At 55.7% G+C, this 115,343-nt stretch carries 110 protein-coding genes and 1 pseudogene (2 of these 111 cut by a window edge); 69 read left to right on the forward strand and 42 right to left on the reverse strand.

The window, feature by feature from the left end:
- The 4 genes in view from motA to cheW are tightly spaced (at most 19 nt apart) and all read left to right on the forward strand, a layout consistent with a single transcriptional unit that may run on beyond the window.
- On the forward strand, positions 1-561 hold the 3' portion of the coding sequence (gene motA, locus ACOTZF_RS12870) for a flagellar motor stator protein MotA (RefSeq protein WP_008500417.1). Its footprint begins 327 nt before the window's first position; only the last 561 of its 888 coding nucleotides appear in the window; its start codon lies off the left edge, out of view; its stop codon occupies positions 559-561.
- The gene (gene motB / locus ACOTZF_RS12875) at positions 558-1,487 is read left to right on the forward strand and encodes a flagellar motor protein MotB (RefSeq protein WP_013096052.1); all 930 of its coding nucleotides are present in this window, start codon (positions 558-560) and stop codon (positions 1,485-1,487) included. The genes motA and motB overlap by 4 nt, the downstream gene beginning before the upstream one ends.
- A gap of 4 nt (positions 1,488-1,491) precedes the next feature.
- A complete protein-coding gene (cheA, locus tag ACOTZF_RS12880) occupies positions 1,492-3,528 on the forward strand; it encodes a chemotaxis protein CheA (protein WP_129252418.1) in 2,037 nt (678 codons plus the stop codon).
- A 19-nt stretch (positions 3,529-3,547) separates the two neighbouring features.
- On the forward strand, positions 3,548-4,051 hold the full coding sequence (gene cheW / locus ACOTZF_RS12885; RefSeq protein WP_013096054.1) for a chemotaxis protein CheW: 504 nt from the start codon (positions 3,548-3,550) through the stop codon (positions 4,049-4,051).
- Positions 4,052-4,155: 104 nt separating this feature from the next.
- On the opposite strand, the gene ACOTZF_RS12890 is transcribed toward cheW, so the two are convergent.
- Positions 4,156-5,415 (reverse strand): dicarboxylate/amino acid:cation symporter, encoded by a 1,260-nt coding sequence (locus ACOTZF_RS12890; RefSeq protein ID WP_023620134.1) that lies wholly within the window; start codon positions 5,413-5,415, stop codon positions 4,156-4,158.
- Between the two features lie 428 nt (positions 5,416-5,843).
- Here ACOTZF_RS12890 and ACOTZF_RS12895 point away from each other — a divergent pair, with 428 nt between their 5' ends.
- From ACOTZF_RS12895 to ACOTZF_RS12970, 16 genes are all read left to right on the forward strand, one after another.
- Positions 5,844-6,416, forward strand: a complete 573-nt coding sequence (locus ACOTZF_RS12895) for a spore coat protein U domain-containing protein (RefSeq protein ID WP_013096056.1) — start codon at positions 5,844-5,846, stop codon at positions 6,414-6,416.
- A 12-nt stretch (positions 6,417-6,428) separates the two neighbouring features.
- A complete protein-coding gene (locus tag ACOTZF_RS12900; protein ID WP_028027938.1) occupies positions 6,429-6,977 on the forward strand; it encodes a Csu type fimbrial protein in 549 nt (182 codons plus the stop codon).
- Between the two features lie 16 nt (positions 6,978-6,993).
- Positions 6,994-7,755 (forward strand): fimbrial biogenesis chaperone, encoded by a 762-nt coding sequence (locus ACOTZF_RS12905; RefSeq protein ID WP_038419938.1) that lies wholly within the window; start codon positions 6,994-6,996, stop codon positions 7,753-7,755.
- Complete coding sequence (locus ACOTZF_RS12910) at positions 7,731-10,115, forward strand: fimbria/pilus outer membrane usher protein (RefSeq protein WP_129317749.1); 2,385 nt, start codon at positions 7,731-7,733, stop codon at positions 10,113-10,115. Before ACOTZF_RS12905 ends, ACOTZF_RS12910 begins: the two co-directional genes overlap by 25 nt.
- Positions 10,112-11,074, forward strand: coding sequence for a Csu type fimbrial protein (locus tag ACOTZF_RS12915; RefSeq protein ID WP_129252425.1), 963 nt, complete (start codon positions 10,112-10,114; stop codon positions 11,072-11,074). Before ACOTZF_RS12910 ends, ACOTZF_RS12915 begins: the two co-directional genes overlap by 4 nt.
- An 85-nt stretch (positions 11,075-11,159) precedes the next feature.
- Positions 11,160-12,827: a methyl-accepting chemotaxis protein II gene (gene tar / locus ACOTZF_RS12920; RefSeq protein WP_013096061.1), complete on the forward strand. Its 1,668-nt coding sequence runs from the start codon at positions 11,160-11,162 to the stop codon at positions 12,825-12,827.
- 44 nt (positions 12,828-12,871) lie between these two features.
- Positions 12,872-14,473 carry a methyl-accepting chemotaxis protein IV gene (gene tap, locus ACOTZF_RS12925; protein ID WP_129317750.1) on the forward strand — a complete coding sequence of 534 codons (1,602 nt, stop codon included), beginning with the start codon at positions 12,872-12,874 and terminating at the stop codon, positions 14,471-14,473.
- Between the two features lie 19 nt (positions 14,474-14,492).
- Positions 14,493-15,359: a protein-glutamate O-methyltransferase CheR gene (cheR, locus tag ACOTZF_RS12930; RefSeq protein WP_008500429.1), complete on the forward strand. Its 867-nt coding sequence runs from the start codon at positions 14,493-14,495 to the stop codon at positions 15,357-15,359.
- Positions 15,356-16,405 (forward strand): protein-glutamate methylesterase/protein-glutamine glutaminase, encoded by a 1,050-nt coding sequence (locus ACOTZF_RS12935; protein ID WP_003859716.1) that lies wholly within the window; start codon positions 15,356-15,358, stop codon positions 16,403-16,405. Before cheR ends, ACOTZF_RS12935 begins: the two co-directional genes overlap by 4 nt.
- Before the next feature lie 17 nt (positions 16,406-16,422).
- Positions 16,423-16,812 (forward strand): chemotaxis response regulator CheY, encoded by a 390-nt coding sequence (gene cheY / locus ACOTZF_RS12940; RefSeq protein WP_008500431.1) that lies wholly within the window; start codon positions 16,423-16,425, stop codon positions 16,810-16,812.
- Between the two features lie 10 nt (positions 16,813-16,822).
- The gene (cheZ, locus tag ACOTZF_RS12945) at positions 16,823-17,467 is read left to right on the forward strand and encodes a protein phosphatase CheZ (RefSeq protein ID WP_013096065.1); all 645 of its coding nucleotides are present in this window, start codon (positions 16,823-16,825) and stop codon (positions 17,465-17,467) included.
- A gap of 145 nt (positions 17,468-17,612) precedes the next feature.
- Complete coding sequence (gene flhB, locus ACOTZF_RS12950; RefSeq protein WP_013096066.1) at positions 17,613-18,761, forward strand: flagellar biosynthesis protein FlhB; 1,149 nt, start codon at positions 17,613-17,615, stop codon at positions 18,759-18,761.
- Complete coding sequence (gene flhA, locus ACOTZF_RS12955; protein ID WP_020687642.1) at positions 18,754-20,832, forward strand: flagellar biosynthesis protein FlhA; 2,079 nt, start codon at positions 18,754-18,756, stop codon at positions 20,830-20,832. Before flhB ends, flhA begins: the two co-directional genes overlap by 8 nt.
- On the forward strand, positions 20,832-21,224 hold the full coding sequence (gene flhE, locus ACOTZF_RS12960; protein WP_095439697.1) for a flagellar protein FlhE: 393 nt from the start codon (positions 20,832-20,834) through the stop codon (positions 21,222-21,224). The genes flhA and flhE overlap by 1 nt, the downstream gene beginning before the upstream one ends.
- 260 nt (positions 21,225-21,484) lie before the next feature.
- Positions 21,485-23,068 carry an MFS transporter gene (locus ACOTZF_RS12965; protein ID WP_129252427.1) on the forward strand — a complete coding sequence of 528 codons (1,584 nt, stop codon included), beginning with the start codon at positions 21,485-21,487 and terminating at the stop codon, positions 23,066-23,068.
- 4 nt (positions 23,069-23,072) lie between these two features.
- Positions 23,073-24,212, forward strand: coding sequence for a glycoside hydrolase family 88/105 protein (locus ACOTZF_RS12970; protein WP_129252508.1), 1,140 nt, complete (start codon positions 23,073-23,075; stop codon positions 24,210-24,212).
- A gap of 39 nt (positions 24,213-24,251) precedes the next feature.
- Here the strand turns inward: ACOTZF_RS12970 and argS are convergent, their stop codons facing one another.
- A complete protein-coding gene (gene argS, locus ACOTZF_RS12975) occupies positions 24,252-25,985 on the reverse strand; it encodes an arginine--tRNA ligase (protein WP_013096072.1) in 1,734 nt (577 codons plus the stop codon).
- 238 nt (positions 25,986-26,223) lie between these two features.
- On the opposite strand from argS, the gene ACOTZF_RS12980 reads away from it, so the two are divergent.
- Positions 26,224-26,784: a VOC family protein gene (locus ACOTZF_RS12980; protein WP_013096073.1), complete on the forward strand. Its 561-nt coding sequence runs from the start codon at positions 26,224-26,226 to the stop codon at positions 26,782-26,784.
- Positions 26,785-26,862: 78 nt separating this feature from the next.
- A complete protein-coding gene (gene cutC / locus ACOTZF_RS12985; protein WP_129252510.1) occupies positions 26,863-27,606 on the forward strand; it encodes a copper homeostasis protein CutC in 744 nt (247 codons plus the stop codon).
- Between the two features lie 262 nt (positions 27,607-27,868).
- On the opposite strand, the gene cmoB is transcribed toward cutC, so the two are convergent.
- From cmoB to ACOTZF_RS13010, 5 genes are read right to left on the reverse strand one after another with little or no spacing between them, the layout of a single operon-like run.
- Positions 27,869-28,840 (reverse strand): tRNA 5-methoxyuridine(34)/uridine 5-oxyacetic acid(34) synthase CmoB, encoded by a 972-nt coding sequence (gene cmoB / locus ACOTZF_RS12990; protein WP_013096075.1) that lies wholly within the window; start codon positions 28,838-28,840, stop codon positions 27,869-27,871.
- On the reverse strand, positions 28,837-29,580 hold the full coding sequence (gene cmoA / locus ACOTZF_RS12995) for a carboxy-S-adenosyl-L-methionine synthase CmoA (RefSeq protein ID WP_013096076.1): 744 nt from the start codon (positions 29,578-29,580) through the stop codon (positions 28,837-28,839). Before cmoA ends, cmoB begins: the two co-directional genes overlap by 4 nt.
- A gap of 40 nt (positions 29,581-29,620) precedes the next feature.
- Positions 29,621-30,016, reverse strand: a complete 396-nt coding sequence (locus ACOTZF_RS13000) for an MAPEG family protein (protein ID WP_013096077.1) — start codon at positions 30,014-30,016, stop codon at positions 29,621-29,623.
- A 50-nt stretch (positions 30,017-30,066) separates the two neighbouring features.
- Positions 30,067-30,885: a DUF72 domain-containing protein gene (locus ACOTZF_RS13005; RefSeq protein ID WP_421636100.1), complete on the reverse strand. Its 819-nt coding sequence runs from the start codon at positions 30,883-30,885 to the stop codon at positions 30,067-30,069.
- Positions 30,882-31,448 (reverse strand): hydrolase, encoded by a 567-nt coding sequence (locus tag ACOTZF_RS13010; protein WP_013096079.1) that lies wholly within the window; start codon positions 31,446-31,448, stop codon positions 30,882-30,884. Before ACOTZF_RS13010 ends, ACOTZF_RS13005 begins: the two co-directional genes overlap by 4 nt.
- Positions 31,449-31,712: 264 nt before the next feature.
- Here ACOTZF_RS13010 and aspS point away from each other — a divergent pair, with 264 nt between their 5' ends.
- From aspS to ruvB, 6 genes are all read left to right on the forward strand, one after another.
- On the forward strand, positions 31,713-33,485 hold the full coding sequence (gene aspS, locus ACOTZF_RS13015; RefSeq protein WP_013096080.1) for an aspartate--tRNA ligase: 1,773 nt from the start codon (positions 31,713-31,715) through the stop codon (positions 33,483-33,485).
- Position 33,486: 1 nt separating this feature from the next.
- Positions 33,487-33,930, forward strand: coding sequence for a dihydroneopterin triphosphate diphosphatase (nudB, locus tag ACOTZF_RS13020; RefSeq protein ID WP_023620451.1), 444 nt, complete (start codon positions 33,487-33,489; stop codon positions 33,928-33,930).
- Positions 33,931-33,957: 27 nt separating this feature from the next.
- A complete protein-coding gene (locus tag ACOTZF_RS13025; protein ID WP_013096082.1) occupies positions 33,958-34,698 on the forward strand; it encodes a YebC/PmpR family DNA-binding transcriptional regulator in 741 nt (246 codons plus the stop codon).
- A gap of 34 nt (positions 34,699-34,732) precedes the next feature.
- Positions 34,733-35,254 (forward strand): crossover junction endodeoxyribonuclease RuvC, encoded by a 522-nt coding sequence (ruvC, locus tag ACOTZF_RS13030; protein WP_013096083.1) that lies wholly within the window; start codon positions 34,733-34,735, stop codon positions 35,252-35,254.
- 81 nt (positions 35,255-35,335) lie between these two features.
- A complete protein-coding gene (gene ruvA / locus ACOTZF_RS13035; RefSeq protein ID WP_013096085.1) occupies positions 35,336-35,950 on the forward strand; it encodes a Holliday junction branch migration protein RuvA in 615 nt (204 codons plus the stop codon).
- A gap of 8 nt (positions 35,951-35,958) precedes the next feature.
- Positions 35,959-36,969, forward strand: coding sequence for a Holliday junction branch migration DNA helicase RuvB (gene ruvB / locus ACOTZF_RS13040; RefSeq protein ID WP_013096086.1), 1,011 nt, complete (start codon positions 35,959-35,961; stop codon positions 36,967-36,969).
- A gap of 59 nt (positions 36,970-37,028) precedes the next feature.
- On the opposite strand, the gene znuB is transcribed toward ruvB, so the two are convergent.
- Together znuB and znuC are read right to left on the reverse strand one after the other, a co-directional pair.
- Positions 37,029-37,814, reverse strand: a complete 786-nt coding sequence (gene znuB, locus ACOTZF_RS13045) for a zinc ABC transporter permease subunit ZnuB (protein WP_013096087.1) — start codon at positions 37,812-37,814, stop codon at positions 37,029-37,031.
- Positions 37,811-38,566 carry a zinc ABC transporter ATP-binding protein ZnuC gene (gene znuC, locus ACOTZF_RS13050; protein WP_014832401.1) on the reverse strand — a complete coding sequence of 252 codons (756 nt, stop codon included), beginning with the start codon at positions 38,564-38,566 and terminating at the stop codon, positions 37,811-37,813. Before znuC ends, znuB begins: the two co-directional genes overlap by 4 nt.
- A gap of 77 nt (positions 38,567-38,643) precedes the next feature.
- Here znuC and znuA point away from each other — a divergent pair, with 77 nt between their 5' ends.
- The 3 genes from znuA (at position 38,644) to lpxM (ending at position 42,011) form a co-directional block, all read left to right on the forward strand.
- Positions 38,644-39,588, forward strand: coding sequence for a zinc ABC transporter substrate-binding protein ZnuA (gene znuA / locus ACOTZF_RS13055; RefSeq protein WP_013096089.1), 945 nt, complete (start codon positions 38,644-38,646; stop codon positions 39,586-39,588).
- Between the two features lie 15 nt (positions 39,589-39,603).
- Positions 39,604-40,923 carry a murein DD-endopeptidase MepM gene (gene mepM, locus ACOTZF_RS13060; protein WP_013096090.1) on the forward strand — a complete coding sequence of 440 codons (1,320 nt, stop codon included), beginning with the start codon at positions 39,604-39,606 and terminating at the stop codon, positions 40,921-40,923.
- A 116-nt stretch (positions 40,924-41,039) separates the two neighbouring features.
- Complete coding sequence (lpxM, locus tag ACOTZF_RS13065; RefSeq protein ID WP_040019981.1) at positions 41,040-42,011, forward strand: lauroyl-Kdo(2)-lipid IV(A) myristoyltransferase; 972 nt, start codon at positions 41,040-41,042, stop codon at positions 42,009-42,011.
- 51 nt (positions 42,012-42,062) lie between these two features.
- Here lpxM and pyk read toward each other — a convergent pair whose 3' ends face one another.
- A complete protein-coding gene (gene pyk / locus ACOTZF_RS13070; protein WP_013096092.1) occupies positions 42,063-43,505 on the reverse strand; it encodes a pyruvate kinase in 1,443 nt (480 codons plus the stop codon).
- A 140-nt stretch (positions 43,506-43,645) separates the two neighbouring features.
- On the reverse strand, positions 43,646-44,515 hold the full coding sequence (locus ACOTZF_RS13075) for a MurR/RpiR family transcriptional regulator (RefSeq protein ID WP_029882312.1): 870 nt from the start codon (positions 44,513-44,515) through the stop codon (positions 43,646-43,648).
- Positions 44,516-44,871: 356 nt separating this feature from the next.
- Between ACOTZF_RS13075 and zwf the strand changes: the two genes are divergently transcribed.
- From zwf to kdgA, 3 genes are all read left to right on the forward strand, one after another.
- Positions 44,872-46,347 (forward strand): glucose-6-phosphate dehydrogenase, encoded by a 1,476-nt coding sequence (gene zwf / locus ACOTZF_RS13080; RefSeq protein WP_014832396.1) that lies wholly within the window; start codon positions 44,872-44,874, stop codon positions 46,345-46,347.
- 234 nt (positions 46,348-46,581) lie between these two features.
- Entirely contained in the window at positions 46,582-48,393 is a 1,812-nt protein-coding gene (gene edd / locus ACOTZF_RS13085; protein ID WP_029882311.1) for a phosphogluconate dehydratase, read from the forward strand.
- Between the two features lie 39 nt (positions 48,394-48,432).
- Positions 48,433-49,074 (forward strand): bifunctional 4-hydroxy-2-oxoglutarate aldolase/2-dehydro-3-deoxy-phosphogluconate aldolase, encoded by a 642-nt coding sequence (gene kdgA / locus ACOTZF_RS13090; protein ID WP_029882310.1) that lies wholly within the window; start codon positions 48,433-48,435, stop codon positions 49,072-49,074.
- 42 nt (positions 49,075-49,116) lie between these two features.
- On the opposite strand, the gene purT is transcribed toward kdgA, so the two are convergent.
- Positions 49,117-50,295 (reverse strand): formate-dependent phosphoribosylglycinamide formyltransferase, encoded by a 1,179-nt coding sequence (gene purT, locus ACOTZF_RS13095; protein WP_129252434.1) that lies wholly within the window; start codon positions 50,293-50,295, stop codon positions 49,117-49,119.
- Between the two features lie 170 nt (positions 50,296-50,465).
- Between purT and ACOTZF_RS13100 the strand changes: the two genes are divergently transcribed.
- Together ACOTZF_RS13100 and ptrB are read left to right on the forward strand one after the other, a co-directional pair.
- Entirely contained in the window at positions 50,466-51,113 is a 648-nt protein-coding gene (locus ACOTZF_RS13100) for a tellurite resistance TerB family protein (RefSeq protein ID WP_020690815.1), read from the forward strand.
- Positions 51,114-51,198: 85 nt separating this feature from the next.
- Positions 51,199-53,259, forward strand: coding sequence for an oligopeptidase B (ptrB, locus tag ACOTZF_RS13105; RefSeq protein WP_020690816.1), 2,061 nt, complete (start codon positions 51,199-51,201; stop codon positions 53,257-53,259).
- On the opposite strand, the gene exoX is transcribed toward ptrB, so the two are convergent.
- The 3 genes from exoX to ACOTZF_RS13120 all read right to left on the reverse strand — a co-directional run bounded on the left by exoX (position 53,256) and on the right by ACOTZF_RS13120 (position 54,932).
- Complete coding sequence (exoX, locus tag ACOTZF_RS13110) at positions 53,256-53,918, reverse strand: exodeoxyribonuclease X (protein WP_020690817.1); 663 nt, start codon at positions 53,916-53,918, stop codon at positions 53,256-53,258. The genes ptrB and exoX overlap by 4 nt on opposite strands.
- Before the next feature lie 23 nt (positions 53,919-53,941).
- Positions 53,942-54,592 (reverse strand): carbon-nitrogen hydrolase family protein, encoded by a 651-nt coding sequence (locus ACOTZF_RS13115; RefSeq protein ID WP_129252436.1) that lies wholly within the window; start codon positions 54,590-54,592, stop codon positions 53,942-53,944.
- Positions 54,593-54,701: 109 nt separating this feature from the next.
- On the reverse strand, positions 54,702-54,932 hold the full coding sequence (locus tag ACOTZF_RS13120; protein WP_013096102.1) for a DNA polymerase III subunit theta: 231 nt from the start codon (positions 54,930-54,932) through the stop codon (positions 54,702-54,704).
- Positions 54,933-55,069: 137 nt separating this feature from the next.
- On the opposite strand from ACOTZF_RS13120, the gene yobA reads away from it, so the two are divergent.
- From yobA to ACOTZF_RS13135, 3 genes are read left to right on the forward strand one after another with little or no spacing between them, the layout of a single operon-like run.
- Positions 55,070-55,441 (forward strand): CopC domain-containing protein YobA, encoded by a 372-nt coding sequence (yobA, locus tag ACOTZF_RS13125; RefSeq protein ID WP_020690820.1) that lies wholly within the window; start codon positions 55,070-55,072, stop codon positions 55,439-55,441.
- A gap of 1 nt (position 55,442) precedes the next feature.
- Positions 55,443-56,312, forward strand: coding sequence for a copper homeostasis membrane protein CopD (copD, locus tag ACOTZF_RS13130; protein WP_038984481.1), 870 nt, complete (start codon positions 55,443-55,445; stop codon positions 56,310-56,312).
- Positions 56,313-56,328: 16 nt separating this feature from the next.
- The gene (locus ACOTZF_RS13135) at positions 56,329-56,667 is read left to right on the forward strand and encodes a YebY family protein (RefSeq protein WP_013096105.1); all 339 of its coding nucleotides are present in this window, start codon (positions 56,329-56,331) and stop codon (positions 56,665-56,667) included.
- Between the two features lie 406 nt (positions 56,668-57,073).
- Here the strand turns inward: ACOTZF_RS13135 and ACOTZF_RS13140 are convergent, their stop codons facing one another.
- Positions 57,074-58,015, reverse strand: a complete 942-nt coding sequence (locus ACOTZF_RS13140) for a VirK/YbjX family protein (protein WP_020690823.1) — start codon at positions 58,013-58,015, stop codon at positions 57,074-57,076.
- 166 nt (positions 58,016-58,181) lie between these two features.
- Here ACOTZF_RS13140 and pphA point away from each other — a divergent pair, with 166 nt between their 5' ends.
- On the forward strand, positions 58,182-58,826 hold the full coding sequence (gene pphA, locus ACOTZF_RS13145; RefSeq protein WP_129317582.1) for a protein-serine/threonine phosphatase: 645 nt from the start codon (positions 58,182-58,184) through the stop codon (positions 58,824-58,826).
- 33 nt (positions 58,827-58,859) lie between these two features.
- Here the strand turns inward: pphA and ACOTZF_RS13150 are convergent, their stop codons facing one another.
- From ACOTZF_RS13150 to yebS, 4 genes are all read right to left on the reverse strand, one after another.
- On the reverse strand, positions 58,860-59,099 hold the full coding sequence (locus ACOTZF_RS13150; protein ID WP_013096113.1) for a YebV family protein: 240 nt from the start codon (positions 59,097-59,099) through the stop codon (positions 58,860-58,862).
- 105 nt (positions 59,100-59,204) lie between these two features.
- A complete protein-coding gene (gene rsmF, locus ACOTZF_RS13155; protein ID WP_129252440.1) occupies positions 59,205-60,647 on the reverse strand; it encodes a 16S rRNA (cytosine(1407)-C(5))-methyltransferase RsmF in 1,443 nt (480 codons plus the stop codon).
- A gap of 76 nt (positions 60,648-60,723) precedes the next feature.
- Positions 60,724-63,357 carry a PqiB family protein gene (locus ACOTZF_RS13160; protein ID WP_062934754.1) on the reverse strand — a complete coding sequence of 878 codons (2,634 nt, stop codon included), beginning with the start codon at positions 63,355-63,357 and terminating at the stop codon, positions 60,724-60,726.
- Positions 63,326-64,609, reverse strand: coding sequence for a membrane integrity lipid transport subunit YebS (yebS, locus tag ACOTZF_RS13165; protein ID WP_058678594.1), 1,284 nt, complete (start codon positions 64,607-64,609; stop codon positions 63,326-63,328). Before yebS ends, ACOTZF_RS13160 begins: the two co-directional genes overlap by 32 nt.
- A gap of 132 nt (positions 64,610-64,741) precedes the next feature.
- Here yebS and ACOTZF_RS13170 point away from each other — a divergent pair, with 132 nt between their 5' ends.
- The 4 genes from ACOTZF_RS13170 to htpX all read left to right on the forward strand — a co-directional run bounded on the left by ACOTZF_RS13170 (position 64,742) and on the right by htpX (position 69,164).
- Positions 64,742-65,239, forward strand: coding sequence for a GAF domain-containing protein (locus ACOTZF_RS13170; RefSeq protein WP_013096117.1), 498 nt, complete (start codon positions 64,742-64,744; stop codon positions 65,237-65,239).
- A 96-nt stretch (positions 65,240-65,335) separates the two neighbouring features.
- The gene (proQ, locus tag ACOTZF_RS13175; protein ID WP_020690828.1) at positions 65,336-66,022 is read left to right on the forward strand and encodes an RNA chaperone ProQ; all 687 of its coding nucleotides are present in this window, start codon (positions 65,336-65,338) and stop codon (positions 66,020-66,022) included.
- A gap of 19 nt (positions 66,023-66,041) precedes the next feature.
- Entirely contained in the window at positions 66,042-68,090 is a 2,049-nt protein-coding gene (gene prc, locus ACOTZF_RS13180; protein ID WP_013096119.1) for a carboxy terminal-processing peptidase, read from the forward strand.
- A 192-nt stretch (positions 68,091-68,282) separates the two neighbouring features.
- Positions 68,283-69,164 carry a protease HtpX gene (gene htpX, locus ACOTZF_RS13185; protein WP_013096120.1) on the forward strand — a complete coding sequence of 294 codons (882 nt, stop codon included), beginning with the start codon at positions 68,283-68,285 and terminating at the stop codon, positions 69,162-69,164.
- A 49-nt stretch (positions 69,165-69,213) separates the two neighbouring features.
- On the opposite strand, the gene ACOTZF_RS13190 is transcribed toward htpX, so the two are convergent.
- The gene (locus ACOTZF_RS13190; protein ID WP_129317583.1) at positions 69,214-70,587 is read right to left on the reverse strand and encodes an MFS transporter; all 1,374 of its coding nucleotides are present in this window, start codon (positions 70,585-70,587) and stop codon (positions 69,214-69,216) included.
- 178 nt (positions 70,588-70,765) lie between these two features.
- Between ACOTZF_RS13190 and kdgR the strand changes: the two genes are divergently transcribed.
- Positions 70,766-71,557, forward strand: a complete 792-nt coding sequence (kdgR, locus tag ACOTZF_RS13195; protein ID WP_013096122.1) for a DNA-binding transcriptional regulator KdgR — start codon at positions 70,766-70,768, stop codon at positions 71,555-71,557.
- A 66-nt stretch (positions 71,558-71,623) separates the two neighbouring features.
- Here kdgR and ACOTZF_RS13200 read toward each other — a convergent pair whose 3' ends face one another.
- Positions 71,624-71,863, reverse strand: coding sequence for a YobH family protein (locus tag ACOTZF_RS13200; protein WP_013096123.1), 240 nt, complete (start codon positions 71,861-71,863; stop codon positions 71,624-71,626).
- 159 nt (positions 71,864-72,022) lie between these two features.
- Here ACOTZF_RS13200 and mgrB point away from each other — a divergent pair, with 159 nt between their 5' ends.
- From mgrB to rlmA, 7 genes and pseudogenes are all read left to right on the forward strand, one after another.
- A complete protein-coding gene (gene mgrB, locus ACOTZF_RS13205) occupies positions 72,023-72,166 on the forward strand; it encodes a PhoP/PhoQ regulator MgrB (RefSeq protein ID WP_013096124.1) in 144 nt (47 codons plus the stop codon).
- Positions 72,167-72,240: 74 nt separating this feature from the next.
- On the forward strand, positions 72,241-72,531 hold the full coding sequence (locus tag ACOTZF_RS13210; RefSeq protein WP_023620462.1) for a YebO family protein: 291 nt from the start codon (positions 72,241-72,243) through the stop codon (positions 72,529-72,531).
- A gap of 23 nt (positions 72,532-72,554) precedes the next feature.
- Positions 72,555-73,544 carry an MBL fold metallo-hydrolase gene (locus ACOTZF_RS13215; RefSeq protein WP_129317584.1) on the forward strand — a complete coding sequence of 330 codons (990 nt, stop codon included), beginning with the start codon at positions 72,555-72,557 and terminating at the stop codon, positions 73,542-73,544.
- A 525-nt stretch (positions 73,545-74,069) separates the two neighbouring features.
- Positions 74,070-74,214, forward strand: a pseudogene (locus ACOTZF_RS13220) (DUF2627 domain-containing protein).
- Between the two features lie 12 nt (positions 74,215-74,226).
- Positions 74,227-74,436, forward strand: a complete 210-nt coding sequence (cspE, locus tag ACOTZF_RS13225; RefSeq protein WP_001062678.1) for a transcription antiterminator/RNA stability regulator CspE — start codon at positions 74,227-74,229, stop codon at positions 74,434-74,436.
- Between the two features lie 230 nt (positions 74,437-74,666).
- Entirely contained in the window at positions 74,667-76,364 is a 1,698-nt protein-coding gene (gene ftsI, locus ACOTZF_RS13230; RefSeq protein WP_129317585.1) for a peptidoglycan glycosyltransferase FtsI, read from the forward strand.
- A 67-nt stretch (positions 76,365-76,431) separates the two neighbouring features.
- Entirely contained in the window at positions 76,432-77,247 is an 816-nt protein-coding gene (gene rlmA / locus ACOTZF_RS13235) for a 23S rRNA (guanine(745)-N(1))-methyltransferase (RefSeq protein WP_129252445.1), read from the forward strand.
- Here the strand turns inward: rlmA and mntP are convergent.
- The 5 genes from mntP to manX all read right to left on the reverse strand — a co-directional run bounded on the left by mntP (position 77,244) and on the right by manX (position 81,397).
- Positions 77,244-77,810: a manganese efflux pump MntP gene (gene mntP, locus ACOTZF_RS13240; protein ID WP_129252447.1), complete on the reverse strand. Its 567-nt coding sequence runs from the start codon at positions 77,808-77,810 to the stop codon at positions 77,244-77,246. The two genes, rlmA and mntP, sit on opposite strands and share 4 nt — an antisense overlap.
- Positions 77,811-78,206: 396 nt before the next feature.
- Positions 78,207-78,665, reverse strand: a complete 459-nt coding sequence (locus tag ACOTZF_RS13245) for a DUF986 family protein (protein ID WP_013096131.1) — start codon at positions 78,663-78,665, stop codon at positions 78,207-78,209.
- Positions 78,666-78,719: 54 nt separating this feature from the next.
- Positions 78,720-79,571 carry a PTS mannose transporter subunit IID gene (locus ACOTZF_RS13250; RefSeq protein WP_006175979.1) on the reverse strand — a complete coding sequence of 284 codons (852 nt, stop codon included), beginning with the start codon at positions 79,569-79,571 and terminating at the stop codon, positions 78,720-78,722.
- A 12-nt stretch (positions 79,572-79,583) separates the two neighbouring features.
- Positions 79,584-80,384, reverse strand: a complete 801-nt coding sequence (gene manY / locus ACOTZF_RS13255) for a PTS mannose transporter subunit IIC (protein ID WP_003859914.1) — start codon at positions 80,382-80,384, stop codon at positions 79,584-79,586.
- 47 nt (positions 80,385-80,431) lie between these two features.
- Positions 80,432-81,397: a PTS mannose transporter subunit IIAB gene (gene manX, locus ACOTZF_RS13260; RefSeq protein WP_038419895.1), complete on the reverse strand. Its 966-nt coding sequence runs from the start codon at positions 81,395-81,397 to the stop codon at positions 80,432-80,434.
- A 315-nt stretch (positions 81,398-81,712) separates the two neighbouring features.
- Here manX and ACOTZF_RS13265 point away from each other — a divergent pair, with 315 nt between their 5' ends.
- Positions 81,713-81,871 (forward strand): protein YoaL, encoded by a 159-nt coding sequence (locus tag ACOTZF_RS13265; protein WP_371412169.1) that lies wholly within the window; start codon positions 81,713-81,715, stop codon positions 81,869-81,871.
- The gene (yoaE, locus tag ACOTZF_RS13270; protein WP_013096133.1) at positions 81,859-83,418 is read left to right on the forward strand and encodes a CNNM family cation transport protein YoaE; all 1,560 of its coding nucleotides are present in this window, start codon (positions 81,859-81,861) and stop codon (positions 83,416-83,418) included. Before ACOTZF_RS13265 ends, yoaE begins: the two co-directional genes overlap by 13 nt.
- A 6-nt stretch (positions 83,419-83,424) precedes the next feature.
- Here the strand turns inward: yoaE and ACOTZF_RS13275 are convergent, their stop codons facing one another.
- The 4 genes from ACOTZF_RS13275 to pabB form a co-directional block, all read right to left on the reverse strand.
- Complete coding sequence (locus tag ACOTZF_RS13275) at positions 83,425-85,023, reverse strand: EAL domain-containing protein (protein ID WP_062728719.1); 1,599 nt, start codon at positions 85,021-85,023, stop codon at positions 83,425-83,427.
- Between the two features lie 130 nt (positions 85,024-85,153).
- Entirely contained in the window at positions 85,154-86,518 is a 1,365-nt protein-coding gene (gene sdaA, locus ACOTZF_RS13280) for an L-serine ammonia-lyase (protein ID WP_038419892.1), read from the reverse strand.
- 184 nt (positions 86,519-86,702) lie between these two features.
- Positions 86,703-87,281, reverse strand: a complete 579-nt coding sequence (locus tag ACOTZF_RS13285) for a CoA pyrophosphatase (protein ID WP_013096136.1) — start codon at positions 87,279-87,281, stop codon at positions 86,703-86,705.
- A gap of 3 nt (positions 87,282-87,284) precedes the next feature.
- Entirely contained in the window at positions 87,285-88,613 is a 1,329-nt protein-coding gene (pabB, locus tag ACOTZF_RS13290) for an aminodeoxychorismate synthase component 1 (RefSeq protein ID WP_047023049.1), read from the reverse strand.
- Positions 88,614-88,674: 61 nt separating this feature from the next.
- On the opposite strand from pabB, the gene ACOTZF_RS13295 reads away from it, so the two are divergent.
- Positions 88,675-88,857, forward strand: coding sequence for a YoaH family protein (locus ACOTZF_RS13295; protein WP_008500497.1), 183 nt, complete (start codon positions 88,675-88,677; stop codon positions 88,855-88,857).
- 5 nt (positions 88,858-88,862) lie between these two features.
- Here ACOTZF_RS13295 and ACOTZF_RS13300 read toward each other — a convergent pair whose 3' ends face one another.
- A complete protein-coding gene (locus tag ACOTZF_RS13300; protein ID WP_013096138.1) occupies positions 88,863-89,207 on the reverse strand; it encodes a RidA family protein in 345 nt (114 codons plus the stop codon).
- A gap of 132 nt (positions 89,208-89,339) precedes the next feature.
- On the opposite strand from ACOTZF_RS13300, the gene ACOTZF_RS13305 reads away from it, so the two are divergent.
- The 5 genes from ACOTZF_RS13305 (at position 89,340) to rnd (ending at position 95,719) form a co-directional block, all read left to right on the forward strand.
- Positions 89,340-91,250, forward strand: a complete 1,911-nt coding sequence (locus ACOTZF_RS13305; protein ID WP_013096139.1) for an ATP-dependent DNA helicase — start codon at positions 89,340-89,342, stop codon at positions 91,248-91,250.
- Between the two features lie 66 nt (positions 91,251-91,316).
- Complete coding sequence (gene tsaB / locus ACOTZF_RS13310; protein ID WP_013096140.1) at positions 91,317-92,012, forward strand: tRNA (adenosine(37)-N6)-threonylcarbamoyltransferase complex dimerization subunit type 1 TsaB; 696 nt, start codon at positions 91,317-91,319, stop codon at positions 92,010-92,012.
- 37 nt (positions 92,013-92,049) lie between these two features.
- On the forward strand, positions 92,050-92,631 hold the full coding sequence (locus ACOTZF_RS13315; RefSeq protein WP_013096141.1) for a Slp family lipoprotein: 582 nt from the start codon (positions 92,050-92,052) through the stop codon (positions 92,629-92,631).
- A 203-nt stretch (positions 92,632-92,834) separates the two neighbouring features.
- Positions 92,835-94,520: a long-chain-fatty-acid--CoA ligase FadD gene (gene fadD / locus ACOTZF_RS13320; RefSeq protein ID WP_072193822.1), complete on the forward strand. Its 1,686-nt coding sequence runs from the start codon at positions 92,835-92,837 to the stop codon at positions 94,518-94,520.
- A gap of 71 nt (positions 94,521-94,591) precedes the next feature.
- Positions 94,592-95,719 (forward strand): ribonuclease D, encoded by a 1,128-nt coding sequence (gene rnd, locus ACOTZF_RS13325; RefSeq protein ID WP_029882295.1) that lies wholly within the window; start codon positions 94,592-94,594, stop codon positions 95,717-95,719.
- A 73-nt stretch (positions 95,720-95,792) separates the two neighbouring features.
- Here rnd and minE read toward each other — a convergent pair whose 3' ends face one another.
- The 3 genes from minE to minC are packed head-to-tail and all read right to left on the reverse strand — an operon-like array spanning position 95,793 to position 97,609.
- Positions 95,793-96,062: a cell division topological specificity factor MinE gene (gene minE / locus ACOTZF_RS13330; protein ID WP_008500504.1), complete on the reverse strand. Its 270-nt coding sequence runs from the start codon at positions 96,060-96,062 to the stop codon at positions 95,793-95,795.
- 3 nt (positions 96,063-96,065) lie between these two features.
- On the reverse strand, positions 96,066-96,878 hold the full coding sequence (minD, locus tag ACOTZF_RS13335) for a septum site-determining protein MinD (protein ID WP_013096144.1): 813 nt from the start codon (positions 96,876-96,878) through the stop codon (positions 96,066-96,068).
- 23 nt (positions 96,879-96,901) lie between these two features.
- Entirely contained in the window at positions 96,902-97,609 is a 708-nt protein-coding gene (minC, locus tag ACOTZF_RS13340; protein ID WP_129252455.1) for a septum site-determining protein MinC, read from the reverse strand.
- 123 nt (positions 97,610-97,732) lie between these two features.
- On the opposite strand from minC, the gene ACOTZF_RS13345 reads away from it, so the two are divergent.
- The 3 genes from ACOTZF_RS13345 to ACOTZF_RS13355 all read left to right on the forward strand — a co-directional run bounded on the left by ACOTZF_RS13345 (position 97,733) and on the right by ACOTZF_RS13355 (position 99,248).
- The gene (locus tag ACOTZF_RS13345; RefSeq protein ID WP_013096146.1) at positions 97,733-98,008 is read left to right on the forward strand and encodes a YcgL domain-containing protein; all 276 of its coding nucleotides are present in this window, start codon (positions 97,733-97,735) and stop codon (positions 98,006-98,008) included.
- A gap of 47 nt (positions 98,009-98,055) precedes the next feature.
- Positions 98,056-98,715: a fumarylacetoacetate hydrolase family protein gene (locus ACOTZF_RS13350; RefSeq protein ID WP_029882294.1), complete on the forward strand. Its 660-nt coding sequence runs from the start codon at positions 98,056-98,058 to the stop codon at positions 98,713-98,715.
- A gap of 92 nt (positions 98,716-98,807) precedes the next feature.
- A complete protein-coding gene (locus tag ACOTZF_RS13355) occupies positions 98,808-99,248 on the forward strand; it encodes a YcgN family cysteine cluster protein (protein WP_014832353.1) in 441 nt (146 codons plus the stop codon).
- Positions 99,249-99,369: 121 nt separating this feature from the next.
- On the opposite strand, the gene dsbB is transcribed toward ACOTZF_RS13355, so the two are convergent.
- Both dsbB and nhaB read right to left on the reverse strand, forming a co-directional pair.
- Entirely contained in the window at positions 99,370-99,900 is a 531-nt protein-coding gene (gene dsbB / locus ACOTZF_RS13360; RefSeq protein ID WP_028028084.1) for a disulfide bond formation protein DsbB, read from the reverse strand.
- Positions 99,901-99,946: 46 nt separating this feature from the next.
- Positions 99,947-101,485 (reverse strand): Na(+)/H(+) antiporter NhaB, encoded by a 1,539-nt coding sequence (gene nhaB / locus ACOTZF_RS13365; RefSeq protein ID WP_129252457.1) that lies wholly within the window; start codon positions 101,483-101,485, stop codon positions 99,947-99,949.
- 201 nt (positions 101,486-101,686) lie between these two features.
- Between nhaB and fadR the strand changes: the two genes are divergently transcribed.
- Positions 101,687-102,406 carry a fatty acid metabolism transcriptional regulator FadR gene (gene fadR / locus ACOTZF_RS13370; protein WP_013096152.1) on the forward strand — a complete coding sequence of 240 codons (720 nt, stop codon included), beginning with the start codon at positions 101,687-101,689 and terminating at the stop codon, positions 102,404-102,406.
- An 81-nt stretch (positions 102,407-102,487) separates the two neighbouring features.
- On the opposite strand, the gene ACOTZF_RS13375 is transcribed toward fadR, so the two are convergent.
- Positions 102,488-104,020, reverse strand: coding sequence for a SpoVR family protein (locus ACOTZF_RS13375; RefSeq protein WP_013096153.1), 1,533 nt, complete (start codon positions 104,018-104,020; stop codon positions 102,488-102,490).
- A 320-nt stretch (positions 104,021-104,340) separates the two neighbouring features.
- Between ACOTZF_RS13375 and ACOTZF_RS13380 the strand changes: the two genes are divergently transcribed.
- Both ACOTZF_RS13380 and dadX read left to right on the forward strand, forming a co-directional pair.
- Positions 104,341-105,639: a D-amino acid dehydrogenase gene (locus ACOTZF_RS13380; RefSeq protein ID WP_014832348.1), complete on the forward strand. Its 1,299-nt coding sequence runs from the start codon at positions 104,341-104,343 to the stop codon at positions 105,637-105,639.
- A gap of 9 nt (positions 105,640-105,648) precedes the next feature.
- Positions 105,649-106,719: a catabolic alanine racemase DadX gene (gene dadX / locus ACOTZF_RS13385; protein ID WP_013096156.1), complete on the forward strand. Its 1,071-nt coding sequence runs from the start codon at positions 105,649-105,651 to the stop codon at positions 106,717-106,719.
- Positions 106,720-106,766: 47 nt separating this feature from the next.
- Here the strand turns inward: dadX and ACOTZF_RS13390 are convergent, their stop codons facing one another.
- Both ACOTZF_RS13390 and ldcA read right to left on the reverse strand, forming a co-directional pair.
- Positions 106,767-108,500, reverse strand: a complete 1,734-nt coding sequence (locus tag ACOTZF_RS13390; RefSeq protein ID WP_013096157.1) for a potassium/proton antiporter — start codon at positions 108,498-108,500, stop codon at positions 106,767-106,769.
- Between the two features lie 97 nt (positions 108,501-108,597).
- On the reverse strand, positions 108,598-109,512 hold the full coding sequence (ldcA, locus tag ACOTZF_RS13395; protein WP_020690850.1) for a muramoyltetrapeptide carboxypeptidase: 915 nt from the start codon (positions 109,510-109,512) through the stop codon (positions 108,598-108,600).
- Positions 109,513-109,608: 96 nt separating this feature from the next.
- On the opposite strand from ldcA, the gene emtA reads away from it, so the two are divergent.
- A complete protein-coding gene (emtA, locus tag ACOTZF_RS13400; RefSeq protein WP_023621731.1) occupies positions 109,609-110,220 on the forward strand; it encodes a membrane-bound lytic murein transglycosylase EmtA in 612 nt (203 codons plus the stop codon).
- 38 nt (positions 110,221-110,258) lie between these two features.
- Here emtA and ycgR read toward each other — a convergent pair whose 3' ends face one another.
- A complete protein-coding gene (gene ycgR, locus ACOTZF_RS13405; RefSeq protein WP_129318054.1) occupies positions 110,259-110,990 on the reverse strand; it encodes a flagellar brake protein YcgR in 732 nt (243 codons plus the stop codon).
- Positions 110,991-111,196: 206 nt separating this feature from the next.
- Here ycgR and ACOTZF_RS13410 point away from each other — a divergent pair, with 206 nt between their 5' ends.
- Both ACOTZF_RS13410 and ACOTZF_RS13415 read left to right on the forward strand, forming a co-directional pair.
- Positions 111,197-111,451 carry a GlsB/YeaQ/YmgE family stress response membrane protein gene (locus tag ACOTZF_RS13410; RefSeq protein WP_020690853.1) on the forward strand — a complete coding sequence of 85 codons (255 nt, stop codon included), beginning with the start codon at positions 111,197-111,199 and terminating at the stop codon, positions 111,449-111,451.
- Positions 111,452-111,564: 113 nt separating this feature from the next.
- The gene (locus ACOTZF_RS13415) at positions 111,565-113,667 is read left to right on the forward strand and encodes a TonB-dependent siderophore receptor (RefSeq protein WP_129252464.1); all 2,103 of its coding nucleotides are present in this window, start codon (positions 111,565-111,567) and stop codon (positions 113,665-113,667) included.
- Between the two features lie 67 nt (positions 113,668-113,734).
- Here the strand turns inward: ACOTZF_RS13415 and ACOTZF_RS13420 are convergent, their stop codons facing one another.
- On the reverse strand, positions 113,735-115,343 hold the 3' portion of the coding sequence (locus ACOTZF_RS13420; RefSeq protein ID WP_129318053.1) for an alpha,alpha-trehalase. It continues 77 nt past the right edge of the window; 1,609 of the gene's 1,686 nt are visible here — the last part of the coding sequence; the start codon falls outside the window, past its right edge; its stop codon occupies positions 113,735-113,737.

The following is a 115,343-nucleotide window of genomic DNA, read 5'->3' on the forward strand; positions in this document are numbered from 1 at the left end:
TTTGCCAGCTACCCGCGCATCCTTGCCGATGCCATGATGCTGGATTTCATTGTCGATTACCTGCGCCTGATCATCAGCGGCAATATGAATACCTTCGAAATTGAAGCGCTGATGGACGAAGAGATCGAAACCCACGAGAGCGAATCCGAAGTGCCGGCCAACAGCCTGGCGCTGGTGGGGGACTCATTGCCGGCCTTCGGTATCGTGGCGGCGGTCATGGGGGTTGTTCACGCGCTGGCCTCGGCGGATCGCCCGGCGGCAGAGCTGGGGGCGCTGATTGCCCACGCCATGGTGGGGACCTTCCTCGGTATTTTGCTGGCGTATGGTTTTATCTCTCCACTGGCCAGCGTTCTGCGTCAGAAGAGCGCGGAAACCACCAAAATGATGCAATGCGTGAAGATTACGCTGCTCTCTAACCTCAACGGTTATGCGCCACCGATCGCGGTTGAGTTTGGCCGTAAAACGCTTTACTCCAGCGAGCGTCCGTCGTTTATCGAGCTTGAAGAACACGTGCGTGCGGTGAAAAACCCAAACCAACAGACGACAACTGAGGACGCATGAAAAACCAGTCCCATCCGATCGTCATCGTAAAAAAGCGCAAGCATAAGGGGCATGGGCACGGTGCGCATGGCTCCTGGAAAATTGCCTACGCCGATTTTATGACCGCAATGATGGCCTTCTTTCTGGTGATGTGGTTGATCTCGATCTCCAGCCCGAAAGAGCTGATTCAGATTGCGGAATACTTCCGTACGCCGCTGGCGACTGCGGTCTCCGGTGGGCCGCGTATCTCTAACAGTGACAGCCCGATCCCCGGTGGCGGCGATGATTACACCCAGAAGCAGGGTGAGGTGAAAAAAGAGCCGAACATCGACGAACTGAAGAGAAAGATGGAGCAGGCGCGTCTGAAAAAACTGCGCGGCGATCTCGATCAGCTGATTGAAGCGGACCCGAAACTGCGCGCGCTGCGACCGCATCTGAAGATCGATCTGGTGCAGGAAGGGCTGCGTATCCAGATTATTGATAGCCAGAACCGCCCGATGTTCAAAACCGGTAGCGCCGAGGTTGAACCCTATATGCGCGATATTTTGCGCGCCATTGCCCCGGTGCTGAATGGTATTCCAAACCGCATTAGCCTGTCAGGCCACACGGATGACTTCCCGTACGCCACGGGCGAGAAGGGATACAGCAACTGGGAGCTTTCTGCCGATCGTGCCAACGCCTCGCGTCGCGAGCTGGTGGCGGGTGGGCTTGATGATGGCAAGGTACTGCGCGTGGTCGGCATGGCAGCAACCATGCGTGTCTCCGACCGCGGGCCGGATGACGCCATCAACCGTCGTATCAGTCTTTTAGTGCTGAACCAGCAGGCGGAGCAGGCCATCCTGCATGAAAACGCCGAAAGTCAGAATGAGTCACTGGACGATTTAAAACAGCCTGGGGCCGTTCCTTCGGCTGCCGTTCCAACATCGCCACCAGCCAATCCGAGGTGATAGCGTGAGCATGGATATTAGCGATTTTTACCAGACATTCTTTGATGAAGCCGACGAATTGTTGGCGGATATGGAGCAACATTTGCTGGATTTGGTGCCAGAAGCGCCAGACTCCGAGCAGCTCAATGCCATCTTCCGCGCTGCGCACTCCATTAAAGGCGGAGCCGGAACATTTGGATTTACCATCCTGCAGGAAACCACCCATTTAATGGAAAACCTGCTTGATGAAGCACGACGCGGTGAGATGCAGCTCAATACCGACATTATCAACCTGTTTTTGGAAACCAAAGATATTATGCAGGAACAGCTCGACGCCTATAAAAGTTCGGCAGAGCCTGATGCCGCCAGCTTTGAATACATCTGCAATGCGCTGCGCCAGCTTGCGCTGGAAGCAAAAGGTGAGGTCGCCGCAGCCGTTGTTCCTGCAGCCAAACTGAGCGTTGTTGATGCGCCAGCGGCTGAAGATGCAGCACCTGCCGCCGCTAAAGCGGGGAAACTGCGCGTTGTGCTGTCGCGCCTGAAAGAGAACGAAGTCAACCTGCTGGAAGAGGAGCTGGGTAACCTGGCGACATTAAGCAACGTGGTAAAAGGCAAAGACAGCCTTGCTGCGACGCTCGATGACGGTATCAGCCAGGACGACATCGTGGCAGTGCTGTGTTTTGTTATCGAAGCCGATCAAATCGCCTTTGAAACGGAAGCGGTTGCCGTTGACGCGCCTGCTGCAGTGGGGGAGGTTGCCGCTGTGGCTCAGGCTGCTGCGCCCGCGGTCGCCCCTGCTGCCCCGGCGTTGAAAGCCGTTCCTAAAGAGGCTGCTGCCCCGGGCCGTGGTGAAAAACCGGCGGCGCGCTCCAGCGAATCGACCAGTATTCGCGTTGCCGTAGAGAAGGTTGACCAGCTGATCAACCTGGTCGGCGAGCTGGTGATCACCCAGTCAATGCTGGCCCAGCGTTCTAACGAACTGGACCCGGTCACGCACGGCGATCTGATTACCAGCATGGGGCAGTTACAGCGTAACGCCCGCGATCTGCAGGAATCGGTGATGTCCATCCGTATGATGCCGATGGAATACGTCTTCAGCCGCTTCCCGCGTCTGGTGCGCGACCTGGCCGGTAAACTCAATAAGCAGATTGAACTGACGCTGATGGGCAGCTCCACCGAGCTGGATAAGAGCCTGATTGAACGCATTATCGATCCGTTAACGCACCTGGTGCGTAACAGCCTGGACCACGGTATCGAACTGCCGGAAAACCGTATCGCCGCCGGAAAATCCCCGGTCGGTAACCTGATCCTGTCTGCGGAGCACCAGGGCGGGAACATCTGTATTGAAGTAACCGATGACGGCGCGGGCCTTAACCGCGAGCGTATCCTGGCGAAGGCGATTTCGCAGGGGATGGCGGTCAGCGAAAACATGACCGATGAAGAAGTGGGCATGCTGATCTTCGCCCCGGGTTTCTCAACCGCCGAGCAGGTAACGGATGTCTCCGGACGCGGCGTGGGAATGGACGTGGTGAAGCGTAACATTCAGGAAATGGGCGGCCACGTCGAAATCCAGTCTAAGCAAGGTTCTGGTACCACCATTCGTATTTTACTGCCGCTGACGCTGGCGATCCTCGACGGTATGTCGGTGAAAGTGGCGGACGAAGTCTTCATTCTGCCGCTGAACGCGGTAATGGAATCACTGCAGCCACGTGAAGAAGATCTGCACCCACTGGCAGGTGGCGAGCGTGTGCTCGAAGTGCGCGGGGAATACCTGCCGCTGGTGGAACTGTGGAAAGTCTTCGAAGTCGACGGGGCGAAAACAGAGGCCACGCAGGGTATCGTCGTGATCCTGCAAAGTGCGGGTCGCCGCTACGCGCTGCTGGTTGACCAGTTGATTGGTCAGCACCAGGTGGTGGTGAAGAACCTCGAAAGCAACTACCGCAAAGTGCCGGGTATTTCTGCCGCCACCATTCTGGGTGATGGTAGCGTGGCGCTGATCGTCGACGTGTCGGCGCTTCAGGGATTAAATCGTGAACAACGTGTGGCGTACACAGCCGCCTGATTAAGTAAAGGGTAAGAACATGACCGGTATGAGTAATGTAACGAAACTGGCGGGCGAGCCATCAGGACAGGAGTTCCTGGTATTCACTTTAGGCGATGAGGAGTACGGCATCGATATCCTGAAAGTGCAGGAAATTCGTGGTTACGATCAGGTTACCCGCATCGCGAACACGCCAGCGTTTATTAAAGGCGTCACCAACCTGCGCGGCGTGATTGTGCCTATCGTTGACCTGCGCGTGAAGTTCAGCCAGGGCGATGTGGAGTATAACGATAATACCGTGGTGATTGTCCTCAATCTGGGGCAACGCGTGGTCGGTATCGTGGTGGATGGTGTGTCTGACGTGCTCTCACTGACGTCTGACCAAATCCGTCCGGCGCCGGAGTTTGCGGTCACGCTGTCTACCGAGTACCTGACGGGGCTGGGTGCGCTGGGTGAGCGTATGTTGATTCTGGTGAACATTGAGAAGCTGTTGAACAGCGAAGAGATGGCGTTGCTGGATATCGCGGCGAACCATGTAGCGTAGGTAAATGCAAAACGGCAATCCAGGTTGCCGTTTTTTGTGTTTGCTCCCTCTCCCGGTGGGAGAGGGGTGGGGTGAGGGCATCAGGCCACACCCCTTTTGTACTCTTACACTTCCTGCTCTACCAGCTCCGCTTCAGCTTCCCGCGCCCCTTCATTCTGCGACAGCATCGCGGTTGCAATCCCGTTACCCAGCACGTTAATGGCGGAACGCCCCATATCCAGGAAGTGGTCGATCCCCATCAGCAGCAGAATACCCGCCACCGGAATATTAAAGCTTGGGATGGTCGCCGCCAGTACCACCAGCGAAGAGCGTGGTACCCCCGCAATGCCTTTTGATGCCAGCATCAGCGTCAGCATCAGAACGGTAACCTCAGAGAAACTCAAATGAATATTGTACGCCTGAGCGATAAACATTGAGGCAAAAGAGCAGTAGACCATCGAACCGACCAGGTTAAAGGAATACCCAATTGGCAGGACGAAAGAGGCGATGCTGCGCGAACAGCCAAATCGCTCCAGTTGCTCAAGGGTTTTCGGATACGCTGCCTCGGAGCTGCTGGTGGTAAAGGCGACCAGCACCGGATCTTTCAGCATGCTGAGCAGGCGGAACACCTCTTTTTTCAGCACCATGTAACCCACTGCCAGCAACACCATGCAGGTGAGCAGGATCGCCACATAGTAGCCGCCAATAAAGGAGGCATAGTTCAGCAGAATGCCGAGACCCTGGGTGGCAATCACCGACGAGATCGCGGCGAAAATCGCCAGCGGGGCAACATACATGACGTAGCCCGTGACCTTCAGCATTATATGGGATACCACATCCAGCGCCGCGACCAGCGGGGCGTTGAATTTCTGGCCCAGCGACGCGCCGCCGATGCCAAAGAACATGGAGAACACCACAATTTGCAGAATTTCATTGTTCGCCATCGCCCCGGCAATGCTGGTCGGAATGGTGTGGGAGAGGAACGCTTTCAGGGTCATGCCGCCGACGGCCAGCCCGGTATCCACTGCTTCAGTGGGGATCGTCAGGTTCAGACCGCTGCCTGGATGCTCCAGAGTGACAATAAACAGCCCCACCAGAATAGAAAGCACCGATGAGCTGATAAACCATACCATCGCTTTACCACCTACGCGGCCAATAGTCGAGGTTTCGCCCATTTTCATAATGCCCACCGTCAACGTGCTGAAGACCAACGGTGCAATCACCATTTTGATCAGTCGCAGGAAAATATCGGTGAGAAGCGTAATGTTATCCGACCAGGTTTTGATGGCATCCGCAGATGCGTATTCATGAATGGCCGCCCCTGAAAGAATACCCGCCAGCATGAATATCACGATGAAGAGCGTAAGTTTGTTTGCACTTGCCACGAAAAAGACCCCTATGCGCTGTAGATGTCGCCCGCGCCGATATATATGGATTTTTTATTACTGCGCGGGAAATTATTCGGCACATAAATTGAAGTAAAGCGGGGGGAGATACAACTCCTTTTTAAATTTTATTAATTTTGTTGCTAATGCCGCGACGATATATTGTGATGCTTATCACACTTTAATGGGATATATCCTCAGGCAACAGTCGGTAAATTCCGTTTATAAATCAATAACCCAATGTTTCTAAAATCATTTCTCTGTCAATCGGACAAGGGGGGGACTGACATGGCCGCCAGTGGTCGAAGCGATAACCATAAACTAAATTCTCAATAACCCCCTCGGAGGAACATTAAGCGGGGCTAACATCTTGAACGTTAAAACTAAATTGTTGTACGTGAACGGAGACGTCTTCTGGAGGGTGGTAAATGAAAAGAAAACGCCTTTTGACCTGCGCTGGCATTCTGTTAACCGCGACAACCGCCCATCAGGCGCTGGCGGTCACCAGTAGTGGCACTATCGGCGCGACGCTGACATTGACAAACGGGTGTCTGATTAATGGATCGCCCACCCAAAACGGCATTAACTTCGGGACACTGGATTTCGGGACCCATCCTGCAACCTTTTCCACCCTGACGACGCAGTTGACCGGTGCCAGCGGCGGAAACACCTTCACGATTCAATGTACAACCGCCAGCTACACGGTGGCGATAACCGGGAATACTAACTCCACTGCGCCGGGCACCGTCGTTGGCACGACGGGGACACCCGCCCGCTATCTGATCAACACCACCAACACGGCGCAGGGTGTGGCATACAGCCTGTATAGCGACAGCGGATTTAATAACGTTGTGGCGAATAACGCGGCATTGCCGATCGCGTCCACGGCCGGTGGGGTGGACAGTTACACCCTCTACGGGCGTATTACCGGCGGCGGAAACAGCGTTACGGTGGTACCGGGGACCTACACCGACACCATAAATGTCAGCGTAACCTATTAGCCCACTTAGCCCATGAAGACCGCTTTTTCAGGTCTGCGCCACTGCGCAGAGGGGATCGTGCATCTTTTTTTTACGCTGATCCTCGGGCTGGCGCTGGTGCCGGCCGCTATGGCCGTCACGTCGCAGTCATTTAAGGTCAGCGCGACCATTGTGCCGGGATGCGCGGTGAGCACCGGCAGTGGGGGGCTGTTGGGCACGCTGAACTTCGGTACCCATACCGGCGTGGAGAGTGCTCCGGTGAGCACCAGCTTCGTACCAAACGGGGCACTCTCGATCGCCTGTACGCCAGGCGTGGCGCTGAGTATGAGTATTAACGGCGGGCAGAATTACGCCTCCGTGCGGCGAATGACGCGTAACGGCGGGAACGACGTGGTGGGATACCGGCTTTACAGCAGCAGTTCACTTGCGGCGAACAGCGAAATAGGGGTCAACCAGGCGATTCCGGTGACCTATACCAACAGCAATAACATCGCGCTGCCGCTGTTTGGCGTGGCGCTATTGACCGGGTTCAGCCCGGCAGGAACCTATTCTGATCAACTTACCGTGACCTTGTCATGGTGATAAAGGGAGAGCGTCGATGACGGCATATTTCAGGCGCATATGTCTGGGAAGTTTGCTGGGGGTGATGGCCGTGGCGGCAGGCCAGGTGCAGGCCGCCGCGACCATTCTGTTATGGCCTATCGATCCGTGGCTGGCGGCTGATGCCAAAGCCACGGAACTGTGGATCCAGAATCAAGGAAACAGCCCAACCACCATGCAGGTACGCATTGTGCGCTGGAAGCAGGAGGGCGGGTTCGAACGTTACAGTGCCCAGCAGGATGTGGTGGCCAGCCCGCCAATTGTCACCATCGCAGCGGGCAGCAAGCAGCTTATTCGTCTTATCAAACAGGGGACGGTTCCGGTGGGGGTCGAGCAGGCCTACCGCATTATTGTCGATGAAATTCCTCAGCCGGACAACAAAGCCGAACCGGCTATTGGTCTCAAACTGCAGATGCGTTATTCCATTCCCCTTTTTGTCTATGGGCAGGGGATCCCGACAAGCAAAGAGGGGGCGCACCATGCGTTTGTGGATACGCACAACCTCAGCTGGCGGGTAAAAAATGAGGGCGGACAGCCTCACCTGGAGGTTAACAACCGGGGCGATGTACACGTCAGGCTCAGTCAGGTTTCGCTGGTGCAGGGCGGGCAGAAACGTCCTGTTGCTGAGGGATTGCTGGGCTACGTGCTGGCGGGCAGTACCCGCAGCTGGGCCATCCCGGCCGGAATTCGGCAGCCAGACCAGATGCGCGCGCAGATTAACGCCAGGGATGAACAATGGCAGTCGACGCCCGTCAACTGAAACCGGCGATGATGATCCTGCTTTGCGTCACGACCAGCGCCTGGGCAGAACCCGGCGATGACAGTTTACCGCCGCCTCCCGAGGCCCGGGCGGTGAGCGATGAGGCGGTTTTTCAGCTTGGCCTCATAGTGAACCACTACGATACCGGTCTGGTGGTGCCCGTGACGCAGCGTAAAGGCGCTTACTTTATCTCGAGCGCCGATTTGCTGCGTGCCGGGCTGCCGCCGGAGCATGTGCCGACCGGCGAGGTGGATCTCTCATCGCTTGCTCAGGTTCGCGTGGAGTACGACAGCGCCGGACAGCGTCTGCTGCTCAGCGTGCCCCGCGAATGGGTGGCCTCCCGGGTGACCTCTTTTGGCGGGCAAACCGCGCAAAGCAAACCTCACTTTGGGCGCGGGGCGCTGCTGAATTACGATCTTTATACTAACCACACGGAACACGTGGGTGGCCAGGCTTCTCTGTGGCATGAGTTCCGCTACTTCAATGAACGCGGCTCGCTCTCTTCTACCGGTTATGTGCGGAAAAATTTCGCTGGCGATGACGGCCAGCAGGCCGGATATGTGCGCTATGACACCACCCTGCTGGTCACCAATGAAGAGGACGCCACCACCTGGACAGCCGGGGATGTGATCAGCGATGCCCTGAGCTGGAGCTCCAGCGTGCGTATGGGTGGGATAAGCTACGGGCGTGACTTCTCCCTGCGCCCGGATCTGGTGACCTGGCCGCTGCCGGAATTCTCCGGGGAAGCAGCGGTTCCCACCTCGGTCGATCTCTTTATTAATGGCTATCGGTCTGGTTCTACGCAGCTTCAGCCGGGCCCCTTTACCCTGACGAATCTGCCCTATATTAACGGGGCCGGGGACGCGGTGCTGATCACCACCGATGCGCTGGGACGGCAGGTGAGCACTACGCTGCCGTTCTATGTCACCAGCGAACTGCTTAAACGCGGCTTGAGCGATGGGGCGGTGACGCTGGGAAGCCTGCGGCGCAACTACGGGATCGACAATTTTGATTATGGTCCGGCGGCGGGCAGCGGTTCTTATCGCTACGGGGTAGCGGACTGGCTGACCCTTGAAGCTCACGCGGAAGGGGCGGAGTCGCTGGCGCTGGGCGGGGCCGGGACGGTGGTGAAGCTCGGGCACTTTGGCGTTGTGAATACCGCGTATACCCAAAGCCGGATGCGCGGCGATGAGGGCGGGCAGATCGCCTGGGGCTATCAGTACAGCACCAGCGATTTTAGCCTTGCCACTCAACATACGCGACGCGATCGCGGTTTTGGCAACCTGGCCCTCTATGACCAGCCGACGATCTATGACGAAAACGACCGGCCTGTCGCCAGCTTCAGCCGCAATACCGATCAATATTCCCTGACTTTTAATCTTGGGCAGTACGGCAATATCGGGGCTGCCTGGATCGGTGTGGAGAGTTTTGACAGCCAGAAAACAGAACTGCTAAACCTCTCATGGAGCCGCAACCTGTGGGGCGCGAGCAGTCTTTACCTCGCCGCAAGCCGTGATCAGCAGCGGGGCGACTGGACGGTTGCACTCTCGCTACAGGTCCCGCTTGGGGAACGGGACAGCGCCGCGGTCACCTTCGAAAACACGCCGGAGGCAGGCAACACGCAGCGCATCAACTACAACCACTCCATGCCTTCCGATGGCGGGTTAAGCTGGAACATGGCATGGGCGCATCAGTCGCGGGCGAACAATTATCAGCAGGGAACCTTGGGCTGGCGTAACAATAATATCGAAGTGCAGGGCGGGGCCTACGGTGAAAAGGACATGATGACCTGGTGGAGCGAGGCGCTGGGCTCCATTGTGCTGATGGACGGCGAGCTGTTTGCGGCGAATAAAATCAACGACGCCTTTGTGGTGATCAGCACCGATGGTCAACCGGATGTGCCCGTCAGCTACGAGAATCAGCCGGTCGGCAAAACGAATCGCAACGGCTATCTGCTGGTGAGCGGCGTGTCGGCCTATTACCCGGCCAGTTACCGCATTGACACCCTCAATCTGCCTGCCGATACGCGCCTGAAAGAGACCGAACGCCGGATTGCGATCCGCCGCCACAGTGGTTATCTGGTGGACTTCCCGATGGAGCAGGAGCGGGTGGCAAGCGTCATTCTGCATGATGCCGAGGGACAGGCCATTCCGGTGGGCAGCCAGGTCAGACGTGCCTCACGCAGCAACGCGGTGGTGGGTTATGACGGGATCGCCTGGCTGGAAAATCTTAGCGACGTCAATTCGCTGGAGGTGATCACCCCGACGGGCAAACGGTGCCAGGCGACGCTGACCATTGGCGCGAACCCGGAACACAGGCTGCAAACCTACGGGCCGCTGGTATGTCGGGAGGCACGGTGACGCGTTATCTGCTGGTGATTCTGCTGCTCTTCTCCGGTGCCAGCGGCGCGGCCTGCACCGTCAGTACGGTGAATGCGTCGTTTGGCAGCGTGACCTCGTTCGCGCTGAGCGGAACCGGGGAAGTGGAAACCACCGGCACGCTGGTGGTGGCCTGCGATACGGTCCTCAACCTGCTTACCAACGACTCGGTGGCGCTGACTTACACCTCGGCATCGATATTCGCCAACAGTCGCGCCACCCTGAAGCGCACGGACAATGCGGCTATTACCGATGTCATACCCACGCGCCTGTGCGCTGCCTCCGGCTGTGGCGGTAGCAGCGAAGTGCAGATCGGTAATGCCTATACCTGGAGCGGGAACACGCTGCTCGGGCTGCTGGGGTCGAAGCGCTACAACATTCCGCTCTATTTCCGTACGGTGCCGGGGCAGAACGTCTCGGCCGGGCCGTATCAGGTGCTGCTGACATTCAGCATCAATTACAACGTCTGTGCCGTTGGCGCTGCCGGACTTTGCCTGACGCCGCAAACCGGCACGGCCACCACCACGATCCTTCTCAACATGACCGTCACTAACGACTGCAGCACCATGACCACGCCGGACGTGAATTTCAACAGCGCGCCGCTAGTACAAAGTTTTCCCACCGTCTCGCAGGCCATCGCCGTCACCTGCACCAAAGGCAGTACCTATACCATAGGGATTAACAATGGTGCCAACGCGCTGAACAACGTTCGTCGCATGGTGAGCGGCAGTAACTACATGAGTTACGACATCTATAAAGAAGCCACCACCAACCGCTGGGGCAGCAGCGGCACCGAACGCTGGACCAGTGCGACCTCGTCCCAGGTCAGTACCGACGGATTACTGCGTACCTACAATTACACCGCCAAAGTCCTGACCGGGCAGGTCTCACCCCCCGCCGGAACCTATACCGATACGCTGATTGTTGACGTGGCGTTCTAACCCCCGCGCTTTTCCCTTTCGCAAATGTAAAGTTCCTGTGGCCTGTGCCGATAACACCGTTAATAAATCTATGAGAAGGTGTTGTATGTTGAACCGTATCCGCGTTGTCACAATGCTCATGATGGTGCTGGTCATTTTCGCACTACTTCAGCTTATCTCCGGTGGGCTTTTTTTCTCGTCGTTAAAACAGAATCAGGACAGTTTCGCCGCCTCAAACGATCTGCGCCTGCAGCAGAGTGAACTCACGTCAACGTGGGATTTGATGCTGCAAACGCGTATCAACCTGAGCCGCTCCTCCGCCCGCATGATGATGGATCCCAACAATCAGCAGAGCAGCGCGAAAACCGATCTGCTGAAAAATGCCCGCGCAACCCTTGCGGATGCCGCAAAGCATTACGACGCCTTTAAGAAGATCGCCCCGCAGCCTGCCATGGAGCAGGTGAGCCAGAATATCGATGAAAAATATAACGCCTACTATGCCGGTCTGACGGAGCTTATCCAGTTCCTGGAGAGCGGCAACATGGACGCCTATTTCGCCCAGCCGACACAAGGAATGCAAAACGCGCTCGGCGCGGCGCTGAGTGAATACGCCAAAGCCAGCGCAGATCTCTACCACTCGGCCTTTACGGAAAGCCAGAATGATTACCGCTTTGCCAAATGGCAGATGGCGGTAATGGCGCTGGCGCTGGCCATTGTGCTGATCGCGGTATGGTACGGCATTCGCCATAGCCTGCTGAACCCACTGGGTCGCGTCATTGCCCATATCCGCGAGATTGCCAGCGGCGATTTGACCAAAACGCTGACCGTCTCCGGGCGTAACGAAATCACCGAACTGGCTAACAGCGTAGACCATATGCAGCGTTCGCTTATCGATACCGTTGCCAACGTGCGTAGCGGCACGGATGCCATCTATACCGGCACCAGCGAAATTGCGATGGGCAATAACGATCTCTCTTCCCGTACCGAACAACAGGCCTCCGCGCTGGAAGAGACCGCGGCCAGCATGGAACAGCTCACCGCCACCGTGAAGCAGAACGCGGATAACGCGCGTCAGGCTTCTCAGCTGGCAGAAAGTGCGTCCGAAACGGCGCAGCGTGGCGGTCGGGTGGTGGATGGTGTGGTGAAAACCATGCATGAAATTGCCGACAGCTCGAAGAAAATCGCTGACATCATCAGCGTGATCGACGGCATTGCCTTCCAGACCAATATCCTGGCGCTGAACGCCGCCGTTGAGGCCGCGCGTGCGGGTGAACAGGGGCGCGGGTTTGCGGTGGTGGCCGGTGAAGTGCGTAATCTCGCCAGCCGCAGCGCTAACGCGGCGAAAGAGATTAAAGCCCTGATTGAAGACTCGGTTTCCCGCGTCGATACCGGCTCCGTGCTGGTGGAAAGCGCAGGGGAGACCATGAATGACATCGTGAATGCCGTTACCCGCGTAACGGACATCATGGGTGAAATCGCCTCTGCCTCTGATGAGCAGAGTCGTGGTATCGACCAGGTAGCCCTGGCGGTATCGGAAATGGATCGCGTGACACAGCAAAACGCCGCTCTGGTGCAGGAGTCCGCCGCGGCGGCCGCTGCGCTGGAAGACCAGGCGAGCCGTCTGAAGATGGCCGTCTCGGCGTTTCGTCTCGCTTCACTCGCTGGAAATACGGTCACCCCGCAAGCCACGTATCGTGCGCCAGCCGCTGAGCCGGCGGCCACGCGTACCCGCGCCGCGACGACCGGACATGATGAAAACTGGGAAACATTTTGACTGACATTTAAACCGCGGCTGCTTGCCGCTTGATGGGAGCGTGGATGTTAAATCGTATTCGTATCTCGACCACACTGTTTTTGATTCTGATCCTTTGCGGTGTGTTGCAGGTTGGCAGTAACGGGTTGTCTTTTTGGGCGTTTCGCGATGGCTATCAGAATTTGCAGGAAGTTGAGGCGAGTAATCAGCAGCGCTCCGCACTGGCACAAACGCGTGCCGTGCTGTTGCAGGCAAGCACTGCGCTGAACAAGGCGGGAACCTTAACCGCGCTGAGTTATCCGCCGGATGATATCAAGGCGCTGATGGCGACGGCGCGCAACAGCCTTAAACAGGCCGACGCGCAGTTCAAAACGTTCACCGCGCAGGAGGACGTCAGCGAAAAAGGGAAAGCGCTGAAAGCTGCCATGAAGAAGAACTTTGAGCAGTGGCACAGCGATCTGGATCACCAGGCGACCTGGCTTGAGAACAACCAGCTCTCGGACTTTATGAGCGCGCCGGTGCAGGCCTCACAGGCGGCGTTTGATGACAGCTTTAACGCCTGGCAGCAGGACATTAACCAGTTTGTGCAGCGCGCAGGGGAAAGCAGCCGCATGAGCTACCACATGTCCGGCGTGATTTTTACCGTGGTGGTGATTCTGGCGGCACTGCTGACCGGTGCCGCGCTGCTCTGGTCGCGCAAGATGATTGTTCAGCCGCTGGCGATTATCAGCAGCCACTTCGACAGCATTGCGAAGGGGGATCCGGCGCGTCCGGTGGCGGTGTATGGCAAAAACGAAATTTCGGCGATCTTTGCCAGCCTGAAGGCGATGCAAGGATCGCTACGGGAAACGGTCTCCGATGTGCGCCAGGGCAGCTATGCCATGCACACCGGGATCTCAGAGATTGCGGCTGGCAATAACGATCTCTCTTCCCGTACCGAGCAACAGGCGGCCTCGCTGGCGCAAACGGCGGCCAGCATGGAACAGCTGACTGCGACGGTAAGCCAGAACGCCGACAACGCGCGCCAGGCGTCAGACCTGTCAAAACAGGCGGCGATGACGGCGAAGAAGGGGGGCGACCAGGCGTCTCATGTGGCCAGCACCATGCAGGATATTGCCGCCAGTTCGCAGAAAATTGGCGACATCATCAGCGTGATTGATGGCATTGCGTTCCAGACCAACATTCTGGCGCTGAACGCGGCTGTGGAAGCGGCGCGTGCGGGTGAGCAGGGGCGCGGGTTTGCGGTGGTGGCGGGTGAAGTCCGTAACCTGGCGAGCCGCAGCGCCAACGCGGCAAAAGAGATCAAAGGGCTGATTGAAGAGTCTGTCTCCCGCGTCCAGCAAGGCTCCGCGCTGGTGGATACGGCGGCGAAAACCATGCACGAGATTGTCACCTCCGTTACGCGGGTGAACGACATCATGGGCGAAATTGCCTCGGCGTCTGATGAGCAGCGTCGCGGGATTGAGCAGGTGGCCCAGGCGGTAAGCCAGATGGATCAGGTCACTCAGCAGAATGCCTCGTTAGTGGAGGAAGCGGCAGCGGCAACCGATCAGCTGGCCAGTCAGGCGGATCATCTGACCGGGCTGGTCGCGGTATTTAATGTCAAAGAGCACGTTGAAGCAGTAACAGAAGTCGGGCGGTCGCAGGCCGTGCCAGTTGTATCCTGAATGTAATTAAGAAGGCGCTATGACATCACCAATGCCTCCAGGGCAAACGTCATTATTGTTGCAGATGACACAGCGCCTCGCGCTGTCCGACGCGCATTTTCGTCGGATATGTCAGTTAATTTACCAGCGTGCGGGGATCGTGCTTGCTGACCATAAGCGAGACATGGTCTACAACCGTCTGGTGCGGCGCCTGCGTACGCTGGGGCTGGATGACTTTGGTCGCTACCTGAGCATGCTCGAAGCGAACCAGAACAGCGCCGAGTGGCAGGCTTTTATTAACTCTTTAACCACTAACCTGACGGCCTTTTTCCGCGAAGCTCACCACTTCCCGGTACTGGCAGAGCACGCCCGCCGTCGCACCGGGGAGTATCGCGTCTGGAGTGCGGCGGCCTCGACCGGGGAAGAGCCTTACTCGCTGGCGATCACCCTTGCCGATACCCTGGGAATGGCGCCGGGTCGCTGGAAAGTGTACGCCAGCGATATCGACACCGAAGTGCTGGAGAAGGCGCGTAACGGCGTCTATCGCCAGGATGAGCTGAAAACGTTGTCGCCTCAGCAGCTTCAGCGTTACTTCATGCGCGGTACCGGCCCGCATGAAGGGCTGGTGCGCGTGCGCCAGGAGCTGGCGAACTGCGTGGAGTTTGCACCGGTTAACCTGCTGGATAAGCAGTACAACGTGCCGGGGCCTTTCGACGCCATTTTTTGCCGTAACGTCATGATCTATTTTGATAAAACGACGCAACAGGACATTCTGCGTCGGTTTGTTCCGTTGCTCAAGCCTGACGGTTTACTGTTTGCCGGGCACTCGGAAAACTTCAGCAACCTCGTGCGTGAGTTTAGCCTGCGTGGGCAAACGGTATATGCGCTGAGTAAGGAAAAAGCATGAGTAAAATCAGGGTATTGTCTGTCGATGATTCGGCGCTGATGCGCCAGATCATGACTGAAATTATCAATAGCCACAGCGACATGGAGATGGTCGCTACCGCGCCGGATCCGCTGGTAGCGCGGGATTTAATTAAAAAATATAACCCCGACGTGCTGACGCTGGATGTCGAGATGCCGCGCATGGATGGCATTGATTTTCTGGAAAAGTTGATGCGTCTGCGTCCGATGCCGGTGGTGATGGTCTCATCGCTGACTGGCAAAGGCTCGGAAATTACGCTGCGCGCGCTGGAGCTGGGGGCGGTGGATTTCGTCACCAAACCTCAGCTTGGCATTCGTGAAGGCATGCTGGCCTACAGCGAAATGATCGCCGAGAAGATCCGCACCGCCTCGCGCGCGAAGCTCGCGGCCCATAAGCCAACGGCTGCCCCGGCAACCCTGAAGGCGGGTCCGTTACTCAGCTCGGAAAAACTGCTGGTGATTGGCGCATCAACCGGAGGAACAGAGGCAATTCGCCATGTACTCCAGCCATTGCCGCTTTCCAGTCCGGGTATTCTGATTACTCAACATATGCCGCCAGGCTTTACCCGCTCGTTCGCGGAGCGTCTGAACAAGCTGTGCCAGATCAGCGTGAAAGAGGCGGAAGATGGCGAACGTGTGCTCCCGGGTCATGCTTACATCGCGCCGGGCGATAAGCATATGGAGCTGGCGCGCAGCGGCGCTAACTATCAAATCAAAATTCATGACGGGCCGCCGGTAAACCGGCACCGTCCGTCGGTGGATGTGCTGTTTCATTCGGTGGCGAAACATGCGGGGCGCAACGCCGTTGGGGTGATCCTGACGGGGATGGGCAACGATGGTGCCGCCGGAATGCTTGCAATGCACCAGGCTGGCGCCTGGACGATTGCGCAGAATGAAGCAAGTTGTGTGGTGTTCGGCATGCCGCGCGAGGCCATCAATATGGGTGGCGTGAGCGAAGTGGTCGATCTTAGCCAGGTAAGCCAGCAGATGCTGGCGAAAATCAGTGCCGGACAGGCAATACGTATTTGACTCAGGAGTATTATTTTATGGCGGATAAAGAGCTTAAGTTTTTGGTTGTGGATGACTTTTCCACCATGCGTCGCATTGTGCGCAACCTGCTGAAAGAGTTGGGCTTCAACAACGTTGAAGAAGCAGAAGACGGCGTGGATGCGCTGAACAAACTGCAGGCGGGCGGGTTTGGTTTTGTTATCTCTGACTGGAACATGCCGAATATGGATGGTCTGGAACTGCTGAAAACCATCCGCGCGGATGCAGGCATGGCCTCTATGCCGGTGCTGATGGTGACCGCAGAAGCGAAAAAAGAGAACATCATTGCCGCTGCACAGGCGGGCGCAAGCGGCTATGTGGTGAAGCCATTCACCGCGGCGACCCTGGAAGAGAAGCTCGGTAAGATCTTCGAGAAACTCGGCATGTGAGGTGTTGGTTATGATGCAACCTGCTATGAAACCCGTTGAAGAACATTCGCCCAGCGATATCATTGCCCGCATTGGCAGCCTGACACGCATGCTGCGTGACAGCCTGCGTGAACTGGGGCTGGACCAGGCAATCGCAGAAGCGGCGGAAGCGATTCCTGATGCGCGTGACCGTCTGGACTACGTTGTGCAGATGACCGCGCAAGCGGCTGAACGTGCGCTGAACAGCGTTGAAGCGTCACAACCGCACCAGGATGCGATGGAAAAGGGCGCGAAAGCGCTGACCAAACGCTGGGATGAGTGGTTTGAGAATCCTATCGAGCTGGCGGATGCCCGCGAGCTGGTGACGGATACCCGTCAGTTCCTGGGCGATGTACCGGGCCACACCAGCTTCACCAACGCTCAGTTACTGGACATCATGATGGCGCAGGATTTCCAGGACCTGACCGGTCAGGTGATCAAGCGCATGATGGATGTGATTCAGGAGATTGAACGTCAGCTGCTGATGGTGCTGCTGGAAAACATCCCGGAACCGGCTGCACGTCCGAAACGCGAGAACGAAAGCCTGCTCAATGGCCCACAGCTCGACGCCACCAAAGCGGGCGTTGTGGCAAGCCAGGATCAGGTAGACGACCTGCTGGACAGCCTCGGCTTCTGATACGCCTTTCCGCCTCAGGTGTGCATGCGCCTGAGGCGGTTAACGCAGAATCACCGAAAAGAGCCCGAATAAACGGGCTTTTCCCGCCATTGGATTTCCTCTGCGCTGGCATGATACCCGTGACGTAATGGGCTGAGCATGCACTGTGGCAGAAGAGAACGACGACAAAACAGAAGCCCCCACACCCCACCGACTTGAAAAAGCGCGTGAGGAAGGGCAGATCCCCCGATCCCGAGAGCTGACATCCCTGCTGATCCTTATTGTGGGTGTGTGCATCATCTGGTGGGGTGGGGAGTCGCTCGCCCGAAAACTGGCGGGGATGCTCTCTGCCGGATTACGTTTCGACCACAGTATGGTCAACGACCCAAACCTTATCCTCAGCCAGATTATTCAGCTTATTAAAGGGGCCATGGTCGCACTGCTGCCACTGATTACCGGGGTGGTGCTGGTCGCGCTGATCTCGCCGGTGATGCTTGGCGGTCTGGTCTTTAGCACCAAATCGCTGCAACCAAAATTTTCCAAACTGAACCCGCTGTCCGGCATCGCGAAAATGTTCTCCGCGCAGACCGGGGCAGAACTGCTTAAAGCCATCCTCAAAGCGGCGTTGATGGGCAGTGCCGCGGGGTTTTACCTCTGGCACAACTGGCCGGAAATGATGCGGCTTATCAGCGAGTCGCCTCTGACCGCGATGAGCAATGCGCTGAATCTGGTCGGACTCTGCGCGCTGCTGGTGGTCCTCAGCATTATTCCGATGGTGGGGTTCGACGTCATCTTCCAGCTGTACAGCCATTTCAAAAAACTGCGCATGTCCCGTCAGGATATCCGTGACGAATATAAGCAGATGGAAGGTGACCCGCACGTGAAAGGGCGTATCCGCCAGATGCAGCGCGCCGCCGCCCGTCGACGGATGATGGAAGATGTGCCGAAAGCCGACGTTATTGTCACCAACCCGACCCACTATTCCGTTGCGCTGCAGTACGACGAAAACAAAATGAGCGCGCCGAAAGTGGTGGCGAAGGGGGCGGGCTTAATCGCTCTGCGCATCCGCGAGATTGGCACGGAAAACCGGGTGCCAATACTGGAAGCGCCGCCGCTGGCGCGTGCGTTGTACCGCCACGCGGAAATTGGACAACAGATCCCAGGACAACTCTACGCCGCCGTGGCGGAAGTGCTGGCCTGGGTATGGCAGTTGAAACGCTGGCGTCTGGCTGGCGGTCAACGACCTGTCAAACCTGAGAACCTTCCGGTGCCTGCTGCGCTGGATTTTATGAACGAGAAGGACACTGATGGCTAATCTGGTGGCAATGTTGCGCCTGCCCGGCAACCTGAAATCGACCCAATGGCAAATCCTTGCCGGGCCGATCCTCATCCTGCTAATCCTGTCGATGATGGTATTGCCGCTGCCGGCTTTCATCCTCGACCTGCTTTTCACTTTCAACATTGCGTTGTCCATCATGGTGCTGCTGGTGGCGATGTTCACCCAGCGTACCCTTGAGTTTGCGGCGTTCCCGACCATCCTGCTGTTTACCACCCTGTTACGACTGGCGCTGAACGTTGCCTCCACGCGTATCATCCTGATGGAAGGCCACACCGGCGCGGCAGCGGCGGGCAAAGTGGTTGAGGCCTTTGGCCACTTCCTCGTGGGCGGTAACTTTGCCATCGGCATCGTGGTGTTTGTCATTCTCGTTATCATCAACTTTATGGTTATCACCAAAGGTGCAGGGCGTATTGCGGAAGTGGGTGCGCGCTTTGTGCTGGACGGGATGCCGGGTAAGCAGATGGCGATCGACGCCGACCTTAACGCCGGGCTTATCGCGGAAGATGAAGCGAAAAAACGCCGTGCGGAAGTGACCCAGGAAGCGGACTTCTACGGCTCAATGGACGGTGCGAGTAAGTTTGTGCGCGGTGACGCCATCGCGGGCATTCTCATCATGGTGATTAACGTGGTGGGTGGCCTGCTTGTTGGGGTGCTGCAGCATGGCATGGGCATGGGCCAGGCGGCTGAAAGCTATACGCTGCTGACCATTGGTGACGGTCTGGTTGCGCAGATCCCGGCGCTGGTCATTTCTACCGCCGCGGGCGTTATTGTTACCCGCGTCAGTACCGATCAGGACGTTGGCGAGCAGATGGTTGGCCAGCTGTTCAGCAACCCGCGCGTCATGCTGCTGGCGGCGGCGGTGCTGGGCCTGCTCGGCCTGGTGCCGGGCATGCCGAACCTGGTTTTCCTGCTGTTCACGGCAGCACTGCTGGGCCTTGCCTGGTGGATGCGTGGCCGTGAAATGAAACCCGCGGCAGAACCTGTACCGGTAAAAATGCCGGAGAACACGCAGGCCGTGGAAGCCACCTGGAACGACGTTCAGCTGGAAGATTCGCTGGGGATGGAAGTGGGTTACCGTCTGATCCCGATGGTCGATTTCCAGCAGGATGGCGAACTGCTTGGCCGCATCCGCAGTATCCGGAAAAAATTCGCCCAGGATATGGGCTTCCTGCCGCCGGTTGTGCACATCCGCGACAACATGGATCTTCCGCCTGCCCGCTACCGTATTCTGATGAAAGGGGTTGAGATTGGCAGCGGTGATGCGTATCCAGGCCGCTGGCTGGCGATTAACCCGGGCACTGCCGCCGGTACGCTGCCGGGTGAACAGACCATCGATCCCGCGTTTGGTCTGGCCGCTATCTGGATTGAAAGCGCGCTCAAAGAGCAGGCGCAAATTCAGGGGTATACCGTGGTGGAGGCCAGTACCGTGGTGGCTACCCATCTTAACCACCTGATTGGACAGTTCTCAGCAGAGCTGTTTGGCCGTCAGGAAGCACAGCAGTTACTCGACCGCGTGAGCCAGGAGATGCCGAAGCTGACGGAGGATCTGGTACCGGGCGTGCTGACGTTGACCACCCTGCATAAGGTGCTGCAAAACCTGCTTGATGAAAAAGTGCCGATCCGCGATATGCGCACCATTCTGGAAACCCTCGCCGAGCACGCGCCGCTGCAAAGCGATCCGCATGAGCTGACGGCGGTGGTGCGCGTGGCGCTGGGCCGCGCGATCACCCAGCAGTGGTTCCCGGGCACCGGCGAAGTGCAGGTGATTGGCCTGGATACACCGCTGGAACGTCTGCTGCTGCAGGCCCTGCAGGGCGGTGGCGGGCTGGAGCCGGGTCTGGCGGACCGTCTGCTGGCGCAAACACAGGAGGCGCTGGCGCGTCAGGAGATGCTGGGGGCACCGCCGGTGCTACTGGTAAACCATGCGCTGCGTCCGCTGCTGTCACGCTTCCTGCGCCGTAGCCTGAATCAGCTGGTGGTGCTGTCGAATCTGGAGCTGTCTGATAATCGCCATATTCGTATGACGGCGACGATTGGAGGTAAATAATGCGTAAGTGGTTAGGGCTATTACTCTTCCCGCTGGTGGCGCAGGCCGCGGGCGAAGGGACCTGGCAGGCCAGCAGCATCGGCGTGACCCTCAGCAACCGTGGCGTGGCGATGTCGTCGCGTCCGCTGGCGCCTTCTGAACCGGTGTCCGGTCAGATGAGCCTGGTGGTGTGGAACTACTCGCTGATTGGCCCGACGCCTGCCGGGCTGCAGGTGCGTCTGTGCTCCCAGAGCCGTTGCACGGAAATCGACGGAGAGAGCGGCACTACCCAGGCGTTTAACGGCGTACCTGCGGTAGAACCTTTACGCTTTATCTGGGAAGTGCCGGGCGGCGGGCGGTTGATCCCGGCGCTCAAGGTGCAGAGTAATTCCGTTATCGTTAACTACCGCTAGTTGCCTGCCTCAACGCCCGTTATCAACGTTTATGATAGCGGGCTCGCAAAAATGACCTCACCTTTTGAAGTAATAGAAACGCTGTTTTATAAATCAGTGATGCACGTAATGACACTCTTTGCATTTTTGCCAGCCTTTGCGGTGTGATGGCAGAAACAGAAAGGTTTCCACAGTGCGTTAATTCTACTGTAGCCGTGTAAAAACTCCCGGACGAGGTTTGCTTACAGGGGGTCTCCTAAAACTGATTAGGGTTGACGGCAATGAAAACACGAAAAATTGGACTCGCAAACTATCTTGCATACGGGGCAGGGGATTTCCTCGGCGCGGGAACGACCGCGCTGACGGCGGCCTGGCTTTTGTATTTTTATACGACCTTCTGTGGACTCACACCGATTGAAGCGACCTTTATTTTTGCTGCTGCAAGGGTACTGGACGCGGTGGTCAGCCCGCTGATGGGCTTTTTAACCGATAACTTTGGCACCACCTGGCTGGGAAAACGCTTTGGTCGCCGCAAATTCTTTATTCTGCTCGGCATTCCCTGCGTCTTCAGCTACTCCCTGATGTGGGTTGGGGAGATGAATTTCTGGTACTACCTGCTGACCTATCTGGTCTTCGATATCGTCTACACCATGATTCTGGTGCCGTATGAAACGCTGGTCCCGGAGATGACCGATGACTTTAAACAGAAAACGAAATTCTCCGGTGCGCGTATTTCGATGGCGCAGATGTCCGCTATCCTGGCTTCGTTCCTGCCGGGGATCCTGCTGACCCACTTTGGTAAAGACAACGCGATTTCATTCTTCTACGCAAGCCTGGTCTTCTCCGTGCTGTGCGCGCTGATGCTGACCTTTGTCTGGTTCTTCACCTGGGAGCGCCCGCGCGAGGAGTGGTCCGAAGCGGCCCTGCGCGCGGAAGAAGAGAAGAAAAAACTGACCCTGGGCCAGAGCCTGAATCGCCTGTTTGTGGAGTTAAGCTCGACGCTGCGCATCAAGATTTTCCGGCAGCACCTGGGCATGTACCTTGGCGGCTACATTGCGCAGGACGTCTTCAACGCCGTCTTTACCTATTACGTGGTGTTTGTGCTAATGCAGGAGGCGTCTATGGCGTCGAACCTGCTGGGCACGATGGCCATTTTCCAGTTCCTTGCCGTGATTGGGATGATCCCGCTGTGCATTCGCTTTGGGCCTGCGCCGTCTTACCGCATGGTGGTGGTGCTGTTTGGCCTGGCCTCTCTCTCTTACGCCGTGCTGTATTACGCCGGGCTGAGCGACGTTTACGCTTTGCTGCTGCTTATCTCCGCGGTTGCCGGTCTCGGTCGCGGCGGTATCAACTATGTGCCGTGGAACACCTATACCTACATTGCTGACGTGGACGAGGTGATCACTGGCCAGCGTCGTGAGGGCATCTTCGCTGGCATCATGACGCTGACCCGAAAAGCGTCTCAGGCCGGTGCGGTAATGCTGGTGGGCATCGTGATGCAGATGTCCGGCTTTGTCAGCGGTCAGAAAACCCAGCCTGCTGAAGTCAGCCACACCATACTGCTGATTTTGAGCGTGGGAACCCTTCTGGTGCTGTTCTGCGGTTTCCTGGTCTCCCTGCGCTTCAGGCTCAATCTACAAACCCACAGCACGCTGCGCGAAGAGACCGCGAAAATGCGCGAATCGGGCCGCGCCATGCCTGAAGCGGCCAGCCCGCGCGCCCGCGCCACCGTGGAAATGCTGGCCGGTATGCCGTTCGAATCCTTGTGGGGGAATAACAACATTGGTTATCTCAATCGCAATAAACCAGCGTCCCCTTCGCTGAAGGGACGTGCGGTACTGAATTCGACATACAACAGAGGTTAAGATGATGAAAGTTTGGCCTGTCAAACATAGCCCCTTGCTGCGTCAGCCAGAGCGTTTTATCGCCAGGGACGAGCTGAAATCGCTGATTCAGAAGGTGACGCATAACCTGGTCAATATCCACGACAAAACGGGTGAATTTTTGCTGCGGCTGGACGACGGGCGCGTCATTGATACCAAAGGCTGGGCAGGGTGGGAGTGGACGCACGGCGTCGGGTTGTACGGTATCTGGCAGTACTACTGCCAGACCGGCGACGACGGGATGCGCGACATTATCGACAGCTGGTTTGCGGACCGTTTTGCGGAAGGGGCAACCACCAAAAACGTGAATACCATGTCGCCGTTCCTGACGCTGGCGTACCGCTATGAAGAGACCCGAAATCCGGCCTGGCTGCCGTGGCTGGAGAGCTGGGCGGAGTGGGCGATGCATGAGATGCCGCGTACCGCACACGGCGGCATGCAGCACATTACCCTGGCGGAAGAGAACGCGCAGCAGATGTGGGATGACACGCTGATGATGACGGTCCTGCCGCTGGCCAAAATTGGCAAGCTGCTGAACAAACCGGAATACGTTGAGGAGGCCGTGTACCAGTTCCTGCTGCACGTGCAGAACCTGATGGACCGGGAGACCGGGCTGTGGTTCCACGGCTGGAACTATGACGGAAACCATAACTTTGCCCATGCCCGCTGGGCGCGTGGCAACAGCTGGCTCACCATTGTGATCCCGGACTTCCTCGAACTGGTCGATCTGCCGGAAAACAACGCCGTGCGCCGTTATCTGACGCAGGTGCTCAATGCGCAGATTGCCGCGCTGGCGACATGTCAGGACGACAGTGGCCTGTGGCATACGCTGCTCGACGACCCAGACTCATACCTGGAGGCGTCGGCCACGGCAGGTTTTGCCTACGGTATTCTTAAGGCCGTGCGTAAACGCTATGTGGCGGCGGAATACGCTGATGTCGCGGAGAAAGCCATCAGAGGGATTGTGAAAAACATCTCGCCGGAAGGGGAACTGCTGCAAACGTCGTTCGGAACCGGGATGGGGAGCGATCTGGAGTTTTACCGCCAGATCCCGCTGACGTCGATGCCGTACGGTCAGGCAATGGCAATCCTCTGTTTGACGGAGTATTTGCGGAAGTACTTCTGATCATAAAAAAACCCGGCGATGATAGCCGGGTTTTTTGTATTACATACGTTCTACGGTTTCGATACCCAGGGTATCCAGACCCAGCTTCAGGGTCTTCGCCGTCAGCTGCGCCAGCTTCAGGCGGCTGTTGCGGACCGATTCATTTTCCGCAGACAGAATAGGGCAGTGCTCGTAGAAGCCGGAGAACAGACCGGCCAGATCGTACAGGTAAGCACACATCACATGCGGCGTACCGTCGCGTGCAACCACGGACAGCGTCTCTTCAAACTGCAGCAGACGGGCCGCCAGCTGGGCTTCACGATCTTCGGTAATGGTGACGGTCGCATTCGCCAGCACGCTTTCATCGATATTCGCTTTACGGAACACCGAGAGCACGCGGGTGTAGGCATACTGCATGTACGGCGCGGTGTTACCTTCAAACGCCAGCATGTTGTCCCAGTCGAAGATATAGTCGGTGGTACGGTTCTTGGAGAGATCCGCGTATTTCACCGCACCGATACCCACGGCGTTCGCCAGTTTTTCCAGCTCCTCGGCCGGCATATCCGGGTTCTTCTCTGCCACCAGGCGACGGGCGCGTTCCAGCGCTTCATCCAGCAGGTCGGACAGCTTCACCGTACCGCCCGCACGGGTTTTGAACGGCTTGCCGTCTTTACCCAGCATCATGCCGAACATGTGGTGTTCCAGCGGTACGCAATCGGGAACATAACCGGCTTTACGCACGATAGTCCACGCCTGCATCAGGTGCTGGTGCTGACGGGAGTCGATGTAGTACAGCACGCGGTCAGCATGCAGCGTTTCGTAACGGTACTTCGCACAGGCGATATCGGTGGTGGTGTAGAGGTAGCCGCCATCCTTTTTCTGGATGATCACGCCCATCGGTTCGCCTTCCTTGTTTTTGTACTCATCAAGGAATACGACCGTTGCGCCTTCGCTCTCAACCGCCAGATGTTTGGCCTTCAGGTCAGCCACAATGCCCGGCAGCATTGGGTTATAGAGGCTTTCACCCATCACGTCGTCGCGGGTCAGGGTGACGTTCAGACGGTTATAGGTGAGCTGGTTCTGGGACATGGTGATGTCCACCAGCTTGCGCCACATCTCCAGGAAGTACGGGTCGCCGCCCTGCAGTTTCACCACATAGCTACGCGCGCGCTCGGCGAAGGCTTCATCTTCGTCGTAGTGTTTTTTGGCTTCACGGTAGAACCCTTCCAGGTCCGCCAGCGCCATTTCACCTGCGTTTTCCTGCTGCTGTTTTTCCAGGTAAGCAATCAGCATACCGAACTGGGTACCCCAGTCACCAACGTGGTTCGCGCGGATCACCTTGTGACCGAGGAACTCAAGGGTGCGTACTGCCGCGTCACCGATGATGGTGGAGCGCAGGTGGCCAACGTGCATCTCTTTCGCGACGTTTGGCGCGGAGTAGTCAATCACCACGGTCTGTGGCTCTGGCTGGGCTACGCCCAGACGGTCAGATTTCAGCGCTGCGTCAACGTGGCTTGCCAGGAAGGCCGGCTCAAGGAAAATGTTGATAAAGCCCGGGCCAGCGATTTCGGTTTTGCTGGCAATGCCGGTGAGATCCAGATGAGTCAGCACCTGCTCAGCCAGTTGTCGCGGCGGCATGCCCAGTTTTTTAGCCACTGCCATCACGCCATTAGCCTGATAGTCGCCAAACTGTACTTTCGCTGACTGACGAACCTGCGGTTCGCAATCCGCAGGCGCACCTGCGGCAATCAGTGCCTGACTGACTTTTTCTGAGAGAAGAGCCTGAATATTCACCTGGATACCTTACGTTTTTGATGCGGGCTGACTGCCACCCGCGCCAGTTAAAGAATGAGGGCGGGAGTATACTGCAAATGCCTTCTGGCGTCAGCATTGCGGGGGGCGAAGATTGCGCAGAATCCAGGCTAAGAAAGCATGCATAATCATGCAGTGATAAAAAGCGTCATTCCGCGGTTGGTCAAAAGGGGGCAACAGAGTAAATTAGCGGCTTTGCGACACGATAAGAGACTGACTTATGGCGAACTGGCAATCCATTGACGAACTGCATGATATTTCCGCAGATTTACCGCGCTTCACCCAGGCGTTCACAGAACTTGCCACCCGTCTTGGTCTGGACATCGCACCGCTTGAGGCCGATCACATCTCCTTGCGCTGTCATCAGAACGCCACCGCCGAGCGCTGGCGTCGCGGGTTTGAACAGTGCGGGGAACTGCTCTCTGAGAACATCATCAACGGCCGTCCTATCTGCCTGTTTAAACTGCATGAGCCGGTCTGCGTAGCGCACTGGCAATTTAGCGTTGTTGAACTGCCGTGGCCGGGAGAAAAACGTTACCCGCATGAAGGCTGGGAGCACATCGAAATCGTGCTGCCTGGCGAGCCCGACACGCTGAATGCGCGCGCGCTGGCGCTGCTGTCTGATGAGGGGTTGAGCAAGCCGGGTATCTTTGTGAAAACGAGTTCACCAAAAGGCGAGCGCGAGCGTTTACCGAACCCGACGCTGGCCGTGACTGACGGACAGGTGACGGTGAAGTTCCATCCCTGGACGATAGAACAGATTGTTGCCAGCGAAGAGTAAGCGTTGTGACGACACGCGAAGACCGGCCGGGGGCGGCGTGTCATGATGGTGCATTACGCGGAATTTAAGGAGGAGTGGATGGCGCGGCTGGAGATTTGCTGTTACAGCGTGGAGTGTGCCGTGACGGCGCAACGGCGGGGGGCTGACCGCATTGAACTGTGCGCGGCACCGAAAGAAGGGGGGTTAACGCCCTCGTACGGTGTGTTGAAGTCTGCCCGTCAGGCTGTCACCGTTCCGGTACACCCTATCATTCGTCCTCGGGGCGGTGATTTTTGTTACACGGCAGGCGAGTTCAGTGCCATGCTTGACGATATCGCCCTTGTTCGCGATCTGGGTTTCCCGGGGCTGGTGACGGGGCTGCTCGATGAAGAAGGCAACGTCGATGTACCGCGTATGCGCCAGATAATGGCGGCCGCGAAGGGCATGGCGGTAACATTTCATCGCGCGTTCGATATGTGTAAAAAACCATTGCAAGCCTTTGATACCCTTGCGGAACTTGGCGTGGCGCGTGTGCTGACATCGGGCCAGCAGTCGTCGGCTGAAAAAGGACTGCAATTAATTACGGAACTAAAAGCACATTCCGGTGTTCCAATAATAATGGCGGGTGCGGGAGTCCGTGCCAGCAATCTGGAACTGTTTTTAAACGCCGGGGTGGAAGAGCTTCACAGCTCTGCCGGGAAATGGATACCGTCGCCCATGCGTTATCGCAACACAGGGTTGTCTATGTCGACGGATGCTGAAGCGGATGAGTACTCACGCTACGGTGTAGATGGAGAGTCGGTTGCGGAAATGAAATCGCTGATTGAACGTCATCACGTGTAGCAACGTACCGATTTTTACCGCGCATCATGTCGCCCAATATGATGCTTGCTTGTACCAGGCCCCTGCCAATTACACAGGGGCCTTTTTTTCTCCTTCATATTTCAAGCCGCAGTTGCGTTGGCTGCCTCGCTCCCCCCAGTCACTTACTGATGTAAGCTCCTGGGGATTCGCTGCGTTGCCGCCTTGCTGCAACTTGAAATATTTTGGAGAAAACCTGCGATGACCAGGCCGGGTAAGGCGCAGCCGCCACCCGGCTAAAAGGCTACGGCTTCGTGGCAATCAACACCGCACGCATTGGCGCCGGATAGCCTTCAACGGTTTTGCTGTGGTCGGTTGGGTCAAGGAACTGCTCCAGCGATTCGGTCACCATCCACTCCGTGCGGCGTTGCTCCTCGATGGAGGTCACGCAGACGTCGGCGATGCGCACATCCACAAACCCGCACTTCTCCAGCCAGTTTTTCAGCGCCAGCGCGGAAGGAATGAAGTAGACGTTGCGCATTTGCGCGTAACGATCGCCGGGAACCAGAACGGTATTTTCATCGCCTTCGACCACCAGCGTTTCCAGCACCAGTTCGCCGCCGCTGACCAGCTGATCTTTCAGCTGCCATAAATGCTCCAGCGGGGAACGGCGGTGGTAAAGCACGCCCATGGAGAAGACGGTATCAAACGCTTTCAGCGCGGGCAGTTGCTCAATGCCCAGCGGCAGCAAATGCGCGCGCTGGTCGTTACCCAGCAGCTTACGCACGGCTTCGAACTGGCACAGGAACAGCTGCATCGGGTCGATGCCAACGGCTAAATGCGCGCCCGCGCCAATCATGCGCCACATGTGGTAACCGCTACCGCAGCCGACGTCCAGAATGGTACGCCCGGTCAGGTCGGAGAGGTGCGGAAGCACGCGATCCCATTTCCAGTCGGAGCGCCATTCAGTATTGATATTCACCCCGTAGAGCGAAAACGGTCCTTTGCGCCACGGCATCAGGTTACGCATCAGCGTTTCGATACGATTAATCTGCCCGGCGGGCAGCGGCTCTGCGCTTTCTGCCGTGACGCTGTGCAGCAGATCCAGACGGTGAGGCGTCAGCTCCGGCAGAAACTCCACCGCATTTGACCACTGCTTCAACAGCCCATGCTGCTGATCGCGCTGCCAGGTGGCAATCTGCGCAGGCAGCGTCTCCAGCCAGTGGGAGAGATGGTTTTTTGCAATCAGCTGATAGAAGTTACCGAACTCAATCATGCCGCGTCCTCAGCTTTCAGCGCCACCAGGGAGCCAAAGTTAAAGCACTGGAACCACAGTTCGCTGTGCTCAAAGCCTGCCTGGCGCAGACGCGCTTTATGGGTTTCCACGGAGTCCGTCAGCATCACGTTTTCCAGCATGCTGCGTTTCTGGCTAATTTCCAGCTCGCTGTAGCCGTTTGCACGTTTGAAATCGTGGTGCATGTTGAACAGCAGTTCGCCGACGGTCGCGTCTTCAAAGCTGAATTTCTCAGACAGCACCAGCGCGCCACCGGGGTTAAGGCCCTGATAAATTTTGTCCAGCAGCCGCTGGCGGTCATCGGGCACCAGGAACTGCAGGGTAAAATTCAGCACGACCATCGAGGCGTTGTGGATTTCGATGTCACGAATGTCGCCTTCAACGACCTCGACCGGAGTTGCCGCTTTCCAGGCATCAATATGACGGCGGCAGCGTTCAACCATCGCCGGGGAGTTATCGACGGCAATGATTTTACAGCCTTCGTGATGAACGTTACGACGTACCGACAACGTTGCCGCGCCGAGCGAGCAGCCCAGGTCATACACCTGCGTGCCGGGTTGAACGAAGCGCTCAGCCAGCATGCCGATCATGGAGATAATATTGGAATAACCGGGAACAGAGCGCTGGATCATATCCGGGAAGACTTCGGCTACCCGTTCATCGAAGGTCCAGTCGCCCAGGCTGGCGATAGGCGCGGAAAAAAGCGTGTCGCGATCTGACATAACGTAAAAATCCGGGAAAAATAAAGTGGCGTATTGTGCGCTAACGGAAGGAGAAAACCAACTCCCACGGCATATACCAAAGGTTAGCCAGCACCATCAGCAAAAGCGAACACCATGTCGCGCTCATGCCGGAACGACGCCAGCGGAATAAGCGGTGGTGAAAGCCGTAATAATGCATTAACCGACCCGCAATCAGCAGCAGGCCACAAATGTGTACCATCCAGGTTTCGGCGCCATTCATCTCCATAAACAGCAGCAAAATGAGTGCCACCGGAATGTACTCAACCGCGTTGCCGTGGATACGGATAGCGCTTTGCAGTTCGGAAAACCCCCCGTCGCCGTATGAGACGCGGTACTGCATTCTGAGTCGCACAACATCAAATGAAAATTTAATCAGCAGTAATGCACCTAGCACCGCATACAACGCGCTGACCATACAAACTCCCTGTGTTTTGGCAGATGGCGTCTCTATGATATGGCGTGATCTCAGAAAAGAGAAGATTGTTGTGGGATGGAGGGCGCGCTGCCGAGCGACGGAACCGCGGTTTGCAGGGCCTGCCAGAGCGTATCGACCAGTTCGGGGGCCTGGGCGATATCCGGCGTATGTAAAAAAAGATACGGCGTGGTGGTCTGTTCCCATTTCGCTAACGTGTGCAGCCAGACGGCGAACATCTCCTGATTTTGCTGCATATTGTCGCTGCCGATAAACCGGACCATCGGATTGTGCGCGGTTACGATAGCGTGGACCGGGACTTTGGGCTTCTTGCGCTGGGCATCAATAATGGCTTCGTTATGCGCAATTGCGCTGTGAACAGGACGACTGTCAAGGATGACGCGGTTGACTGAGCGCTCATGCAATCCCCGGTTGAGTGCTTTCTCTACCTCGCCTTTGGCAAAAAATTCAGGATGTCTCACTTCAACGCCGTAGGTAAAGTCCCGGGGCAGGCCATCAAGGAATGGCCAGAGCGCGGGCAGATCGCGCGGACCAAAGGTGGCGGGATGCTGCAGCCAGTACTGGCCGATACGGTTTGCCAGTGGCGACATTCGGCCAAAAAACTCTTCGGTTAAATCACTGCAGTTACGCAGGGCGGCGTTATGGGAGATGGTTGCCGGAAATTTAAAGCAGAAGCGGAAATCATCCGTGGTTTGATCCCGCCAGCGCTCGACAATCTCTGCCCGGGGAAGGGCATACAGCGTGGTGTTGCCCTCCACGCAGTTAAAGTGCCGGGCGTACTCTTCAAGGCTGGTTATGCCAAGGCGCACCCATTTCGGGTGCGACCACTGGGGCAGGCCCACGTACATCATAACGCGCTTAAAATCTCATCCGTGCTGCGCACGCGACCGATGCGCGGGAAAATATGGGTCATGCTGCCCTGGTGTTGTTCCGCAGAAGCCGCGCTACATGCGTCTTCGGCAATCACCAGGTTAAAGCCCAACTCCCAGGCGTTACGGGCGGTGGATTCCACGCCAATGTTGGTGGAGATCCCGCACAGGATAATGGTGTCGATACCGCGGCGGCGCAGCTGTAGCTCCAGGTCGGTGCCATAGAAGGCGCCCCACTGGCGTTTGGTCACTTCGATATCGCTGTCGCGTTTGCCGAGCGAGACCGGATATGTCCACCAGTTGTCCGGCAGGGCGTGCGCGGGCGCCTGGGCGTCAACCGGCTGTTTTAACGCTTCGGCAAAATCGGCCGACCAGCCAACGCGCACCATGACAACCGGTGCGCCGCTGGCGCGGCATTTTTCCGCCAGACGTGCGGCACGGCTGACGACATCATCAGCGGTGTGCGGGCCACCGGCAAAGGGAAGGATCCCTTCCTGTAGATCAATCACCACCAGGGCGGTTTTGCGGGCATCAAGTGTCAGCATGGTAACTCCAGTTAAATGAATCGCTTCCGTTACACCTTACGACGTTATGGCCTGTTATCGGTCGGATAATTTTGTTAATTTTTGTGAGAATGCGCAATAAGAGCGCAGCAAACGTGCGTCTGGCCGTGCTTCGCTCTTATCGTCCGGCGGAATTTCCAGTATAATAGCCGCCTTTTTTCATCCAGTTGTGACATACAGAAAGCTGCGACATAGTAGCCTGCATACCAGGCGACATTTAGCCTGCGGCTAATTAAGGGATATCTCATGCGTACAGAATATTGCGGGCAGCTGCGTCAGTCCCACGTCGGACAGCAGGTGACCCTGTGTGGTTGGGTCAACCGTCGTCGTGATCTTGGTAGCCTTATCTTCATTGATATGCGCGACCGCGAAGGTATCGTTCAGGTGTTCTTCGATCCGGATCGCGCGGACGCGTTGAAGCTGGCTTCTGAGCTGCGTAATGAGTTCTGCATTCAGGTCACCGGCACCGTACGTGCGCGTGACGAGAAAAACGTCAACGCAGATATGGCGACCGGTGCCATTGAAGTGCTGGCCTCCGATCTGACGATCATCAACCGTGCTGAAGCGCTGCCGCTGGACTCCAACCACGTCAACACTGAAGAAGCGCGTCTGAAATACCGCTACCTGGATCTGCGTCGCCCGGAGATGGCACAGCGCCTGAAAACCCGTGCGAAAATTACCAGCCTGGTGCGTCGCTTTATGGATGACCACGGTTTCCTCGATATCGAAACCCCGATGCTGACCAAAGCCACGCCGGAAGGCGCGCGCGATTACCTGGTGCCATCCCGTGTTCATAAAGGCAAATTCTACGCGCTGCCGCAGTCTCCACAGCTGTTTAAACAGCTGCTGATGATGTCCGGCTTCGATCGCTACTATCAGATCGTAAAATGCTTCCGTGACGAAGACCTGCGCGCTGACCGTCAGCCAGAATTTACCCAGATCGATGTGGAAACCTCCTTCATGACCGCTGAGCAGGTGCGTGAAGTGATGGAAGCGCTGGTGCGCAGCCTGTGGAATGACGTGAAGGGCGTGGAGCTGGGCGACTTCCCCATTATGACCTTCGCCGAAGCCGAGCGTCGTTACGGCTCCGACAAACCAGACCTGCGTAACCCTATGGAGCTGGTGGACGTTGCTGACCTGGTGAAATCCGTTGAGTTTGCGGTGTTTGCCGGCCCGGCTAACGATCCGAAAGGTCGCGTAGCAGCCCTGCGTGTACCGGGTGGTGCAGCGCTTAGCCGTAAGCAGATTGACGACTACGGCAACTTCATCAAGATCTACGGCGCGAAAGGTCTGGCCTATATTAAAGTAACCGAGCGTGCGAAAGGTCTGGAAGGTATCACCAGCCCGGTGGCGAAGTTCCTGAACGCGGAGATTGTAGAAGCGATCCTTGAGCGCACCGGCGCACAGGATGGCGACATGATCTTCTTCGGCGCTGACAACAAGAAAATTGTTGCCGATGCAATGGGCGCGCTGCGTCTGAAACTGGGCAAAGATCTGAACCTCACTGACGAGAGCAAATGGGCGCCGTTGTGGGTTATCGACTTCCCGATGTTTGAAGACGACGGTGAAGGCGGCCTGACTGCCATGCACCACCCGTTCACTTCGCCAAAAGACATGACGGCGGCAGAGCTGAAAGCGGCACCGGAAGAGGCGGTCGCGAACGCCTACGATATGGTTATCAACGGCTATGAAGTGGGCGGCGGCTCCGTGCGTATTCACAGCGGTGAGATGCAGCAGACGGTGTTCGGCATTCTGGGCATCAACGAACAGGAACAGCGCGAGAAGTTCGGCTTCCTGCTGGATGCGCTGAAGTACGGTACGCCGCCTCACGCAGGCCTGGCATTCGGTCTCGACCGTCTGACTATGCTGCTGACCGGCACCGACAACATCCGTGACGTTATCGCCTTCCCGAAAACCACCGCAGCGGCGTGTCTGATGACCGAAGCGCCAAGCTTCGCTAACCCGGCCGCGCTGGCTGAGCTGGGTATCGACGTGGTGAAAAAGGAAGAGAAAAACTGATATGGCATATAAGCGTCCCGTTTCTGTCTTAGTTGTAATTTACGCTCAGGACACGAAGCGGGTGCTGATGTTGCAGCGGCGCGATGACCCTGAATTCTGGCAGTCGGTTACCGGCAGTCTGGAAGAGGGCGAAACCGCGCCGCAGGCCGCCGCGCGTGAAGTAAAGGAAGAGGTCACCATTGACGTTGCTTGCGAGCAACTGACCCTGAAGGACTGTCAGCGCACGGTGGAGTTCGAAATTTTTAGCCATTTACGTCATCGCTATGCACCGGGTATCGAGCGCAACACGGAATCGTGGTTCTGTCTCGCGCTCCCTCACGAACGGGAGATCGTGTTCACTGAACATCTGACCTACCGCTGGGTGGATGCGGCGGATGCCGCCGCACTGACCAAATCGTGGAGCAACCGGCAGGCGATTGAAGAATTTGTAATTAACGCAGCCTGAAAAGGCGCGATTTTTGGAGAACTTTTTATGGCAGGTCATAGTAAGTGGGCCAACACCAAACACCGCAAAGCGGCACAGGATGCCAAGCGCGGTAAGATCTTTACCAAAATCATTCGCGAGCTGGTGACAGCAGCGCGTCTGGGCGGCGGCGATCCGGCGTCTAACCCACGTCTGCGTGCGGCAGTAGATAAAGCGCTGTCCAACAACATGACGCGTGACACCCTGAACCGTGCTATCGCTCGTGGCGTGGGCGGTGATGAAGACACGAACATGGAAACCATCATTTATGAAGGTTACGGTCCTGGCGGCACCGCGGTAATGGTTGAATGTCTGTCCGACAACCGTAACCGTACCGTTGCAGAAGTGCGCCATGCGTTCACCAAAACCGGGGGTAACCTGGGGACTGACGGTTCTGTAGCGTACCTGTTCAGCAAAAAAGGCGTCATCTCCTTCGAGAAAGGCGACGAAGATGTCATCATGGAAGCGGCGCTGGAAGCGGGTGCGGAAGACGTAGTCACCTTCGACGATGGCGCTATCGATGTCTACACCGCGTGGGAAGAGATGGGCGCAGTACGTGATGCGCTGGAAGCGGCGGGCCTGAAAGCCGACAACGCTGAAGTCTCCATGATCCCGTCCACCAAAGCGGATATGGATGCTGAAACGGCACCAAAACTGCTGCGTCTGATCGACATGCTTGAAGACTGCGACGACGTGCAGGAAGTGTATCACAACGGTGAGATCTCTGATGAGGTTGCAGCGACTCTCTGATGAGAGCGTTTAAACCGTTTACGGGAGACGCGTGATGTCGATTATCCTTGGGATTGACCCCGGCTCACGCGTCACCGGTTACGGCGTTATCCGTCAGGTTGGACGCCAGTTAACCTACCTTGGCAGTGGCTGTATTCGCACCAAAGTTGAAGATCTGCCGTCGCGACTGAAGCTCATTTATGCAGGCGTGACGGAGATTATCACCCAGTTTCAGCCTGACTATTTCGCCATCGAGCAGGTCTTCATGGCGAAAAACGCCGATTCGGCGTTAAAGCTCGGTCAGGCGCGGGGCGTGGCAATTGTTGCTGCCGTGAACCAGGATCTTCCGGTATTTGAATACGCGGCAAGACAGGTCAAGCAGACGGTGGTGGGGATTGGTAGCGCGGAGAAAAGCCAGGTGCAGCACATGGTGCGTACCCTGTTGAAGCTCCCCGCGAACCCGCAGGCCGATGCCGCCGATGCGCTGGCAATTGCGATCACCCACTGTCATGTCAGCCAGAACGCGATGCAAATGAGCGAGTCGCGGCTCAATCTGGCGCGAGGCAGGTTACGATAATGAGAAATCAGGCTGGATGTTTATCCAGCCTTTTTTTATTATGTCGCAAATCAATAATTTTCCAGAACGCAGGAGCGTCACGTGATAGGCAGACTCAGAGGCATCATCATTGAAAAACAACCCCCGTTAGTGCTGCTGGAAGTGGGCGGCGTGGGCTATGAAGTCCATATGCCAATGACCTGCTTCTACGAGCTGCCGGACGCGGGTAAAGAGGCGATTGTCTTTACCCAGTTTGTGGTGCGTGAAGATGCTCAGCTGCTCTATGGCTTCAACAACAAACAGGAACGCACCCTGTTCCGCGAGCTGATTAAAACCAACGGCGTCGGGCCGAAGCTGGCGCTGGCCATTCTCTCCGGTATGTCCGCCCAACAGTTCGTGAATGCCGTTGAGCGCGAAGATCCTGCCGCGCTGGTTAAGCTCCCGGGCATTGGTAAGAAAACGGCAGAGCGCCTGATTGTTGAGATGAAAGACCGCTTTAAAGGTCTGCATGGCGATCTCTTTACCCCTGCTGCCGATCTGGTGCTGACTTCGCCGGGTGCGCCTGTGTCGGATGATGATGCCGAGCAGGAAGCGGTTGCCGCGCTGGTGGCGCTGGGCTATAAACCTCAGGAGGCCAGCCGAATGGTGAGCAAAATTGCCAAACCGGATGCCAGCAGTGAAACTCTGATTCGTGAAGCGCTGCGCGCTGCATTGTGAGGTAAAGGATGATTGAAGCAGATCGCCTGGTATCGGCAGGCACTATTCAGGCAGACGACGTGGTGGATCGTGCGATCCGTCCGAAGTTGCTTGATGAGTATATTGGCCAGCCGCAGGTGCGTTCCCAGATGGAGATCTTCATCCAGGCGGCAAAGCTGCGCGGCGATGCGCTCGATCACCTGCTGATATTCGGTCCTCCGGGTTTGGGGAAAACCACCCTGGCGAATATCGTTGCTAATGAAATGGGCGTGAACCTGCGTACCACGTCTGGCCCGGTGCTGGAAAAAGCAGGCGATCTGGCGGCGATGCTGACCAATCTTGAACCGCACGACGTGCTGTTTATCGATGAGATCCACCGCCTGTCGCCGGTGGTGGAAGAGGTTCTCTATCCGGCAATGGAAGACTACCAGCTGGATATCATGATCGGCGAAGGCCCAGCCGCGCGTTCGATCAAAATCGATCTGCCGCCGTTTACCCTGATTGGCGCCACCACCCGCGCCGGGTCGTTAACCTCTCCACTGCGCGACCGCTTTGGTATTGTGCAGCGCCTCGAGTTCTATCAGGTCGCCGACCTCCAGCATATCGTGGGCCGCAGTGCCCGCTATATGGGGCTGGATATGAGCGAAGAAGGGGCATTTGAAGTGGCGAAGCGTTCGCGCGGAACACCGCGTATCGCTAACCGCCTGCTGCGCCGCGTCCGTGACTTTGCAGAAGTGAAGCACGATGGGTCTATTTCTGCCGAAATTGCTGCTCAGGCGCTGGATATGCTGAATGTCGATGCTGAGGGTTTTGACTACATGGACCGCAAGCTGCTGCTGGCGGTACTGGACAAATTCTTTGGCGGGCCGGTCGGGCTGGATAACCTGGCGGCGGCAATCGGGGAAGAGCGCGAGACAATTGAAGATGTACTCGAACCGTATCTGATCCAGCAGGGCTTCCTGCAACGTACCCCGCGTGGGCGTATGGCCACGGTGCGGGCGTGGAATCATTTTGGTATCACGCCACCGGCAATGCCGTAATGCTTAATTCCCTCTCCCACCGGGAGAGGGTTAGGATGAGGGCATCAGCGCCCTCGATATCAACTAGCGGTCTTCTTCATCATACTGAAAATAAACAGCACCGCCGCACACAGCACCACTGACGGCCCCGCAGGCGTGTCATAGAACGCCGAGAAGGTTAACCCGCCCGTTACCGCAATCATCCCGATAATCACCGCCACGCCTGCCATCTGCTCCGGCGTACGGGCAAAACGACGCGCGGTGGCCGCAGGAATAATCAGTAGCGACGTAATAATCAGCGCACCGACGAACTTCATCGCCACGCCGATGGTTAACGCTGTCACCAGCATCAGCAGCAGTTTCACCCGCTGCAACTTCACGCCGTCTACAAACGCCAGATCCGGGCTGACGGTCATCGCCAGCAAATTACGCCACTGCCACAGCAGAATACCCAGCACCACCACCACGCCAATGGCAATAGCAATGAGATCTTCAGGCGTCACGGCGAGCAGGTCGCCAAACAGGTAGGCCATCAGGTCAACGCGGATATTGGACATCAGGCTCACTACCACCAGACCCAGCGACAGGGCGCTGTGCGCCATAATGCCGAGCAGGGTATCAATGGCGAGGTGAGGGCGTTTTTCCAGCCAGACCAGACCGGCGGCGAGGAGCAGCGTAACGACAATCACCGCATAGAACGGGTTGACGTCCAGCAGCAAACCAAAAGCCACGCCCAGCAGTGAAGCATGGGCCAGGGTATCGCCGAAATAGGACATTCTGCGCCAGACCACAAACGAGCCAAGCGGACCCGCGGCGCAGGCGAGCATAATCCCAGCCAGCCAGCCGGGCAGTAACAGTTCAATCATGAGTGTCCATTTCCCCGGCGCAGGACAATTCGTCCCTGTAAATCATGGCGGTGGTTATGATGATGGCGATAAATACCCAGTTGTTCAGCCCCGCGAGGGCCAAACATAGAGATAAATTCGGGGTGCATTGACACCACTTCAGGCGTGCCGGAACAGCAGATATGATGGTTCAGACAGAGCACTTCGTCGGTTTTAGCCATCACCAGATGCAGGTCGTGGGAGACCATCAGCACCGCGCAGTTCAGTTCGTGGCGCAGCTGGTCAATTAAATCGTAAAGCGCGACCTGACCATTGACGTCCACACCCTGCGTTGGCTCATCCAGTACCAGCAGCTGGGGGCTGCTGAGCAGCGCCCGGGCAAGTAACACGCGCTGGGTTTCCCCGCCGGACAGTTTTTGCAGTGGCGCGTCCACCAGGTGGCCCGCCTGGACACGTTTCAGCGCCGGAAGAATATCGGCTTTACGCGTACCAGGGCGCAGGCGCAGGAAGCGGCTGACGGTCAGCGGCAGCGTGGCATCAAGATGTAATTTTTGCGGCACGTATCCGATACGCAATTTTTCTTCACGCTTGATGACACCTTCATCAGGGGCTACCAGACCCAGCACCACGCGCACAAGGGTGGATTTACCCGCGCCGTTCGGACCGAGCAGCGTCAGAATTTTACCGGGCTTCAGATCCAGCGAGACATCAGAAAGGACGCGGCGCTGACCGAAAGAGACCGAAACATTTTCAAGAGAAACCAAAGTTGTCATGTCAATTTAAGCTTGCAGAAGTCAACGAATGTTATAATATCACATTCCACGCATTCATTACGATGATTAGTCGCATTATGTTACATAAAAATACGCTTCTTTTCGCAGCATTATCCGCTGCCCTTTGGGGCACAACAGCACAAGATGTTAACGCTGCCGTTGTCGCTTCGCTCAAACCGCTGGGATTCATTGCATCGGCCATTGCAGATGGGGTGACGGAAACCCAGGTTCTGCTGCCCGATGGGGCCTCTGAGCATGATTATTCCCTGCGTCCATCCGATGTAAAACGCTTACAAAACGCGGACTTAGTTGTCTGGATTGGGCCGGAGATGGAAGCCTTCATGCAGAAGTCTGCGAACCAGATCGCGGACACGAAAAAGGTCACCATTGCCGAACTTTCTGGCGTGAAACCGTTGCTCATGAAGGGGAGTGATGACGACGGTGACGAACATGAAGGTCATCATGCTCATGATGAAAAAGGTGACGGGGATCACCATCACGGCGAGTACAATATGCATCTTTGGCTCTCCCCAGAGATAGCGCGGCTTTCGGCGGTTGCAATCCATGACAAATTAGTGGAACTTATGCCGCAAAGTCGAGCCAAACTAGACGCCAACCTGAAAGATTTTGAGGCACAATTAGCCGCAACCGATAAGCAGGTGGGTAATGAGCTGGCACCGCTGAAAGGAAAAGGGTATTTCGTTTTTCATGACGCCTATGGCTATTACGAAAAACACTACGGCCTGACCCCGCGTGGGCATTTTACCGTCAACCCTGAAATTCAGCCTGGTGCGCAGCGTTTACATGAGATCAGAACACAGTTGGTTGAGCAAAAAGCGTCCTGCGTTTTTGCTGAGCCACAGTTCAGGCCAGCGGTCGTAGAAGCCGTGGCCAGGGGAACATCCGTGCGCATGGGAACCCTTGACCCGCTAGGAACGAACATCCAGTTGAGTAAAGCGAGCTATTCGCAGTTCCTCACTCAACTGGCGAACCAGTATGCGAGCTGCCTGAAAGGAGATTAACGAGGAAGTGAATACGTGCAACAGATAGCCCGCTCTGTCGCCCTGGCATTTAACAATCTGCCCCGACCCCATCGCGTTATGCTGGGGTCGCTTACAGTTCTCACCTTAGCGGTCGCCGTCTGGCGGCCCTATGTTTACCACCCGAGTTCTGCCCCTATCATCAAAACCATCGAGCTTGAGAAGAACGAAATCCGTTCTCTGCTGCCGGAGGCCAGTGAGCCTATCGACCAGGCGGCTCAGGAAGATGAAGCCATTCCGCAGGATGAGCTGGACGATAAAACCGAGAATGAAGCCGGGATCCATGAATATGTGGTCTCCACTGGCGATACGCTGAGCAGCGTACTGAACCAGTACGGCATTGACATGGGGAATATCAGCCAGCTGGCTGCCGCAGATAAAGACCTGCGTAACCTGAAAATTGGCCAGCAGCTCTCGTGGACGTTAACGCCAGAGGGCGATCTGCAGCGCCTGACCTGGGAAATGTCCCGTCGCGAAACGCGCACATACGACCGCACTGCAAACGGTTTCAAGATGACCAGCGAGTTGCAGAAGGGCGACTGGGTTAACAGCGTGATGAAAGGGACCGTAGGCGCAAGCTTTGTCTCCAGCGCGCGCGATGCGGGCCTGACCAGCGCTGAAATCAGCTCGGTTATCAAAGCCATGCAGTGGCAGATGGATTTCCGTAAGCTGAAAAAAGGTGATGAGTTCTCCGTACTGATGTCCCGCGAAATGCTGGACGGTAAGCGTGAGCAGAGCCAACTGGTGGGGGTACGTTTGCGCTCTGATGGCAAAGATTACTACGCCATTCGCGCTGAAGACGGCAAATTCTATGACCGCAGCGGTACCGGGCTTGCGAAAGGCTTCCTGCGCTTCCCAACGGCGAAACAGTTCCGCATCTCATCCAACTTCAACCCGCGTCGTCTGAACCCGGTCACCGGGCGCGTGGCGCCGCACCGTGGCGTGGACTTCGCCATGCCACAGGGCACACCGGTGCTGGCGGTGGGAGATGGTGAAGTGGTTGTCGCAAAACGCAGCGGGGCGGCCGGGTACTATGTTGCGGTCCGTCATGGTCGCACTTATACCACCCGTTATATGCACCTGCGTAAGCTGCTGGTGAAACCAGGCCAGAAAGTGAAACGTGGCGACCGTATCGCCCTCTCAGGCAATACCGGACGTTCTACAGGGCCACACCTGCATTATGAAGTGTGGATCAACCAGCAGGCGGTAAACCCGCTGACGGCGAAACTGCCGCGCACCGAAGGGCTGACGGGTAAAGATCGTAAAGATTACCTGGCGCAGGTGAAAGAGGTTGTGCCGCAACTGCGTTTCGACTAAACCCTTCCTTGTCTAAAGCCGGCGTCAGTAAGCGCCGGCTTTTTCTTTTGTGCGTGGGGCGCTGCCTCGCTACACTATCGTCATTATATTTTGCGTCACCAGACCCTGGAACCAGCATGGAAACCAAAAAAAACAATATTGAGTTCATTCCTGAGTTTGAAAAATCCTTTCGCCACCCGCGTAACTGGGGCGCCTGGCTTGGCGTTTACGCGTTTGCTGGCATTGCCATGTTACCTGCCTCTGTGCGCGATCCCGTTCTGGGGAAAATTGGCCGTCTTGCAGGACGAATGGGCAAAAGTGCCCGTCGTCGTGCGCAAATCAATCTCTACTACTGCTTCCCGGAAAAGAGCGATGCCGAGCGCGAAGCGATTATTGATGACATGTATACCACCGCGCCACAGGCCATGGCGATGATGGCAGAGCTGGCGCTAAAAGGGCCAGAAAAGGTCCTTAAGCGTGTTGACTGGAAAGGGCTGGAGATCATTGACGAGATGCGCCGCAACGATGAAAAAGTGATTTTTCTCGTTCCGCACGGCTGGGGAGTGGATATTCCGGCCATGCTGATGGCATCTCAGGGCCAGAAGATGGCGGCCATGTTCCATAACCAGGGTAATAAAGTCTTTGATTTCGTCTGGAACACCGTGCGTCGTCGTTTTGGTGGACGCCTGCACGCCCGTAACGATGGTATTAAGCCGTTTATTCAGTCCGTGCGACAGGGGTACTGGGGTTATTATCTGCCGGATCAGGATCACGGTCCTGAGCACAGCGAGTTTGTCGATTTCTTTGCCACCTATAAGGCGACACTTCCGGCGATTGGCCGTCTGATGAAAGTCTGCCGCGCCCGGGTTATTCCGCTGTTCCCGGTCTACGATGGCAACACGCACCGTCTGAGCATTGAGGTTCGCCCGCCGATGGACGACTTACTAACCGCGGACGATAACACCATCGCGCGTCGCATGAACGAAGAGGTGGAGGTGTTGGTGGGACCGCATCTTGAGCAATACACGTGGATCCTGAAGTTGCTCAAAACGCGTAAGCCTGGCGAGAAAGAGCCGTATCAGCGCAAAGAACTTTACCCAAAGAAATAAAACCCCTCACGCTGACCCTCTCCCCGTGGGGGAGAGGGAAACATCTGTTTATTATTCGACGGTTAATACGCGGGTGGTGTTGGTTGAGCCGATGGTGCTCATGACATCACCCTGGGTCACGATGACAATATCACCGGATACCAGGTAGCCTTTGTCGCGCAGCAGATTAACGGCATCGTGCGCCGCTGCCACACCGTCATTGGTGCTGTCGAAGTAAACCGGGGTTACGCCGCGGTACAGCGCCGTCAGGTTCAGCGTGCGCTCGTGGCGGGACATCGCGAAGATCGGCAGACCGGAGCTGATACGGGACGTCATTAGCGCGGTACGGCCTGATTCGGTCATGGTGATGATCGCCGTGACGCCCTTCAGATGGTTAGCCGCATACATGGCGGACATCGCAATCGCTTCTTCCACGTTGTCGAACTGCACGTCCAGACGGTGTTTAGAGACGTTGATGCTTGGGATCTTCTCCGCGCCCAGACAGACGCGCGCCATCGCGGCAACGGTCTCTGCCGGGTACTGACCGGCTGCGGTTTCAGCGGAGAGCATGACCGCATCGGTACCGTCCAGCACGGCGTTAGCCACGTCCATCACCTCTGCACGGGTCGGCATTGGGTTGGTGATCATGGATTCCATCATCTGGGTTGCGGTGATCACCGCGCGGTTCAGCTGACGCGCGCGACGGATCAGCGCTTTCTGGATGCCGACCAGTTCCGGGTCGCCAATTTCCACACCCAGATCGCCACGGGCAACCATCACCACGTCAGACGCCAGAATCACGTCGTCCATGGCATCCTGATCGCAAACGGCTTCCGCACGTTCAACTTTTGCTACGATTTTCGCGTCGCAGCCGGCATCACGCGCCAGACGACGGGCATAGTTCAGGTCTTCGCCGCAGCGCGGGAAGGAGACAGCCAGATAGTCCACGCCGATCAGCGCCGCGGTAACGATATCCGCTTTGTCTTTATCGGTCAGCGCTTCGGCAGACAGGCCACCGCCGAGCTTGTTAATGCCTTTGTTGTTAGAGAGTGGGCCGCCGACGGTGACTTCGGTGAACACCTTCATCCCCTGAACTTCCAGCACTTTCAGCTGAACACGACCGTCGTCGAGCAGCAGGATATCGCCAGGCACAACGTCAGCCGGCAGACCTTTATAGTCGATACCCACTTTCTCTTTATCGCCTTCACCTTTACCCAGGTTGGCATCAAGCAGGAATTTATCGCCGATATTGAGGAAAACTTTGCCTTCTTTGAAGGTCGAGACACGAATTTTTGGACCCTGAAGGTCACCGAGGATAGCAACATGGCGGCCCAGTTTAGCCGCGATCTCACGCACTTTGTCGGCACGTAATTTATGGTCTTCTGGCGTACCGTGAGAGAAGTTCATACGCACCACGTTGGCACCCGCGGCGATAATCTTTTCGAGGTTATTATCGCGATCGGTGGCCGGGCCTAAGGTGGTGACGATCTTGGTTCTGCGAAGCCTTCTGGACATGTAATACTCCGTTGACTGAAACAACTTTGGTGTTGCGTGAAGATTGAATCGGCCTTCATCTGCTGCAAAGCAACCGCGAGGGGACCGAATGCCGTAAATCGTTACATCGTAATTATTCGTTACGTCTTAGTTATCTACTATCAAGGAACATCGCTCTTTATAAGCAATTCTTTATCAAAACGCGATTCCTTGAGCGCTTCCTTGACACGCTTCAAGTTATCTCTGAATTTAGCGCCGCGGCGTAAGGTAAAACCGGTTGCCAGGACGTCAATCACCGTCAACTGCGCCAGACGGGAGACCATTGGCATATAGATATCCGTATCTTCCGGAACGTCCAGAGTAATGGCGAGCGTGGCTTCTCTTGCCAGCGGCGTGCCTGCCGTCGTGAGGGCGATAACCATGGCATCGTTTTCACGCGCCAGCTGCGCCAGCTCAACCTGACTTTTAGTGCGCCCGGTATGGGAAATCAGGACCACCACGTCATCCTCGCTACAATTCATACAGCTCATGCGTTGCAACACGATGTCATCGGAATAAATGACCGGGACGTTAAAGCGGAAGAATTTATTCATGGCGTCATGCGCCACGGCCGCCGACGAACCGAGTCCGAAGAACGCAATTCGCTTGGCCTGGGTCAGTAAATCGACCGCCCGGTTAACGGAACTCATATCCAGCGACTGACGCACGTGGTCAAGCGTGGCCATGGCCGATTCAAATATTTTCGCCGTGTATGCATCTACGCTGTCGTCTTCATCCACATTGCGATTAACATAGGGCGTACCATTTGCCAGACTTTGTGCCAGATGCAGTTTAAAATCAGGAAAGCCACGCGTTTCCAGGCTCCGGCAGAACCGATTCACCGTCGGCTCGCTGACGCCTGCATCCTGTGCCAGAGCGGCGATGCTTGAATGAATCGCCTGAGCAGGCGAGGCGAGAATAACTTCAGCCACTTTTCGCTCGGATTTGCTAAGGTGTTCCAGTTGAAACTGGATTTTTTCCAGCATGTTCATGTTAACAGGACGCTCATGGGTGTAAACGATTTCATCCATAGATGAAATTGAGATTCGATTTAGCCGATATTACCCTCGTGGCTTCCATAAGGGGTAACAGTCGACAAGATAATGTTGTTGTTTTTTTTCATTACTTGATCGGTGTCGGGTTTTACTGTGACCGTGTTGCGCAAAGAATCGACGCTTGTTGCGTCATCAGGCCAGCGTAATCCTCTTAAGGGTGAAAAATCGCCGTATCGCACGCGACGTTAAGCGCTAATGGTTTCGGGAATGACGTAAAAGCAGTACAGTGCATTGTAATAAAATTACAACGATACCTGGCAGAAGCACCAGGTGATCCAACTGAGGAGAATGACATGGCGGTAACGCAAACAGCCCAGGCATGTGACCTGGTCATTTTCGGCGCGAAAGGCGATCTTGCACGCCGAAAATTGCTGCCTTCCCTGTATCAACTGGAGAAAGCGGGCCAACTTCATCCGGATACCCGTATCCTGGGTGTAGGGCGCGCCGACTGGGACAAGGACGCATACACCAAAGTCGTGCGTGAAGCGCTCGAAACTTTCATGAAAGAGAAAATTGATGAAAGTTTGTGGGATACCCTGAGCGGACGTCTCGATTTCTGCAATCTGGATGTGAACGACGTGAGCGCGTTTACCCGTCTGGGTGAGATGCTGGATCAGAAAAACCGGGTCACCATTAACTATTTCGCCATGCCTCCAAGCACCTTCGGTGCCATCTGTAAAGGTCTGGGCGAAGCGAATCTGAACGCCAAACCTGCGCGTGTGGTAATGGAAAAACCGCTGGGTACCTCACTGTCTACCTCCCGCGAAATCAACGACCAGGTGGGCGAATACTTCGAAGAGTGCCAGGTCTACCGCATCGACCACTATCTGGGCAAAGAGACGGTACTGAACCTGCTGGCGCTGCGTTTTGCCAACTCCCTGTTTGTGAACAACTGGGACAACCGTACCATCGACCACGTGGAAATCACCGTGGCCGAAGAGGTGGGTATCGAAGGCCGCTGGGGTTACTTTGACCAGGCCGGTCAGATGCGTGACATGATCCAGAACCACCTGCTGCAGGTACTCTGCATGATTGCCATGTCTCCGCCATCAGACCTGACCGCTGACAGCATCCGCGACGCGAAGGTGAAAGTGCTGAAGTCACTGCGTCGTATCGACCGTTCTAACGTGCGCGAGAAGACGGTGCGTGGTCAGTACACATCTGGCTTTGCGCAGGGCAAAAAAGTCCCTGGTTATCTGGAAGAAGAGGGCGCGAACAAGTCCAGCAACACCGAGACGTTCGTGGCGATCCGCGTGGATATCGATGACTGGCGTTGGGCGGGTGTGCCGTTCTACCTGCGTACCGGTAAACGTCTGCCAGCCAAATGCTCTGAAGTTGTCGTTTACTTCAAAAACCCTGAGCTGAACCTGTTTAAAGAGTCCTGGCAGGAGCTGCCGCAGAACAAACTGACTATCCGTCTGCAGCCGGATGAAGGTGTGGATATCCAGATCCTGAACAAAGTGCCGGGGCTGGATCACAAACATAACCTGCAGACCACCAAACTGGATCTGAGCTACTCCGAGACCTTCAATCAAACGCACCTGGCGGATGCTTACGAGCGCCTGCTGCTGGAAACCATGCGCGGTATCCAGGCGCTGTTTGTGCGTCGCGACGAAGTGGAAGAGGCGTGGAAATGGGTCGACTCCATCACCGAAGCCTGGGCTGCCGATCAGGATCCGCCAAAACCGTATCAGGCGGGCACCTGGGGACCTGTCGCCTCCGTGGCGATGATCACCCGTGATGGCCGCTCCTGGAATGAGTTTGAGTAAGATAATCCTCTAGCCCGAAGGTGTTATTTTACCGGTAACATGATCTAACACAGCTAGTGGCACAATTTTTATACTTTTAAGCTCCGCGTGGATTCACCCGCGGGGCTTTTTTTATTACACTGCCGGAAGCGATTTTGCCCCTGAGCTCCGGACAGCAAGCGTTTCAGCGTTGTTAACAACTGCCAGCGACTTTGTAAACTCCCGAGCCCGGACAGATAAATTAGAGGAGCTTTTATGAATCCGACATTGTTACGCGTAACACAACGCATTATCGAGCGCTCGAAAGAGACCCGTTCGGCTTACCTCGCCCGCATTGAACAGGCTAAGACCAATACCGTACATCGCTCGCAGCTGGCCTGCGGTAACCTGGCGCACGGTTTCGCCGCCTGTCAGCCTGAAGACAAAGCCTCATTAAAGAGCATGCTGCGTAACAATATCGCCATCATTACCTCCTATAACGACATGCTCTCCGCGCATCAGCCGTACGAAGTGTACCCGGACATCATCCGTAAAGCGCTGCACAGCGTGAATGCGGTGGGCCAGGTGGCGGGGGGCGTGCCGGCCATGTGTGACGGTGTGACCCAGGGGCAGGACGGGATGGAGCTGTCGCTGCTGAGCCGCGAAGTCATTGCCATGTCTGCAGCGGTCGGTCTTTCTCACAATATGTTCGATGGCGCGCTGTACCTCGGCGTGTGCGACAAGATTGTCCCGGGGCTCGCCATGGCGGCGCTGTCGTTTGGTCATCTTCCGGCCATTTTTGTGCCGTCAGGTCCGATGGCCAGCGGTTTGCCAAACAAAGAAAAAGTGCGTATCCGCCAGCTGTATGCCGAAGGTAAAGCAGACCGCCAGGCGCTGCTGGAAGCGGAAGCCGCCTCTTACCATGCGCCGGGTACCTGTACCTTCTACGGTACGGCCAACACCAACCAGATGGTGGTGGAATTTATGGGGATGCAGCTTCCGGGCTCCTCCTTCATTCAACCCGATGCGCCGCTGCGCAAGGCTCTGACCGAAGCCGCCGCCCGTCAGGTGACGCGTCTGACCGGGAACGGCAACGAGTGGATGCCGCTGGGTAAAATGGTCGACGAGAAAGTGATCGTCAACGGCATCGTGGCCCTGCTGGCAACGGGGGGCTCAACCAACCACACCATGCACCTTGTGGCAATGGCACGTGCGGCTGGCATCCTGATCAACTGGGATGATTTCTCCGACATCTCTTCCGTGGTGCCGCTGATGGCGCGCCTGTATCCGAACGGTCCGGCAGACATTAACCACTTCCAGGCCGCCGGTGGCGTACCGGTGTTGATGCGTGAGCTGCTCAAGGGCGGTCTGTTGCACGAAGACGTGAACACGGTGGCGGGCTATGGTCTGCATCGCTATACCCTTGAGCCGTGGCTGAACAACGGTGAGCTGGACTGGCGTGATGGGGCGAGCGCCTCTCTTGATCCGCAGGTCATTGCTACCTTCGAACAGCCGTTCTCACGCCACGGCGGCACGAAAGTGCTGAGCGGCAACCTGGGACGCGCGGTGATGAAAACCTCTGCCGTGCCGGAAGAGAACCAGGTGATTGAAGCCCCGGCAGTGGTCTTTGAGAGCCAGCATGATGTTTTACCTGCCTTTGATGCGGGCCTTCTCGACAAGGATTGCGTGGTGGTGGTGCGTCATCAGGGACCCAAAGCGAACGGGATGCCAGAATTACATAAACTTATGCCACCGCTTGGTGTATTATTGGACCGCCGTTTCAAAATTGCACTGGTCACCGATGGACGCCTCTCGGGTGCCTCAGGTAAAGTGCCTTCAGCCATCCACGTAACGCCTGAAGCGTATGATGGTGGTTTGCTGGCTAAGGTGCGTGACGGCGACATCATCCGCGTCAATGGCCAGACAGGTGAGTTAACCCTGCTGGTGGACGAAGCCGAGCTGGCGGCCCGTCAGCCGCATATTCCAGACCTGAGCGCATCGCGCGTGGGAACCGGACGCGAAATGTTTGGCGCGCTGCGTGAGAAACTCTCCGGGGCGGAGCAGGGCGCAACCTGTATTACGTTTTAAGACGACTTGATTTTATCGATCTGGCGAGAGAAAACTCTGATGAAAAACTGGAAAACAAGTGCAGAAGCAATCCTGACCACTGGCCCCGTTGTGCCGGTTATCGTGGTGAACAAACTGGAGCACGCGGTACCGATGGCGAAAGCGCTGGTTGCGGGTGGCGTTCGCGTTCTGGAAGTGACCCTGCGTACCGCCTGCGCGATGGACGCGATTCGCGCAATCGCTAAAGAAGTGCCGGATGCCATCATTGGTGCGGGTACCGTTACGAACGCAAAACAGCTGGCTGAAGTGACTGAAGCGGGCGCGCAGTTTGCCATCAGCCCGGGTCTGACCGAGCCGCTGTTAAAAGCGGCAACCGAGGGCACCATCCCGCTGATCCCCGGGATCAGCACCGTTTCTGAACTGATGCTGGGCATGGACTACGGTCTGAAAGAGTTCAAATTCTTCCCGGCAGAAGCCAACGGCGGCACCAAAGCGCTGCAGGCGATTGCGGGTCCCTTCTCTCAGGTGCGCTTCTGCCCGACGGGCGGCATCTCTCCGGCCAACTACCGTGATTACCTGGCGCTGAAGAGCGTGCTGTGCATCGGCGGCTCCTGGCTGGTACCGGCGGATGCCCTGGAAGCAGGCGACTGGGATCGCATCACCAGACTGGCTCGCGAAGCGGTTGAAGGCGCGAAGCAGTAAGCACCTCGCATCATGAAAAACGGGCCATCAGGCCCGTTTTTTTTATCCGTTAACGCTAACCGCGGCAGCGGCAGCTTTCGCCCTTGCCACGGCATCATCCACGCTATCGCCGGTGGCTAATGCCACGCCCAGTCGACGCGTACCGTCGATCTCCGGTTTCCCGAACAGGCGAACCTGCAGACCTGCCCCAACCGCGCCTTCAACGTTGTCAAATGTGACGTTCTGGCTGGTCAGTTGCGGGAGGATCACCGCCGAGGCGGCCGGACCATACTGGCGAATACCACCAACCGGCAGGCCGAGGAACGCGCGCACGTGCAGGGCGAACTCGGAGAGATCCTGGGAAATCAGGGTCACCATCCCCGTATCGTGCGGGCGAGGGGACACTTCGCTGAAAATCACCTCATCACCGCAGACAAACAGTTCCACGCCGAACAGGCCGTAACCGCCCAGTGCCAGCACCGTTTTACGGGCGATCTCCTGCGCGCGCGCCAGCGCCAGGGCACTCATCTGCTGCGGCTGCCAGGATTCACGGTAATCGCCATCCTCCTGACGGTGTCCAATCGGATCGCAGAAATGGACGCCATCAACGGCACTGACGGTCAGGAGGGTAATTTCGAAATCGAATTGCACCACGCCTTCAACAATCACGCGACCGGCTCCGGCGCGACCGCCCTGTTGGGCATAATCCCACGCCTTGTCCAGCGTGCTGCTGTCGCGAATAAAGCTCTGCCCTTTACCGGAGGAGCTCATCACCGGCTTGATGATACACGGATAGCCAATCTCCTCAACGGCCTGCAGGAAAGCAGCTTTATCGCCGGCAAAACGATAGCCAGAGGTGGGTAATCCCAGCTCTTCCGCCGCCAGGCGACGAATGCCTTCGCGATTCATTGTCAGCTTCGCGGCCTTTGCACAGGGCACCACGCGCTGGCCTTCCTGTTCAAGGGCAAGCAGCGTATCGGTGGCGATGGCTTCGATCTCCGGTACGACAAAATCCGGTTTTTCACGCGTAATCAGCTCGCGCAGGGCATCGCCATCCAGCATGTTAATCACATAAGAACGGTGGGCAACGTGCATGGCGGGTGCATCGGCGTACCGGTCTACGGCAATGACTTCCACGCCTAAACGCTGACACTCAATGGCGACCTCTTTGCCCAGTTCACCCGATCCCAACAGCATTACACGCGTCGCCGCAGGTCGCAGCGCGGTTCCTAAACGAGTCATAACAATCCCCCTGAAAAAGTTGCGCGCAGTATAAACGAAAACGTTTGCGTGTGTCTTGATCGGGGCCCGTGCGCGGGGAAGAAATTTGCGCTTCTTTAGCCCCGCCAGACATTTCCTGACGCCTGCTCGCTTACGCTGTGGAACATGTACACCGTTAAGTGAGGGAAACCATGTCTGGCTGGTTAAATCAATTGCAATCACTGTTAGGGCAGAAAACATCGCCATCCGGCGAGCAGGGGCTGAGCAAACTGGTCCCCGGGGCGCTCGGCGGGCTGGCAGGCCTGCTGGTGGCGAATAAATCCTCGCGCAAGTTGCTGGCAAAATATGGCACCGGCGCGTTACTGGCCGGTGGCGGAGCCATTGCGGGCACGGTTCTGTGGAACAAATACAAGGACAGAGTGCGAACCGCACATAGCGATGAACCCGATTATGGTCAGCACACGTCACCGTTGGATCTGCGCACTGAACGGCTGATCCTTGCGCTGGTTTTTGCCGCGAAAAGTGACGGGCATATCGACGATAAAGAACGGTCGGCGATTGAGCAGCAGCTGCGGGAGGCCGGTGTGGAAGAGCAGGGCAGAACGCTGGTGGCTCAGGCCATCGAACAGCCGCTGGATCCGCAGCGCCTTGCGCAAAGCGTAAAGAATGAGGAGGAGGCGCTTGAACTCTATTTCTTAAGCTGTGCCGCCATTGATATTGACCACTTTATGGAGCGCAGCTACCTCAATGCCCTCGGCGACGCGTTGAAGATCCCTCAGGACGTGCGCGACGGCATTGAGAAGGATATCAGGGAGCAAAAACAGGCGTTAGCGGGTTAACTGTCACCGTCGCGGTCATGTTTCGCTTGCATCATGCGTGTGTTTTGCCAACCTTATAGGGTGTAAAACTCAAAAGAAACATGACATGCCACCAAAAGCCCGACGTACTCCTTATGCGATCACCACGCATGGCGATACGCGCATTGACAACTATTACTGGCTCCGGGACGATTCGCGTTCCCGGCCAGAGGTGCTCGACTATTTGCACGCGGAAAATGACTATGGCCGCAAGGTCATGGCCAGCCAGCAGGCGCTTCAGGATCAGTTGCTGAATGAAATGGTGCAGCGTATTCCCCAGCGCGATGTCTCCGCACCCTGGACCAAAAACGGCTATCGTTATCGCCATATCTACGAGCCCGGTAACGAATATCCCATCTACCAGCGTCAGTCGGTGTTAAGCGCCGAGTGGGATGAATGGGATATTTTGCTGGATGCCAACCAGCGTGCTGCCCACAGCGAGTTTTATACGCTGGGCGGCATGTCGGTCTCGCCCGATAACGCCATTATGGCGCTGGCGGAAGATTACCTCTCCCGGCGTCAGTACGGCCTGCGTTTTCGCAATCTGGAAACCGGTAACTGGTACCCGGAGATGATTGCGAACGTTTCGCCGGATTTTGTCTGGGCGAATGATTCTGAAACCGTCTATTACGTGAAGAAACATGCCTCCACGCTGCTGCCTTATCAGGTATGGCGTCATACCGTCGGCACCAGTGCGGATGATGACGAGCTGGTCTACGAAGAGAAAGATGAAACGTTCTATGTCAGTCTGCATAAAACGTCGTCACGCCACTATGTGATTATCTTCCTCGCCAGCGCAACCACCTCTGAAGTTCTGCTCCTGGATGCCGAGCTGCCTGATGCGCAGCCGCTCTGCTTCCTGCCGCGTCGTAAAGATCATGAGTACAGCCTGGATCACTTCCAGCACAGCTTTTACCTGCGCTCTAACCGCGAGGGCAAAAACTTTGGCCTCTATAAAACCAAAGTACGCGATGAACGGAAATGGGAAGTGCTCATTCCTGCGCGGGAACAGGTGATGCTGGAAGGATTTACTCTCTTTACCGACTGGCTGGTGGTGGAAGAGCGCCAGCGGGGGCTGACCAGCCTGCGGCAAATTAACCGCAAAACGCGGGAGGTCATCGGGATTGCGTTTGACGATCCGGCCTATGTTACGTGGATTGGGTTTAATCCCGAGCCGGAATCGTCCCGCTTGCGCTATGGCTACTCGTCAATGACCACGCCGGATACGCTGTTTGAGCTGGACATGGAGACCGGCCAACGTCAGGTGCTTAAGCAGTCTGAGGTAAAAGGGTTTGATTCCGATAACTACCGAAGCGAACACCTGTGGGTCACCGCCCGGGATGGCGTTGAGGTGCCCGTCTCGCTCGTCTATCACAAGGCGCATTTCCAGAAAGGGAAAAACCCGATCCTGGTCTACGGGTATGGATCCTACGGCTCAAGCATGGATGCCGATTTCAGCAGCAGCAGATTAAGCCTGCTCGATCGTGGCTTTGTTTTCGCCATCGCCCACGTGCGCGGTGGTGGCGAGCTGGGCCAGCACTGGTACGAAGACGGGAAATTCCTGAAGAAGAAAAACACCTTTAACGACTACCTCGACGTCTGCGATGCGCTAATAGAACAGGGTTATGGCGATCCGCAGCTCTGCTTTGGCATGGGCGGCAGTGCGGGAGGGCTGCTGATGGGGGCGGCCATTAACCAGCGTCCTGACCGCTTCAAAGGGGTCATCGCGCAGGTTCCGTTTGTCGACGTGGTGACCACGATGCTGGATGAGTCTATTCCGCTGACGACCGGTGAGTTTGAAGAGTGGGGGAATCCTCAGGACGAGATCTATTACCGCTACATGAAAGAGTACAGCCCGTACGATAACGTAGAAGCTAAAGCCTATCCGCACATGCTGGTGACCACCGGCCTGCACGATTCACAGGTGCAATACTGGGAGCCCGCAAAATGGGTGGCGAAGCTGCGTGAGCTGAAAACTGATAATAACCTGCTGCTACTCTGTACCGACATGGACTCCGGACACGGCGGGAAATCGGGACGATTCAAATCGTATGAAGGGGTCGCGCTGGAGTATGCCTTTTTGATTGGCCTGGCGCAGGAAACGCTGCCAGGCCGTGCCGGAAGTTAAGCTTCACCCAGATAGTGCTTGAGCGTTAAGCGAAGCTCCGGGCTCATTTTGTCGAGGTTGTTATACAGCCAGCGCAGGTAGCCCGGATCTTTATCGGCGATATCGGACACCGCTTTGCCGCGGTATTTGCCAAAGGTGAAGGTGGTCATCAGCGCCGGTCGCCCGGTGATCGTTGCCATATCATCCGGCGTCCAGCCAGAGGTATTCATAATATCTATGAGTAGCGCCGCGGTAATATAGCAGTCGTACAGTGCGCGGTGATGATGCAGCCCCTCGGGCGTTCTGACGCTGAGCTTACGCGATTTATACAGCGCCATATTGCTGTATTTGATCCCCGGCCACAGACGACGCGCCAGCTTCATGGTGCAAATCCATTCGCCGGGCATCTCGGGCAGTACCCGGCGGTCAAAGCTGGCGTTGTGCGCGACATACCACGGGCTACCGTAATAGTGCGGAATGACCTCTTCAATCCAGGGTTTATCCGCCACCATCGATTCTGTAATGCGATGAATGGCCATCGCCTGCGGGCTAATCGGGCGGTCGGGACGCACCAGATGGCTCATGGGATTGACGATTTTACCGTCAATGACGTCAACAGACGCCACTTCCACTATTCCGCCCTGAAGATCGCAAGTTTCGGTATCGATGACGCGCAGCATTGAACGCTCCTGAGCTAAAACGCTTAGCCTAAAGGAATGATATCGCCTTGCCAACCCTGTCGGCCCAGAGATCCGGTCAATAATAGTTCGCCCTTATCCGCACGGACAATCAGCTGGCCTTTTTCATCCCACAGCGCGCTACCGCCACGGGCGTTCGCCATTAACACGGCAATGGCATACCTGTGCGCGAAGCGCTGCAACGTGTTGATGGACTGGCGCCAGCGGGTATCGCCCACCGACTGACAGCTGGTAAACAGCGTCGCCTGCGGATCCAGATTGGGGGAGTCGGCATGCGTATCAACAATCGTCAGCTGTTTATCACCCGGCACCAGGCTGGCTCCGCTTCCCTGGGGGTAGCGCAGGATGCTGTGCCGGGATGGCGAAAACAGGGCGAGGCCCTTTACGCGCTGACCATTCAGATCAAGGGGCAGCCCGGCAATGATGGTGTTCCGGTAACGCTTTGCGGCGGCCAGCAAGGGGGCCAGCTGTGCGTCATCGGGTGGGGGAGGTAGGTCCGTCCTTCCCGATCCTGTTAACGAGAGTTCAGGAAAGACCAGGAGATCGCAGCGCTGTTTTGCCGCTTCCGCAACGAAACGGAGGTGGTGCGCTACGTGGTCATCTACACTGTGATGCTGCCCGGCATACTGGGCGGCGGCAATATTCCATTGTGACATCGTGACTTCCTTATACACAGAGTCGCAGGATTTAAGAATACACCTAGACTAATCAGGGTTTTCTTATCCTGGCATATTCCGCGTAAGGAAGTGTAACGAGTCGTTAAGCTTATTTAACTTTAGGTTCGTACGGCAAACGAGAGAGATTGACCGACGCGAGTCGGTGCGCAATCAAACGTTCGCGGAACCAGTCACGCAGATGGGCGGGTTGTTCACGTTCCACCACCTCAGCCACGATTGGCATGTTGTAACGCTCTTTAAACGCGACACCTGCGGCAGCGAGATCGACATTCACTTTATCCATCTCGTCCTGAGGAAGGGCAGCCAGATTGATCTTCATTACCTTCTCCTTTTTATGCGGCGGCAACGTTACCGCGATTGCACGATGATGACAAGCGGAGGTGGGATGATCCTCGACTCGATTATTATACAGCGTTATTCTTTAGCATACAGGCATAACAAAAAGGAATGATTGCGATGGGTTTATCCGCTTCCCGCGCGGTATGCGCGCTGGCTTTTCTCTTCTCTTCCGTTACAGCGACCCCGGTGCTGGCGCATGCGCACCTCCAGCAACAAATCCCGGCAGCCGATAGTCAGGTAGCAGCTCCTCAGGCGCTTACCCTGAATTTTTCCGAAGGCATTGAACCCGGATTCAGCGGTGTCGTGGTGAAGGATGCACAGGGGAACGTGGTTAAAACCGGTGATATACAGCGTGACGAGCAGAATAAGGCCCAGTTCCATGTTCCGCTGGAGCAGACGCTGGTGACCGGCACGTACCAGGTTGACTGGCATGTGGTCTCGGTAGATGGTCACAAAACCAAAGGCAGCTATCGCTTCAGCGTGAAATAATATGCTGGCCTTCATCTACGTGGGGTTGCGCTTTATCCATTTCGGCGCGCTGATGCTGATTTTTGGTAATGCGCTGTATAGCGTCTGGTTCGCGCCGTCTTCTTTGTACCGTCTGATGTCCTGTCGTTTTCAGGTGCAGCAGCAGATTGCGGCGCTGATCAGTCTGACGTCAGCCATGCTGATGTTCATGATCCAGGCGGGGCTCATGGGCAACGGCTGGGGAGACGTGTTTAACCCGAACGTCTGGCAGAGCGTGCTGGCAACGCAGTTTGGTAGCGTGTGGCTGTGGCAAATTATCCTGGGCGTAATTGCGGCCTGTGTCGCCTGGCTTGCGCCTCAGAAAGGATCGCGACTCTTGCTGCTCGCCATGGGGCAATTTGTCCTGCTGGCAGGCGTAGGGCATGCGGCAATGAACGACGGTGCAGCGGGGGCGTTGCAGCGTATCAATCACGCTCTGCATCTGCTCTGTGCCGCCACCTGGGTTGGCGGCCTCCTGCCGCTGCTGTATTGCATGCATCTGGCGAAAGGGCGCTGGCGGGTTGCGGCAATTTACACCATGATGCGCTTCTCTCGCGTGGGGCATTATGCCGTAGCGGGGGTCGTGCTTACCGGCGCGATCAATGGGCTCTTTATTCTGGGCATTACGCTGCCCTGGCAGACGGGCTACGTGCAACTATTGTTGTTCAAATGTGCGCTGGTGGCATTGATGGTGGTAATTGCGCTGGTGAATCGGTATTTTCTGGTGCCACGGTTTGGTGCCCACATCGGGCGCGAACAACAGATTTTTATCAGGATGACACAGGCAGAGGTGGTGCTGGGGGCGTTGGTGCTGGCAACGGTCAGCCTGTTCGCGACCTGGGAACCCTTTTGACAAGGTTAAAAAGCATATGAAAAAGACAGTACTTTCTCTCTTATTGTTGGCCTGCACGGGTAGCGCGCTGGCGGCACCGCAGGTTATTACCGTCAGCCGTTTTGAAGTGGGTAAGGATAAATGGGCGTTCAATCGTGAAGAGGTGATGCTGACCTGCCGTCCGGGTCATGCGCTGTATGCCATCAACCCAAGCACGCTGGTGCAATACCCGTTAAACGACGCGGCCGAACAGCAGGTCGCCAGCGGTAAGAGCAGCGGACAGCCCATCAGCGTTATCCAGATAGACGATCCGTCCAGCCCGGGGCAGAAAATGAGTCTGGCGCCGTTTATCGAACGCGCTGACAAGCTCTGCTAGCTTTCGGTTTCCAGTAAAAAAAACCGCAGTGGCTTGCGAAAGCACTGCGGTTTTTCATATTTATTGATGTTTTGACGCTTTTTTTCCGGCCGCTTTAGCTGTGGACTGGAAAACCTGGCGTCGTCATCTATTCTTAAAAGGCAAGGCGACTTAGCCTGCATTAATGCCAACTTTTAGCGCACGGCTCTCTCCCAAGAGCCATTTCCCTGGACCGAATACAGGAATCGTATTCGGTCTCTTTTTATCTGATTGAAAGTAACGACAAAATCCACTTATCGACTCTCTCAGAAGGGACAGTTCCAGTGAACCGCCTTCAACCATACCACACTACGGCAGGCGGAAGTCCAGCCCTTTTTGACGGTTTTGTTAAATTTTTGTATGTGGTTGGCAAAAGCAAGACGCAGGGTTAAAAGCGGGCGTTAATGGCCGTTTTAATTTCATCAAGCAACTCAAAGCGGCGGCGATATTCTGCCCGTTTCTTACTGGCAATCTCGTCCAGGGATTTGCGCGCCATCTCAAGTGGCAACTGCCAGCAGAAGGTCGAGCGTTTCTTACCGTCCAGGGTTTCCCAAAACTCATCGTAGCTGGCGTGGAAATGACGGCCTTTGCTCAGGCGATAACGCAGCGCGCGGAAAACATGGCCCTCATCACTGACGGCATAGATGGCGCGGATGTTTGACTGTGCGACCAGCTGGAAAATCACTTCCATCAGTACGCGTTTTGGGAACAGGCCGTGGCAGGCGCGGGTAGCCTGTTTGATCACATCGCGCGTGACGCCACGGCGAGGCCCCTGAAGCCCGCCGATCACCAGTACCCGTTGTCCCGCGCTGTGCGCAACAGTGAAGGTCAGGCTTGCGAGCAAGGTATTCTCGTCATCGCGCAGCCACAGTGTGCTTTCACCTTCGCGCTCGGCTTTGTGAGCGGAGGAGGCGTTGACGGTATAGAGCACCTCATTTTTAGCCCTGAACTGCACGACAGGTTGCTCCTGAGGGCTGGTCAGCGCATGGGCGAGTAAGGGGTCTTTCAGACCATCAATCCAGTGGTAGTGGCTGACGATCGCGTCAGCACGGTCGCCGGCATTCAGGCCGCGCATCAAGTACTGGCGGTGGGTTTTACTGGGTAACGTGATTTGCGCGGCCAGTAACCGATCGAAGTCATCCCGGCCAGAGAGTGCCTCAAGCATGCGTCGGGTAGAAGACCAGAACAGAAGCGAGCGTAACAGGAATTTCAGCCGATACTCACGCTTTTTCCAGATGGGGCCCGGAACGCATCTTCCGTTGACCAGGTCGGAAATAATATGTGTACGATGCGGATAGAGCACATCGTTATGCAGGTGAGTATTGGACACGTTGAAACCTCTCTTTTATTTAGCGCTTATTTTAAAGGCCCGATAAAAAGGGATTAATAGCGCGGGAAGGTTTATTTCCGTTTGGTTTAGCGTTTGTTTGGCTTTGTGATGCCCGGCGCTGATATTTGCATTTTCTGATGCGGCTATACTTATTCAGGGAGGCCTTATGTATCAGCGAATCGATGGTGGAAAGTGGCGTCACGTCTGGGTTGTGAGCGATATACACGGTTGCTATCAGTGGCTGTTGGACGAACTGAAACGCCGCCGTTTTAATCCTTATGAGGATTTGCTGATCTCCGTTGGGGATTTGATTGATCGGGGCCCTGACAGCGTTAAGTGCCTGCAACTGATCAATGAAAAATGGTTTCGCGCAGTACGGGGGAACCATGAGCAAATGGCAATCGACAGCGTGGAAAATAATGACTTTGCGCTCTGGTTGATGAATGGTGGAAGCTGGTTCTCGCAGCTTGATGATTCGCAACAGCAGCAGGCGCTGACCCTGTTAGAAGCGTGCCGACAGTTGCCGCTGATTATTGAGATAACCTGCACAAACGGCCTGAATGTCATTGCTCATGCTGACTATCCGGCAGCGGAATATGGCTGGCAGCAGCCGGTGAGCGCTGAGCGGGTGCTGTGGGATCGGGATCGGCTAATGGGGTTTATGGCAGGAAAAGGGCAGGGAATTCGCGGGGCGGATCACTTCTGGTTTGGTCATACGCCGCTGGATAAGCGATATGATTTTGACAACCTGCACTACATTGATACCGGCGCGGTGTTTGACGGCTATTTCACGCTGGCGCAGTTGCAGTAATAAATAACCCGCCTTCGGGCGGGTTCTCTCTGGTCAGGCAAGACGCATGACCCAGGCATCGGTTTTACTATCGTAATGCTCGCGGTAAAGGACGGAATGTTCGCCATCAAGGATTGCCGGAACGCTGGTGTCGGCATCCCAGGCATCCAGTTGCATACACAAATCCGGGTCGGATTTGCAGGGAATACTTAACGTTCGTTCGCCCTGGGTTTCGCCGCGCAATTCTGCGTCGTCGATTTCAAAAGCGCCAATTCGCACGCTGGTTTTCGTCATAATGCTCTCCGGGTGTGTTGTCAAAATCTGGTATGACCAGTACAGCCATCCATTTTTGATCGTAGACAAGGAGAGCAAAATCGCCAGTAAAAAAGTGCGCTTTTTTTAGTCGGCGCGATCGTTACCGGTAAACAGGCGACCATCGCGCACCAGTTCGCGTGGATAGCTGTTTTTCAGACGCGAACCCACTTTCTTTGCCAGTCCCAGCGGGTATCCCTGGTACGTCACCACAACGTCATCCTGAGAAGGGGCCGTTTCCGGATACACATCGCGCCCCCGGTACCACTCTTCAGCTTCCTGATGCGTCAACGCGAAGGTGTTAGCCGTGCCGGCAAGGGCAATGACCGCCTCGTGCTGCCAGCGATAGCCCTTGTTATGCATCTCCGCCAAGCGGATCCCGATTCGGGAAAAACGAACTTTGCCGATAAGCGGTTCGATGTTCGCCGGGAAAAGCCAAATCTCTTTATCGCGCTGCCAGAGGTGAAGATCGTCATTCCAGTTCAGTCCGGCTTTGCGGGCTGCGGTGGTGACCTGCTCTGCTTCACGGCTCTTCAGCGGTGTGAAGGGGAAATTACCGACCTTAAATGTTGGCGCGGGCAGTGGTGTGATGGCGGCAGTTTTACGCAGACGGGCGACAAAAAAACCTTCGCAGTCATAAATCTGCGGGAATACGTGGAGGAAACCTTCCGGGGTGATGGCGTCTTCAGCCGAGGCAAATAAGTCATTCAGTGGCAGAAACTCAACCGCATCGGGGTATTGCGCTTTCAGCCACAGGCAGACCTCTTCGTTTTCATCACGGTTTAACGTGCAGGTGGAATAAACCAGCGTACCGCCTGGACGAAGGGCATGAAACGCGCTGTCGATCAGTTCGCGCTGCGTTGCGGCAATGTCGAGGTTGCTTTCAACTGACCATTTTTTTAGCGCATCGGGATCTTTGCGTACCACGCCTTCACCGGAGCAGGGGGCGTCCAGCAGGATGGCGTCAAACGCTTCCGGCAGGGCGGCGCCAAACACGCGTCCGTCGAAATGCGTCAGGGCAACATTCTGAATGCCGCAGCGGCTGATGTTGGCATGCAGCACCTTCACGCGGCTGGCTGAAAACTCATTGGCGAGAATGGCCCCGCGGTTAGCCATGCGGGCGGCAATCTGCGTGGTTTTTGAACCGGGGGCGGCAGCCACATCCATGACCCGTTCAGGCGCGTTGCCATCGGCAAACAGCGCAGCAACCGGCAGCATTGAGCTGGCTTCCTGAATATAAAACAGACCACTCAAATGCTCGGCGGTACTGCCCAGCGGCAGTGACGCCTCGTCCTCCCGTTCGATCCAGAAACCCTCTTCACACCACGGCACGGGCGTGAGCTGCCAGTGGTAATGTGATACCAGCGCAAGGAAATCCGCGACGCTGATTTTCAGCGTGTTGACGCGAATACTCCGGCGTAACGGTCGCTGACAGGCGGCGATAAAATCGTCTAACGAGAGGTGAGAAGGAAGCGCCTCGCGCATCTGCGCCAGGAATTGTTCAGGAAGATATACGGAGTTTTGAGCCACGGGCACACCACAGGGAAAAGTTCAGGTGCGCAGTGTAACATAAAGGCTCCGGTGCGTTGACACCGGAGCCCTGAGATTAACGCGGCAGGGCGGTTCCCCACTCACGCCACTCTTTAGGTTCGCTTTCGAGCAGCAGGAAGTGTTTGCCCGGCTGTGCTTTCGGCGCCAGCGGTGTACCCGGCGGCGTGGCGAAAGCAATACCGCCGCGAATAAACTGGTTGAACGTACCGGTTTTCACCACGCCGCCCGTCAGGCCGAAGTCCAGCGAATAGCCAGAGGCCAGCCAGAACACCGAGTTATTCCGTACCAGATGCTGGTAACGATCGCTGATGCGTAACGCCACCATCACGCGGTCGGAGAGCGTCCCGAGCGTCAGGCCGGTCACCGTTCCCACTTCAATACCGCGGAACAGGACTGGCGTGCCGATGCTAAGCGAGCCGGCTTCCGGTACCTCCACCACAATGCTCAGACCATCAAGATAGCGCGAGTCGGTGATGGTGGCTTCCTGCAGTTCAAAATCACGACGCGCGTTGCCACGGCCAGGCTCGACGTTGATATACGGCTGCAGAATGGTGTCGAGATGTTCAACGCCCGCGGCCGAGATCTGCGGCGTCACCACGGAGAAACGCGTGCCTGAACGGGCGAACGTCTGCACATATTCCGGATAAAGCACCGCGGTGGCCTGCACTTCATTGCGGGCGGTGATCAGCGTCAGCTTCTGGATCTGTCCGATATCAATGCCCAGGTAGCGGATAGGCATTCCTTCCGCCAGCTTTCCGGCATCGAAGGCGTGCAGGGTAATCTGCCCGCCAACCGCACGTGCAGCGGTTTCAGACGGGAAGAGGATACGCTTGTCACCCTTGCGCATATTGCCGCCCGCGCCGGGCAGATTATCGAAGCTGATCGCTCCGCGCAGCGCGCGCGAGAGCGGGGAGGCCTGCACGGTCAGCCCGCTACCGTTGAGCTGAACTTTTGCGCCACCTTCTGCCCAGAAGACGCTGTTCGGGGTAAGCAGTTTGCGATACTCCGGCTTGATGTGCAGTTCAATATCAAAGGCGTCTGCACGAGGGCGAACGGTGATGACCTCCCCAACTTCAAACTTGCGATACAGCACGACTGAGCCTGCCTGAACGTCCGGCAGCGTTTCCGCACTTAACGTCAGCGTGGTGGTCGGCAGATCGCTCATGCTGTTTTCAATCGCTTTATCCAGATTGGCATACAGCGGATAGCTGTCGCGAACGGGACCTTTGCTGCCCGGCAGGATGCGGATCCCGCCGTTCACCCACTCGCTCGCACTGGCTCCGAGGAATTCAACGCCGTCCAGCCCGACCTTCACGTCTACCCGGCTGTTAACCACGAATTTGCTGTCGCCATGCACCAGATTGCTGTATTGCGGATCGATTGCAGCGGAGAAGCTCACACCGTTTTCCGACAGCGACCGCTCCAGCACCTGACCTACCTGCACGCCGTGTAAGATCAGCGGCTGACCGGCTTCGATACCGTAACTTTCCGGCGCGTTCAGCGTTATTGTCACCACGCCGGGTTTTTGCAGCAGGGCTTTATCCGCCGGGGCAACCACAAAGGTGTTGCTGGGCTGGCCTTCGCCGGGGATCAACTCGAAGGTACTGCCTGTCAGGAGGCTGCTGATGCTGGCATCACTCAGGGACAGTTTCGGGCTGCGCATTTCGATACGCGTTTTTTCGCGCAGAAGATCTACCACGCTTGGGTCAACCGTCATCTCCCCGGTTACGGAACCGCCCGGATTGAGCGTCATTTTGGTGAGCTGACCGACCTCCAGACCCTGATACATCAGCGGCGTAGAACCGGCTTTTAACCCTTTGGCATCGGGCAGGGCAAGTTTGACGATCACGCCACGCTGGCTGTGCGCCAGGTCGGCATACAGACCGAACGTGTCATCTGCGGTGGCAGGGCTGGAATTTTCCGGGGAGTCAAAGGCAATGGCACCATTGACCAGCGCGGCCAGACTTTCAAGCTTCACTTTCGCACCGCTGAGGCTTAGGTCAGCATCCACGCCGGAAACGTTCCAGAAACGGCTGCCTTTTTTCACCAGATTGGTAAAGCGACGCTCGATTAACACATCGATAGTCACCCCCTGCTTGTTGGGGTTGATGGCGTAATCGTACACCCGGCCCACCGGGATTTTACGGAAGTACACCAGCGAGCCGCTGTTGAGTGACCCCAAGTCCGGCGCCTGCAGGTGGATCATCAGATCCCCGTTATTGAGACGATATTTGGGCTGCGTATCAAGCGCCACAAAGTGATCCTGTGGCTCACCTTTACCCGGCATCATGCCGATATAGTTCCCGCCAACCAGCGCATCCAGACCGGACACCCCGGCCAGAGAGGCCTTTGGCGTGACCAGCCAGAACTGTGTTTCGCTGCGCAGCGCGTCCTGCATATCGGATTTGATGCTGGCCCGCACCTGAATCTTATTCAGCCCTTTTCCAAGGGAGATATCCTGGACGGTACCGACTTCAACCCCCTGGAAACGCACCGGGGTACGTCCGGCCACAATGCCGTCGGCAGACTGGAAATCAATGGTGATGGTACTTCCGCGATCTTCATAGCTCGTCCAGATAAGCCAGCCTGCAATCATCAGGGCGATGACAGGCAGCAACCAGAATGGCGAAATGCGGCGTTTTGTTTTAATTCTCGCTTCAGTCGGCGAAGCGGGGGTTTCCTGACTCATGTGCATCCCAAAGTAAGCGGCTATCCAGCCATTCCACAGCAAGAATAGTCAATATCACCGCAGAGCCGAAATAAAAAGCTGCGGGTCCCATTGTAAAAGCAAGTAGCTGGTCGCGGTTAATCAGCGACATCATCAACGAAATCACGAACAGATCCAACATCGACCAGCGGCCAATCCAGGTAACGAAGCGCAGGAGCAGGATACGGGTACGTAAGCCTTGCTCACATTTAAAGTGAATGCTGATGAGCAGGGTAAACATCACCACCACTTTGGTAAACGGCACCAAAATACTGGCGATAAACACAATTGCCGCCACGCCAATATTACTGTGCGCAAGGGAGATAATGCCCGAGAGGATGGTATCCTCCTGCCGCCCGCCATTCACGTAAATAATCGATATCGGCAACATGTTGGCAGGAAGCAGGAATATCAACGAGGCGATGAGGGCGGCCCAGCATTTTTGCAGGCTGTTGTTGCGCCGCAGTCGCAAGGGAATATGGCAGCGTGGGCAGCGGCCGCGCGCATCGGGCAGCCCGGTGTAGTGGCAGCCCAGACAGACCCGGAGATTCTCGTCCGGGCGCGTGGCGGGGCGCTGCGGGTAAAATCGCTCCCAGAGCTGCTCAACGTTGAGATGGATCAGCGTCAGGATACTGAGCAATACCAGACAGATAAAAGCAAAGAGGCCGACGCCCGGTTGCAGAAACGCGTAGTCCTGCACTTTTATGGAGGCCACGCCAACGCCCACCAGATAGATATCCAGCATCACCCACTCTTTGAGTTTATCGAGCATCAGCAACACCGGACGCAGGTTCATGCCGAGAATATTACCGAACCAGAGATACGCAATGGCGGCGACCAGCACCAGCGGTGCACCAACGGTGCAGAAAAGCACCATGGCTGCAGTCACCGGATCGCCCTGGCGCGTCATCTGCCAGATCCCCTGTAGCACGTTGGCATCAATGCGCACGCCGAGCAGGTAGAGCTTCAGCAGCGGCTCGCTCCAGGCAAAGGGCATCAACAGCAGCATGGTGACCGCCATGGCGGCGAGACGGGTTAATGACCAGTCGCGGCCGTCACGAATTTTGGCGTCGCAGCAGGGACAAAAGGCGCTTTGATGCGATTTCATCTTCGGCAACATAAAAAGCGTATCGCACTGGGGGCAACGCTGATAATGTGCACGAGGCAAAGCTGCGCTTACCGTATGGACAGTTATCTTTTTTGTCGGCGTGATTTTGGTTGTTTTTAAGGCCATCAGTTGCGCACAAATAGGTATTGTTGAAAGTTATAATAACTCATGAATGGATTCATCTTGAGCATGAGCGCATTTAATGCTTATTTTAATAGGCTATGCGGTAATTTTGTAAGACAACTAAGTGATTGAAGAATGAACAAAACAGAATTCTACGCGGATCTGAACCGCGATTTTAAGGCATTGATGGCGGGTGAAACCAGCTTCTTAGCCACTCTGGCAAATACTAGCGCATTGCTGTTTGAACGTCTCTCTGACGTGAACTGGGCCGGTTTTTATCTTCTGGAAGGTGAAACGCTGGTGCTGGGGCCGTTTCAGGGCAAACTGGCCTGCGTGCGCATTCCGGTAGGCCGGGGTGTCTGCGGCACGGCAGTCGCCGAGAATCAGGTACAGCGTGTGGAGGATGTGCATGCGTTTGACGGGCACATTGCCTGTGATGCCGCCAGTAATTCTGAAATCGTGCTGCCGCTGGTGGTAAAAAATCAGATTATTGGCGTTCTGGACATCGACAGTACGGTCTTCAGTCGCTTTACAATCGAGGACGAACAGGGGCTGCGCGAGCTGGTGGCGAATCTGGAAAACGTTCTTGCAGCAACCGATTATCAAAAATTCTTTGCGAGCGTCGCAGGATAATCAACGGATAACGTAGCATTTACTGATAGCGTCATTATAATGACGCCTGTTCATGCCTGCGCTTGTTGGCAACGTCCGTTGTAATCAGGAAATTTCATGGAAAATCAACCTAAGTTGAATAGCAGTAAAGAAGTTATCGCATTTCTGGCCGAGCGTTTCCCACAGTGCTTCAGCGCTGAAGGCGAAGCTCGTCCCCTGAAAGTCGGTATTTTTCAGGATCTGGTAGCACGCGTTGAGGGGGAAATGAACCTCAGCAAAACTCAGCTGCGTTCCGCCTTACGTCTTTATACTTCGAGCTGGCGCTACCTGTACGGTATCAAACCGGGCGCGACTCGCGTGGATCTTGACGGCAACCCATGTGGTGAGCTGGACGAGCAGCACGTCGAGCATGCGCGTAAGCAGCTTGAAGAAGCCAAAGCACGCGTTCAGGCACAACGTGCAGAACAGCAGGCGAAAAAACGTGAAGCCGCTGCGGCAAACGGCCAGGAAGAAGCGCCTCGTCGTGAGCGTAAACCGCGTCCTGCACCGCGTCGCACCGAAAATAACGATCGCAAACCGCGTGCTGACAAACCAGCAGCTAAAGCCCCGCGCGCGCCTCGTGAAGAGCAGCGCCACACTCCGGTTTCAGACATCAACGCCCTGAGCGTCGGTCAGGCACTGAAGGTAAAAGCGGGTAACAATGCAATGGACGCCACCGTTATGGAAATCACCAAAGATGGCGTTCGTGTACAGCTGACTTCTGGTATGTCAATGATTGTACGCGCAGAACACTTGTTGTTCTGAAACGGAGGCCAAGCCTGGCATGAACACTTTTTTTAAGCTCACCGCGCTGGCGGGCCTGTTTGCCATAACAGGCCATGCTTTCGCAGTGGACGATATTACGCGTGTTGATCAAATTCCGGTTCTCAAGGAAGAGACGCAGCACGCGACGGTGAGCGAGCGTGTGACGTCACGCTTCACCCGTTCGCACTATCGTCAGTTCGATCTCGATCAGGCCTTTTCGGCCAAAATCTTCGACCGCTATCTGAACTTGCTGGATTACAGCCATAACGTACTGCTCGCCAGCGATGTCGAGCAGTTCGCCAAACGTAAATCCGACGTCGGTGATGAGCTGCGTTCCGGCAAGCTGGATCTGTTCTACGATCTGTATAACCTGGCACAAAAGCGCCGCTTTGAACGTTATCAATATGCGCTGAAAGTGCTGGAACGTCCGATGGACTTCACCGGCAACGACACCTTTAATCTGGACCGCAGTAAAGCGCCCTGGCCGAAAGACGAAGCCGAGCTGAACGCCCTGTGGGACAGCAAAGTGAAGTACGACGAACTGAGTCTCAAGCTCACTGGCAAAGATGAGAAAGAGATCCGTGACACGCTGACGCGTCGTTACAAGTTTGCCATTCGTCGTCTGGCACAAACCAACAGCGAAGATGTTTTCTCGCTGGCAATGACTGCCTTTGCCCACGAAATCGACCCGCATACGAACTATCTCTCCCCGCGTAACACCGAACAGTTCAATACCGAAATGAGCCTGTCTCTGGAAGGTATCGGCGCGGTGCTGCAGATGGACGACGATTACACGGTGATCAACTCCATGGTTGCGGGTGGCCCGGCATCAAAAAGCAAAGCGATAAGCGTAGGCGATCGCATTGTCGGTGTAGGCCAAACTGGGCAGAACATGGTTGATGTCATCGGCTGGCGTCTGGACGATGTGGTTGCGCTGATCAAAGGTCCGAAAGGCAGCAAAGTTCGTCTTGAAATTCTGCCTGCCGGGAAAGGCACCAAAACCCGTATCGTAACCCTGACCCGCGAGCGTATTCGTCTTGAAGACCGCGCGGTGAAAATGTCGGTGAAAACCGTCGGTAAAGAGAAGGTGGGGGTACTTGATATCCCTGGCTTCTACGTAGGGCTGACCGATGACGTAAAAGTGCAGCTGCAGAAGCTTGAGAAGCAGAACGTCAGCAGCGTGATCATCGATCTGCGCAGCAACGGCGGTGGGGCGCTGACAGAAGCTGTCTCTCTGTCAGGCCTGTTTATCCCGTCTGGCCCGGTCGTGCAGGTGCGCGATAACAACGGTAAAGTGCGTGAAGATGCCGACAATGATGGCGTGGTTTACTACAAAGGCCCGCTGGTGGTGCTGGTCGATCGCTTCAGTGCGTCAGCGTCAGAAATCTTTGCCGCTGCAATGCAGGACTATGGTCGCGCGCTGATCGTGGGTGAGCCGACGTTCGGTAAAGGTACCGTCCAGCAGTATCGTTCCCTGAATCGTATTTACGATCAGATGCTGCGTCCGGAATGGCCTGCGCTGGGATCTGTTCAGTACACCATTCAGAAATTCTATCGTGTGAACGGCGGCAGTACGCAGCGTAAGGGCGTGACGCCAGACATCATGATGCCGACAGGCACGGAAGAGACGGAAACCGGTGAGAAGTTTGAAGATAACGCGTTGCCGTGGGATAGCATCAATGCCGCGACCTACGTGAAAGCCGGTGATATGACCCAGTTTGGTCCGGAGCTACTGAAAGATCACAACGAACGCATCGCGAAAGATCCTGAATTCCAGTACATCATGAAGGACATTGCCCGCTTTAATGCCCTGAAAGAAAAACGGAATATTGTTTCTCTGAACTACGCTCAGCGTGAGAAAGAGAACAATGAGGACGACGCAACGCGTCTGGCGCGTATCAACGATCGCTTCAAACGTGAAGGTAAACCGTTGCTCAAGAAACTGGACGATCTGCCAAAAGATTACCAGGAGCCGGATCCGTACCTGGACGAGACGGTACATATCGCTCTTGACCTGGCGAAACTCGAAAAAGCCAGGCCCGCCGAGCAACCTGCTCCGGCAAAATAATCCCCAACAGGCACAAGAAATTGTGCCTGTTTCTTTTTGTTCTGCATCCTTCCGTCAGGCAGATTTCCAATTGTGTAAAGTTGTGTCTTTCTGGTGACTTACGCCCTTCGGATGCTTGAAAATAGCCACAATACCCATACGATGTGGGTAATCGCATAGTGCGTTTTGTTAAACTGAGGTTAAAAGAAAATTATGATGCGAATCGCGCTCTTCCTGCTCACCAACCTGGCGGTAATGGTGGTATTCGGGCTGGTGCTAAGCCTGACAGGAATTCAGTCGAGTAGCGTTCAGGGTCTGTTGATTATGGCGCTGCTGTTTGGTTTTGGTGGCTCTTTTATTTCACTTCTGATGTCGAAATGGATGGCGCTGAAATCGGTAGGTGGTGAGGTCATTGAACAGCCGCGCAACGATATGGAGCAGTGGCTGATGAATACGGTGGCGCAGCAAGCTAAGCAGGCGGGGATCGCCATGCCACAGGTTGCCATTTACCATGCGCCGGACATCAATGCCTTTGCTACGGGTGCCCGTCGCGATGCGTCGCTGGTTGCCGTAAGTACCGGGCTGCTGCAGAACATGAGCCGTGACGAAGCCGAAGCGGTTATCGCGCACGAAATCAGCCACATCGCGAACGGTGACATGGTAACCATGACGCTGATTCAGGGCGTGGTGAACACCTTCGTGATCTTTATTTCCCGTATTCTGGCGCAGATCGCCGCTGGCTTTATGGGTGGAAACCGCGATGAAGGTGAAGAGAGCAACGGTAACCCGCTGATCTACTTCGCGGTATCGATGGTTCTGGAACTGGTGTTCGGCATTCTGGCCAGCATCATCACCATGTGGTTCTCCCGTCACCGCGAATTCCATGCGGATGCCGGCTCTGCGAAACTGGTTGGTCGTGAGAAGATGATTGCTGCCCTGCAGCGTCTGAAAACCAGCTACGAGCCGCAGGAAGCTAACAGCATGATGGCATTCTGCATCAACGGTAAATCAAAATCGTTGAGCGAGCTGTTTATGTCTCACCCGCCACTGGATAAACGTATTGAAGCGCTGCGCAGCGGGGAATACCTGAAGTAACGCTGAAGATGCAGTTTGAGCCGGGCGGAGGTAACTCCGCCCGGCTTTTTTATGCCTGTACGCTGGGCTGCGTGACGCGCAGGCCGCTGACGATCGCGGCAAGGGTGGCAAGTGCACCTGCGGTGAGGAGCGCAAGGTGATTACCATTCTGCCCGGCGAGGTTGAACATCAGGGCGACCAGTGCCGCACCGGTGCTTTGCCCCAGCAGGCGCGCGGTACCCAACATGCCACTGGCTCCTCCACTGCGATGGCGCGGTGCGGAGGTGATAATGGTGTGGTTGTTCGGCGACTGGAACAGGCCAAAACCGGCACCGCAGAGGATCATACGCCAGATAATATCCAGATCCGTAGGTTGCGAGGGAAGCAGCGCCAGCGCAAACAGACCCGCCGCCATGACCGCCAGCCCCAGCGCGCCCAGTAATCCGGCATGCACGCGCTCTATGAGATAACCTGCCAGCGGTGCCATCACCATCGTTGCCAGCGGCCATGGGGTCAGCAGCAGTCCAGTCTCCACTTCCGAACGTCCTATTACGCTCTGCAGGAAAAAGGGCAGAGAGACGAGGGCGAGCATCTGGGCGCAGAACGAACAGATGGAGGTGCATATTGAGAGCGAAAAAAGCGGAATACGCAGCAGATCCACCGGCAGTAACGGCACAGGCAAAGCGAGCTGGCGACGAACAAAGAAGTAGCCAATGATCAGCAGAGCAGCAACCTCTGCGACGGTCAGCAGGAGTGATTGACCCTGCGCAAAGCCGCTCAGGGCCGTAATCAGCAGGCCAAAGGTCAGCGCATTCATCACCGCACTGGCGATATCAAAACGAGGCATGGTGCTTTTAGGGCCGTTCCCCGGCAGATAGCGCAGGGCAAAGAAGATGGCCACTATACCCAGCGGCACATTGATGGCGAACAGCCATTGCCATGAGGCGACAGACAGTATAGCCGCCGCAATGGTGGGCCCGGCGGCCGAGGATACCGCCACAATGAAGGAGTTTATCCCCATTCCGCGCCCCAAATGGCGCTGAGGATAAATTAAGCGAATCAACGCGGTATTAACGCTCATCAACGCCGCGCCGCCAAAACCCTGCGCAATGCGGGCCAGCGTCAGCATATGCAGCGAATCAGAGAGGGCGCAGAACAGGGAGGTTAAGGTAAACACAGCCAGACCGCACTGATACACCCGCCGGTAGCCGAACATATCACCCAGAAACGAGAACGAGAGCAGTGAGATCACGATCGCTATCTGATAAGCGTTAACAATCCAGATTGAGCTGGCAGGTGAGACATGCAGATCGCTGGCAATGGTAGGCAGGGCAACATTGGCAATCGCGCCGTCGAGTACGGCCATTGAAATACCGATGATAATCGTAGCGATAGCGCCATACCGCTGGGGTAAAGGCAGGCCATCGGACAGTTTTTTTTCCATGTGGGATGAATAGCTCAGTGTGAAATTATTCTCAGGGTAACTATTTTAGCACTGTTACAACCGCTTTATGTCGCAGATTTGTAACGAAGTAAACGCGGATTGATTGCAGCAGGCATGACGGGAATTTATAATAAAAACCGGTTCTGATTTTTATAAAACACTCTCTATGAGGTGATGAATGGCAATTGCAGATTTGGATAAACAACCCGATTCTGTTTCTTCCGTGCTGAAGGTGTTTGGCATCCTGCAGGCTCTCGGAGAAGAGCGTGAAATTGGTATTACAGAATTGTCGCAGCGTGTGATGATGTCGAAAAGCACCGTTTATCGCTTTTTGCAAACCATGAAGTCACTGGGGTATGTCGCGCAGGAAGGCGAGTCTGAAAAATATTCTCTGACGCTGAAACTGTTCGAATTAGGTGCTCGTGCGCTGCAAAACGTTGACCTGGTGCGTAGTGCAGATATCCAGATGCGTGAGCTCTCTCGTCTGACCAAAGAAACCATTCACCTGGGTGCTCTGGATGAAGACAGCATTGTTTACATCCATAAAATTGACTCTATGTATAACCTGCGCATGTACTCTCGCATCGGGCGTCGCAATCCGTTATACAGCACGGCTATCGGCAAAGTTCTGCTGGCCTGGCGCGACCGTGAAGAAGTGAAGCAGATTCTGGATGGGGTGGAGTACAAACGCAGCACCCAGCGTACCATCACCAGCACGGACGAACTGCTGACGGTGCTTGATAAGGTACGTGAGCAGGGCTATGGCGAAGATAACGAAGAGCAGGAAGAAGGGCTGCGCTGCATTGGTGTGCCGGTATTTGACCGCTTTGGTGTGGTGATTGCGGGCTTGAGTATCTCCTTCCCGACGCTGCGCTTCTCAGAAGAACGTCTGCATGAGTATGTTGCTATTCTTCATACCGCCGCGCGTAAGATTTCTGAGCAGATGGGCTATAACGCGTATCCGTTTTAACCCCTCTCAGCATAAAAAAACGCCGCAGACATTGCGGCGTTTTTTATCGGTCGTAAAAAAGGGTAATTAACCGTTATCAATGACGACAGAAGTTTTACGCAGAACCGGGCAGTTGGTTAAACCGATGATCCCGCTATCAGAATGCAGGTACTGGGCGGTGCTCATTCCTTGGGCGGTCAGGTATTTACACTGGATACCTAATCCAGCTGCGTTTTCGGTGCTCCCCACAAGCACGCCATATCCGGTTAATAAAAGGCCAATCCATACTACGGCCAGTGCAATAATTGTTCGAATGATTAAATGCATCATTGCCTCTTTATCTTTGTTGTCATGCCTCAAGACTAAACGGTTTACTCTATGAAACAAGTGCATGATTCTGAAAAGGGCTTACAGGCGTTACAGTTAGTCCTTGTTTAAGATAACCGTGATAACCTGTATGCAACAGGTGTTAAGACGGAGTGTGGAGTGAAAAAAATACGCTGGGTAATTCTGGTTATCGTGCTGATTGCATGCGTGGTGTTGTGGACGCAGACGATCAATGTGATGTGCGATCAGGATGTACAGTTTTTTAGCGGCGTTTGCGCAATCAATAAGTTTATTCCGTGGTAACAGGCATTTTTTCTTAAGGTGATTTCCTTCCTTCGCGCCAGTGGTAAAATGAGCGTTTTTATTGAGGTGGTGAAATGGGTGAGTTACTGAATTCAGGGCTGCTGAATATGGCATCCCTGATGGTTTCTGTCGTTGTTTTGCTGGTGGGACTTGTCATCTGGTTTTTCGTGAACCGTGCGAGCTCCCGGACGAACGAGCAAATCGAACTGCTGGAAGCGCTGCTCGATCAGCAAAAGCGTCAGAATGCGCTGTTACGCCGTCTGTGTGAGGCTAACGAACCAGAAGAGAAAGAGACGGCGAAAGAGGCTGCTGCGGAAGAGAGCGACGACAAAGACGACTTTATCCGTCTGGTGGCAGAGCGTTAATCTTTCTGACCTGGGAGGTGGTTGTGGTCTGGAAAAATCCCTGGCATGACGCCTCCCTGAAGCATCACACGCCGAACGGTTTTCAGAATACCTGTCCCGTTGGGCATCAGCCCGGCGACCTTGAGCGCTGGCGTAAAGCGCGTAAAGAAGCCGGTTTGCCCAAACCTCCTGCGCTCGGTTATGACGACTTTATCCGCCAGTGGTGGCAGCCCGTGTCGCTTAATCAACCTCATGAAGATGGGGTATGGTGGCTGGGGCATGCGAGTATGCTGCTGCAAATGGACGGCAATACTCTTCTCACCGACCCGGTGTTTTCCCGACGCGCCTCTCCCGTACCGTTCCTGGGGCCCCTGCGCAGAACGCCTCCCGCTCTCTCTGTGGAACAACTCACGCAGCTTGATGCAGTGGTTATCTCCCACAATCATTACGATCACCTTGATGACGCGACCATTCGCCGTATCCTGAAGCGCTTTCCCGACGTCAGTTTCTTCGTGCCGTTAGGACTTGCACAGTGGTTTCGCCGCCGGGGAGCAAGGCGCATCGTTGAGCTCGACTGGTGGCAGAGTATCACCTGGCAGGGGATAACGCTGACCGCCGTTCCGGCACAGCACTGGAGCATGCGAACATTCTGGAACCGCAATCGCTCTCTGTGGTGTGGCTGGGTCTTTGAGGGGCGACACCGCCGTTTCTGGTTTAGCGGCGATACGGGCTACTCTCCGGAGCTGCTTTTGATCCCGGAACGATTGGGCAAAATCGACGCCGCCGCGTTGCCCATTGGCGCCTATGCACCAAGATGGTTCATGGCGGTACACCATATGGATCCGCAATCTGCCGTCGCATTGTGGCAGCAACTGGGAAGTCCCTTAGCCTTTCCCATTCACTGGGGCGTGTTTGAACTGGCGGATGAATCACTTGATGAACCAGTCAGAGAGTTAACTGACGCGCTTGTTAATTTAGCACCGGTTAATAATTCCTTCAGGATACTGAAAATTGGTGAATATTTATCCTTGTAAGCGAAGCGATGATTTGTTGCATATATTCTGCTATTAAAGCCACTATCTAATGTTTTATTTTTATCGAAACGTTTTGCTTGCCTTCTTTTGAGGCAGAGTCATAAAAATTTCATTATTTTGGTGCATAACATTTTTATTATCTGGTGATTTTTAACACAGTTTGGCCGGGCTTATTAGCTGTGTATTTTCTTTGTAACAATACAGTTGCGTTACAATGATTTGAGCATAACTTTTCACAAAATGTTCTAAATCAATCACTGTTTCCGGCTTTCTTTCGTGGGTTGCTGGACGCATTGTAATGATTGAGCTATGTTAAAAAAGTCTTTGATTACAGCGGGTGTGAAAGCAACGTTGAGTCTGTATAAGGACGAGGACTGGTTTGTACGCGGTAAGCATAAATGTGCAAATCCTTACAGGCTGTGTTCGAATTTGTGCGGCGGATCGAGACATGTTTAAAAATGGCTTGCCATATTAAACATAGTGTGTGATAACACGTTTTGGGTCAAACGAGGTACAGTTCTGTTTATGTGTGGCATTTTCAGTAAAGAAGTCCTGAGTAAACACGTTGTCGTTGAATACCGCTTCTCTGCCGAACCTTATATTAGTGCCTCAAGCAGTAATGTCTCAGTTTTATCTCAGTCAATGCCTGCGGGCTAAGAAAACACTCTAAGGAATTTTGCAAATGGCAAAGATTAAAGGTCAAGTTAAGTGGTTCAACGAGTCTAAAGGTTTTGGTTTCATTACTCCTGCTGACGGCAGCAAAGACGTGTTCGTACACTTCTCTGCAATCCAGGGTAACGGCTTCAAAACTCTGGCTGAAGGCCAGAACGTTGAGTTCGAAATTCAGGACGGCCAGAAAGGCCCAGCTGCAGTTAACGTAACTGCTATCTGATCGAACCGCTGCTGACTGAAGCGCGTAGCACTTCAATCTCAGACATAAAGCCTCGCAAACGCGGGGCTTTTTTATATGCCTTATCTTTCAAAATATTACCATCCCTGTCTCTGTTAGTAACTTGTTGCAAAGCTACGAGATTATTAGCACTGTTTTCCCCCCTCCACAGCGGCTTTTCCCGTTAAATCAGGGCGTTGTTCAACAGCCCTGGGGTTCAGGTGAAGAAGAAAATGATACCGAGTGCCGGCAGTTTCACCCCGGCACGTTTTGCTCTGCTCTGTTTTGCTATTTTTTGCAGCCTGGCATTTTTACTGGGACGCGTTGCCTGGCTGCAGATTATTAAACCTGACAATCTGGTAAAACAGGAAGATATGCGATCGCTGCGTGAGGTGGCGATTGATGCACCGCGTGGCATGATCATGGATCGTGAAGGCCGTCCGCTGGCGGTGAGTGTGCCCGTCAGGGCCGACCCCAAAACGGTGCTGGCAAAAGGTGGGGTTGGGTTTGATGACCGCTGGCAGGCGCTGGCCAGTGCGCTGCATCTCTCCCTTAGCACGCTGGCATCTCGCATTAACAGTAATCCGCAGGGACGCTTCATTTACCTTGCCCGTCAGGTGGATCCTGCTCAGGCGCAGTGGATCGATAAACTCAATTTGCCGGGCATCAACCTGCGCGATGAGTCCCGGCGTTTTTATCCGGCAGGCCATGTGGCCGCAAACCTTATTGGTTTTACCAATATTGATGGTCAGGGGATTGAAGGCGTAGAGAAGAGCTTCAACGCGCAGCTGATGGGGAAGGCCGGGGTCCGGCAGGTGAGGGAGGACCGCTATGGACGCGTGGTGGAAAACCTGACCGAAGTGGCGCCCGTTCCTGCGCATAATATCCAGTTGAGCATTGACGAGCGTCTGCAAACCATCACCGAGGACGCGCTTGATAATGCGGTTGCCTGGAATAAAGCCGAGTCGGGTGCATCGGTCCTGATCAATATCCCCACAGGGGAAATACTCGCCATGGCGAGCTATCCCGATTTCAACCCAAACAACCGTGAAGGTGCAACGTTAAACGATTTTCGTAATCGTGCCATTAGCGATACCTTCGAACCCGGCTCCACCGTTAAGCCGCTGGTTCTGATGACGGCATTGCAGCAGGGGCTGGTGCAACCGGACAGCGTCATTGATACCCATCCGTATACCCTTGACGGTCACCGTATCCGTGATGTGGGTTACTACCCGGAACTGACGATGACCGGGATCCTGCAAAAATCGAGCGACACCGGTGTTTCCCGTCTCTCTCTGGCGATGCCCATCCAGCATCTTATCGATACCTACCGGAACTTTGGCTTTGGCACCAATACCGGGCTGGGTTTAACGGGCGAAAGCTCAGGGTTACTGCCGCAGCGTAAATTCTGGAGTCAACTCGACAGGGCAACCTTTGCCTTCGGCTACGGCCTGATGGTGACGCCCCTTCAACTGGCCCATGTCTACGCCACCATTGGCGGGTATGGGCTTGAGCGCCCGCTCTCGATCACCCGTATCGACCCGCCGGTGATAGGCCACAGAGTCATGCCAGAAAAGATTGCCCATGAAGTGGAACACATGATGGAAAGCGTGGCGCTTCCGGGCGGTGGAGGAGTGAAGGCCGCGGTACGGGATTACCGGGTGGCGGTCAAAACCGGTACGGCGAAAAAGATTGATGACAGTGGCAAGTACGTCGATAAGTATGTCGCCTATACCGCAGGCGTTGCGCCTGCCAGCGACCCGCGTTTTGCGCTGGTGGTGGTCATAAACGATCCGCAGAACGGTGCCTATTATGGTGGTGCCGTTTCAGCGCCAGTTTTCAGTGAGATCATGGGGAATGTGCTGCGCCTGGAGAACGTGAAACCGGATGGCTTGCCGGCTGATTCCGGCCACCTTATCGTCATGCGTTAACCCTGGCGTTTTATAACGGGGCGAATAGCGGTACACTTCGCCCTTTGATTTATGCCCCGGAGTTGTCATGCCCTTCAGTTGCCCCCTTTGTCACGCGCGCCTGACGCGTTCTGAGAAAAGTTATGCGTGTCCGCAGGGACATCAGTTTGATATGGCGAAAGAGGGGTATGTGAATCTTCTGCCGGTACAGCATAAACGCTCCCGCGATCCGGGCGACAGCGCAGAGATGATGCAGGCGCGACGTGCCTTTCTGGATGCCGGACATTACAAGCCGCTAAGGGAGAGTGTCGCGCAGCTGCTGGACCACACGCTGACGCAGAGTGCCTCCGCTCTGCTGGATATCGGCTGTGGTGAAGGGTATTACACCGCAAGGTTTGCCGAGATTGCCGCCGGGAAGGGCGCGCAGACGACGGGTCTGGACGTGTCGAAAGCGGCGATTCGCGCAGCGGCAAAACGCTACGCGGGGGTGATGTTCTGCGTGGCCTCAAGCCACCGGCTGCCGTTTGAAGATGCCAGCATGGATGCCGTTGTGCGTATTTATGCTCCCTGTAAGGCAGAAGAGCTGGCCCGGGTGGTGAAACCCGGCGGGTGGTTGATAACCGTCACGCCTGGACCACGTCATCTGATGGAGCTGAAAGGGCTGATTTATGACGAGGTTCGCCTGCATGCTCCCCATTCAGAACAACTGGCTGGTTTTGTGCTCAGGCAGGAAGAAACCGTAGCGTATGAGATGGATCTGACAGGGGATGAAGCCGTGGCGTTACTGCAAATGACGCCGTTTGCCTGGCGGGCAAAACCGGCTGTCCGGGAGACGCTGGCTGAACAGGCCACGTTTCGCTGCCAGACGGATTTCAGCATCCACTGCTGGCAGCGCGAAGGTTAACCCGCGAAGTGTGCCCAGAGTATCTGGGCACCAATACCGATTAACACGATCCCGCCCAGGATCTCGGCTCGCTTACCCAGCAGCGGGCCGATAAAACGGCCAACCATCATGCCCAGGGTGGACATAATCAGTGTGGCGCAACCAATGGCCAGCGCGGTGGCAATGATATTCACCTGCAGGAAGGCCAGACCAACACCGACGGCCATCGCGTCAAGGCTGGTGGCAATTGCGGTGGTGACCAGCAGCCAGAAACCGTGGCGGTGCTGAGGCTCTTCATCTTCATCGCTGCTGCCACGGAATCCTTCAATCACCATTCGTCCGCCGAGAAACACCAGCAGCACAAACGCAATCCAGTGGTTCCACTCCAGTACAAACTGGCTGGCCAGCATACCCAGGCCCCAGCCGATAAGCGGCGTCAGGGTTTCGATAGCACCGAAAATCAGACCTGTGCGCAGCGCTTCAGAAAATTTTGGTTTATGGAGTGTGGCACCTTTTCCGATGGAAGCAGCAAAAGCATCCATGGACATGCCGAAAGCGAGAAGAATGGTGGCGGAGATGTTCATACAAGCGTCCAGACCGGGAGATATCCATATGACACATCACTGCCCCCAGTAAACAGCAGTTGATGTATCTATGGTCTCGCCTGACCGTCGCACAATGATGTGCAGAAAACGATCCGTACGCGCCACGTTTTTCAACGAGTATGTTGACACGTACATTTCCTGAGTACAGGAAATTAGCTACTCCCCAACGACGGGCGCAACCTTAACATATTTTGAGAATATAAAACAACAACAGCGGGGGTATTATTTTATTATCTTGTTGATAACGATTTTCATTTAGATTTATTCGTAAAAATAGCGTTAAAAAATAGGAAGGATAAAAAGAATGGAATATAGCTATGGCTATATTTCGTGAGCAACGTTAACACGGAATATAGCCGATGCCATAAATATAACTTATTGAGTTTTAATGAGTAATTTGTATATCTTTTCCAGGTCATCTATATTTTTGACCCGAATGAGCAGGCGGCGCTGTTCTAATTGCATCACCAGCACCCCGTCTTCAGATAAATTCATCTCTTTAATGCGGTTATATTCTATCCAGACATTGGCAAAGAAGAATCCGTGTTTTTTAAAAATGAGTTTTGGCGAACGGATCCAGAACAGGTAAATCGCCATTAATGCCAGCGCACATAATAACCATGTGGTTAATATTGCACCATGGCTGGTCACGTTATTGTAAATCAGGATGACCACCAGACCGGCGAAGATAAACGCATCAATGCGTCCACGGCGTAAGAGGGGAAGGGTCAGCAGCGTCTCGCCGTGGCGGCGAGGCATAATGAACTCGTCATAGATCGCGTAAGCCAGAAGGGCAACAATAAACAAAACCAGTACGGTGTCCGTGACAGTCATTCATCCTCCAGATAAAAAAACCGGGGGCAAGCCCCCGGCGTATAACATAAAGCTTTACAGGCCCAACAGACCAACAGCGTAGCCCGCGATACCGATGACGAAGAAGCCAACGATGATCCACAGCGGGTTCACTTTCTTACGCAGCAGCCACATACAGGCGAAGGTCAATAGCAGCGGCACCAGGCCAGGCATCAACTGGTCAAGGATGGTCTGCACGGTGGTCACACGGGTTTGCCCATCCTGTCCGGTGATGGTTGAAACCACCAGCGGGATGTTCACGTGCGTCCACTTGTTAACCAGCGCCCCCATCACAAACAGGCCGAGGATTGACGCCCCCTCTGTCAGTTTTTGCAGGAAGCCGCCGCCCATATCTTTAACGATATCCACCCCTTTACGGTAACCGTACGCCACGCCGTAGTAACGGGTAAGCAGACGCACCGCATTGAAGAGGATGAAGAACAGCAGCGGACCGAGCAGGCTGCCGCTCATCGCGATACCCGCGCCCAGCGCTGCAAAGACCGGACGAACGGTACCCCAGAAGATCGGGTCACCTACGCCTGCCAGCGGACCCATCAGACCGACTTTAATACCGTTGATGGCACCATCGTCGATCTCTGCGCCGTTTGCACGCTGCTCTTCCATCGCCAGGGTAACGCCCAGTACCGGTGCTGCTACGTAAGGATGGGTGTTAAAGAATTCCAGGTGACGCTTAATCGCCTGGCGACGTGCTTCGTTGTTCTCCGGGTAGAGGCGTTTGATCGCCGGTACCATGGAGAAGCAGAAGCCCAGGGCCTGCATACGTTCGAAGTTCCATGAACCCTGAAACAGGTTAGAACGGATGAACACGCCACGAATATCACCCGGAGTGAGTTTCTTCTCAGGGGTAGTTTTAGTCATATCAACCATTTCGCTCACCTGTTAGTCCAGTTCGTTATCGAGATCGTTATTACCAGCAGCCTGCGCTGGGGCACCCGCAACGCGGTTATATTTCGGGCTGAGCTGGATGTAGAGAATTGCCATTACCGCACCAATCACACCCAGAGCAACCAGGTTGAAGTTGGTGAACGCCGCGGTTACGAAGCCCAGGTAGAAGAATGGCATCAGGTAGCCTGCGCGCATCATGTTGATGACCATCGCATAACCAACCACCACGATCATACCACCGGCGATGTTCAGACCGCTGGTGACCACTTCAGGGATGGCGTTGAGCATGCCCTGAACTTCGCTGGTGCCTACGGAGATAGCGACGATAACGGCAGGAATAGCGATACGCATCGCCTGCAGGAACAGGGACGAGACGTGGATCCAGGAGAGCGCCGTAAGGTTGCCGTTTTCGGCCGCCTTATCCGCCGCGTGCTGGAAAGCCACGGTGATAGTACGAACGATAATGGTCAGTACCTGGCCTGCGGCAGCCAGCGGAATTGCCAGAGCGATACCGGCACCGATGCTTTGATGACCGGCAATAACCAACACGGTTGAAATAATGGACGCCAGCGCGGCATCGGGCGCAACCGCCGCACCGATGTTCATCCAGCCAAGGGCGATCATTTCCAGGGTACCACCGATGATGATACCGGTTTTCATATCACCGAGAACGGCGCCAATCAACGTACAGGCCACCAGAGGGCGGTGGAACTGAAATTCATCAAGTACGGATTCCATACCCGCAATACACGCGACGATGAACACCAGCACAATCTGAAGAGTGGTAATCTCCATTGTACTTCTCCTATTGCATAATCTTTATGTGAAAAACCGGCGCGGGCTTATTTCCCAACTTTGCCGATCAAATCCATCATTTTCAGTTTCGGGTCCGTGGAAACCTTACGGGCTTCCAGTTCAATACCGCGAGCATTCAACTTGTTAAATGCCTCGATATCCTTCGCATCGACTGAAATCGCGTTGTTGACCTGCGTTTTGCCCTGACGGAAAGCCATACCACCAATGTTCACGGAGGTGATTTTCACGCCGCCTTCAACAATGCGCTCGACGTCTGTCGGGTTAGTGAACAGAAGCATCACGCGTTCACCGGCATATTTCGGGTTGTTATAGACGCGAATCATCTTGGCGACATCCACCACGTGCGCGGTAACGCCCGGAGGAGCAACCTGGGTGAGGAGGGTTTTACGCACCGTGTCGGCGGCCACTTCGTCGCTGACCACGATAATACGTTGAACGTTGGTCTCTTTGGTCCAGCGCGTTGCCACCTGGCCGTGAATTAAACGGTCATCGATGCGCGCAAGGCCAATCACCATATAATCGTTCGGGCCCATCGGTTTTGCGGGGGCAGCGGCTTTCGGTGCCGCGGCAGCCGCCGGTGCGGGTTTTTCAACCGGCTGTGCCTTCAGCGCTTTCACGCCTTCGCGACCGGTTTCGACCGCCAGGGCAACCAGCTCATCAAAAGCCGGATTGTCGTCGCGTGCCATGAAGGTTTCCACCAGCATCGGAATATTGACCCCGGCGACAACTTCATAGTGCTCTTTATCGACGACAATGCGGCTGGCAGCGTTGAACGGGCTGCCGCCCCATGTATCAACGAGAAACAGCACGCCTTTGCTGGTATCCAGCTTCGACAGTTGAGCCGTGTATTTCTCAATCAGCGTCTCGGCGTTTTCACCGGGAACGAAATCGATCCAGCCGACGTTTTCCTGCTCGCCCAACAGCATCTCTGCTGTTTTGAGTAGCTGCTCTGCAGCCCAACCATGTGTGCCTATGACAATAGCAATGGTCACTTGCTACCTCCTTTTATTATCATTAATACCTCTGCCAGGCAGACGTACTGAGAATCGTATTGGCGAACCGAATCGATTCAGATAAGGGTTAGAGTTAAAAAAGCTCAGACTTACGCGAATTATTTTAGATAGTGAAAAAATAATTTATGTGATGAAGATCCGTAATTTAGGTTTCGAAAATCAGAAATTACTCAACACAAATTCTGCCTTTTCACGTTTTTGCAAAGGAACGTAAATCTTTGCTAAAAACGTAATGTCTCTGATATGTTTAGCCTCCGTTTAATTGATCAGGAGTATAGGGCTACAGCCCACTATATGGACCGTCACCGACGTCAGTCATCTATCAGGCCACTTCGCGCCTTGTTCACCGGCGATCCTCGCCACGTATCGACTCTGTTTACCGCTGTTTTGCCCACATTGAGTGGGGCACCGTTTCGTCATTCCTTTAGCAGGAGCTTGTCATGGAATTCTTAATGGACCCGTCAATCTGGGTGGGATTGCTCACGCTGGTGGTGCTGGAGATCGTTCTCGGCATTGATAACCTGGTGTTTATTGCCATCCTCGCGGACAAACTGCCGCCAAAACAGCGTGATAAAGCGCGTCTGATCGGCCTCTCGCTGGCGCTGGTTATGCGTCTGGCGCTGCTGTCCGTGATCTCGTGGATGGTCACCCTGACAAAACCGCTCTTTACCGTCATGGATTTCACCTTTTCTGGCCGCGATTTGATCATGCTGCTCGGGGGGATATTCCTGCTCTTTAAAGCAACGACAGAACTGCACGAGCGGCTGGAGAACCGTCAGCACGACGATGGTCATGGCAAAGGCTATGCCAGCTTCTGGGTTGTGGTGCTGCAGATCGTGGTGCTGGATGCCGTCTTCTCGCTTGATGCGGTGATAACAGCGGTGGGTATGGTGAACCATCTCCCGGTGATGATGGCGGCGGTGGTTATCGCCATGGCGGTTATGCTGCTGGCGTCTAAACCGCTGACCCGCTTTGTGAACCAACATCCGACGGTCGTGGTGCTGTGTCTGAGCTTCCTGCTGATGATCGGTCTGAGCCTCGTTGCGGAAGGTTTCGGTTTCCATATTCCGAAAGGTTATCTGTATGCCGCGATTGGCTTCTCGATCCTGATCGAACTGTTTAACCAGATTGCACGCCGTAACTTTATTAAGCAGCAGTCCAATCAGCCGCTGCGTGCCCGCACCGCGGATGCCATCCTGCGCCTGATGGGCGGTCGCCGTCAGGTGAATGTGCAGAGTGACACCGAGAACCGTAACCCGGTTCCGGTGCCGGAAGGGGCATTTGTGGAAGAAGAGCGTTATATGATTAACGGCGTTCTCTCCCTGGCCTCCCGTTCACTACGCGGCATCATGACCCCACGCGGCGAGATCAGCTGGGTAGATTCCCGGTTGAGCGTTGATGAAATTCGTCAGCAGCTGCTCTCTTCACCGCACAGCCTGTTCCCGGTGTGTCGTGGTGAGCTGGATGAGATCATCGGTGTCGTGCGTGCCAAAGAGATGCTGGTCGCGCTGGAAGAGGGCGTTGACGTCGAAGCCATCGCCGCCGCCTCACCGGCTATCGTGGTACCGGAAACGCTGGACCCCATCAACCTGCTTGGCGTTCTGCGCCGTGCCCGCGGCAGCTTCGTGATTGTCACCAACGAGTTCGGTGTGGTGCAGGGGCTGGTCACGCCGCTGGACGTGCTTGAAGCCATTGCCGGTGAGTTCCCGGATGAGGACGAAACACCGGAAATCGTGGCCGATGGTGAAGGCTGGCTGGTGAAAGGTACCACTGACCTGCACGCGCTTTCGCATACGCTGGGGCTGGAAAACGTGGTCAACGATGAAGAAGACATTGCCACCGTGGCCGGTCTGGTCATCGCCGTGAACGGGCAGATCCCGCGCGTGGGGGATGTGATCGAACTGCCCCCGTTGAGCATTACCATTGTTGAAGCCAACGACTATCGCGTTGATATGGTGCGTATTGTTAAAGAGCAATCCGTGCACGACGAAGATGAGTAACGCTTCTTAACGCAACGGCATTAAGGGCACGATGTGCCCGTTATGATGCGCTGGCGGAGGTGAACTCTCCGCCAGCCATTGTGGAAAATCCCGCAGCGGCATCGGCCGCGCATAGAAATACCCCTGCAGAGTATGAACACCGTGTCGGCGTAAGTAGCGCGCCTGCTCCTCCGTTTCGACCCCTTCCGCAACCAGCTCAATATTCAGCCGCTGACCCAGCGCAATAATGATATCTGTCACCGTTGAGTTCACGGCATCGGTTCCAATGGCGGTGGTAAAGGACTGGTCGATTTTCAGTACGTCAGGATGAAGCTTTTCAAGCCAGGAGAGCGAACTGTTCCCGGTACCAAAATCGTCGATAGCCAGTTTGACCCCTTTGCGATGCAGCTCGCGCACGATGCGATAATCTGCATCGACCAGCGCGTCACGCTCGGTAAGTTCGATAACCAGCCGCTGGCTCGGGTTTGCACTGAACCAGTAACGGTTCAGATCCTGAAGTAGCACGGCGTGACGGAAGTGGCTGGCCGCCACGTTAATACCGATGTGAAAGCCCGGGTGGGAGGGGAAGTAGCCTATCTGGCGAACCGTCTCGGCAATCACGTAGCGGGTCAGGGGAACAATCAGGTTATGTTCTTCTGCCAGAGGGACGAACACTTCCGGGGAGATCCAACCCTGACGCGGGTTGTTCCAGCGCAGAAGAATTTCCACGCCGATACACTCCTGCGTACGGGCATTCACCAGCGGCTGACAGAACAGCTCAAATTCCCGCGCCGCAATCCCCATATCGATTTCCCACGTGAAGCTCATCCGGTTTGCTGTGGCCAGCCAGGCCAGATACCCCAGAACCAGGCTCAGCATTAACCCCAGCGGCAGCTGTGCCGGCAGGCTTTTAAGTGCCAGCGCGCCAGGACCCGGCCCACTGACCGTGATGGTAAATGGAAAGCGTGTAGAGACTTCCTCTATTCGCGAGTCAGCCTCATTAAACTTCAGCGCGTCGGTAATACCTTGACCGTAGCGTAAAGAGCGATCTCCCACGGTTAACGCCACGTCAGTGATAAGCGGGCGGGGCGGCTCAAGGATCATTCTGGTGATGAGATCGATATTGATCACCTCCATCACCCCCTCTTCACCGCGTTGTGACGTCGGGTGCCACTGGATAAGAATAGGGCTGCCTTTAAGCAGCCACTTATCGGTCGATAAAATCAGTTTTGGCAGACCTGACGGCAGTTCGGGAAATAATTCATGAACCGGGACGGCGCGACTGCCAAAAATACTGGAGCAGTAGAGGATCCCCTCTTTAATCAGGGTAATCGAGCGGACGGTCTGTAAAATGGCGGCCTGCTTACGCAGAGTCAGATGCGCCTGCGGGCACGGCTGGCCGACAAGATCCAACAACTCCGGTCGGCGGTTATCCAGGGAAAGCAGGACGTTTTCAAGTGAGCGAACGGTATGGCTGGCGAAATCGACAATGCGTTGTTGATTAACATTGCGCTGTGAAATAAATCGAATGCCCAACGTCAGGATGAGCGTAAGGAGCGCAACCGTCACGCAGACGATAACGCGTTTTCGGCGATAGTTTTTAATGATCGTTTGTGCGGTTTGCATGAACGGTCGCCTGATACACCTCCAGCCCCAAAAGCCAGACGCAACAGTGAAAGTGTAGTGGGGAAAGTGAAAGGCGACGAGAATCAGAAGGAAATTTCGCCCATCCGTTGCAGATGGGCGAGGGGAGGTATTAGTCGCACTGTACCTTAATGGCCAGACCACCACGGGAAGTCTCACGGTACTTCGCGTTCATGTCTTTACCGGTTTCGTACATGGTCTCAATAACTTTATCCAGCGACACGCGAGGCTCGCTGGTACGGCGCATTGCCATACGGGAGGCGTTAATCGCTTTCACCGACGCAATGGCGTTACGCTCAATGCACGGTACCTGCACCTGCCCGGCAACCGGGTCACAGGTCAGGCCCAGGTTATGTTCCATACCGATCTCCGCCGCCACGCAAACCTGCTCAGGGCTTGCGCCCAGCAGTTCAGCCAGACCAGCGGCCGCCATGGAACAGGCCACACCCACTTCACCCTGGCATCCTACTTCAGCGCCAGAGATAGAGGCGTTCATTTTGTACAGGGCACCGATGGCTCCTGCCGCCAGGAAGTAACGGATGTAGATATCTGGCGTAACAGGTTCAATAAAGTGATCGTAATAAGCCAGCACCGCCGGAACAATACCGCACGCACCGTTGGTGGGTGCCGTCACCACGCGGCCACCGGCAGCGTTTTCTTCGTTAACCGCCAGAGCGAACATATTCACCCAGTCGACCACGTTCATCGGGTCGTTGGAGAATTTATCGGTGGTCACCAGCATGCGGCGCAGGGCAGAGGCACGACGTGGTACGCGCAGCGGACCCGGCAGCACACCTTCGGTGTTCATCCCGCGATCGATACAGGCGCGCATGGTCTGCCATACGTTTGCAAAATAGTCTTCGATCTCTTTTTTGCTGTGCAGTGCCAGTTCGTTCTGCATCACCATGCCGGACAGCGACAGGCCGGTCTCTTTGCAATAACCCAACATCTCGGTGGCCGATTTGAAAGGATACGGCACGTTGACGTCGCCAGTGCTCTCTTTACCGAAATGCTCTTCATCCACGATAAATCCACCGCCGATGGAGTAGTACGTTTTGCTGTAAATCTCTTTCTCGCCGTTCCAGGCATGGATGGTCATGCCGTTTTCATGCAGCGGCAGGTTGTCGCTACGAAAACGCATCCCGTCATCCTGCGGGAAATCCACTTCGTGCTGGCCGTTAGCCAGCAGCAGACGACCGCGCGCTTCCACGTCACGGATGAATGCCGGGATGGCATCAATATCTACAGTGTCCGGCATATTGCCCGCCAGACCCATAATAATGGCGATATCGGTGTGGTGGCCTTTACCCGTTAATGACAGTGAGCCGTAGACATCCACGGCGACACGAGTAACGCTTTCCAGTAATCCTTTTTCGACCAGATCATCGACGAACTGTTTACCGGCCTTCATCGGCCCAACAGTATGGGAAGACGAAGGGCCAATTCCCACTTTGAACATGTCGAATATACTAATCACTTTCACACTCCTGACAGGGTTACCGGGGTTCCAGTAACGATGTTATAACTGCGCATAGTGTAAGAGGGAACATCGACCTCGGCTTAACTATTCACATGAATTAAACTAATGGTTAACGATGGTTTTGCTAATAGCGCGACGCCGATCGCAAACCTGACAAAAGAGGGTGGAATGTAAAGTATAGTCAAGGCTTCAGGCCGATTTGCAGAGCCAGTTCACGAATGATGCCCGCCGTCATGCCCCAGACAAAATAATGCTGATACCAGGACAACCAGACCCGATGATCGTGCCCACGGCGCTGAATATCCAGCGGGTGATAGCGACTGAGGCGAAGGGCTTCTTCTAGTGGCATTTCAAACACCGCAGACACCTCATCAACACTGGCGTGATACTGAAGGCCGGGCGGGATAATGCCCACCACCGGCGTCACCTGGAAACCGGTCACGCTGTCCACCGGCGGGAGGACGCCGACAATCTCGACGGCCTCCGGTGGGATAGCCACCTCTTCCTGCGCTTCACGCAGCGCCGCGGCAATCAGCGAGGCATCGCTGCTGTCTACCGCGCCGCCGGGGAAAGCGACCTGACCGGCATGTTTGCGTAAATGAGGGGAGCGCTGGGTCAGCAGCAAACCGGGCTGCTCACGACGCACCACGGGGATCAGCACCGCCGCCTGACGTTGATTAAGCGCTTCGCGGCTCACCTGTGGCCGCAAAAGCTGAAAGCGCGACAGAAAATCATCCAGCGTCAGGTTCTCTCTCTCCACCCGTCAGTTCTCCAGTTGTTGCAGGATACGGTTAACTTTATCAAAGGTTTCCTGATATTCCGCCTCGACCTGGCTGTCAGCAACAATCCCGCCGCCTGCGGAACAGTAAAGCTGGCCGTCGCAGGCCGTCAGGGTGCGAATAGTGATGCTGGTATCCAGCGTGCCGCAGACGCTAACGTAGCCAATGCTGCCGCACCAGGCGTTGCGACGGTGCGGTTCCAGCTCATCGATAATCTCCATCGCCCGCACTTTTGGCGCGCCGGTGATGGAGCCACCCGGGAACGCGGCGCGCAGAAGATCGCAGGGGGTACGCGAAGCCGGCAGCTGTGCGGTAATGGTGCTGACCAGATGGTGCACCGCCGGGAAAGGCTCGACGACGAACAGCTCCGGCACGCGAACGCTGCCCGGTACCGCCACCCGGCCAATGTCGTTGCGCATCAGGTCGACAATCATTAAATTTTCGGCGCGGTCCTTCGGTGACGCGGCGAGCTTTTCCGCCTGCTGGCGGTCGGCAGCCGGATCGCTCAGGCGCGGCAAGGTCCCTTTAATCGGGCGTGTCTGGATCTTGCCTTCCGCCAGATGAATAAACCGCTCAGGCGAAAGACTCAGGATCGCGCCCTGATCGAGACGGATAAACGCACTGAACGGTGCCCGGTTGCTGGCATTGAGGCGGGTAAAGGCCTGCCATTCATCGCCCTGATACGTCGCCTGGAAGCGCTGGGCAAGGTTCACCTGATAACAATCGCCGCTTTGCAGATATGCCTGTACGCGTGCGAATTTTTCCGCATAGGTCTGCGGGGTCATGTTTGAACGCCACGCAGAGGTCAGACGGAAATCCGGCGCGGCTGCGGGCTGCTGCGCGTTCAGCCAGGCCAGGCGTGCCTCCACATCCGAATGGCTGAGCAGGGAGACCACCTGTTTATGGTGATCGACAATCAGCGCCCAGTCGTAAAGTCCCACCGCCATATCCGGCAGTGGAATATCCGCCTTTGCAACGGAAGGCAGCGTTTCAAAGCGGCGACCAAGGTCATAGCCAAACACGCCCAGCGCACCGCCCTGGAAGGGAAGATCCGGGTTCGGCGTGGCAGACAAACCCAGCTCGTCGATAGCCTCCTGAAGCTTGATCAGCGGATCGTGCGTGGAGGGCTGGTTTTCGGATGTCACCGTGCGCACCGGGTCAGCAACCACAATGTCGAAGCGGCTGTAAGGATGGTCCGCATGGCCGGAATGCAGCAGCATCGCCCAGGGAAGATGGCTCAGACGAGCAAACCAGAATTCAGCGGCGTCAGTACGCCACGGCAGGGTAATAACAGTGGGGAAGCGCATGTTCATGTGTGGCATACTACCGGGCAGCGTGAAATAATTAGCGCGAATAATTTAGCAGGAGTTGACGATGTTTGCAGGTTTACCTTCTCTGAGCCACGAGCAACAGCAGAAAGCGGTTGAGCGGATCCAGGAGCTGATGTCCCAGGGGATGAGCAGCGGGCAGGCCATTTCTCAGGTGGCGGAAGAACTTCGCGCCACCCATACCGGCGAGCGGATCGTGGCGCGTTTCGAGGATGAAGATGAAGAGTAACCGGCTTACACAGCCGCGATAATCTTAATCTCTACCTTGTATTCCGGCTTCATCAGCGTGGCCTGTACGGTACAACGTACAGGCGCGTGACCCGCCACCACCCACGCATCCCAGGCTTTGTTCATGGCCGCAAAATCGTCTTTATTCGCCAGGAAAATGGTGGCGTCCAGAATACGCGATTTGTCGCTGCCTTGCTTTTCCAGCACCGCATCGATCTGCGCCAGGGTGTCAGCTGTTTGTTCAAAGGCATCCGCATCCAGATTGGACGGCACGCCAGTGTAATAGAGCGTCTGGTTATGAATGACTACATCAGACCAGCGGGCTTCGGCATCAATGCGCACAATTGTCATAAACGTTTCCTCGTTACTTTCGTCATCAGGCGGCAAGACTGCCATATTGTTTCGCCGTCGTCACTATTTGGGGTGGCACAGGAGAGGATGGGCTGACATAATCCCTGTGCAAAAATACAGTGAGAGAACACCGTGGCAGACGATTTTTCCCCTGAAGGGCAGTTAGCACAGGCTATTCCCGGTTTTAAACCGCGTGAACCGCAGCGTCAGATGGCGCATGCCGTCGCTCGCGCCATCGATAAGGCACAGCCGCTGGTGGTCGAGGCCGGAACCGGCACGGGAAAAACCTACGCTTACCTTGCACCGGCGCTGCGCGCGAAAAAGAAGGTGATCATCTCTACCGGCTCGAAGGCGTTGCAGGATCAGCTCTACAGCCGTGATTTGCCGACGGTGGCAAAAGCGCTGAAATACAAAGGGCGGCTGGCGTTGCTGAAAGGGCGCTCCAACTATCTCTGCCTGGAGCGTCTTGAACAGCAGGCGCTGGCGGGCGGCGACCTGCCGGTGCAGACCCTGAGTGATGTGATCATCCTTCGCGCCTGGGCTAACCAGACGGAAGAGGGGGATATCAGCACCTGCGCGAGCGTGGCGGAAGACTCTCCCGCCTGGCCGCTGGTGACCAGCACCAATGACAACTGCCTGGGCAGCGACTGCCCGCTGTATAAAGACTGTTTTGTGGTCAAAGCGCGTAAAACCGCGATGGATGCAGATGTGGTGGTGGTCAACCACCATCTGTTTCTCGCGGATATGGTGGTGAAAGACAGCGGTTTTGGCGAACTTATTCCTGAAGCGGAAGTGATGATCTTCGACGAAGCCCATCAGCTTCCGGATATCGCCAGCCAGTATTTCGGCCAGTCGCTCTCCAGCCGCCAGCTGCTGGATCTGGCGAAAGATTTCACCATTGCTTATCGCACTGAATTAAAAGATACCCAGCAGCTGCAAAAATGTGCCGATCGCCTCGCGCAAAGCGCGCAGGATTTTCGCCTGCAGCTTGGCGAGCCGGGCTACCGCGGCAATTTGCGCGAGCTGCTGGCGGACAATAATATCCAGCGTGCGCTACTGCTGCTGGATGACGCGCTGGAACTCTGTTACGACGTGGCGAAACTGTCGCTTGGCCGTTCTGCGCTTCTGGACGCTGCCTTCGAGCGCGCCACGCTCTATCGTGGGCGGCTGAAACGGCTGAAGGAGATCAACCAGCCGGGGTACAGCTACTGGTATGAATGCACCTCGCGTCATTTCACCCTGGCGCTTACGCCGCTGACGGTGGCAGACAAATTCAAAGAGGTGATGGCGCAAAAACCGGGGAGCTGGATATTTACCTCCGCGACCCTGTCGGTGAATGACGATCTGCACCACTTCACCGAGCGTCTCGGGATTGAACAGGCGGAGTCACTGCTGCTGCCGAGCCCGTTTGATTATGAAAAACAGGCGCTGCTCTGCGTGCCGCGTAATCTGCCGTTACCCAACCAGCCCGGCGCCGCACGCCTGTTGGCAGCCATGCTGAAGCCGATGATTGAGGCCAACAATGGCCGCTGCTTTATGCTCTGCACCTCTCACGCCATGATGCGCGACCTGGCAGAACAGTTCCGCGCCACCATGACCTTGCCTGTCCTGCTGCAGGGGGAAACCAGCAAAGGGCAACTGTTACAGCAGTTTGTCAGTGCCGGGAATGCGCTTCTGGTGGCAACCAGCAGTTTCTGGGAAGGCGTGGACGTGCGGGGTGATACCCTGTCGCTGGTGATTATCGATAAACTGCCTTTTACCTCGCCGGACGATCCGCTGCTCAAAGCGCGAATGGAAGACTGCCGTCTGCGCGGAGGCGATCCTTTCGACGAGGTACAGCTGCCGGACGCGGTGATCACCCTCAAGCAGGGGGTAGGACGCCTGATCCGCGACGTGGACGACCGCGGCGTGCTCGTAATCTGTGATAACCGGCTGGTGATGCGCCCCTACGGTGCGACCTTCCTTGCCAGCCTGCCGCCCGCGCCGCGTACGCGGGACATTAAACGCGCGGTTCGCTTCCTGGCCAACCCAACGGCGGAGTAATTTGCCCGGGAGTGTGCTAAGATGCGCGCCATTTTGTGACTGACCATTGCGAGAGCGCGACGACTGATGCGAATTCTGGCTATTGATACCGCTACAGAGGCGTGTTCCGTTGCTCTGTGGAACGACGGTGCTATTTCTGCTCATTTCGAAGAGTGCCCACGAGAACACACCCAACGTATTCTGCCCCTGGTGAAAGCGATTTTGACCCAGGGCAACACCACCTTAACCGACCTCGATGCGCTGGCCTTTGGCCGTGGCCCCGGCAGCTTTACGGGTGTACGCATTGGGATCGGTATTGCGCAGGGGCTGGCGCTTGGCGCTGACCTGCCGATGATCGGTGTTTCCACCCTGGCGACGATGGCGCAGGGCGCGTGGCGTATGACCGGTGCTACCCGTGTGCTGGCAGCGATTGATGCCCGCATGGGCGAAGTCTACTGGGCTGAATACACCCGCGACGAGCAGGGCGTGTGGCACGGCGAAGAGACGGAAGCGGTGCTCAAGCCGGAAGCGGTAACCGAACGGTTGCAGAACCTCTCCGGTGAGTGGGCGACGGTAGGGACCGGTTGGGCGGCATGGCCTGACATGGCAAACGGTACCGGCGTAACGCTGGTGGACGGCAATATGCTTCTGCCTGCCGCAGAGGATATGCTTCCTCTGGCCTGCCAGCTGCTCGCAGCAGGAAAAACCGTGGCTGTTGAACATGCCGAGCCGGTTTATTTGCGAAACACCGTCGCGTGGAAGAAACTTCCAGGCCGCGAGTGAATCTCAGTAACAGGAACTGAGAAAAAGGAGTCGCATCATGGCGGTTCAGACTAAAGTAGTACGCCTAATTATGGCAGGCGCTGTGGCCATAGCACTGAGCGGATGCGTTTCCGTTCCTGATGCGATTAAGGGCAGTAGCCCTACGCCACAGCAGGATCTGGTTCGCGTGATGAATGCCCCTGAGCTTTACGTCGGTCAGGAAGCACGCTTCGGCGGGAAGGTGATTGAGGTGCAAAACCAGCAGGGGAAAACCCGGCTGGAGATCGCCACCGTGCCACTGGATAGCGGCGCGCGGCCGATCCTCGGCGAAACCTCGCGCGGGCGCATTTTTGCCGATGTCAGCGGCTTCCTCGACCCGGTTGATTTCCGTGGACAGCTGGTGACCGTCGTCGGGCCGATTACCGGCACGACACAGGGCAAAATCGGCACAACGCCTTACAAATTTATGACCATGCAGGTTAACGGCTACAAACGCTGGCGGCTGACACAGCAGGTGATCATGCCGCCTCAGCCTGTCGATCCGTGGATGTGGGGCCCACACCCGTATCGTTACGGCTACCCCGGCTGGGGCTGGTATAACCCGGGTCCGGCGCAGGTACAGACGATCGTTACTGAGTAACTTACTGTTATTGTTAGAAAAGAGACAGCGGCTCAGCCGCTGTCTCTGTTTTTTTACGGCTAAAACGAAAAAAAAAAGTGACGCGCTTCGCAACCTTAAATCTGGGCAATTAATAAACTGGTACGCTGAGTTAATATAATGTTAACAAACTGTTTATTATCGGGGTTGTGATGACGACGAACACTCAATTCAGAGGTGATGCATTGAACAAGGTTTGGCTTAACCGTTATCCCGCAGATGTGCCTGCGGAGATCAATCCTGACCGTTATCAATCCCTGGTTGAATTATTTGAACACTCGGTAAGGCGTTACGCCGATCAGCCCGCGTTTATCAATATGGGTGAGGTGATGACGTTCCGTAAGCTTGAGGAGCGGAGTCGGGCGTTCGCGGCCTATTTGCAGGAAGGGCTGGGGCTGCAAAAAGGGGATCGCGTCGCGCTGATGATGCCGAACCTGCTGCAATACCCGGTCGCGTTATTTGGTATCCTGCGGGCCGGGATGATTGTCGTCAACGTCAACCCGCTCTACACCCCTCGTGAGCTGGAGCATCAGCTGAACGACAGCGGTGCGACCGCAATTGTGATCGTCTCAAACTTTGCCCACACGCTGGAGAAAGTGGTCGACAGAACCCAGGTGAAACACGTCATCCTGACGCGCATGGGGGATCAGCTCTCCACCGCCAAGGGCACGCTGGTTAACTTTGTCGTCAAATACATTAAACGTCTGGTACCGAAATACCATCTGCCGGATGCCATCTCCTTCCGCCGCGCACTGCATGCCGGGTATCGTATGCAATACGTCAAACCGGAAGTGGTGTCAGAGGATCTTGCGTTCCTGCAGTACACCGGTGGCACTACCGGCGTGGCCAAAGGCGCCATGCTGACTCACCGCAATATGCTGGCGAACCTTGAGCAGGTGAATGCGACCTACGGGCCGCTGCTGCATCCGGGCAAAGAGGTGGTCATCACCGCGCTTCCGCTTTATCACATTTTCGCGCTGACCATGAACTGCCTGCTGTTCATTGAGCTCGGCGGTCAGAACGTGCTGATCACCAACCCACGCGACATTCCGGGGCTGGTTAAAGAGCTGGCGAAGTACCCGTTCACCGCCATGACCGGGGTCAATACCCTGTTTAACGCGCTGCTTAATAACAAAGAGTTCCAGCAGCTTGATTTCTCCACGCTGCACCTCTCTGCGGGCGGCGGAATGCCGGTTCAGCAGGCGGTGGCCGAGCGCTGGGTGAAACTCACCGGCCAGTATTTACTCGAAGGCTATGGCCTGACCGAATGCGCCCCGCTGGTCAGCGTCAATCCGCATGATATCGACTATCACAGCGGCAGTATCGGCCTGCCCGTACCGTCGACGGAAGCCAAACTGGTGGATGATGACGACAACGAAGTTGCACCGGGCGAGCCGGGTGAACTGTGCGTTAAAGGGCCACAGGTGATGCTGGGCTACTGGCAGCGTCCTGATGCCACCGACGAAATCATCAAAGACGGCTGGCTGCACACCGGTGATATCGCGGTGATGGACGAAGAGGGCTTCCTGCGCATTGTCGATCGTAAGAAAGACATGATCCTCGTCTCGGGATTTAACGTCTATCCGAATGAGATCGAAGATGTGGTGATGCAGCATAGCGGCGTGCTTGAAGTTGCCGCGGTTGGCGTACCTTCCGGCAGCAGCGGCGAGGCAGTGAAGATTTTTGTGGTGAAGAAAAACGCCTCTCTTACCGAGGAGGAGCTCATCACGTTCTGCCGCCGTCAGCTCACCGGCTATAAAGTGCCGAAGCTGGTGGAGTTCCGCGATGAGTTGCCGAAATCGAACGTCGGGAAGATATTACGACGAGAATTACGTGACGAAGCCCGTGCCAAAGTGGACAATAAGGCCTGAGCTTCACGCTAATCGCCCAGACGCCGGTTTAGCCGGCGTTTTTTATGGGCGCAAACAAAAGAGAAACCGTTTTGAATTACCAGATGATCACGACCAACGACGAGCTGGCTTCGCTGTGCGAAGTGACGCGCGACTTTCCTGCCATCGCCCTGGATACCGAGTTTGTCCGTACCCGGACGTATTATCCGCAGTTGGGTTTGATTCAGATGTACGACGGCAAACACGTGTCGCTGATTGACCCGCTCGGCATTACCGACTGGACGCCGATGCGTGACCTGTTGCTTGATACTGCGGTCACCAAATACCTGCACGCAGGCAGTGAAGATCTGGAAGTCTTTCTGAATACGTTTGGCATCATGCCGCAGCCGCTGATTGACACGCAGATCCTCGCCGCGTTCAGCAATCGTCCGCTTTCATGGGGCTTTGCCGCCATGGTTGAGGAGTACACCGGCCTGACCCTGGATAAAAGTGAATCCCGTACCGACTGGCTGGCGCGCCCGCTCACAGAGCGTCAGCTGGATTACGCTGCAGCAGATGTGTTTTACCTGCTGCCGATTGCCGGACAACTGATGAAAGAGGCAGAAGCCTCCGGCTGGCTGCCTGCTGCTCTGGATGAGTGCCGCATGACGCAGCAGCGTCGCCAGGAAATTGCTGACCCGAAAGAGGCCTGGCGCGATATCAGCAACGCGTGGCAGCTGCGTACGCGTCAGCTGGCCTGTCTGCAATTATTAGCCGACTGGCGCCTGCGTAAAGCGCGCGAACGCGATTTGGCCGTTAACTTTGTGGTACGCGAAGAGCACCTGTGGGCGGTCGCACGCTATATGCCAGGCAGCATGGGTGAGCTGGACAGCATTGGGCTTTCAGGCAGCGAAATCCGCTTTCACGGAAAAACGCTGCTCGCGCTGGTGGCCAAAGCGCAGCAGATACCGGATGACGCACTGCCAGAGCCGCTGCTGAATCTGATGGATATGCCGGGCTATCGTAAAGCGTTTAAAGATATTAAAGCGCTGGTGCAGGCTGTGGCGGCAGAAAGCAAACTGAGTGCGGAATTGCTGGCATCACGTCGTCAGATAAACCAGCTTTTGAACTGGCACTGGAAGCTGAAACCGCAGAATGGCTTACCGGAAATGATGGCGGGCTGGCGCGGGGAATTGATGGCCGATCGCCTGAATACGTTGCTGGAAGGGTATCCACGATAATCAATATGCCGGGCGATATACCCGGCATATTCCCCCGGTGGCGCTGCGCTTACCGGGGCTACGAAATCAAAAACTACGGACGCGACTCTTCCGCTTCCGGGAGCGTAACGTTCAGCTCCAGAATCGAAATATCCCCGTCTTTTTGCTCCAGCTGCACGGTGACCATCTCCGGGTCAATCTGCACATATTTGCAGATCACTTCCAGGATGTCCTTGCGCAGCTGCGGCAGGTAGTGAGGCTCGGCGTCGCTACGACGACGCTCCGCAACGATGATTTGCAGTCGTTCTTTTGCGATGTTGGCGGTGTTCTTTTTCCGCGAGAGAAAAAAGTCCAGTAATGCCATAACTTATCCTCCGAACAGGCGTTTGAGGAAACCTTTCTTCTCTTCTTCAATGAAGCGGAAAGGACGTTCTTCTCCCAGCAGACGGTCAACCGTATCCGCATACGCTTTACCGGCATCTGCTGTTGTATCAAGGATCACTGGCTCGCCCTGGTTAGAGGCGCGCAGCACGGACTGGTCTTCCGGGATGACGCCCACCAGTTTAATGCGCAGGATCTCCAGCACGTCTTCCATGCTCAGCATGTCACCTTTGTTTACGCGGCCCGGGTTATAGCGGGTCAGCAGCAGGTGCTCTTTAATCGGATCTTCGCCATTTTCCGCACGGCGGGATTTGGATGCGAGGATCCCGAGAATGCGGTCAGAGTCACGGACGGATGACACTTCAGGGTTCGTGGTGATGATCGCTTCATCAGCGAAATAGAGCGCCATCAGGGCACCGGTTTCGATACCGGCAGGGGAGTCACAGACAATGAAGTCGAACTCCATTTTTTTCAGCTCATCGAGCACCTTTTCAACCCCTTCGCGGGTCAGGGCGTCTTTGTCACGCGTCTGAGAGGCCGGGAGGATATAAAGGTTCTCGGTGCGCTTGTCTTTAATCAGCGCCTGGTTAAGGGTGGCATCGCCCTGAATCACGTTTACGAAGTCATACACGACGCGACGTTCACAACCCATAATCAGGTCGAGGTTACGCAGACCGATATCGAAATCGATAACGACGGTTTTCTTTCCCTTCTGGGCCAAACCAGTAGCGATGGCCGCGCTGGAGGTGGTCTTGCCAACGCCTCCTTTACCCGAAGTAACAACAATAATGCGTGCCATAGAAATTCCTTGTTAAAAAGGGATCAATTCAACGGTTGAACGGTCAACGCGTCGTCTGCCAGTCGCAGACGAGCCGCTTTGCCATAAAATTCGGCTGGGATCTTGTCGCTCAGCCAATATTCACCTGCGATGGACACCAGTTCCGCAGTCAGGTGAGTACAAAATATTTGTGCGTCCCGATCGCCACTCGCCCCGGCGAGTGCACGCCCACGCATCATACCGTAAACGTGAATATTGCCATCTGCAATCAGCTCAGCGCCAGCGCTGACGTGGCTTGTAACAATTAGATCACAGTTTGGTGCATAAATGCGCTGTCCGGAACGAACCGGCACATCAATCATTCGCGTTTTTGTGAGGGCGGTAACGTTTTGTACCGCAGGTGGGGGCGTTTCAACGGCAACGGGGGCCGCACGTGGGGCTTTTTCTTTGCCTTCGTTCAGAAGAGGCAGTCCCGCACGGTCGATTTCCGCTTTCAGCTCAGGATCTTTACAGCCGCTGATGCCCACAATGCGCAGACCGGTAGAGGAGACGGCCTGCTGGAGTTGTTTCCAGTTAACCGGGGATTCCAGACCGCTGACATTGATAACAACAGGGGCGTGTTTCAGAAAGGCGGGAGCCTGAGCGATTTTGTCTTCTAACGCCTGACGAATAACCTCGGGTTTTGCATCATGCAAATGTACCACTGATAAGGTGAAGCTACTGCCTTTAAGCTCGATGGGCGTGTTTGACATCCTGGCCTTACTCAATTTGCTATTAACCGCAACCACTCGCTGCGATATTCCGAAGAGTATCAGGCATGTTATAGTCAGGAGTATATTGAGGCAAGCAACCACCTATGAATTCAGAGTAAAAACATGTTTTGTGTGATCTACAGAAGTACAAGCCGCGACCAGACCTATCTTTATGTCGAAAAGAAAGACGATTTTTCCCGCGTGCCAGAAGAATTAATGAAGAGCTTTGGCCGACCTCAGCTGGCGATGCTGCTGCCGCTCGACGGTCGTAAGAAACTGGTTAACGCCGATCTGGAAAAAGTTAAAACGGCCTTAACGGAGCAAGGCTATTATTTACAGCTTCCGCCACCTCCCGAGAATTTATTAAAACAGCATCTTGAGGCGACCGGTAAAAAATAGCCTCACCTGTTTTCGGGCATAACACATCAACCGTTTAGGGGTCGACCATGTATCAACATCATAACTGGCAAGGTGCATTACTGGATTATCCCGTCAGCAAAGTGGTTTGCGTGGGCAGCAATTATGCCAAACACATTCAGGAGATGGGCAGCGCGACGCCAGAAGAGCCGGTGCTGTTCATTAAGCCGGAAACCGCGCTTTGCGATATCCGCCAGCCGCTGGCACTGCCGCAGGGATTGGGTTCAGTGCATCATGAAGTGGAGCTGGCGGTGCTGATTGGCGCGACGCTACGCCAGGCCTCCGAAGAGCATGTGCAAAAAGCTATCGCCGGTTACGGCGTGGCGCTGGATCTGACGCTGCGTGAGGTACAGGGAAAGCTGAAGAAAGCAGGGCAGCCGTGGGAAAAAGCCAAAGGCTTTGATAATGCCTGCCCGATCTCGGGTTTTGTTCCGGTCGGCGAATTTACCGGCGATCCACAGAACACGTCCCTCAGCCTGAAAGTGAACGGTGAGATCCGCCAGCAGGGCACCACGGCAGATATGATCCATAAGATCGTGCCGCTGATTGCCTATATGAGCCGCTTCTTTACCCTTAAGCCGGGGGATGTGATCCTGACCGGTACGCCAGAAGGTGTCGGCCCTCTTAACGGTGGAGACGAACTGGAAGTGAGCTTTAACGGCCTGTCACTGAAAACCCGCGTGCTGTAAACGCATTTTGCCGCCCCTCAGGGCGGCAAAACTTGCATCAACGTGCCAGACTCGTTATAAGGTGCGCTTTCTTTTGACGTGTGGACATCCTGATGAACGACATCCCTTTCTGGCAACGCAAAACTCTCGACGAAATGACAGACGTGGAGTGGGAGTCGTTATGTGACGGCTGCGGGCAGTGCTGCCTGCATAAGCTCATGGATGAAGACACTGATGAAATCTATTTCACCAACGTTGCCTGTAAGCAGTTAAACATCAAAACCTGCCAGTGCCGCAACTACGAGCGCCGCTTCGAGTTCGAGCCGGACTGCATTAAGCTCACCCGTGAGAACCTGCCGACGTTTGAATGGCTGCCGCATACCTGCGCGTATCGCCTGCTGGCGGAAGGGAAGGATCTGCCGACATGGCACCCCTTGCTGACCGGCTCTAAAGCGGCCATGCACGGCGAGCGTATTTCGGTGCGCCACATCGCGGTGAAAGAGTCCGAGGTGCGGGACTGGGAAGACCACATTATGAATCACCCGACCCGGTGATAAATAAAAACCCGCCGAGGCGGGTTTTTATTGGGGTGCGGCCTGATGCCCTCACCCCAACCCTCTCCCACGGGAGAGGGCGCAAAAACTAAAAACGGCAACTATCGTTGCCGTTTTGCTTTTACCTTCCGAACAGATCGCGCTTCTTCGGCTTAAACGGCTGAGCAATCAGCACCAGCAGCGCCACGACGAAGTAGGCCACAAAAATGCCCACCAGCCACTGCGGCATCTCCAGCGACAGGAATTCCCACTGACGTACAGAGCAGTCACCGGAGGCGACAAACACCTGCGGCAGCCATTTATCCAGCGGCAACCAGCTCGGGAAGCGGGCTGCGAAATCACAGGTCATGAACGGCGACGGGTGCAGCTGCATCATGGTGTGCTGCCAGGAAAGCTCAATCCCTTTCCAGGCGCTGTACAGCCAGACCGCGATAGCGACGTAGCGGAGCGGTGTTTTTGGTGCAATTGCACCCAACAGACCCGCACCCATGACGCCGAACAGCGCGCAGCGCTCGTAGATACAGAGCACGCAGGGTTTGAGTCCCATCACATGCTGGAACCACAGCGCGACCATTTCCAGCGCAAAGGCGGTCAGGGCCATTAACAACCATGCTCCGCGACCGCGGGAGCACTGGTTTAAAAATCTCAACATAATCATTTCCCTGGAACATGCTTAGAAAGCGCAGTGTAAACGAATTTTAATGCGCCGCAAGTATACCCGCTTGTATCAGCCATTGCGTACAGGGAATGAGGGTAATTTTGACGCAAAGCAATCCCACAATGGTGAGAACCAGCGTATAGGGCAGCGCCATCCAGACCATCTTTCCATAAGAAAGACGTATGAGTGGCGCGAGGGCCGAGGTCAGCAGGAACAGGAAAGCGGCCTGTCCGTTTGGCGTCGCCACCGACGGGAGGTTGGTGCCGGTATTAATGGCAACCGCCAGCAGCTCGAACTGCCCGGCGTTGATAATGCCTTCTTCCATCGCCGCTTTGGCTTCATTGATGTAGACCGTGCCGACAAAAACGTTATCGGAGATGGACGACAGCAGGCCGTTGAACAGATAGAAGAGCGACAGTTGCGCGTCGGGCGCCGCCTGCAGTACAAAAGTAATAATCGGGGCGAACAGGTGTTGGTCGATAATCACCGCCACCACCGCAAAGAAGACCGCCAGCAGCGCGGTAAACGGCAGGGCTTCGGTAAAGGCTTTACCGATAGCATGTTCATCCGTTACCCCGCTAAAGGTCGTCGCAAGAATAATAACCGAAAGACCAATCAGCCCGACTTCGGCAAGATGGAAAGCCAGCGCGACGATAAGCCAGATACCGATGATCCCCTGCGCAATCAGACGCAGCGTCTCCTGGCGCGTGCGCTGCGTACGGTTCTGCTCGTCAAATTTATGCAGCTCTTTGCGAACTGGCTCAGGCAACTGCGCACCGTAGCCGAAAACGTTGAATTTCTCGACCAGGATACAGGTCGCTAACCCGCAGACGAACACGGGCAGGCTGACCGGTGCCATGCGCAGGAAAAACTCGCCAAAATGCCACGCAGCCGCTTTGGCGATGATCAGGTTTTGCGGCTCACCTACCATGGTCATCACGCCACCTAATGCGGTACCGACGCCCGCGTGCATCATCAGGCTGCGCAGAAACGCGCGGAACTGTTCCAGCACCTCACGGTTATGCGCCTCGACGTGGCTGTCGTCCTGCAAATCCTCGCCCGGACGGGACGATGCCACGCGGTGATAAATGCCGTAAAACCCGACGGCAACGCTGATGACCACCGCCACGACGGTTAGCGCATCCAGGAAGGCCGAAAGGAATGCGGCAGCAAGGCAGAACGCCAGCGACAGCATCGTTTTAGACGGAATGCTAAGCAACAGGCGGGTGAAGATAAACAGCAGCAGCTGTTTCATAAAGTAGATACCGGCCACCATGAAGATCAGCAGCAGAAGCACTTCAAGGTTGGATGCCAGCTCGGCTTTGACATGCTCTGCGCTCGTCATGCCGATAACCACGGCTTCAAAAGCCAGCAAACCACCCGGCAGCAGGGGATAACATTTCAGCGCCATGGCCAGGGTGAAGATAAACTCCGCCACCAGCAGCCACCCGGCGACGAACGGAGTGATACTAAAAATAATGGGATTAACAACCAGGAAAACCAGAAGTATCAGTTTGTACCAGTCAGGAGACTGGCCTAAAAAATTGCGCCACAGCGCGCGCCCAAAAGAAATTTCCACAACAGACGTCCTTCCCCGTCAGGTAAAACAAAACATCAGTATACGCAAAAAACGCGGGGCAGAGGCGGATAAGCGTGTATTGTAAATTTCACGAAAATAAAACAGCGATCCCTCTTTTCTCTCTTTCACGCGCTACCTGCCATTGCATGCCTCTGGTATGATGAGTGCAATTTGCAAAAGCTGTGTAATGGAAATCTCACTATGGTCATTAAGGCGCAGAGCCCGGCGGGTTTCGCGGAAGAGTACATCATTGAAAGCATCTGGAATAATCGCTTCCCTGCGGGATCCATTCTTCCGGCTGAACGCGAACTCTCTGAACTGATTGGCGTCACTCGCACCACGCTGCGTGAAGTGCTCCAGCGACTGGCGCGCGATGGCTGGTTGACGATCCAGCACGGTAAGCCAACGAAAGTAAACAACTTCTGGGAAACTTCCGGGCTGAACATTCTTGAAACGCTGGCGCGCCTCGATCACGAAAGCGTGCCACAGCTGATCGACAATCTGCTCTCGGTGCGTACCAACATTGCGACAATCTTTATTCGTACCGCTTTTCGTCAGCATCCGGAAGACGCGCTGCAGGTGCTTGCCAGCGCGAACGAAGTGGAAGATCACGCGGATGCCTTTGCCACGCTCGATTACAACGTTTTCCGCGGACTGGCGTTTGCCTCCGGTAACCCGGTGTACGGTCTGATCCTGAACGGCATGAAAGGGCTGTATACCCGTATCGGTCGCCACTACTTTGCTAACCCCGAGGCGCGCAGCCTGGCGCTGGGCTTCTACCATAAGCTCAGCAAGCTCTGTACTGAAGGCCTGCACGATCAGGTGTATGAAACGGTGCGCCGCTACGGCCACGATTCCGGTGAAATTTGGCACCGGATGCAGAAAACACTGCCGGGTGATTTAGCCATTCAGGGCCGCTGAAATAAAAAACCTCTCAAGTGAGAGGTTTTTTTCGCCCGGTGGCGCTTCGCTTACCGGGCCTACAAAACCCGGCAAAAACCATTACAACGTATTCAACCGCGCCGGGCAACGTTCCAGCAGCTCCACGCTGCCATCTTCATTCTGCTGCTCCAGCAGCACATCAAAGCCCCACAGGCGATGCACATGCTTCAGCACCTCTTTGCGTCCTTTATCCAGCGGGGCCCGGTTGTGCGGAATATAGCGCAGCGTCAGGGAGCGATCGCCGCGTAAATCCACGTTCCATACCTGAATGTTGGGTTCAAGGTTGCTCAGGTTGTACTGGGAGGAGAGGCGAGAGCGGATCTCACGGTAGCCTTCCTCGTTATGGATCGCCGAAATCTCCAGGTAGTTATTGCGGTCGTCATCCAGCACGGTGAAGAAGCGGAAATCACGCATGATCTTCGGCGACATAAACTGGCTGATGAAGCTCTCATCCTTAAAGTCACGCATCGCGAAATGCAGCGTTTCCAGCCAGTCAGAGCCGGCGATATCCGGGAACCAGTATTTATCTTCTTCCGTTGGCGACTGGCAGATGCGTTTAATGTCCTGGAACATCGCAAAGCCGAGCGCGTACGGGTTAATGCCGCTATACCACGGGCTGTTGTAAGGCGGCTGGAACACCACGTTTGTATGGCTGTGCAGGAACTCCATCATGAACCGCTCGGTGACTTTCCCTTCATCGTACAGATGGTTAAGGATGGTGTAATGCCAGAAGGTGGCCCAGCCTTCGTTCATCACCTGGGTCTGTTTCTGCGGATAGAAATACTGGCTGACCTTACGCACGATGCGCAGGATCTCACGCTGCCACGGCTCCAGCAGCGGCGCGTTTTTCTCCATAAAATAGAGCAGGTTTTCCTGCGGCTCAGACGGGTAGCGACGCGCTTCGGCAACCGCTTTCTCTTCTTCACGTTTCGGCAGGGTGCGCCACAGCATATTCACCTGGCTTTGCAGATACTCTTCGCGGCTTTTCTGCCGCGCTTTCTCCTCCTGAAGGGAGATTTTCTGTGGACGTTTGTAACGATCAACGCCGTAGTTCATCAGCGCGTGACAGGAGTCGAGCAGTTTCTCCACTTCGTCCACGCCGTAGCGCTCTTCGCAGTCGGTAATGTACTTACGCGCGAAGATCAGGTAATCGACAATCGAGCTGGCATCCGTCCAGCTGCGGAACAGGTAGTTATTCTTGAAGAACGAGTTATGCCCGTAGCAGGCATGCGCCATCACCAGCGCCTGCATGGTAATGGTGTTCTCTTCCATCAGGTAGGCGATACACGGATTGGAGTTGATCACGATCTCATACGCCAGCCCCTGCTGGCCGTGCTTATATAAGCGCTCCGTTTCAATGAATTTTTTACCAAACGACCAGTGCGGATAATTGATCGGCATCCCGACGCTGGAGTAGGCGTCCATCATCTGCTCGGACGTAATGACTTCAATCTGATGGGGATAAGTATCCAGACGATACAGTTTTGCCACCCGGTCGATTTCGGCGAGATAGACATCCAGCAACTCGAAGGTCCAGTCGGGTCCATCGCTCAGACGTGTGCTGTCCTTATTCAGGGAATCAATAGTAGCCATTAGCGCGCCCTCGTTGTGGGAGCTCTCTCTGTCTGGAGAGCCTCCTGATAAGCATAGATCACCGTGTTAAAAAGCGTGCTGGAGCAGAAATTTTTTCTTTGCGATTTCCCGTTTTTGATGCGGCAAAAAAAGCGGTCTTCACAGAATTTTATACTGGTTAAAAATAACGCGCAGCAGGAGATTCCAAATTCGCCTCATCCCCTGATGCTGGGGGATGTGTGAGGTAAGTCACCATAAAAAAGTCGTATGTTGAATAATATTTTCAACTGGGTTATCAATCTGTAATTAGAAGATTGTTCTTTTGCACATATGGAGTGGCTATGCGTGTTGTCATACTGGGAAGTGGTGTCGTTGGCGTAACCAGCGCCTGGTATTTAAGTCAGGCGGGACATGACGTGACCGTTATCGATCGTGAGTCAGGGCCTGCGCTGGAAACCAGTGCGGCGAACGCCGGACAGATCTCTCCGGGCTATGCCGCGCCGTGGGCGGCACCCGGCGTTCCGCTGAAGGCAATTAAGTGGATGTTCCAGCGCCATGCGCCCCTGGCCATCAGCCTCGACGGCACACAGTTCCAGCTGAAGTGGATGTGGCAGATGCTGCGCAACTGCGACACCCGGCACTACATGGAAAACAAAGGTCGGATGGTGCGTCTGGCGGAATACAGCCGTGACTGCCTGAAAGCACTGCGCGCCTCCACCGGTATTGAGTACGAAGGTCGCCAGGGCGGCACGCTGCAACTGTTCCGCACCGCGCAACAGTATGAAAACGCCACCCGTGATATTGCCGTGCTGGAAGATGCGGGCGTACCGTATCAACTGCTCGAAGCCAGCCAGCTTGGGCAGGTTGAACCGGCGCTGGCAGAAGTGTCGCACAAGCTGACGGGCGGCCTGCGTTTGCCGAATGATGAAACCGGCGACTGCCAGCTGTTTACGCAGCGTCTCGCGCAGATGTGCGAGCAGGCGGGAGTAAAATTCCGCTTTAATACCGCGGTCGACAAACTGCTGTCTGAAGGCGGCAGTATCTACGGCGTGAAGTGTGGCGATGAAGTCATTAAAGCGGATGCCTACGTCATGGCGTTTGGCTCCTATTCCACCGCGATGCTGAAGGGCATTCTCGACATTCCGGTTTACCCGCTGAAGGGCTACTCCCTGACCATTCCGGTAAAAGAGGACAGCGGTGCGCCAGTTTCCACCATTCTGGATGAAACCTACAAAATCGCCATTACCCGCTTTGATAACCGCATCCGCGTTGGCGGGATGGCGGAGATTGTCGGCTTTAACACCGAGCTGCTGAAGCCGCGCCGTGAAACGCTGGAGATGGTGGTGGGCGACCTGTTCCCGCGCGGCGGTTTTGTCGAGCAGGCAACCTTCTGGACCGGGCTGCGTCCAATGACGCCAGACGGCACGCCAATTGTTGGCCGTACGCCGTTCAAAAACCTGTGGACCAATACCGGCCACGGTACGCTTGGCTGGACAATGGCCTGCGGCTCAGGCCAGCTGCTTAGCGATTTGATATCCGGGCGCACGCCGGCAATTCCGTTTGACGATTTAAGTGCCGCACGCTATCAATCGGGGTTTACCCCTTCGCGTCCACAGCACCTGCACGGCGCGCATAACTAAGGAGTTGTCATGTCCCGTCCTGTTCTGGCTCAGCTCGATTTGCAGGCCCTGAAGGATAACCTGCAAATTGTTCGCCGGGCGGCGCCAGGTTCACGCGTCTGGTCGGTGGTGAAAGCCAATGCCTACGGCCACGGTATCGATCGTATCTGGAGTGCGCTCAGCGCCACCGACGGTTTTGCGTTACTGAATCTGGAAGAGGCCATTCTGCTGCGCGAGCGCGGCTGGAAAGGGCCCATTCTGTTGCTTGAGGGGTTCTTCCACGCCGACGATCTGCCGCTGCTGGATAAGTACCGGCTGACCACCAGCGTTCACAGCAACTGGCAAATTAAAGCGATTCAGGATGCAAAACTGCATGCGCCGCTGGATATTTATCTCAAGGTGAACAGCGGTATGAACCGCCTGGGCTTCCAGCCTGAGCGGGTCCATACGGTATGGCAACAGTTGCGCGCCCTGAAGAACGTGGGCGAAATGACGCTGATGGCGCATTTTGCCGATGCGGAAAAACCGGACGGCATTGCCGATGCGATGGTGCGCATTGAGCAGGCGGCAGAAGGACTGGATTGCCCACGTTCGCTCTCCAACTCAGCGGCCACGCTGTGGCATCCTGAGGCGCATTATAACTGGGTGCGTCCGGGCATTGTCCTTTATGGCGCCTCTCCCTCAGGCCAGTGGCAGGATATCGCTAACAGTGGCCTTAAGCCGGTGATGACCCTGCGCAGCGAAATCATCGGAGTGCAGACGCTGAAGGCCGGCGACACGGTGGGCTACGGCAGCCGTTACCGGGCGACGGGCGAGCAACGGATTGGTATTGTGGCGGGCGGTTATGCTGACGGCTACCCGCGTATCGCGCCGAGCGGCACGCCAGTCTGGGTAGACGGGGTGCGTACGGGAACGGTGGGCACCGTCTCCATGGATATGCTGGCCGTTGATCTCACGCCATGTCCGCAGGCGGGCATTGGTTCCCCGGTCGAGCTGTGGGGTAACGAAGTCAAAATTGATGACGTGGCTGCCGCGGCGGGGACGGTAGGGTATGAACTGATGTGCGCGCTGGCACCGAGAGTGCCGGTTGTGACGGTGTAACGTGTCTGTGTGCCGGGTAAGCGTTAGCGCCACCCGGCAAAAAACCACTACTCCACGTCCTCTTCCATCGGCCGCAAACCGACTTTCCGCACTGCGTTATCTTCTTTCTCTGCTACGGTCCAGATCATCCCGGCAAACTCCACCTGGTCACCCACAACCGGGGCCGCACCAAGGCGCTGCTGGATGATTTCGCCCAGCGTTTGCTGGTTATCGTCGCCTTCAGCACCTTCATCCAGCCCATAAATCAGGGCCACATCCGCAAACCTGGCGCTGGCTTCCAGAATAAAATCGCCGAAGAAACGCTGATCCAGCGCCACCGGAGGCGACTGGCTGAACAGTTTACCCAGGGCGGGCAGGTCCCGCTCGCGGCCAATCACACACAGAATATCGCCTTCGCGTAGCCGGGTGCTGCCGGTTGGGTGCAGCAGGACATTATCGCGGAACAGGGCGGCAATTCGCGTTTCCGCAGGCATGTGCAAATCGCGCAGCGATGCCCCCACGCACCATTTATCAGCGCTGAGCTGGTAAACAAACTGTTCCCACGGGTTTTCCGGGTGAATATCCAGCCCCACGCGGGAAACCGGCCAGCCCACAGGAGGAACCACCACTTTGGCTTTTTTCGCTGCCCACCCGAGCGAGGTTCCCTGGAACAGCAGCGAGATCAGCACCACGAAGAAGGCGACGTTAAAGAACAGCCGCGCGTTATCCAGTCCGGCCATCATCGGGAAGACAGCCAGGATAATGGGTACCGCGCCGCGCAGCCCCACCCAGCTGATAAAGACCCGTTCGCGCAGGTTGAAGCCGCGAAACGGCAGCAGACCGGCAAACACCGACAGGGGGCGTGCGAAGAAGATCATCCACGCCGATAAAATCAGCGCCGGAACGGCAATCGGCAGCAGGTCTGACGGCGTCACCAGCAGGCCCAGCACGAGGAACATCCCGATTTGCGCCAGCCAGGCCAGCCCGTCGAAGTTCTGCAAAATGGCGTGACGGTTGCGAATAGGGCGATTGCCCAGCAGGAAACCGCAGAGATAAACCGCGAGGATCCCGCTGCCGTTCAGCGCAGTGGTGACGGCAAAAATCAAAATGCCGCCGCTCAGGGCAAGCAGCGGGTAGAGCCCCGAAGGCAGCGATATCCGGTTGATCGTCTGCTGAAGCAGGTAACCCCCGGCCAGGCCGAGCGCAATCCCCAGGCCGAACTGCTGCAGGATATGCAGGACAAACATCCAGCTTAATCCTGTTTCATGCTGCTGGATCATCTCTATCAGCGTGATGGTGAGAAATACCGCCATCGGATCGTTACTGCCGGATTCAATCTCAAGCGTGGACCCGACGCGTTCGTTCAACCCTTTGCCCCCCAGCAGGGAAAACACCGCCGCCGCGTCGGTTGAGCCGACAATCGCGCCAATCAGTAAACCTTCCATCAGATCGAGATGGAACAGCCACGCCGCCATCATGCCGGTCAGACCGGAGGTAATTAACACCCCGACCGTCGCCAGCGACAGGGCGGGCCCCAGCGCCACGCGAAATGAGCTCGCCTGGGTGCGCATCCCGCCGTCGAGCAGGATCACCGCCAGCGCAAGGTTACTGATCATGTAAGCGAAAGGGTAGTTATCGAAAGGAATACCGCCGATACCATCGACACCCGCCAGCATGCCGATGGCAAGGAAAATAACAAGAATAGGTATGCCGAGACGCGATGAAAATGAACTTAATAAAATACTACAGGTTACGAGCACAGAACCCAGAATGAAAAGACTGATTATCGCTGTGGCATCCAATGTTGTCTTACTCCCACCTCAATGTTAATGCTGTTACTAAAACCCTAACATATTAACGACGGAAACAGCGGTTTATTGAGGGGGATTAACGGCTTTTTTATGCCTTTAAGACCGGATGACCCCCAATCGTTAACCGACTGCCCGTTTCATCATGCTTCAGGGTGGCCTGCGCGCCTAACGCCAGGGTGACGGTTTGCTGCTCGTGGCCGAAGTCCAGCCCGGTAATAACAGGAATATCAAGGCGTGAGCGGATGAAATCGACCATCGTTTCCAGCGAGTATCCTGCGTCATAGTCATTCGGCGCGGCACCGGTAAAACTGCCAAGAATAACCGCGGATTGACGTTCCAGAATACCGGCGTAATACAGCTGCAATAACATGCGCTCGACGCGGAACGGATGTTCATTGATATCTTCCAGTACCAGAATGCCGCCGTCAATTTGCGGCAGCCATGGCGTCCCGATGAGCGACACCAGCATTGCCAGATTTCCGCCCCAGAGTTGTCCTTCACACGACCAGTGCGGCCCGTTGCCCTGCCATTCAACGCTGTAGGTCGGGTTTTTCAGGGCGCGCCAGAAGTGTTCCACCGTAAATGGGTCAAGCTCGGGTGCCCCGAAATTACCGGCCAGCATCGGGCCGCTGAAGGTCACCACGTTATGCAGCGCGAGCAGCCCGAGCTGGATTACGGTAAAGTCGCTGTGGCCGCAGATAAGCAGCGGATCCTGCTGCTGACGCTTTGCCAGCCCTTGCCAGTCAATACTCTCCAGCAACCGGCTCGCACCATAGCCGCCGCGCACCGCCAGCACGATATTGTTCTCACCCTGCAGGTTCACCAGGCTGTTGATATCATTCAGCCTTTGCGCTTCCGTACCGGCAAAACGCTGCTGGCGGCGGGGGATAATTGTCTGATTTTCTACCGGGTAACCGAGTTCCAGTAAGCGCTCAACGCCCCGCTGTGCCGCCTCCTGGTTGATGCAGTACCCGGACGGCGCGATAAGATGAAACTGAGACATGGCAATTCCTTGCTGAATGAGAATCTAATTGTCTATATCATGCCGCTTATACGTTGCCTGCTTCAAGGGCGATGACCGGCTATAAGGATAGATGACGTGAAATTGAGATGGTTTGCTTTTTTGATTGTGTTGCTGGCTGGCTGTAGTTCAAAACATGACTATCAAAACCCGGCATGGAACCCGGAAGTGCCTGTAAAACGGGCCATGCAGTGGATGCCGATCAGTGAACAGGCAGGCAAGGCCTGGGGCGTCAGCCCGCGACTGATCACGGCGATCATTGCCGTGGAATCCGGCGGTAACCCAACGCTTGTCAGCAAATCTAACGCCGTGGGGCTGATGCAGCTTAAGGCCTCAACCGCAGGGAGAGAGGTCTACCGCTATATGGGCTGGCGTGGTCAGCCGTCAACCAGCGAGCTGAAAAACCCGGAACGCAACATCTCCATGGGCACGGCCTATTTGAGCATTCTGGAACACGGCGTGCTGAAGGGAATCGAGGATCCTGAAGTGATGCAGTATGCGCTGGTGGTCTCTTACGTGAACGGCGCGGGTGCGCTGCTCAGGACGTTCTCATCGGACCGTAAAGAGGCGATAGAAGAGATCAACGACATGGACAAAGACGAGTTCTTTGAACACGTGGTGAAAAATCATCCGGCACCACAGGCTCCGCGTTATATCTGGAAAGTTCAGAAAGCGATGGATGCCATGTAATGCCGTTGTCGGGCGGCCTGTGTGCTGCCCGGCTCCTGTCACAACACTTTATTCGCCCGCTCCCGCGCCTCTCGCTCCAGAGAATAGATAATCCGCTGCAGTTCACGCTCTGCGCCCGGCCCGACGTTCAGGAAGCGGAAGCTCAGACGCGGCGTGACGATCGTTTCATTTTTGCTGTCGACCACCTTACGCTCGCTGATGGCAATCAGCTGCGCATCAAAGTAAAAACGCCCCCAGTCTCCCATATCCAGTTCGATTTGGGTAAATCGCATGCCTTCTACCAGTCCGTCAGGCTTTGGCGTATCCATCAGCGCACCCATGCCGCCCAGGGAGAGGTCAAAAAGGCGAAAGCGGATCTCTTTTTTGTCCGGCATTTTGGCCTTACCAAAATAGGCAGGGTGAAGCGGGGCACTGATACGAAAATATTCACGGCGCTGAACAAACCAGAGGTTGGCCGGCAGCGGGGTGACAAACGCCGGAAGACCACCGTATTCGCTCAACTCCAGGCGCGGCAGGACAAATTCCACTTTTGCGCCGTGCGTTTCTGCCATCACCGAGATCTTCTCCGCCCGCAGCGCGGCGCGGTTTTCATGCTCCTGGCTGCCCAGGTCAATGACCAGCCTCTCTGCAGAAGCATCCAGGATCTTGCTGATGAACTGATTGTTTGACCAGCTGATGCGCAGCGGCACCTCGCCTTTTTGCAGGTCGCGCAATACCCCTAATACAGCCAGCGGATTTTGCTTCAGGAACTGCTCACTGTAATTACTCACGCCGGATGGCTCCTTGATAAATGACAGACTGTCTCTGCGTTATCGGCAGCGTGAAACGAAACTTAATACAAACCGGTGAGTTTTTTTCGCAGCACAGAGAAGTTAAGTCGGTGAGATGAAATCGGTTTTACCGTGATGACCTATACTTACGTTACCTGCGCGGAGGGTTTTCTGCGCATGCGTTAAACCTGCAAGAGGGCATCGCTATGGGTATTATCGCGTGGATCATCTTTGGTCTTATTGCCGGGGCTATCGCTAAACTCATCATGCCGGGAAATGATGGCGGCGGCTTTATATTGACCTGTGTTCTTGGGGTTATTGGTGCGGTTGTCGGCGGCTGGCTGGCGACCATGTTTGGCTTTGGGGGCGACATTAGTGGATTCGACCTGCACAGTTTCCTTGTGGCTGTGGTGGGCGCCATTGTTGTCCTGGGCATATTCAGGTTGCTCCGACGGGCATAGATGACACAAAACGGCTCTCGCGACAGGGCCGTTTTTTTTGCCGCGATATTGATTTGCTAATCGAAATGATAATAATTGTCGTTCCTAGTTGCATATAAACACAAGACGACATTATGAACACCTCACGTTTTGCAGTATGCGCGTTGGCAGGAGCCGTGACGCTGGCATTACAGGCACAGGCATTTGCTGAAGAATCCACCATTCTTGTCACCGGCTCTGAGCAGGGCAGCGTTCTCCCCGCATGGACAAACAGCGCAACCAAATCGGCCGTTGCCGAAAGTAAAACGCCGCAGGTGATCGATACCGTCTCTGCGCAGCAGATCGCGCAACGTCATGCCAACTCCGTGAACGAAATCCTGCGCTATGTTCCGGGCGTTTCGACAGAGCTGCGTGGCAATACCACCTACATGAGCGAATATAAAATCCGTGGTTTTTCCGTTGACCATGAGTTCTACAACGGACTGCAACTGCCGTATAACGTCACCGGAAATACCAAAGCGCGCATCGATCCACTGCTGATTGAGAGCGTTGATATCCTCAAAGGGCCATCTTCTGTGCTCTACGGCGGTGGCTCCCCGGGGGGGCTGGTGAATATTCAGGGTAAAAAACCACAAAAAACCGCCCATACCGAGTTGGGTTTCAACACCGGCAATCGCAATCTGAAGGAGGGTTATCTCGACTCGACCGGACAAATTGCCGACAGCGACTGGAACTACCGCCTGCTGGGCAAAGCCACGGAAAATGATGATCAGCCCCATACCACGCGCTATGAAAATTATCTGGTTGCCCCGTCCGTGACCTGGGAGCCGGACAGCAAAACGCGTCTTACGGTTGATGCACTGGCGCAAAACTCCCCGAGCCTGTCTCCATCCAACCCGTTGCCGCTTGCTTATCTGCGCTCGAAATATGCCGACCGCCGGGATTATGCCGGGGATGAGTGGAGCGGTTTCAAACAGCGTCAGTGGATGCTGGGCTACAGCTTTGAACATGAGTTTGACAGTGGCTGGGGCTTTAACCAGAAGGCACGGTACTTTGATGTCGACACCCACCAGCGCAGCGTTTATGCCACGGGGACGGGGAGCGCGGTCTACCAGCTTAACCGGTTTGCTTACACCACGGATGAAGATCTGAAGAGCTTCAACATCGATAACCAGGTAACCAAAACCGTGGCGCTGGGAGAGTGGAAACACCACCTGTTGGCCGGGTTTGACTATCAAAAGATGGACTCTCACTTCTACTACCGTTATGCCTCAACAACACCTGGCATCGATATGCGAAATCCTGACTATTCGCAGATCAATGAACGCGATCTCGGGTTGTATACGGGGCAAAAAAATCGCCTGAGCTATCAGCAAAACGGCTATTACCTGCAGGATCAGGTGGAGTTTGGCGGTTTAAATCTGCTGGCCAGCCTGCGTTATGACGATTACCGCTCGGTAACCACCAATTATATGCAGAATGGCGACAAGGCGTGGGTCTCGCAGGACCGCGTGACCAAACGCCTGGGCGCGCTTTACGCGTTTGAGAATGGGCTTTCACCGTTCATCAGTTACTCCGAAGGGTTTGCCCCGGTGTCGCCGCAGGGGACGCTTACGGCTAAAGAGGTGAAGCCAACCACCAGCAAGCAGGTGGAAGGCGGGGTGAAATACCTGCTGGCGGATTACGCCACAACCTTTACCGCCTCGGTATTTAATATCCGTCAGAAAAATGTCGTCACCTCCGATCCGGGCTTCCTGAATTACAGCCAGACCGGAGAAGTGGAATCTAAAGGGGCTGAGCTCTCAATCGTCAGCCGCCCAGCGGATAACGTGACCCTGATTGCCAACTATGCCTACACCCATCTGATCAATACCGAAGATGACAAATACCAGGGCAAACGGCCAACGCAGGTACCGGAGAACGCGTTCAACCTGTGGGGGGATTACACCTTTGACAACACGCCGCTGAGAGGGCTGATGCTGGGGGCAGGGGCGCGCTACACCGGTCCAATGGAAATTTCACCGAACAACGATGCGGGCAAACTGGGCGGCACCATGCAGTACGATCTGGCGGCCTCCTATCGTATGGGGGAAATCCTGCCGTCGCTGGAGGGATTAACGCTGAAAGCCAGCGCGCAAAACATCACCAACAAAGAGACGCTGACCTGCTACGACGCGACAAACTGCTGGATTGGGCGTGACCGGACGTATCAGTTGGGGGCGAGCTACAGCTTCTGATTATCGTTTCCCTCTCCCGCAGGGAATGCAGGCCGGGTAGGCGTTAGCGCCACCCGGCATTGTTCACTTACTGCGCCGTACTTTTCACCGGCGCAGCCTCATCATTCGCCGCAGGCTGATTCTGCGGCACGCTGTCACACGGTTTCTCTTTCGGACAGACCAGATCCAGCATCTTCAGCGTCACGCCGTTGCTCCAGCCGAATCCATCCTGTAGCGGATACTCACCGCCGCCACCGCCCGTACCGGTGGAGGAGACATCATATTTCTCCACCAGTTTCTGCTCGCGATCGTAGGTATGCTGAACATTTTTCAGGAAGCGCCAGGTGACATCCATCGCGACCTTGTCCTGTCCATAATTCTGCAACCCTTCCGTGGCTACCCACTGCAGTGGCGCCCAGCCATTGGGGGCATCCCACTGCTGGCCGCTGTTCACGGTGGTGGTGGTGATGCCGCCCGGTTTCAGCAGACGTGAGGACGTCGCTGCAGCCACTTTATCTGCGCGATCCTGTGCCGCGGCCTTCACATACAGCGGGAATAGGGCTGCAGCCGTGAGCTGATTACGCACCTTCTTACTCTTCAGGTCGTAATCCGCATACCATCCCTCTTTATCGTTCCACAGATACTTCTCCATCGCCTTCTGGCGCGCCGTGGCCAGGGCTTCATATTTGCTCGCGCTGGCGGCATCGCCACTCTCCTGGCTTGCCCGGGCGAGCAGTTTTTCCATCTTGAACATCAGGGCGTTCAGATCCACCGGCACAATACTGGTGGTGCGGATGGTGCCCAGCTTTTGCGGATCGTCCATCCAGCGGGAGCTGAAGTCCCAGCCTGAGGCCGCCGCAGAGCGCAAATCGCGGTAGATTTCGGTTGCCGGGCGGTTAGGGTTGCTTTTGGCGGTGGTGATATCGTCAAGCCACGACTCCGGACGCGGCGTGTCGCGGTCATCCCAGTAGCGGTTAAGCAGTGAGCCATCCTCCAGCTTCACCACGCGTTTGTTGGCCTCTCCGGCCTGCAGCGCATCTGTGCCCTCCATCCAGTAGGCGTATTCCTTTTCCATCTGCGGACGGTATTTCTTCAGCGCCTCGCTGTCGTGCGTGGCCAGCAGTTCCACCATCAGCGAGAAAAATGGCGGCTGGGAGCGGCTCAGATAGTAACTGCGGTTGCCGTTCGGAATGTGCCCCCATGTATCCAGCTCGTAGGCAAAGTTGTCCACCATATCGCTGATTTTGTCCCAGTGGCCGCTTTCCGCCAGCCCTAACATGGTGAAATAGCTGTCCCAGTAGTAGACCTCGCGGAAACGCCCGCCCGGCACAACGTAGGATTTTGGTAAGGGCAGGAGTGAATCCCATTTGTTACTGGCTTTATCGGTGGTACGCGTCAGCACAGGCCACAGCCCGTCAATATGCTCACGCAGGCTCTGCCCCGCAGGAGGAACATATTTTTCCCCTTCCGCGGGAAGCGTGAAGTTCATATCAACAAAATGGCGTAAATCGAACCCGGACTGACGACGCTGCATGCGGTAGTCGGCCAGGATCGTCAGGGGATCGCTTTTCGGTACGGCATCGGCAAAGGTTTTTTGATCGGGGAGGAGTTTGGCGCTCTGGACATCGTTGAAAAGAGGGCCGAGCAAGATATCCGGTGAATTTGTCTGGCCAGAGTTCATCTCTTCCGCGTTGCCT

Source organism: Enterobacter cloacae complex sp. SHL021 (assembly GCF_049237765.1).
GTDB classification, from domain to species: Bacteria; Pseudomonadota; Gammaproteobacteria; order Enterobacterales; family Enterobacteriaceae; genus Enterobacter; species Enterobacter cloacae.

Excerpts from the sequence above, each read along its gene's own strand:
- motB (WP_013096052.1), top strand. The coding sequence starts at position 558 with ATGAAAAACCAGTCCCATCCGATCGTCATCGTAAAAAAGCGCAAGCAT.
- cheW (WP_013096054.1), top strand. The coding sequence starts at position 3,548 with ATGACCGGTATGAGTAATGTAACGAAACTGGCGGGCGAGCCATCAGGA.
- ACOTZF_RS12895 (WP_013096056.1), top strand. The coding sequence starts at position 5,844 with ATGAAAAGAAAACGCCTTTTGACCTGCGCTGGCATTCTGTTAACCGCG.
- ACOTZF_RS12900 (WP_028027938.1), top strand. The coding sequence starts at position 6,429 with ATGAAGACCGCTTTTTCAGGTCTGCGCCACTGCGCAGAGGGGATCGTG.
- ACOTZF_RS12905 (WP_038419938.1), top strand. The coding sequence starts at position 6,994 with ATGACGGCATATTTCAGGCGCATATGTCTGGGAAGTTTGCTGGGGGTG.
- ACOTZF_RS12910 (WP_129317749.1), top strand. The coding sequence starts at position 7,731 with ATGGCAGTCGACGCCCGTCAACTGAAACCGGCGATGATGATCCTGCTT.
- tar (WP_013096061.1), top strand. The coding sequence starts at position 11,160 with ATGTTGAACCGTATCCGCGTTGTCACAATGCTCATGATGGTGCTGGTC.
- tap (WP_129317750.1), top strand. The coding sequence starts at position 12,872 with ATGTTAAATCGTATTCGTATCTCGACCACACTGTTTTTGATTCTGATC.
- cheR (WP_008500429.1), top strand. The coding sequence starts at position 14,493 with ATGACATCACCAATGCCTCCAGGGCAAACGTCATTATTGTTGCAGATG.
- ACOTZF_RS12935 (WP_003859716.1), top strand. The coding sequence starts at position 15,356 with ATGAGTAAAATCAGGGTATTGTCTGTCGATGATTCGGCGCTGATGCGC.
- cheY (WP_008500431.1), top strand. The coding sequence starts at position 16,423 with ATGGCGGATAAAGAGCTTAAGTTTTTGGTTGTGGATGACTTTTCCACC.
- cheZ (WP_013096065.1), top strand. The coding sequence starts at position 16,823 with ATGATGCAACCTGCTATGAAACCCGTTGAAGAACATTCGCCCAGCGAT.
- flhA (WP_020687642.1), top strand. The coding sequence starts at position 18,754 with ATGGCTAATCTGGTGGCAATGTTGCGCCTGCCCGGCAACCTGAAATCG.
- flhE (WP_095439697.1), top strand. The coding sequence starts at position 20,832 with ATGCGTAAGTGGTTAGGGCTATTACTCTTCCCGCTGGTGGCGCAGGCC.
- ACOTZF_RS12965 (WP_129252427.1), top strand. The coding sequence starts at position 21,485 with ATGAAAACACGAAAAATTGGACTCGCAAACTATCTTGCATACGGGGCA.
- ACOTZF_RS12970 (WP_129252508.1), top strand. The coding sequence starts at position 23,073 with ATGAAAGTTTGGCCTGTCAAACATAGCCCCTTGCTGCGTCAGCCAGAG.
- ACOTZF_RS12980 (WP_013096073.1), top strand. The coding sequence starts at position 26,224 with ATGGCGAACTGGCAATCCATTGACGAACTGCATGATATTTCCGCAGAT.
- cutC (WP_129252510.1), top strand. The coding sequence starts at position 26,863 with ATGGCGCGGCTGGAGATTTGCTGTTACAGCGTGGAGTGTGCCGTGACG.
- cmoB (WP_013096075.1), bottom strand. The coding sequence starts at position 28,840 with ATGATTGAGTTCGGTAACTTCTATCAGCTGATTGCAAAAAACCATCTC.
- cmoA (WP_013096076.1), bottom strand. The coding sequence starts at position 29,580 with ATGTCAGATCGCGACACGCTTTTTTCCGCGCCTATCGCCAGCCTGGGC.
- ACOTZF_RS13000 (WP_013096077.1), bottom strand. The coding sequence starts at position 30,016 with ATGGTCAGCGCGTTGTATGCGGTGCTAGGTGCATTACTGCTGATTAAA.
- ACOTZF_RS13005 (WP_421636100.1), bottom strand. The coding sequence starts at position 30,885 with ATGATGTACGTGGGCCTGCCCCAGTGGTCGCACCCGAAATGGGTGCGC.
- ACOTZF_RS13010 (WP_013096079.1), bottom strand. The coding sequence starts at position 31,448 with ATGCTGACACTTGATGCCCGCAAAACCGCCCTGGTGGTGATTGATCTA.
- aspS (WP_013096080.1), top strand. The coding sequence starts at position 31,713 with ATGCGTACAGAATATTGCGGGCAGCTGCGTCAGTCCCACGTCGGACAG.
- nudB (WP_023620451.1), top strand. The coding sequence starts at position 33,487 with ATGGCATATAAGCGTCCCGTTTCTGTCTTAGTTGTAATTTACGCTCAG.
- ACOTZF_RS13025 (WP_013096082.1), top strand. The coding sequence starts at position 33,958 with ATGGCAGGTCATAGTAAGTGGGCCAACACCAAACACCGCAAAGCGGCA.
- ruvC (WP_013096083.1), top strand. The coding sequence starts at position 34,733 with ATGTCGATTATCCTTGGGATTGACCCCGGCTCACGCGTCACCGGTTAC.
- ruvB (WP_013096086.1), top strand. The coding sequence starts at position 35,959 with ATGATTGAAGCAGATCGCCTGGTATCGGCAGGCACTATTCAGGCAGAC.
- znuB (WP_013096087.1), bottom strand. The coding sequence starts at position 37,814 with ATGATTGAACTGTTACTGCCCGGCTGGCTGGCTGGGATTATGCTCGCC.
- znuC (WP_014832401.1), bottom strand. The coding sequence starts at position 38,566 with ATGACAACTTTGGTTTCTCTTGAAAATGTTTCGGTCTCTTTCGGTCAG.
- znuA (WP_013096089.1), top strand. The coding sequence starts at position 38,644 with ATGTTACATAAAAATACGCTTCTTTTCGCAGCATTATCCGCTGCCCTT.
- lpxM (WP_040019981.1), top strand. The coding sequence starts at position 41,040 with ATGGAAACCAAAAAAAACAATATTGAGTTCATTCCTGAGTTTGAAAAA.
- pyk (WP_013096092.1), bottom strand. The coding sequence starts at position 43,505 with ATGTCCAGAAGGCTTCGCAGAACCAAGATCGTCACCACCTTAGGCCCG.
- ACOTZF_RS13075 (WP_029882312.1), bottom strand. The coding sequence starts at position 44,515 with ATGAACATGCTGGAAAAAATCCAGTTTCAACTGGAACACCTTAGCAAA.
- zwf (WP_014832396.1), top strand. The coding sequence starts at position 44,872 with ATGGCGGTAACGCAAACAGCCCAGGCATGTGACCTGGTCATTTTCGGC.
- edd (WP_029882311.1), top strand. The coding sequence starts at position 46,582 with ATGAATCCGACATTGTTACGCGTAACACAACGCATTATCGAGCGCTCG.
- kdgA (WP_029882310.1), top strand. The coding sequence starts at position 48,433 with ATGAAAAACTGGAAAACAAGTGCAGAAGCAATCCTGACCACTGGCCCC.
- purT (WP_129252434.1), bottom strand. The coding sequence starts at position 50,295 with ATGACTCGTTTAGGAACCGCGCTGCGACCTGCGGCGACGCGTGTAATG.
- ACOTZF_RS13100 (WP_020690815.1), top strand. The coding sequence starts at position 50,466 with ATGTCTGGCTGGTTAAATCAATTGCAATCACTGTTAGGGCAGAAAACA.
- ptrB (WP_020690816.1), top strand. The coding sequence starts at position 51,199 with ATGCCACCAAAAGCCCGACGTACTCCTTATGCGATCACCACGCATGGC.
- exoX (WP_020690817.1), bottom strand. The coding sequence starts at position 53,918 with ATGCTGCGCGTCATCGATACCGAAACTTGCGATCTTCAGGGCGGAATA.
- ACOTZF_RS13115 (WP_129252436.1), bottom strand. The coding sequence starts at position 54,592 with ATGTCACAATGGAATATTGCCGCCGCCCAGTATGCCGGGCAGCATCAC.
- ACOTZF_RS13120 (WP_013096102.1), bottom strand. The coding sequence starts at position 54,932 with ATGAAGATCAATCTGGCTGCCCTTCCTCAGGACGAGATGGATAAAGTG.
- yobA (WP_020690820.1), top strand. The coding sequence starts at position 55,070 with ATGGGTTTATCCGCTTCCCGCGCGGTATGCGCGCTGGCTTTTCTCTTC.
- copD (WP_038984481.1), top strand. The coding sequence starts at position 55,443 with ATGCTGGCCTTCATCTACGTGGGGTTGCGCTTTATCCATTTCGGCGCG.
- ACOTZF_RS13135 (WP_013096105.1), top strand. The coding sequence starts at position 56,329 with ATGAAAAAGACAGTACTTTCTCTCTTATTGTTGGCCTGCACGGGTAGC.
- pphA (WP_129317582.1), top strand. The coding sequence starts at position 58,182 with ATGTATCAGCGAATCGATGGTGGAAAGTGGCGTCACGTCTGGGTTGTG.
- ACOTZF_RS13150 (WP_013096113.1), bottom strand. The coding sequence starts at position 59,099 with ATGACGAAAACCAGCGTGCGAATTGGCGCTTTTGAAATCGACGACGCA.
- ACOTZF_RS13160 (WP_062934754.1), bottom strand. The coding sequence starts at position 63,357 with ATGAGTCAGGAAACCCCCGCTTCGCCGACTGAAGCGAGAATTAAAACA.
- yebS (WP_058678594.1), bottom strand. The coding sequence starts at position 64,609 with ATGGCCTTAAAAACAACCAAAATCACGCCGACAAAAAAGATAACTGTC.
- ACOTZF_RS13170 (WP_013096117.1), top strand. The coding sequence starts at position 64,742 with ATGAACAAAACAGAATTCTACGCGGATCTGAACCGCGATTTTAAGGCA.
- proQ (WP_020690828.1), top strand. The coding sequence starts at position 65,336 with ATGGAAAATCAACCTAAGTTGAATAGCAGTAAAGAAGTTATCGCATTT.
- prc (WP_013096119.1), top strand. The coding sequence starts at position 66,042 with ATGAACACTTTTTTTAAGCTCACCGCGCTGGCGGGCCTGTTTGCCATA.
- htpX (WP_013096120.1), top strand. The coding sequence starts at position 68,283 with ATGATGCGAATCGCGCTCTTCCTGCTCACCAACCTGGCGGTAATGGTG.
- ACOTZF_RS13190 (WP_129317583.1), bottom strand. The coding sequence starts at position 70,587 with ATGGAAAAAAAACTGTCCGATGGCCTGCCTTTACCCCAGCGGTATGGC.
- kdgR (WP_013096122.1), top strand. The coding sequence starts at position 70,766 with ATGGCAATTGCAGATTTGGATAAACAACCCGATTCTGTTTCTTCCGTG.
- ACOTZF_RS13200 (WP_013096123.1), bottom strand. The coding sequence starts at position 71,863 with ATGCATTTAATCATTCGAACAATTATTGCACTGGCCGTAGTATGGATT.
- ACOTZF_RS13210 (WP_023620462.1), top strand. The coding sequence starts at position 72,241 with ATGGGTGAGTTACTGAATTCAGGGCTGCTGAATATGGCATCCCTGATG.
- cspE (WP_001062678.1), top strand. The coding sequence starts at position 74,227 with ATGGCAAAGATTAAAGGTCAAGTTAAGTGGTTCAACGAGTCTAAAGGT.
- ftsI (WP_129317585.1), top strand. The coding sequence starts at position 74,667 with ATGATACCGAGTGCCGGCAGTTTCACCCCGGCACGTTTTGCTCTGCTC.
- rlmA (WP_129252445.1), top strand. The coding sequence starts at position 76,432 with ATGCCCTTCAGTTGCCCCCTTTGTCACGCGCGCCTGACGCGTTCTGAG.
- mntP (WP_129252447.1), bottom strand. The coding sequence starts at position 77,810 with ATGAACATCTCCGCCACCATTCTTCTCGCTTTCGGCATGTCCATGGAT.
- ACOTZF_RS13245 (WP_013096131.1), bottom strand. The coding sequence starts at position 78,665 with ATGACTGTCACGGACACCGTACTGGTTTTGTTTATTGTTGCCCTTCTG.
- ACOTZF_RS13250 (WP_006175979.1), bottom strand. The coding sequence starts at position 79,571 with ATGGTTGATATGACTAAAACTACCCCTGAGAAGAAACTCACTCCGGGT.
- manY (WP_003859914.1), bottom strand. The coding sequence starts at position 80,384 with ATGGAGATTACCACTCTTCAGATTGTGCTGGTGTTCATCGTCGCGTGT.
- ACOTZF_RS13265 (WP_371412169.1), top strand. The coding sequence starts at position 81,713 with ATGGACCGTCACCGACGTCAGTCATCTATCAGGCCACTTCGCGCCTTG.
- yoaE (WP_013096133.1), top strand. The coding sequence starts at position 81,859 with ATGGAATTCTTAATGGACCCGTCAATCTGGGTGGGATTGCTCACGCTG.
- ACOTZF_RS13275 (WP_062728719.1), bottom strand. The coding sequence starts at position 85,023 with ATGCAAACCGCACAAACGATCATTAAAAACTATCGCCGAAAACGCGTT.
- pabB (WP_047023049.1), bottom strand. The coding sequence starts at position 88,613 with ATGAACATGCGCTTCCCCACTGTTATTACCCTGCCGTGGCGTACTGAC.
- ACOTZF_RS13295 (WP_008500497.1), top strand. The coding sequence starts at position 88,675 with ATGTTTGCAGGTTTACCTTCTCTGAGCCACGAGCAACAGCAGAAAGCG.
- ACOTZF_RS13300 (WP_013096138.1), bottom strand. The coding sequence starts at position 89,207 with ATGACAATTGTGCGCATTGATGCCGAAGCCCGCTGGTCTGATGTAGTC.
- tsaB (WP_013096140.1), top strand. The coding sequence starts at position 91,317 with ATGCGAATTCTGGCTATTGATACCGCTACAGAGGCGTGTTCCGTTGCT.
- ACOTZF_RS13315 (WP_013096141.1), top strand. The coding sequence starts at position 92,050 with ATGGCGGTTCAGACTAAAGTAGTACGCCTAATTATGGCAGGCGCTGTG.
- minE (WP_008500504.1), bottom strand. The coding sequence starts at position 96,062 with ATGGCATTACTGGACTTTTTTCTCTCGCGGAAAAAGAACACCGCCAAC.
- minD (WP_013096144.1), bottom strand. The coding sequence starts at position 96,878 with ATGGCACGCATTATTGTTGTTACTTCGGGTAAAGGAGGCGTTGGCAAG.
- minC (WP_129252455.1), bottom strand. The coding sequence starts at position 97,609 with ATGTCAAACACGCCCATCGAGCTTAAAGGCAGTAGCTTCACCTTATCA.
- ACOTZF_RS13345 (WP_013096146.1), top strand. The coding sequence starts at position 97,733 with ATGTTTTGTGTGATCTACAGAAGTACAAGCCGCGACCAGACCTATCTT.
- ACOTZF_RS13350 (WP_029882294.1), top strand. The coding sequence starts at position 98,056 with ATGTATCAACATCATAACTGGCAAGGTGCATTACTGGATTATCCCGTC.
- ACOTZF_RS13355 (WP_014832353.1), top strand. The coding sequence starts at position 98,808 with ATGAACGACATCCCTTTCTGGCAACGCAAAACTCTCGACGAAATGACA.
- dsbB (WP_028028084.1), bottom strand. The coding sequence starts at position 99,900 with ATGTTGAGATTTTTAAACCAGTGCTCCCGCGGTCGCGGAGCATGGTTG.
- fadR (WP_013096152.1), top strand. The coding sequence starts at position 101,687 with ATGGTCATTAAGGCGCAGAGCCCGGCGGGTTTCGCGGAAGAGTACATC.
- ACOTZF_RS13375 (WP_013096153.1), bottom strand. The coding sequence starts at position 104,020 with ATGGCTACTATTGATTCCCTGAATAAGGACAGCACACGTCTGAGCGAT.
- ACOTZF_RS13380 (WP_014832348.1), top strand. The coding sequence starts at position 104,341 with ATGCGTGTTGTCATACTGGGAAGTGGTGTCGTTGGCGTAACCAGCGCC.
- dadX (WP_013096156.1), top strand. The coding sequence starts at position 105,649 with ATGTCCCGTCCTGTTCTGGCTCAGCTCGATTTGCAGGCCCTGAAGGAT.
- ldcA (WP_020690850.1), bottom strand. The coding sequence starts at position 109,512 with ATGTCTCAGTTTCATCTTATCGCGCCGTCCGGGTACTGCATCAACCAG.
- ACOTZF_RS13410 (WP_020690853.1), top strand. The coding sequence starts at position 111,197 with ATGGGTATTATCGCGTGGATCATCTTTGGTCTTATTGCCGGGGCTATC.
- ACOTZF_RS13415 (WP_129252464.1), top strand. The coding sequence starts at position 111,565 with ATGAACACCTCACGTTTTGCAGTATGCGCGTTGGCAGGAGCCGTGACG.